Raw genomic sequence first — 115343 nt, forward strand, 5'->3', positions numbered from 1 at the left:
TTGGCACAGAGCACATCCAAGCCACCGAAGGCGCTCTGCACCTTTTCTACCGCGCTCTTCAGCGAGGCGCGATCGGTGACATCGGCACTGACCGCGATCGCTTCGCCGCCGTCTGCAACTATAGCGGCCACCGCCTCTTCGGCCGCCTCCGCATGGCGGGCGACCAGCGCCACTTTATAGCCCTGGGCGGCGAATACCCTGGCGATGCCCAGACCTATGCCCTTACTGGCACCGGTCACCATTGCGACGCGTTTGCTTGTCTCAGTCATGATGTAACTCCTCCAAGATCATTGATCAGCACCTGGCGGAGCTGCTCCAGCAGCAGGTGCCCATGTTCGGGTTTAAAACAGAGCGGCGGACGGATCTTCAGCACGTTGCCATAGAGACCGGCAGCACCGATCAGTACACCGCGATGGCGCAGGGCATTGATGATCCGGCTGCAGGTCAGCGGGTCCGGCTGGTTGTCCGCAGAAACGATATCCACACCGATAAACAGCCCTGCGCCCCGTACCCGCGCCAACTGCGGAAACTCATCGCAGAGCCCACGCAGGCCGGAGAGCAGTTCATTACCAGTGCTCAGTGCATTGGCCTGAAGCTCCTCTTCCACCAGCGTATCAAGCACCGCCTGGGCGGCTGCCACCGCCACCGAGGAGCCGCCGAAGGTGTTGAAATAGCCGGTCTGGGCAGAGAGTTCCGCCAGCAGCGCCTCCGGCGCAGCAAGTCCAGCCACCGGGTAACCGTTGCCCATCGGCTTGCCGAAGGTGACGATATCCGGCATCAGCCCATGGCGGGCGAAACCCCAGAACTCGCTGCCGGTGCGGCCAAAACCGGGTTGCACCTCATCGGCGATCAGCAAGCCGCCGGCGTGCTGAACCCTTCGCACCGCAGGCGCCAGGGCCCCGGCCGGATCCGCATAAACACCATCACTGGAGAAGATGGTATCGATCAGCAGCGCCGCGCAGCCAAAGCCGCGCTCATCAAGTAGTTCGATGGCGTTCGCGACCTGGGTATCCAGGTAAGCCGCTGCATCCAGGCTCTCATCGTTCAGCGGTTCCAGGTCGATACAGACCACAAAATCCGGCACCTGCCCCTGCTTCATCGACGAGGGCGACACCTCGGTTACCGCCGCCGTATTACCGTGATAAGCCGCGGCCGAAACGATCACGCCCTGTTTGCCGCTGTGCAGGCGCGCCAGCCGCAGTGCCAAATCATTGGCCTCGCTGCCGGTGCAGGTCATCACCAAGCGGCCGCTATCCAGCGGCAGCGTGCCGAGCAGCTGTTCGGCGTAGCGGTGCAGCGCCTCGTCCAGGTAACGGGTATGAACATTCAGGCGCACCATCTGCTGCGCCACCGCATCGATCACCCTGGGGTGGCAATGCCCCAGCACAGGTACGTTGTTATAGGCATCGAGATAGCGCTTTCCATCGCCATCGAACAGCCAGACGCCCTGCCCTTCGACCATTTCGATCGGCTGGTCGTAAAACAGCATGGAGGTGGGCCCTACCAGATCGCGGCGCTGGCGGATCAGTGAATCCAGGTGGTCGTCACCGCTGCTGCGCTCGAAGTTAAAGGCGTTCTGATCGAGGATTGAACGTGTATCGCGCTTCGTTTCCGCGCTCATCAGTGATCCCCCTCCAGATAGCGCTGGGCCAGGCTGGCCGTGCCCGCCGCATAGCCCTCGCCAAACTCTGCATAGGTGCCGCTTTCGCTGTGATTGGCCAACCAGGCGGTGAGCATAATGCGGCGGATCATGATAAAGCTGGCGAGCATCGCTTCATCCTCAGTGGTGCAATCACCTTTGGATCGGTAGCCCTTCACCCAGGCGGCCTGCAGTTCCGGGATCGACGGATCCAGCTCGTAGAAGCTGATGGCGGCGGCGAAATCGTAGGCAAACCAGCTGATGCCGCAGTCATCGAAATCGATCACCCAGAGCCGATCATCATCGACCAGCAGATTCGCCAGGCGCAGGTCGGCATGTACCAGGCCAAAGCGGTCGGGGCCGGCGCCATACTCTGCGACGCGCTGCTCTATTTTCGCGATAGCAGCCGCGATCAACGCCTCGCTCTGCGGATCCAGCCCCTCTGCATCTCGCCAGTCCCCCCAATGGCCATCGGCGGCAAGCATGGTGTCCAGGTTCCACTCCTTCCGCACAAAGCCTTCCGGCCTTGGCCACTGGCGGCTGTGTTGATGCAGGGTAGCCGTCACCGCGCCCAGCTGCTCAAACCAGCGTGGCAGATCCTCCCCCACGTTAGGTTCGTTGCCTGCGACGAACTCGAACGCCACCACCGCATAGGTCTCGCCATCCACCTCCACCGAGCAAACCCTGCCTGCTTCACCATCGATAATCGCCGGGGTATGCAGCGAGTTGGAGGCACGTAGATCCTCGATCCAGGCCAGTTCCGATTCGATCTCGCCGGGCTGGTGATAGTTGGGCCGGTGCAAACGCAGGATCAGCCGCTGGCTGTCGTCCGCCGAGCGGGCCAGATAGGTGATGTTTTCGGATACGGTCAGCAGCTCGACCCGAGAGTTTTGCGGCAGCCGCCAATTGGCCAGAGACTCCTCCAGCCGCAGCCGGATCGCTTCGATCAATGCGTCGGTATAGATCATGGGACTCCTGACTATTGATGGTTTGCAGGTCGGGAATGGATATTGCTTCCAATCAGCCTAGAGCAGGCAGATTCGCCTGGGTTATCGAAAACCGGCAAAGGAGCGGTAGCGCGAACATGACCAGGTTTACCAATATCGGACTGTCAGAGGGCAGCACTGGGCTAGCATCCGCCGCCTGCGCACCGCTGAGGTGCAGCGTCTTCTCCGATGACCTGAACGAGCAGGCCGGTGGTATCACCGACTGGCAGCAGGAGTATGACCAGATAAGCGCCGGCGCTTTTCATGGCTCCATCGAGGAGTGCCATATCGGCGCCCTGCAGGTATTCCGCGAACACACCAGCAAGACTCTGAGACAAACCTGCGAGGTCTGGCAGGACGCCATCTGGGTCGGTATTCCGGTGGTGCGTGAAGGCTTTCGCATCAATGGCGAGGCGCCGGAAAGCTGCGATCTGCTCTGGCGGCGCGGCCAGGACGCCTTCGAACTGATGACGCCGGACAACTCCAATATCCTCAGCATCGCGGTGCATGAGCAGTCACTGCTGCAACAGGCCGAAGCTCAGGGAATTGCGATCCAGCTGCCGCAGATCGGCGGTAATCCGAGGATCCAGGTGGACCCGCGCCAGATCGAAGAGATGGGTGTACTGATCAACCGGGTGATCTCGGCCAGCGCCGGCAGTATCGACCGCAGTATTCATGAAGACCTGGTGATGCAGACCCTGCTGAACGTGCTGCACGACGCGAAGATCAACGACCGGGTGACACCCAGCCATGCCCACCGCAAGGCGGTGGTGAAGCGGGTAAGAGAACATGTAGCCAAAACCGGCAGCCTGCCCGTGACCCTCACCGAACTGTGCGAGATCGCCTGCGTCAGCCGCCGCACGCTGCAGTATAGTTTCGAGAGCATTCTGGGGATTAATCCCAAGCTGTACCTGCGCACCAACCGGCTGAACCAGGTCAGGCGTCGCCTGAGCAGTAGTGAAACCGAATCGGTCTCCGATGCCGCGGCTCACTATGGGTTTTATCACTTGAGCCAGTTTGCCACCGACTATAAGCGCCTGTTCGGGGAGTTGCCTTCGCAGACACTGGCGCGGCGCGGTTGAACCGCGAAGTCTAGTAGAGATCTGGACACATCTTGACCAGGTAATGCAACTGCATTACTTTTCAGTACATTGATTTCATGTACCGAGGTCCACCATGGCCAAATCCCTGCTCACCGCAGAATCCACCCTGACCGACCGGTACCAGACCACCGTTCCTGATGCCGTGCGTAAAGCACTGAATCTGGGCAAACGGGAAAAGATTCGCTACACCATCCAGCCTGATGGCCAGGTTCTGCTGTCGCGCGCGGATCAGGATGAATCCGATCCTGCGCTGGGTAGCTTTTTGACGTTTCTGGCCAGGGATATTCAGTCCAATCCGCAACGGTTGCAGTCAGCCACTCCGGAACTGCTCTCGCGCATCCAGACCCTTGTCGGCGATATCGACGTCGATCTGGATGCACCGCTGGATGATGAGGACGAATAGCTTTGCCGGATCAATCCAGTCTCGTTATCAACGGATGGACGCTTTTTTGTCACCCGCTATTTCTGGATGAGGTTGATTCACTCCTCACTCAGGTCGAAGCACTCAAGGCCAAAGACCCTGAAAACTTTGTCCGTAAAAATGCTACCAAGCGCCTCGCGGCCATAGCCAAACTGGCATTTGAGGTCATACCCCAGAACCCGGCACTTCCAGAGTATCGCCAGGGAGAAACCCTGGGAAACGAGCATAAGCACTGGTTTCGTGCGAAATTTTTCCAGCAGTACCGGCTGTTTTTCCGCTTTGATTCAGCATCGAAAATTATTGTCTTTGCCTGGGTCAATGACGAAAAAAACAAACGCGCCTATGGCAGCAAGACGGATGCCTATCGCGTCTTTGAGAAGATGTTGGATACAGGGCATCCGCCAGACGACTGGGCGTCTTTGCTCGCAGAAGCCGAAGGTGCTCTGGACCGGCTGGACGAAGTGGCAAACAAGCTAAGCTCCCTGTAAGAGAGCCTTGTGGACCTACCAACGCACGTTAGCGCTATCCACACTCACGTCTTTTCCACGCCGGTTTCGCCTGCTGGCGAGCTAAGGGACTTGTGCGGACAAGTCCCTTAGCAATCCCAAACCGCCCCTGAGGCTGGGTCGGCTATGCCGACTTCCCTGCGCTTCTCGTCTGAAAGAGCGGGAAGGGAAACTCACCGCTGCGCGGCTCAAACAGCCCTTCCCTTATTTCTCTTTCAGCCTGCGATGCTCGGCTGCGCCAAAGGGGAAAGCTTGCTGCGCTAAGCAGATCCAGAAAAGATCGCGCTTTGTTATTGATAAGGCGCGAGAAACACCTAACGTCAACTGTACGATCACCACAAGAGATAGTTTTATAACGACAATCAGCCGCTTAACTACGCACCTTGATCCGCTCTGGATCGTGGAACGGCAGGCTGACCACTTCGCCGCCGAGACGCTTTTGATGGCCATCCAGCTGACCGACCTCCAGCTTGGTACCCGGCGTTGCAAAGTCCGGCTGCAGGCGTACCAGGGCGATGGTCTTGCCGATCAGCGGTGAACGGATCGCGCTGGTCACCACACCTACCGGGAAGCGGCCGTTGAAGATCTGATCGCCGTGGGCGATGGCGTCTTCGGTATCCAGCACCAGCCCCATCAGTTTCTCCCGGTTTGCCGCCGGTACCCGCTCCAGTGCGGCGCGACCGATGAAGTCCTCCTCCTTGGTTTTCAGCGGGACGGTAAAGCCGATGCCCGCCGCGTAGGGATCGGTCTCCGGGCAGAATTCGTAGCCGGCGAAGATCAGGCCCGCTTCGATGCGCAGCATATCCAGGGCATCGAAGCCCAGCGGCGCCAGCCCCAGCGGTTTGCCTTTCTCCCAGATCGCATCCCAGACAGTTTCGCCATCGCTTGGGTGACACCAGATTTCAAAACCCAGCTCGCCGGTATAGCCGGTGCGAGAGATCATCACAGGTGTGCCCTGGGGACCACCAATACGCCCCACGGTAAAGTGGAACCAGGCCAGCTCGCTGACCGGTGTACGGGTTTCCGGCGTCCATACCAGTTCACTGAGCAACTGGCGGCTGACCGGCCCCTGCAGCGCCAGGTTGTGCAGCTGATCGGTGGATTCCTGAATCCGCACGCGGAAGCCGTCCCGCTCGGCTAGCTCACGCAGCCAGGTGCCGGTGTACGGGTCGCCGCAGATCCAGCGGAACGCCTGATCGTCCATACGGAACAGGGTGCCGTCATCAATCATGCCGCCGGTTTCATGGCAGATCGCGGAATACACCACTGCACCCACCGCCAAACGACGCACGTTGCGGGTCAGCGCTTTCTGCAGCAGCGCTTCCGCATCGGGGCCAGTGACCTCGAACTTGCGCAGCGGCGACAGATCCATCACCGCCACCTTCTCACGGCAGGCCAGGTATTCGGCCCGGGCGCCCCAGCCATCGAACTCGGTGGGCATCCAGTAGCCGCGGTATTCACTGAAATGGCGTGTCAGCGCGGAGGTGCGGCTGTGGAAAGCGGTTTGCTGCGTCATGCGGGCAGGCTCCTCGGGTTGGTTGCGATAGGCGATGGCACGGGGAAACTCCTCATCGGCGGCATAGATCCGCACCTGGATATCGGTGGGGCACCAGCCGTTGGCCGGGTCGATATCGTCCGGGCAGGCGGACGATACGCAGAGCAGGTCGCGGCTCGCGCGCATCAGCACGTAATCGCCGGGACGGGACCAGGGCTCGTCCATGCCGATATGTCCACAGGGTTCAGCAGAGGTGTTGAAGAAGTAGTTGATCGCCGGCCAGCCGGAACGCGGCTTGATGCCGTAAGGTTTGAGCGCCATGTTGAAGTTGGCGGTACAGCTGATATGGCCGAAGTAACCGGCATCCTCGTAGTACTTGGGCGTGCAGGCGAGCAGAAAGCTGTCGTGACGACCCACGCTATCCTGCACCAGCTCCAGCATGGTCTGCATCTGCTGATCGGCAAAACGGGAATAGAGCCCCGGCTGCGGCAGCGAAACACCCGCCAGGGTGCGGGTGGCGGTGGAATCCAGAGTGATCTCCTCCCCCCGCTGCAGCGCTTCCAGATCAAAGGCGATAAAGTCGGAACACTGCTTGCCTGCCACATCGCTGACCTGAATCCACTCCCCCGCTTTCACCTCGTAGGCGCGGGCGCTGGAGTGCGGTACATGCACCTCACGCACCGGGGTCACTGTGCGACTGTCGCCGGTATAGGGCGTCGGCAGCAGATCCACCGAGGCGGTACGGTAATGGTGCAGAAGCTCCAGCTCGCCGGGTGCGACCTGTTCATCCACCGGCATATCCAGCCCTGGCGCCATCAGCACCAGCTCCAGAGGTTCACCCTCTTCCGCTGCCTTCAGTTCCAGCGGCATCTGCTCGGAGGCAACCGCCACACCCGGGTACGCCATCGGTTCGGGAATGCCAGCACTTTTTAACAAAGCGGTCAGGCGCGTGGCACTGGGACGTTCGGCCGCCAGCTGTTGCTGAAACAGCGAGGCAGGCGCGAGCGCCAGCCCCGTCAGATAATCCTGGCTATGCGCATCCAGCCCCACCAGCTCACAGCACTGCATGCCGTCCAGACTGTCTATCTGCAGCCGCTCTCCGGGGTTTAGCCGCAGGCGCAGGCCATCCTGAGGTTTGATCCTGAGCCTGCGCGACTGGCGCAAACTGCCCCAGCCGGAATCACGGGGCGGCTGTGTTTGCAAAACGGTCATGTCTGGGCCCTCCTTCAAAAATAAAGGGTTGTGCGTAACGGGTTTTAACTCAGTTCAGGAAGGCCTCATCCGGGTGCACTCCATTCTGTTCAGACTCAGAGTGGTGCACCCGGAGAAGGAGCCAAAACGCCCGAAACCGATCACTGATAGGAAAAAATCTTTACTTACAATAGCTAGAGCTTCAATGCATCTATGGGGATACTACTTAGTAGGTAAGTTGCCAAAGTTGGCATATTTGCTGCTCTTCCCAGTGTTAAACCTGATTCAATGACTCGGGATACCCAAGTGATGCAAAGAACAGGCAACCAGGCTTATCAACCATCGACGGGCTGGCTCCGGCGTCTGATCGACGCGCTGTTGAACCGCTCTGCCGTGCCACAGGAGCAGACCGGCAAGCCGTCGGATTCGGCACGTTTCTCGGCCCTCTCCCTGGAGATAGCCGGCTGTGACAAGCTGGAAAACGTCTTACCCAGGCTGATGGAGACGCCGCAGCGCTCCTTCAGGCAGTACAACGGGCTGGAATCAGCCCATCTGCTCATCGCTACACGCTGCCCAGGCGAAGAGCTCCAGCTGCATACTCCCGGGGCACATCCAGGCAGGACGGATGATCTGCCCCCCGGCGTGGCCGGATTCGTTCGCTATCAACTGAGCGGCACCCTGGGCAGCCTCGACGAGCTGCACTCACTGGCCATGCCGCTGCCCGCCTCCACCGAGGCGCTGCATGCGATCCGTTTGCAATCCACACCCGCCGAGGCCTGGCTGATGCTGTCAGGGCCCGTCAGCCTGCCCAAGGCCGCCACCGCCACTTTTGAATCCCTGTCCCGCTCGCTGGGTCAGGGGCTGGCAATCCATGCGGCTCACCGCCAGCGTCTGGATCAGGCGATCACCCACGAACGCCGCACCCACGCCGCCGAACTGCACGATTCCCTCGCCCAGGTGTTGGGATATCTGCGCCTGGGCACCTCGCGCCTGGATGCTCGCTGCGGCCGCTGCGATCAGCCCGAACTGCAGGCGATCGCCGCCGACCTGTCACAGCAAACCCGCCACGCCTACCGCATGCTGCGCGATCTGATCAGCAGCTCACGATTGACGCTGGAAGGCGGCTCGCTGCACTCGGCCCTGCCCGCCGTGGTGCGGGAGTTCGAGCAACGCTCGGCGCTGGTGTTTGAGCTGGATGATCGCTGCCCGCAGCAGGAGCCAGATGAGAACTGCGCGATACAGCTGTTGATGATCGTACGTGAAGCGCTGAGCAATGCTGTGCGTCACGCCCATGCCAGTCATCTGCGAATTCAGTTACTGCCGCTGGACAACGGCGGAATGCACCTGAGGGTTGAGGACAACGGCGAAGGTCTCGACATGGAGCGCCGCCGCGGCGACAGCTTTGGCCTGAGCATCATGCAGGAGCGGGCGACGCGGATCGGCGCCCGTTTCAGCATCGAAGAGCGCCCCGGCGGCGGTACACGAATCGACCTAATACTGGAGGACAACGATGCACGTTCCTGAGAGCCAGGCATGCGCCCGGGTCGTTCTGGTCGATGATCACCCGATCTTCCGTCGCGGTGTGGCGGAGCTGCTCAATGAAAGCGGCCGCTTTGAGGTAATCGCCGACTTCAGCTCCGCCCGCGCCCTGCTGGAGGTGATCGACGAGCTGCAACCGGACCTGGCGGTGATAGATCTGCAGATGCCCGGCGATGACGGACTGTCACTGCTGCAGCAGTTAAAGGCGCACTCGCCGGATCTGCGCATCGTTATGCTCACCGCCTCGGATGACAGCGAACATCTGCTGCAGGCGATCCAGTCAGGCGCCGATGGCTACCTGTTGAAAGAGACCGATGCCGAACTGATCCTGCAACGCCTCGAAGGTGTACTGGAAGGCAAGGTAGCGCTGGATGACGAAGCCCTGGTGATTCTGACCCAGCGACTGAGAAACACCGAAGCCCCGGTACAGTCCGACAACTCGCTGGGCGAGATAACCCTGCGTGAGCGTCAGACGCTTTCCCTGATCGCCGCCGGCATGAGCAATAAACTGATCGCTCGGGAGCTGGGCATCAGCGATGGTACCGTCAAGGTGTACGTCAAATCCCTGCTGCGCAAACTGGATCTGCACTCCCGCCTGGAGCTTGCCGCCTGGGTTCATGCCCACCCGGAGGTCGAGCTGGAGGGCGAAGTATGAGCCTGCTAAAACCCAGCTGGATGCAACGCCATAAAACGCTGATCTCCCCGCAGACACTGCTCGACAGCCTGGACGAGGCGGTCCTGGTGATCGATCAGCAGGAGATCATTCTCCAGGCGAACCGGCGCTGGCTTGAATTGAGCGACGGCGACAGTTCCATCGGCAAGCCGCTGCACCTGTATCTGCATCCCAGGGATCACGGTCTCTGGCGCGAACAGCTCGATCAGCTGAGAAAAGGCGAACGCCCGGTCCCGGTCTGGCTACGCCTGCTCAGCGACAGCGACCTGCACTGGTGCGAGCTGCGCACCCAACCCGTCAACCGGGATTTAACCTGGCCGGTGAGCCTGACTCTCTGCGATATCACGCCCCAGGTGCGCCGCGATCAGCAGCGCGACGCCGATCACCGCAGCCTGAGCCAGCTGATGGCCAACCTGCCGGTGATGCTCTACCGCGCCCGTAACAACCGCAACTGGAGCATGGAGTATGTCAGCGAGGGCTGTCTCGAAGTGACCGGTTACAGCGCCGATGCGCTGGTGAACCAGCCACGGCTCAGCTACGGCGCGCTGATCCACCCCGAGGATGCCGGCCCCGTCTGGGACCAGGTACAGGAGGCGCTTCACCGCCGCGAGAGCTTCGACCTGCACTACCGCATTCATCACGCTGACGGCAGCGAGCGTAATGTGACTGAAAAGGGCCAGGGCGTTTACGCCGAATCCGGCACCGTGCTGGGTGTCGAGGGCGTTATTTTCGCCGTCGACATTCCGGAGGCCCCATCAACCCAGGCTCCTTCCTGGGTCGAAGCCGACCTGCCAGCCAGACTACAAGACGAGGTAAAGGGCCAGGTCTAGCCAAAAGACTCCACGCCGTAGCGAGAATCCCTGCCCGCCGAGCCCTGAATGGTCGCGATGCGGTTACTGGCCGCCCCCAGTGGCAGATCGGTCAGCAGCTCACAGCCGTTTTCGGTCACCAGCAACTGACTCACCTCCCGATAACCCACACCGCCAAGACTGGTATCCGGCAGCAGCAGTTCGGTGGTCAGCGTTAGCACCATGCCCGCCTCCAGCGGCCGCTGCGCAAACTCGCTGCCAGACGCCAGCGCGCACTCCCCAAACAGCTGCAGGTAATCCCGCGTCCCCTGGTTGCTCAGATCAAAACGACGATAGAGCGTATCCAGCTCAGCACTCACATCGGCCGGCTTGATGCCCGGGGCGACCAGCTCCACAGCCCTGCGGTGGGCCGCACAGTTGATATCCCAGAGCCTAAGCTGCTCATCCTCGCAGTAGCCAAGAAAAAAGGTGCGGGCGCTATGTAAACGATACCCGGCCAGGGCCGGCAGACAGCAGAGGTTGAGAATATCGCCCGGCTGAATCCAGCGCGCTCCGGGTGGATTGAAGCGGCCATCGGTGTTGTTGCCGGACTGCACCAGCACCGAGATATCGCTGATCTCCAGGTGCGGGTAATAGATCGCCGCCTCATCCAGCATGGCGCCGCGGGTCACCTCGGCCAGGGTATATTCCGCCAGCCCATCCGACAGTGCCTGGGTAAAGGTGTCGTAGCCAAGCCGCCCCAAGGCCGCAACCCGGCGCAGCAACTGAACCTCCTCCACCGAGCGTCGGGTGCGCAGCGCCAGCAGCTGCTGCTCCAGCGGATGCAGATGTTTAAGCTGCGGCAGCACCTCCCTGAGCCCAGCCTCCAGCGCACTTGAGAAGTCCCAGGACTCGATCCCGATCTGGCGCACACTGGGGATCAGGCGACGCAAAGTGCCAAACAGATGCGCGGCGTCGCGGTACACCAGGCTATCGCCAAAGCTATAGCGGTAGGCATGCCCGCCCTCGCTGATGGGCGACAGGGTAACGGAGCGCTCCGGCGTCAGGATCAGTAGCGTGGGCTGCTGCACCGAGGTCGGCACCAGGTTGCTGTAATAGGCGATGCTCGGAGCCTGCGTCAGCAACAGTGCATCCAGCCCCTGCTCATTCATCAGCTCCCGCACAACGCTCAGACGACGGAACATCTCTTCCGCGGAGAAGGCCGCGCGGCTCTTAACACCCGCGCGTATTTCGGTCAGATCGGCAAACACACACCCTCCTTATCAGTAGGAGGATCATGCGCTCGCCTCAAAAGGGGTACAAACCGCGATTTCTTATTGAGGGATAACCTCTGCTAATGGATCGCCCCGAGCCGCTGCCGCAGCGTCGGGAAGCAGCCGCTCCACCGCGAACTCGCGCTGAAACTCGGCAGCCTGCTCCTGCAGCCAGGCAAAAAACGCCGCCACCTGCGGGCGATCCAGCAGCTTTTTCAGGCAGACCACATAAACGCCATCGTCACGTTCGCAGTCATCAAACAGGGGAATCAGGCGTCCGCGCTGAACCTCGTTGGCCACCAGTACGTGCCGGCCCAGCGCCACGCCGCGGCCGTCCCGGGCGGCGCGCACGATCAGGTCCGCCTGGTTGAAACGGTAGCCGCTGCTGCAGTCCACCTCACGAATACCGTGCTCCACCAACCAGCGCTGCCAGGATGTGGATAACTTCGCCTGGGGCAGAGAGTCGTGAATCAACGGCACATTCACCAGGTCTTTGGGCTTTTCTATCTGTTTGTTTTTTAACAGCTCAGGGCTGGCTACCGGGTAGATGTAATCCCAGAACAGCAGCTGCTGCTCCATGGCCGGCTGATCGCCAATACCGTGGCAGATGCCGATATCGACGATCTCATTATGGAAGTTCGGCTCAGCGAGCTCCGCCACCAGGTGAACGTCGATGTTGGGATGTTTGATATGAAAGTCGTGCAGCCGCGGCATCAGCCAACGGCTGGCAAAGGACGGCATGCAGTACACCGTCAGCTTGCTCATATGGTTCTCGGATTCGATATCGCTGAGCGCATCGCGGATGCCGATCAGCGAGGCATGCACCACCGGATACAACGTGGCACCCGCGTCGGTCAGCACCAGCTGCCGGGTGCGGCGCTCAAACAGCTTATAACCCAGCCGCCCCTCCAGCTGGATAACCTTCTGGCTGACGGCGCTCTGCGAAACGCAAAGTTCTTCGGCGGCAAGGGTGAAACTGAGGTGGCGAGCGGCTGCTTCAAAATAGCGCAGGGATTCGAGCGGGGGTAAACGTATGGACATCAATTCTTCCTGTAACGGGTACCGATAATGCGATACCAGACCAGGAAACAAGCAGGATTCGTACCACAGGCGTGATTCCTGCCGTATCAACGCCGCACCGAAAAAATACGCACCAATACGATGCATAACCTAAAGATAAGCGAACCAAAAAAATACATAAGAACCCCTTATCCGGGGCAATTAGGAAATACCGTTTGTCCGGTTTACGGCTTGTTTCGATCATAGCCCCATCGAATTCCGATCATCTCTTCTTTCCGTGAGGCTATGTGATGAACACGACCAACCGTTTTAAAAAGCTCCTCTGCGTTGCCGGACTCTCTCTCACCGCGATGGGCGCACAGGCCGATCTGCTGGACGATATCAAGGACCGCGGCGAGATCGTGATCGCCACTGAAGCGCGCTACGAGCCGTTTGAAATGCTGGAAGACGGCAAGATCGTCGGCTACGGCAAGGACATTCTCGACGAGATCCTGAAAGACCTGCCGGGCGTTGAACTCAAGCAGCTCGACCTGCCGTTCCAGGGCATCCTGGCGGGCCTGAACGCCAAGCGTTACGACTTTGTCGCCACCTCGCTGATGGTGACCCAGAAGCGTCTCGACGCTTACGCCTTCACCAACCCGATCGCCGACGCCTCCCTGGCGATGCTCAAGCGCAAGGGCGATGACAGCATCAACTCACCGGAAGATATGGCCGGCAAGGTCGCCGGTGTTCAGGCGGGTTCCGCACAGCTCACCGGTGTTCTCGATTACCAGAAAGCCGTACTCGAGCCCAAGGGTGAAAGCGTAAAAGATATCAAGGAGTTCACCGACTACAACGAAGCCTACGCTGCCCTGGCTTCCCGCCGTGTGGACTTCGTGCCCCAGGCGATCCCTAACCTGGCGCCCATCGTCAAAAAACGCCCGGACATGTTTGAACTGGTACAGCCGGCCTTCGGCCCGACCGCCTACTACGGCTGGGCTGGCCGCAAGGATGACGACTCCAAGCGCCTGGTCGAGTTCTTCAACCAGGGCCTGCTGAAACTGCAGCAGAACGGCAAGCTGGCGGAACTGCAGCAGAAATGGTTCGGCTTCACCATGGAGCTGCCGGAAGGCGAAATGCCCGCTCCTCAGCAGTAAGCCTAACAAGCCATTACCCATACTTATTCAACGTCCGCCCTCTTTAACACGGCGGACGTTCTGCCTTAGAAGTGAATCCCCTCATGAGCGATAACGCATACGAAACCGGCCGCCTGAACCTGCCGTTTGTTGGCCACACCACTTTTGCCAAGAGCCCGGTCGTTTCCAACTGGAACGAGATCGACGCCGACTTCGCCGTGCTCGGCGTGCCCTACGACATGGGCTGCCAGTACCGCTCAGGCGCCCGCTTCGGACCGCGCGGCATCCGTGCCTCCTCTACCCTGTTCAGCTTCGGCCACAGCGGTGCCTACGACTACGAAGGCGACACCCTCTACCTGCAGAAGGAGAAGGTACGTATCGTCGATCTCGGTGACGTGGACATGATCCACACCAACACCGAGAAGTGCCTGGAAAACACCGAAGCCGCCGTACGCGCCATTCTGAAAAGCGGCGCCACCCCGGTGATCCTCGGTGGCGACCACGCCATCACCGCAGCCAACGTAGCGGCTTACTCTGAAGAAGAGCCGATCCACGTGGTGCAGTTTGATGCTCACCTGGACTTCGTCGACGAGCGCCACGGCGTACGTTACGGCCACGGCAACTGCATGCGCCGTATCTCCGAGATGGAACACGTGTCCGGCATGACCCAGCTGGGTATCCGCAACGTTTCCTCCTCCAACCAGGCCGACCACCAGGCGGCGAAAGATGCGGGTTCTACCATCCTGTCCGTGCGCCAGGTACGCAAGCTGGGCCTGCAGGCGCTGCTGGAGAAGATCCCGGCGGGCAAACGCTACTACCTGACCATCGATATCGACGGTTTCGACCCGTCCATCGCACCGGGTACCGGCACCCCGAGCCACGGCGGCTTCGCTTACTACGAAGTTCTGGAAGTGATCGAACAGCTGGCCCAGCGCGGCGATATCGTCGGCGTGGACGTCTGCGAAGTAGCGCCGCCTTACGACCCGACTGAAGTCACCTCCATTCTTGCTGCCCAGCTGCTGATGAACACCATCGGTTACATCGCGCACCACCGTGAGCAGAAAGCACTCGGAGCCGAAGCATGAGCAAGGATCCCAAGGTTCAGCCGCGTTACACCGGCATCCCCACGTTTATGCGTACCCCCTACGCACCGACGCTGGAAGATATCGATATCGCCCTGATCGGCGTGCCCTTTGACGGCGGCGTGACCAACCGCGCCGGCGCCCGTCACGGGCCGCGCGAAATGCGTAACCAGTCCAGCCTGATGCGCACCATTAACCAGGCCACCGGCGTTGCGCCGTTCGACCTGGTGCGCGTTGGCGATGCCGGCGATGCGGTGCCGGACACCCCGTTCGAACTGCTGGCGGCGCACAAGTCGATCGAAGAGTTCTACGAGGGCATCAAGGCCGCAGGCGTCATGCCGATCTCCGCCGGTGGCGATCACTCCATCACCCTGCCGATCCTGCGGGCGCTGGCGAAGGATGGCCCGGTGGCGATGGTGCATTTCGATGCACACTGCGACACCGGCGATTTCTACCTGGGTTCCAAGTTCCACCACGGCTCACCGTTCAAGGTCGCCGCGGAGGAAGGGCTGATCGATCCGAAGAAGACAATCCAGATCGGTATCCGTGGCGGCGTCACCGACCGCGATATCTGGAAGTTCAGCTACGAAAGCGGCATGCGCGTTATCCATATCGAAGAGTTCTACGAGATGGGCCTTAACGCCGTGATCGACGAGATCAAAAAGGTCGTGGGCGACAGCCCGGTGTACGTCACCTTCGACGTGGATGGTCTGGACCCGGTCTACGCGCCCGGCACCGGCACCCCGGAGATCGGCGGTTTCACCACCTTCGAAGCGCAGCAGATGATCCGCTCCCTGGCGGATCTCAACATCATCGGTGGCGATGTGGTGGAAGTGGCTCCGCCGTTCGATCCCAGCGGCGTTACCGCCCTGACCGGCGCCACCATGATGTTTGAACTGCTCTGCGTCTCTGCCGTGTCGCTTAAGCGTCAGCGCGGCGATTCAATCAGTACCGAAAACGGAGGCTGAGGATGTTTGATCTCGGAGTAGTCTGGGAATACCGCGGCGCTCTGCTTAACGGGCTGTGGATGACCTTCTGGATTTCAGGTATCTCGATCTTTTTCGGCTTCATCATCGGCGCCCTGATCTGTCAGGCGCGCCGTGCCGAAAATCCGGTGATCAGAGGCCTGGCCACGGTCTATATCAGCGCCCTGCGCGGTACCCCGATACTGATCCAGCTGGCGATTATCTTCTTCTTTCTGCCACTGGCCGGGATCAACATCCCCTCGCTTCTCGCGGCGATCATCGCGCTGTCGCTTAACAGCAGCGCGTTTCAGGCCGAGATCCTGCGCGGTGGTTTCCAGATGCTGCCGAAAGGCCAGCTGGAAGCCGCCTGGGATTTCGGCTTCAGCCGCTGGCAGTCGCTGATCCATGTGGAGCTGCCCCAGGTGGCCCGCAACACCCTGCCGGCGCTGGTCAATGATGCCATCGACATCATCAAGAACTCGTCGCTGATCTCCACCATCGCCGTAACCGAGCTGATGCGGGTGGCACAGCAGTACTCGTCCACCACCTACCGTCCGATCGAGTTTTTCATCGCCGCCGGGCTGCTCTATCTGGTGCTGACCACCGCGGTGAGCCAGGCCGGCCAGTACCTCGAACGCCGACTCAGCTACCGCTAGGAGATAAGCATGGACCTGACACTCTTCGTTACCTACGGCCCACAGCTTCTCAAAGGGGTGATGTTCACCCTCTACGTCTGCGGCGGCGCCCTGGTGATCGGCCTGCTGCTGGGGATGCTGCTCTGCATTATCGGCCGCAGCGGCAACCGCGCGCTCTACGTGTTCTACCGTCTTTACATCACCCTGTTCCGCGGCACACCGCTGCTGGTGCAGATCTACCTGGTGTTTTACGGCGGCCCGTTCGTGGGCCTGGAATTCAGTGAGATCCAGGTGGGTATCGGCGGCCTTGGCCTCTATACCGCGGCCTACTTTGCCGAGATTTTCCGTAGCGGCTTTCAGAGCATTCCCAAGGGACAGATCGAAGCGGCCACCGATCTGGGATTCTCGCGCAGCCAGACCTTTTTCCACGTCAGCCTGCCGCAGATGTTTGCCGGCGTGCTGCCGACCCTGGTAAACCAAACCATCCTGCTGGTGAAGGAATCCGCGATTCTGTCGGTGATCACCGTGCCGGAGATGACAACCGCCGCCACGCGGATGTCCACAGAGACCTTCTCGGTGATCGAACCCTACCTGTTCCTTGGATTCACCTACTGGCTGATCACTTTCACGCTGTCACGGGCCGCCCGCCGCGTCGAAACCCGGCTGACCGCCTATATCGCCGCCAGATGAGCCGCCCTTTGCAGCCAGACTGAAAAGAGATTGAAGAGAGACTGCCCATGAGCAACGTGAAACAGAAGCCGGTCATCCGCATGATCGACGTGAAGAAAAGGTTCGGCGACAACGAGGTCCTTAAGGGGATCGATCTGGATGTTTACCAGAGCGAGGTGGTCTGCATCATCGGCGGCTCCGGCTCCGGCAAGAGCACCATGCTGCGCTGTATCGACTTTCTTGAGACCTATGAAGGTGGCGAGATCACCGTCGAAGGCAAGATGATCGGCTACGGCTCCGATAACGCCGGTAACCTCAAGCCCCTGCCCAAGCACCAGGTGCAGAAAGACCTGCGCAACGTGGGCATGGTGTTCCAGCAGTTCAACCTCTGGCCGCACAAGAGCGTGCTGGAAAACGTGATGGCGCCGCTGATGCTGGTGGCCGGCTTCTCCCGCGCCGAAGCCAAGGAAAAAGCCCTGGCCGCCCTGACCAAGGTGGATATGGCGCACAAAGCCGATGTATTCCCCGGTACTCTTTCCGGCGGTCAGCAACAGCGTGTCGCCATCGCCCGCGCCCTTGCCAAGGAACCGCGCATCCTGCTGTTCGATGAACCCACCTCAGCGCTGGACCCTGAGCTGGTCGGCGAGGTACTCAAGGTGATGCGACAGCTTGCCGAAGAAGGGATGACCATGGTGATCGTCACCCACGAAATGGGCTTCGCCGCCCAGGTATCAGACAAGGTGATCTTCTTGGCCGATGGCCGTATCGAAGAGCAGGGCCCACCGTCTGAGCTGTTCGCCAACCCCACATCACCGCGCCTGAAAGCCTTTCTGGCCACCTGGTCCGAGCGCAACGGCACCCTCTGATTTTCTTAGGTTTACCCAACCTGTTTTAGCGCGGCAGCTTCTGGCTCCGCGCTTTTTTATTGGGCTGCTTATCAGTCACGGATGAGGTCCGCGTTTACTCGGATTCCGGCCACTGAGAATCCAGGGCACTCGCCAGCTTTCCAAGTCTGCTCCTCCAAACTCCGACTAAGTGCTTACACAAGAACGCCCTTATCTAACTTGTGCCTTCCTCCCAACCGTAGCAAACTGACTCCAGCGTCAGACAGGCAGTAGACGCATAGACTCAACGGTAGGTAAGCCAAGGGACTGATGATGAATACCTGCAGTGCATTCTCAGTGTTAACGATAAATTGCTTATCTCTGCGTACGGACCCAACGTCTCCGACAGCTTCAGCAACAGTAGTTCGCTTTACCTCTTCAGTGTTGCTTCAAGCGATTCGACCACCGTTTAACCTGGCAGCGGCGAATGGCTTCATTTTTTCTCTTTTATTTTCAATATCTTATTTTATAAAAAGCAGAATATCGAAAATTAAAAGGTATACCCGCCAATAATTATTATGACGTCGTAGACCTCATAAGCAGACTGTTAGGCATCAGAAGGAGCGAGAATGAAGTTTGAATTTGGAGATCTATATAAATTTATAGTATCTCTGGGTGTGGTATTGATAACCCTATCTATTTTAGCTCCTTGGATGTTTCTTAGGGAGCCTTTCGATCTATTCCGACCTGAGTCAGAGATCAACGCACTATCAGATGTGGCTAAGGCGGTGGTAATTGAAAGGCAATATGCAGTTTCGTTTATCGTTAGCTTTATTCCATGGTTCTCCTCTACCGGTTCTACTGTAGGAATGATATTCATCTTCCTTGGCCTAAAAAACTGGAGGAAAAACCAGCTCCATCTTGACGAGCAAACAAGGCTCGATGTCGAAATAAAAAAGCAATCACTTCGCTATGCAACCAAAGATGAAATAGAAGAGAAAGAAATGTCAGAATACGAGAGTCTTCAGGTTGCAGAGTCAGGAAATTCTGATTTCTATGTTGTTAATTCGTTTAGATCGCAATACTCAAAAGTGGAAGAGCTTGTCTACGACAAGTTAACAAAGATGTATGGAAATAAGTTTGACGTTAGTCACAACAAAATGGTGGCGAACGTTGAATTGGATATATTGCTTCGTGCTAAGGCCATGTTAACCAAAGACTATATAGTTGAAGTTAAATATATAAGGAAAGGATTTAACTTCGGCTGGCTTCGCGAAGTATATTTGAAAAATATATATGCAAAGAGCGTATATTCTCAGGTGACAAACAGACTGCCGAATACACTTCTTCTCATTGTTATTGATTCAGAGGCTTACAATGAAGAAAAGTACAACCAGTTAATAAATCGGTTGGCTGGAGAGTCTGAAGGTCGAAAAGGAAAAGATCTAGTTTGCATTATTACGAAACAGGAGCTTATGAGTAGTGATGCTCAAGCTCTTCAAGAAAGGCTGTCAATCCATGCCTAACAAGCGCAAGCACGCGGAACAATTTTCCGCTGCGCTCCATATTGTCTGGTGTTGTGGGCGTTAGGCTCCTAGGAGGGTACAAATGAGTGAAACTGCGGGTACGATTATAAAGCTACTGGCAGCCCTTACTTCACCAAAGGCATGTGTTAAGTACATAACAGTTGCAGTGACTTTGTTGATCTCCTGGAAATACCTTGAGCCAGTTATCTCAGAGACTCAAATATCCAAAGAACAATTATCAATTGTCCTGCTCCTTCTTGGTGTAGGGTGTGGCTCACTTGTAGGACAAGCAATATCCTGGGCTGCTGAGCTCTTATGGAAACAGCATAAGTCAAAAAAAGAAGCGGCGCTTAAACAAGAGATGGAATTAGAAGAAGCCAAGCGTGAAGGAATTGAGAAAGAACAAAAGGAAAAGTTGCTATTAACAAAGATTCAAAGTTCGTTTGAGCATCTACATTTCGAACAGAAATCCACTTTAAGAAAATTAACCCTGAAAAATGAAACTCTAGATCTGTCTGAGTCAAATAACTCAGCGCTAGAGAAAAATGGATACATTCAAAGGCTAGTACATGTCAGGGTTACAGATTACTTGACCCAAATTAATCCCCTGATCAGTCATTTCATTAAAGAGCAATGGTCAGCCGAAAAAGAGTCAAAGGTAAAATCGTTCCTAGAATATAACTATCATGCAGAGAAATTACTTGAGTTGCTTGAGGAAGATAATCAGGACAAGGACTTTCCTGTTGATAAAGAAGTTCTGAAAAGCACTTCACGCTACTCAGAGGGTGTTCGGGGGCAAGATGACGATAGAGAAAATAGCACAGGCTATTGGCTGTGGTTCGAGGACTATCTTTTAGAGGAGTTCGAGAAAAAGACTGGGAAATCGTATGTTGATGAAGCTTTTATATCCTTGCAGAGAATTACTGGCGATGAAGTCACAGCCTAACAAGCGCATGTTGTCGGACTGTTTTTCCGCTCCGCTCCAAACCAGCCGCAAATGCGGGCGTAAGAAAGAGGGGGCCCGGAATGTCTATGAGCTATGAGGAAGCCGAGCAGGAAGCTGCATATGATGAATTTGTTGCTTCGTTAGCAGAAGAGCTTTACGACGAACATCGCGACCAAGCGATTGAAGAGTTCATAACTGAAAGACTTCAGTCATACTATGAACGTAACTCTTCCATCGCCGTCAGTGCATTGAAATTTCTTGAAACTTCAAAGAGCCTATTAGACAAAGACCCAACGGCCTCGCTCCTCTATTCGTCGATCGCCACGGAGGTGATTTTAAAGACCGTTATTCTTAAGCCCATTGTTTCCGGCTTGGTGCACAGTGAATCGATTTCGGAGCTTATCGCAACTGTTTTGACTAAGCAGACTGGAGTGGATCGTTTCAAGGATCTGATATTTAAAATATTGGAAGAGTATGTGGAGATCAATGAGGGCGCTGCAAAGTATAGTCGTCCCAAGTCATCGATGTCTCTGTGGAAGGAGAGGGAGTTAGTTCAAAAAGTGCGGAACGCTGTAGCTCATCGAGCAGAGTTTTGCAGCGTGGCCGATGCTCAACTTTCTATGGCCATAGCAAATGAATTTTATTTACTTACGGAGCGACTTATCGGTGCACTCGGTTTCCATTTCGATAGCTCTGGCAAAATCAGGTTTGGGGTTCCCGGGCAACAAACTATGTTCTAACAATCTGCTTCACAGCGACCGATTTCCCGCAGCTTCGCAGCTCTAAACCGGCGCGTAAGCAAGGCATTATTAGTTTAAAAAATCTGAGAACTAAATGAGACAAGTATCTGGAGCAGTATTAACGCAAGAGCTTGCGAAGCATACATCTATTAAAGATGTAGCTGCTGACAAAGGGTTTCCGGTGAAATCATACAGGGAGCTAGTTGAACAAGTTGCGAAACTTTCATATCTAAATAAAGACCACCTTCTATTTTTTAGAGGCCAAGGAAGCGATTACAAAAACAAGGCAGAAAAGTCGACTTTCTACCCCACAATATATAGAAGCGACTATTTAACGCAGCAAGAACTAGATTATAGATTTGATAAGTTATATAGCGCCAGCAAAATTCTTGTAGACCTATTCAAGAAGCATAAAGTAGAAGGTCAGTATGAACTCAGACGAAAGAAATATATTCAGTGGAGCATACTTCAACATTACGAAGTTACTGAGACACCTCTTATAGATATTACGCAGTCCATTAGAGTTGCCTGTTCGTTTGCGCAATTGAATAACGATCAGGATACAGCCTTTATTTACGTATTTGGCCTCCCATACTACACGAACAGAATATCAATAAATTCGGAACAAGATTTAATAAACATTAGACTGTTAAGCATTAGTCCCCCAAAAGCACTTCGTCCATACTTTCAAGAAGGTTTTTTAGTGGGGACAGATGACATCACCAATGAGTACGAAAGAAAAGAAGAGTTAGATTTAAACAATAGATTGATTGCAAAGTTCGAGATACCAAACTCTGATTCATTTTGGGGTAAGTCTTTCGACCGTATTCCTAAAAATGCTCTATATCCGCAAAACGACGAGATTGAGAGAATATGTCGAGATATTAGTAAAAATCTTGGTGCAGAGATTGCGCCTTCTAATATAGGTAAATTCCTTAAATTGTGGGCAGAAATTGAGCAAGATACTTTGAGGCGAGCCAGGAAGTATATTAGAGATATTCATAACATAAGGAATGCCATTACGGTTCTACTAAAATATGAGGAAAATACGTATGGATTGTATAAGGAACTAGACAATTTACGTATTTTTCGGAACAATGTTGTGCACAAGCCAGCATCCATTTCAAATGACGAATTAAATAGAAATATACAAACCCTCAGGATGCTTAGAGTAGAAATTGGCAAAAAAAACTCATAACAAGAAAAATATGCGCGCCTTCTTTGGGCGTTATTCATAGAAATCCAGGAGCTCAAACTAATGCAGTTTTTTGCTCTTATTGAATATCTAATATCTGGAATAGTTGCATCAGTCTGGGTAGTAGCTTTGGTGAACGAAGCTATAGATCTACCAGTAGAATTGATAAAAGACTACAAAGAAGTGTTCGTTGTAGTATATTTTCCCATAGCATACATATTGGGGATTTACGTTGATGTAGCCTCATCTTTTACAATCCGAAGAACCAAACAATGCATATTGGGAATGTGCAAATATTGCAAGTTTAGATTTTTTCTTCGAACCACAAAGAAGGCTTTTTATTTTTTAGCAGGAAGGCCTAAATCCGACTCCTACGAGCGAGGGGCTACCATTCTGGCTCAATCGCCAAGCGATATGGCGAAGACGATGGATTTATATGTGAGTAGAGACCGAATCGCCAGAGGAATGGCCTTAAACGCTTTTGTATCAGCATTTGTTTCGTTAGCCCTATTGCCAAGCATGATCAATATTAAGGCCTTTCTCATTTGTTTCCTTGTTTTCTTAATTTCTATATTCGTCTGGGCACGCCTACGAAGGCTTTCCTCTCGATTCAAGCGTGTTGCTATAAAAAAGCTGGAAAGTAATCCATAACAGGGCCGTCAACTTTAAGCCCAGCTACGCTGGGCTCGGAACTCTCCTGCTGCCTAGTTCCGTTCCGGTATCTTACAAGGAGCGGTACTGATCCACTTTCTAAGTCATTAACCCTATTGATTTCATACCCTATGACTCGACCACCGAAATATAGTTACCTATTCCTACCAGCCCTACTGGCCTGCACCTCCGGCCAAGCCACCGCTCAGGACATCTCGGTAAGCATGGCGGAGTGTGCGGCGATCTACGATGTACTGGCCGAGTCGGCAGAGTACCAGGGCAAACCCGAGGATCAGGTCCAACAGATGCAGGCGGTATCCACTGAATTTAAAGACCATGCGGTTCCCCGTGCCGAATCGGAAGGCAAGGCGGACCCGGAGCAGTTTATCGCACAGACCTATGCGGATAAGCGGTTGTACTGGGCTGAGCGCTGGTTTGATTCTTCCGATTTCAGTTTTCTGGCCAACTTCAGTGAGAACATCGAATGGACCAAGTACTGCGCCAGCATGGGTAAGCACTACGGTGTTTTGCCGCTCAAGTGAGCGGTTACTTTAGTAGCTAGTTGAACAACCAGGTGAACAAGTAGCTGCACAAACCTGCCCACGACGTAAAGCCAGCAACCTGACTTTCTAGCTCTTCCCTTCTCTCGATTTGCAGTCATAGCGCCTCAATCTGGAACTACTTGTCCCGGCTCACCTGTCCCTGCTCTTTTTTTCTACTGGTGATCTTGTACTGGCTCTCTAATCACGCTCCAGCTTCCAGTTATCCAGGATAGTCACCGCCCTCCCCAAGCCTCTCGGCCGATTGCTAGCCAAAGCGCACCGATACGAAGCAGAAAATCTGTATACAAGACAAATTTAGTGCACCAATTATGTTCAGATTTACCAATTTATAAGTAATCCCTTGTTTTTAAACGGTTTAAATAAGTGGCACTCATCTTGCTCTTGTATACAAGAAATAGCCTGACAACGTTTAATCCGCCGAGACAAGGAAAGAGATAGATGAATAAGCCGCTCAAAACCCTGATCAGCGCCATGACCCTGGCCATGTCCGCCACCGCCCTGCACGCCCAGGCCGCCAGCGTGATCAAACTGCATCACGATATGACCGAAGACAGCGCCCAGCACGAAGGCGCCGAACGCCTGAAGCAGCTGATCGAGGAGCGCTCCAACGGCGAATATGAGGTTAACATCTACCCGAACAACGCCCTCGGCGATGATGTTCAGGTGGCGCAGCAGATGCAGTTCGGCGCCGTCGAAGCCGCACCTATCCCCACCGCCAAGCTCAGCGGCTTTAACAAGAACCTGCAGCTGATCGATATGCCTTTCCTGTTCCCGTCCCGCGAAGCGGCCTATGAACTGCTGGACGGCCCGATCGGGGACGAGGTGCTCTCTGGCCTGCGCAAGGCGGGTTTTGAGCCGGCCATGTTCTGGGAAAGCGGCTTCAAGCAGCTGACCTGCAACCACGCGGTGACCTCCCCCGATGATCTGGATGGCCGCAAGGTGCGCGTGATGGAAAGCCCGCTGCTGATCTCCCAGTACAAGGCGCTGGGCTCCAACCCGGTACCGATCGCCTTCAGCGAAACCTACACCGCCCTGCAGCAGGGTGTGGTGGAGTGCCAGGAGAACCCACTGGTCTCTATCTCGCAGATGAAGTTCTACGAGGTGCAGGATGACCTGATGCTCTCCAACCACGGCTACCTGGCCACCGCCTTTATCTTCAGCAAAACCTGGTTCGATCAGCAGAGTCCGGAAAACCAGCAGATGCTGAAAGCCGCCGTGCGTGAAGCCGGTGAGTACCAGCGTGAGCGCTCCATCGCCCGCGAGCAGGCCTACCTGGATGGCATCGAAGCCGCCGGCGGTACCGAGATCGTCAGCCTGAGCCCGGAGCAGCTGCAGAAGTTCAGCCAGGCGATGACCCCAGTGTATGACGAGTTCGCCGGCAAGCTCGACGACAACCTGCTTGAGCGTACCCAGCAAGCCCTCGCCGCCCAGTAAGCCGATCAGAACGTCCCGGGGCTGCTGCTGTTCGCAGCCTCCCAGGCCCCGGGCTGGAGACTCTTTATGTGGAACAGTTTCAGTCGTCTACTGGCGTGGATCGAGAACGGCACCGTGGGTGTGCTGATCATCTTTGCCGCCTCCATGCTCTGTATTCAGATCGGCGCCCGCGCCCTGTTTAACTACTCGTTCAGCTGGGCCGAAGAGAGTGTGCGCTACTCGATTATCTGGATGGTGTTTATCGCCGGCAGCATCGCCTTCCGCCAGAACGCCCATATCCGTATCGATGTGCTCAAGCAGATCGCCCCCGAGAACATGCAGAAGCCGCTGCAGATTCTGATCACCCTGACCTGCATGGCGCTGTGCGCGATGCTGACCTGGCACGGTTATCACCTGACCCGCCAGATCATGATGTTCGGGCAGAGCTCACCGGCCATGGAAGCACCGATGTACCTGTTCTACATCTCTATTCCGCTCAGTTCGGCACTGATGCTGATCCGGCTGTCGGAAACCCTGGTGCGCCTGCTGCGCAACCAGTCCCTCGAATACAGCAATACCCCGGCAGGTGCTTAACATGGGTTCAGGATTTCTTTTTCTTACCTCCGGCCTGCTCGCCGCCGGACTACCGATTTTCGTCGCGCTGACGCTGGCCGTGTTTATCGGCCTCAGCGTGGCCGGCACCACACCGCCGATGCTGATCGTGCAGCGCATGTTCTCCGGCCTCGACAGCTTTCCGCTGATGGCGATCCCGCTGTTTATTCTGGCCGGTAACCTGATGAGCACCAGCGGCCTCTCCAACCGTATTCTCAAGGTAGCGCAGATGCTGGTGGGCCCGTTCCGCGGCGGCCTGGCGATGACCACCGTGACCGGCTCCATGTTCTTCGGCGCTATCTCCGGCTCCAGCCCCGCCACCGTGGTGTCGGTGGGCCGGCTGATTCTGCCGTCAATGCTGAAAGAGGGTTACGACCAGAAGTTCTCCGTGGGCCTGCTGATGGCCACCGGCGCCGTCGGAATCATTATTCCGCCAAGCATCTTTATGATCGTTTACGGCGCCATGGCCGGCGTATCGATCGGCGCGCTATTTATGGCGGGCATCGGCGCGGGCCTGGTCTATGGCCTGGTGTTCCTCGCTTACTGCTACTACCGCGCCTGCAAATCGGGCATGGAGTCACGGCCCTTCCCTTCCCGTCAGGAGCTGTTCACCGCTTTGCGCGAAGCATCCTGGGGGCTGGCGATTCCGGTGCTGATTCTGGGCGGTATCTACGGCGGTATTTTCACCCCCACCGAAGCGGCTGCTGTGGCAGTTGTCTACGCCACGGTGGTGGGCATGTTCATCTACCGCGAGCTCAGCATTGAGGATCTCTGGCGTGTCTGTGTCGACAGCGCCGTGGTGACCACCCAGGTGATGATCATCGTCGCTTCCGCCGCGGCCTTCTCCTGGTACCTGACCACCTCTGGCCTGACCCAGCAGCTGGCCACTGGCCTTCTCTCGCTGAGCGATAACCCGGTGGTACTGCTGCTTCTGATCAACGTGGTGGTGCTGATCGCCGGCATGTTCCTGGACCCCAACTCCATCGTCATCATCCTGGTGCCGCTGGTGATCAAGGTGGCGGAAATGGCCGGTGTGGATCTGGTGCACCTGGGCGTGATCCTCTGCGTCAACTGCGCCATCGGCATGTTCACCCCGCCCTTCGGTATGAACCTGTTCGTGGCCAGCAGCCTGGGTGGCGTTACCTACGGTCAGGCGGTGAAAGGCGCTCTGCCGCTGGTGTGGCTCGCACTGATCGTACTCTTCGTTATCAACGCCGTGCCGGAAATCAGCCTCTGGCTGCCACGCACCGTCATGTCCGGTATCTCCGGCTAACAGGATAGGGAAAGCCCCCATGCAACTGACCACAGGTTTTATCGAGAACGACCCGGTGGAGCGACTGCCCCAGGGCAGCGGCCTTCTGGATGGGCTGGTTTTCGCCAGCAAGGATATCTTCGAGCTCAAGGGACATGTCACAGGCCTTGGCCAGCCCCAGTGGCGTGCGACACACGCACCCGCCACTATGGATGCACCGGTATTCACCAAACTGCTGGATGCCGGTGCTCACCTGATCGGCAAGACCCATACCGACGAGCTCTGTTACAGCATCGCCGGGCAGAACGCCCATGACGGCACACCGCCCAACCCGGCGCTGCCGGGCGCGATTCCCGGCGGCTCATCCAGTGGTTCGGTATCGGTGACTGCTGCCGGGCTGGTGGATTTCGCCATCGGCAGCGACACCGGCGGTTCGGTGCGCATTCCCGCCAGCTACTGCGGCGTTTACGGCATCCGCCCCACCCATGCAGCGATCTCCAGCGAAGGCGCCGCGCCACTGGCGCCCAGCTTCGACACCCTGGGCTGGTTTGCCCGCGATATCGAAACCCTCAGCAAAGTCGGCAAGGTGCTGCTGCCCACGGATGCCGACAGCTTCGGATTTTCCCAGGTACGCGGCATTACCGATGTGTATTCCAATGTAGAACCGGTACTGCTCACCCAACTGCAGGAACGGCTCGACGCCAACAAGCTACTCACCCAGATCGACGCGCTCACCCTCGGTGAGCTGGACCGCTTCCCCTCTCTGTTCCGCGTGGTGCAGGGCTACCAGGCCTGGCAGGCCTATGGTGAGTGGATAGAGGCGACCCGCCCCAACTTTGGCCCCGGCATCCGCGAGCGTTTTGAGGCCGCCTCAAAGATCAGCCGCGACGAATACGCCACCGCGCTGGCCGCCGCCGATGCCCTGCGCAATGAAGTTCGCAGCCTGTTCGATAACAACACCGTCTGGTGTATGCCCACGGCACCCGGCCATGCGCCTGCCATCGATGCCTCCCCCGAAGAGGTGGATGCGACCCGCACCCGCACCATGCGGATGAACGCCATCGCCGGTATCGCAGGTCTCCCGCAGATCAGCCTGCCGCTGCTGCATGACGGCACCGGCCCCGTGGGGCTGTCACTGATCGGGCCCGCCGGCAGCGACCGAGCGCTGCTGAATCTGGCCGCCGAACTGGACGCCGGCTGGAATAACCCTAAATAAAAGGAGAGTATTAGTGATACTGGATGATGCAGCCGTGCTGGAAGAGGTAAAAGCCGCTTTCGCCGAGTACGAACAGGCCCTGATCAGCAACGATGTTGTGACCCTGGACAAGCTGTTCTGGAACGATCCGCGGGTGGTACGCTACGGCGCCACCGAGAACCTGTACGGCTATGACCAGATTGCCGAGTTTCGCAAACAGCGCCCGAGCAAGGGGCTCTATCGCGAGCTGCGTAACACGGTGATCACCGCCCACGGACCCGACCTGGCCACCGCCTGGACCGAATTTACCCGTCCCGGCTCGGAGCGGATCGGTCGCCAGAGCCAGGTTTGGGCACGGCGCCCGGAGGGTTGGCGTATCGTCGCCGCCCATGTGTCGTTGATGGACCCGGCGAGCTGAGTCGCGCCGGCCAACGAAAAAGAACAGGCTTGAAACCCTGAGTATTCAGGCAGCGCTAGCAGCAAGGCACCGTTATGACTGAGCAAACAACACAAGATCTGCCTCTGGCGGCACGCATCCGCAGCGCCCTGTCGGACGATATTCTTTCCGGGCGTATCGAAGCCGGCGCCCGTCTTGATGAGGTGGCCCTGGCTGATCAGTTCGAAGTATCCCGCACGCCGGTGCGCGAGGCGCTGAAGCAGCTGATCGCCACCGGCCTGGTGGAACACCGCCATCGCCGCGGGGTATTCGTCACCGAGATCACCTCGGACCGGCTGGCCGAGATGTTTGAGTATGCCGCCGAGATGGAAGCGCTCTGCGCCCGCATGGCGTCGATCAACATGAAGCAGGCGGAACGCGAGGCGCTGCTGGCGATCCATCTGGACAGCCACGCCCATGTGCTCAACGGCAATGTGGACGCCTACGAGGCTGCCAATATCAAGCTGCACGAGGCGCTGTTTGAAGGTGCCCACAACCACTTCCTGGCCGAAGCGGTGCTGCTGGCACGGGCCAAGGTGACGCCCTACCGCCGCGCCCAGTTCCGGGTAGAGGACCGGCTGCATACCTCGTTCAGCGAGCATGGCGAGATCGTCAAGGCGGTGCTCAAGGGGCAATCCGATCTGGCCGCGCAGCTGCTGCGTGAGCATGTGGGCCGCTCACACCGTACCTCTCTGCAATATATGGAGCGTGACTAGCCTTAGCGGCTCACGCTCTCTCTTCCGTTCCACTCGCGCTGCTTCCGGCTGCATCGCCAACTACACCTCTGACTATCCCCTTCGAGTCCCCCCCCCTCTAACTACCCCAGGGACTACCCCTTTTTACCTACCCCCACCGGGGAATTATCAGCGCGCCCTCCAGCGCTTAACTTGGATCTTACACACATTTTGCGCACGACTATTTCTAGAACCTGCAAGATAACTGGAGAGATCCATGAACAAACGAGTAGCCATTATCGGCGCCGGTCCCAGCGGCCTGGCGCAGCTTAGAGCCTTCCAGTCTGCCCAGGCCAAAGGTGCCGATATTCCGGAGCTGGTCTGTTTTGAAAAGCAGAGCGATTGGGGTGGTATGTGGAACTACACCTGGCGCACCGGACTGGATGAAAACGGCGAGCCGGTGCACGGCAGCATGTACCGCTACCTCTGGTCCAACGGACCGAAAGAGTGTCTGGAGTTCGCCGACTACACCTTCGAGGAACACTTCGGCAAGCAGATAGCCTCTTACCCTCCTCGCGAAGTGCTTTTCGATTACATCAAGGGCCGTGTGGAAAAGGCCGATGTACGCAAATACATCCGCTTCAACACCCCGGTGCGCCATATCACCTTCGACGCCGACACCAAGATGTTCACCGTCGAGGTTCAGGACCACAACACCGGCAACAGCTACAGCGAAGAGTTTGATTATGTAGTCTGCGCCAGCGGTCACTTCTCCACGCCGAAGGTGCCGGAATTCCCCGGCTTCGGAACCTTCGGCGGCCGTATCCTGCACGCCCATGACTTCCGCGACGCGCTGGAATTCAAGGACAAGGATATCCTCATCGTCGGCGCCAGCTACTCCGCCGAAGATATCGGCTCCCAGTGTTACAAATACGGCGCCCGCAGCATCACCAGCTGCTACCGCACCGCGCCGATGGGCTTCAAATGGCCCGAAAACTGGGAAGAGAAACCCAACCTGACCCACGTCGATGTAGAGAACGCCTACTTCGCCGATGGCACCAGCAAAAAGATCGACGCGATCATCCTCTGCACCGGTTACCTGCACCACTTCCCCTTCCTTGATGACGAACTTGCCCTGAAAACCGATAACCGCCTCTGGCCGTTGGATCTCTACAAGGGCGTGGTCTGGGAAGATAACCCGCAGTTCTTCTACGTCGGCATGCAGGACCAGTGGTACTCCTTCAACATGTTCGATGCCCAGGCCTGGTTTGTGCGCGACATCATCCTCGGCCGCATCCCGCTGCCTTCCAAGGAGGAGATGACCGCCGACAGCCTGAAGTGGCGCGAAGAGGAACTGGCATTGGAAACCGCCAAGGAGATGTACGAGTTCCAGGGCGCTTACATCCTGCACCTGATCGAGCAGACCGATTACCCCACCTTCGATATCGATGGCGTGAACCGTACCTTCCTCGAGTGGAAGAATCACAAGAAGGAAAACATCATGACCTTCCGTGATCACTCCTACGCCTCGCTGATGACCGGCACCATGGCACCGCCGCACCACACCCCCTGGCTGGATGCGCTGGACGACTCCATGGAAGCCTACCTGGGCGACGCAGAAACCGAGGCTAAAAAGGCCAGCTAAGCTGGCCCTTTAACAGGAGATTCACCATGAGCAGCATTACCAAACTGCCGGTACGCAGCGTTGAACCGATCACCGATGACCTGCCGGGCTGGGTGAAACAGGAAGGCTCGCCAAGCATGTCCACCTGGATCGAATACACCGCGCCGGACGAGTCAATGATCGCCGGCTGGTGGACCGCCACCCCGGGCACTTATCACGCCACCTACGCCAGCTGGGAGTTCATTCACCTGATCGAAGGCAAGGCGATCATCACCCCGGAAGGCGGTGAGTCGGTGGAAGTGGGACCAGGCGATGCGTTCGTGATTGAAGCGGACTTTGTCGGCACCTGGGAGATTATCGAGCCGATCCTGAAGCACTTCACCATTCGGATGAAGTGATCAAACGCGGGCGGCTGATCGCGGCGGGGCGCCGCTCCTACGAAATCCTCGCACGGATCCATTGTAGGAGGTGCGCCTCGCACCGATTGAGCCCCGCTTCGCAGCCATTTCAAACCACGGCGGAATGATCGCGGCGGGGCGCCGCTCCTACGAAAACCATGCACGAACCCATCGTAGGATGGCGCGCCTCGCGCCGATTGAGCTCCTACGAAAACCGCGCACGAACCCATCGTAGGAGGCGCGCCTCGCACCGATTGAGCCCCGCTTCGCAGCCATTTCAAACCACGGCGGAATGATCCCAGCGGGGGCTCCGTTCCTACGACAACCTCGCACGAACCCATCGTAGGAGGCGCGCCTCGCGCCGATTGAGCCCCGCTCCGCAGCCATTTCAAACCGCGGCGAGTGATCGCGGCGGGGGCGCCGCTCCTACGAAAACCGCGCACGGATCCATTGTAGGAGGCGCGCCTCGCGCCGATTGAACCCCGCACCGCAGCCATTTCAAACCACGGCGGAATGATCGCAGCGGGGGCGCCGTTCCTACTTGAAGCGGAACTGGCTATCCCAGTCGCGGTGGTTGAACACCTGGCCGTTGGCGCGCACCTGCGCCAGGGCTTCCAGGTCCAGCTCGGCAATGACCCAGCCGGCTTCGCCCTCTTCTCCCTGCGCCAGTACGCCATCATCGGGGTAGCCGTAATCCACCGGTGTATAGATCGCGGCGCGGCCGCTGTTGATATCCACCGCCTCAGACCAGGGCGCTTCACCGATGGTCGGTGACTGGGCGACGAAGCACTGGTTCTCCAGCGCCCGCGCCTGGCAACCGATTCGCACGCGGTTGTAGCCGGCCTGGGTATCGGTGCAGCTCGGCACCAGGATCAGATCCGCGCCCATCTCCACCTGTTTGCGGGCGATGGCCGGGAATTCGCTGTCGTAACAGACAGAGATACCGACCTTGCCGAAAACGGTGTCGATCACGCGGATCTCGCTGCCGGCACTGATCAGCCACTGCTCCGACTCAAACCGGGTCATCTGCAGTTTGTCCTGGTAGTCGCGGGTACCGCTGGGGCGGAACAGCCAGGCGCGGTTCACGTAACGGCCATTCTCCTGCAACAGCGGGAAAGTCCCCGCCTGGATATGCAGCTTGTGTTCCTGCGCCAGCTCGGTAAACAGATCCAGAAACGGCTGATGCAGACTCTGCATCGCTTCCAGCTGGCCCGACAGGGAGCGGTAGACGTTGGCCTCAAACAGCGAGGCCAGCTCCATGCTGAAGTATTCGGGAAACAGCAGGAAGTTGGCGCCCTGGCTGACGGCATCGTTCACCATGCCCTGGATTTTGGTGCGATAGTTTTCCCAGCTACCGACAAAGTTGATCGGGTACTGGGCAGCAGCGAGCGTCAGGGTATGGTTCATGGGAGTCTCTTGGGCGCGGAGCGTTAATTATTAGGGGCAGACCTGGCTAGGCGTTTAAACCAGCCGCTTCAGATAAAACTGCATCGGCTTGGCGGTCTCTTCCGCATCGCCCACATCCTTCCAGCTGAATTCGGTAAGCAGACCAGCTTCGGCATTGTAACCAAAGTGCTGCCAGATAGCGTCCAGCGGCTGGTAATCGGCGGGTTTTAACGGATGATTCTGGGGGCGCTGTACGGCGCAGAACACGCTGATCGACTTACCTAAAGCGTGCGCTTGGGCTTCACGTTCGCGGAAGAACCCCTTGTAGAAACCGGCGCCGCGGTGCTCCGGCAGCAGCACGGACTCGGCACAGTAGAAAATATCGTCCACGTTCCAGCCAGACTGCTCAAAGGGACGGCGAAACTCTTCGGTCTCATCGGCCAGCGCCAGTCCGGTGGAGGCGCCAACGACCTGATCGCCATTAAGCGCCAGCACACAGACGGCAGAGTCGGTTTCCACGTAGGTACGCAGGTACTTCGCCTCGTATTCGAGCGAGCCGTCGTAGAGATAGGGGAAGTCACGGAAAACCCGGATTCGCAGCGCCGCCACATGGTCGAGCCAGGGCTCGAGTTCGGCACCACGCAGGGTAAGAAGCTTGTAATCGTTCATGCGCGGGATAATACCGCCTTTTGAAAAAAAGGCGGTAACTCGGTGAGGCCGTTAAGTTAGATCGCGGCGGTCAGCTTAGCCAACGACCTGAGCGATCCAGTCTTCCAGGTTGTAGTAGTTGGTGACCCGGGCCACCTTGCCGCCACGCACTTCGAAAAACGCGCCGGCGGGCAGCTTGTAGGTCTGGCCCTTGGCTTCCGGCAGACCTTCATCGGTCACCAGGTATTCGCCGTTAACGACGAACTCGGCCGCTGCGCGGCTGCCGTCGGCACTGCTCATGATGGAGATACCGGTCAGCTCCTCGCGGTAGCAGCGGTTCATGTGATCCATGAATGCCGCGAACGCATCGCGTCCAACCTGGCGCTCACCCTGGTTGATATCGTGGACTACATCTTCGGTCAGAAGACCGAGGAAGCATTCCATATCGCCCTGGTTGAAGGCGCGGTAGTATTCGAAGATCAACGCTTCGGTTTCGGCTCTGCTCATGAGCTCTCTCCAGAACTGTGGATATGTTGCCTGAGACGATAGCCTTAGGTTCCGGCTCCGTCCTTCCCGACAGCGACATTTTTGTTCGCAGGTACGCTGCTATCTATAAAACATTCCATTGCGTTCCGTATGGCATCTGCAGCCCTCACTCAGGATAGCTGCAAATGCCGCTCAGGAATGTCGATTTACCCAACGGCCGGGAGATTCAGGCAGTGCTGCCTTCACCACCGACCAGCTTCAGCCCCACCACGCCGGCGATGATCATGCCGATACAGAAGATCCGCAGCGCGCCGCCGGGCTCCTGCATAAACAGGATGCCGACAATCGCCAGCGCCGAGGCGCCGATGCCGGACCAGACCGCGTAGGCGGTGCCCACCGGAATGGTGCGCATAGCGAACGACAGCAGCGCCAGGCTCACCACGATCAGCACCGCCGTGATCAGCGAGGGCCAAAGACGGGTAAAGCCATCGCTATATTTCAGGCCGATGGCCCAGAGACACTCCAGCACTCCGGCGATCAACAGGTATATCCAGCCCAAGAGTCTCTCCTTCTCTCAGCGTTTCAGAATAGTCAGTGGCTCAGTTCGCCGGGTCGTACTTGGCCAGCCAGTCCACCACCAGCGGATGGAAGCGGGTCAGACCTTTGTACTCGATCAGCTGCTCCGGCAGACCTTTCATTACGCGGTGCATCCGCTTGGCCCATTCCGGGTTGGTGACCAGATCTTCCAGGCTGATCAGGTAGGTACGGATGCTGAACATCAGCGCGTTGCTGCGCGACATGCGATCCAGCACCTGCAGCTCCACACGCAGATGCACCTTTTCACCGACGTTTTCCGGCGTAACACTCGCACGGTCAGAACCCCAGCTTGGGTAGGTTTCCGGTGAGGTGTCCATGCGTGCATTTACGGTCAGCGTCCAGTTCAGGCGGCGTACCGGACGTCCCAGCGGAATCGCGCAGAGGTATTTCAGGGCGCGGTCGAAGATACCCATCTCATGAGCCATGGGCACCGGGCCGTGCCACTCCTTGAAGCCCATGCCGGCATCGAACGCCAGCGACCAGTCCGCCGGGCAGGTGACGATACCGGCATCCATGAACAGATCACCGTCGCGCTGATCCAGCAGCGCAAAATCGCCCTGCACCTGGCGGCCGATATACTCCATCGGCGGCAGCGGCAGCGTGCTGCTGTCCCCAAAGGTGAAGCTGTCGTTGATGTTGAGCAGCTTGTTTTCCCAGGTCCACTGATCGCCGGCTTTGGTCAGCTTGAAGTGCTCCGGGTAATCTTCAGAGAAGCAGTGCATGACGCGGTCGATCATGTCCCAGCAGGCCAGATCCATATGCGGCATGGCCAGGCAGCGCTTGGGGTTCTCTTTCAGCACCAGGTCGCGCTCATGCATCTCAGAGAGATAGTGCTCATCGATATCGAGCAGGTGCTCGTAGACACTGCCCTCCGGCCCCGGCGTTACATGCGGCTCGATATTGACCGAGTACATGTACTCATCTTCCGGGAAGGGGAAGGGAAAACGGGCCACGGCGCCAGGGCTGTTGGAATAGGTGAAATCGTCGCGAAAACTCTGAATCGGTTTGGGTGCCATTCTCATGGGGATAACTCCTAAAGATCGATAACCAGGCGCTTGCCGGAAGCTCGGGATACGCAAGGCATGATGCAGTCACCCTGCTCGCGCTCGGCCGCTGATAGAAATTCGTCGCGATGTTCGATATCGCCGGACAGCACGCGGGTGACGCACTGGCCGCAGACACCGCCGCGACAGAGGTGCGGCACATCAACCTCGGCATCCTCCAGCGCTTCCAGCAGCGTGGTCTCGCCATCGACTTTCACGGTGCGACCGCTGCGCGACAGTTCAACCTCAAACGGTTTGCCCGGCTGGGGCGCGGCGAACGCTTCGAAATGTACATGGCTGGCGGGCCAGCCGAGTTCTTCGGTGACCTCGCGTACGCCGGCGATCAGCTCTTCCGGGCCGCAGATATAGACATGAGTGCCACGCGGCTGGTCTGCCAACAGCTCGCCCAGGGCACAGCGCTGGCCGGCTTCAGAGTCATAGAGGAAGCACTGCTCGCCGAGCTCTGCCTTGAGCTGTTCGCGGTAGGCGCCGGTGCTGGAGCCACGGTAGAGATAGTGCAGTTCGAAATCGGCACCGCGGCGCTTCAGCTCCGGCAGGTACGCCATAAACGGCGTAATACCCACGCCACCGGCCAGCAACAGGTGCTTGCCGGCGTTCCAGTTCGGCGCGAACAGGTTGGCCGGCGGTGTGATGCTCAGTTCATCACCCACCTTCACCGACTCATGCATATAGACCGAGCCACCGCGGGACTGCTCCTGCAGGCGCACGGCGATTCGGTAGCAGCCGCTGTCGCGCGGATCGCTCAGCAGTGAGTAGGCGTTGCGGTGCGGACGCGGTTCAGCGGGCATCTCAACCACCACATGGCTGCCGGGGGAGAATGCCAGGAACTCGCCATCGATCGCTTCCAGGGTAAATTCACGGATCAGCGGAGAGACCTGCTCGATGCCGCTGACACGCACACGAATGCTATCGGTACTCATCACACCAGCTCCTCTGTTTCCGGGATATCGGCCGGGTCTTCGGCATTGATCTGCACGCCCACGTAAGCGCCGTGCAGCTTGGAGTAGTGATCACGCACCAGCAGCAGGCGCCCGCAGGCGGAGCAGGCTTGCGGCGAGTGGGTTACGCCCTCAGTGATTTCGTAGCAGTGGGTACAGAAGAGACGGCGCTCTTTAGTAGTCGGCTCACACATCTGCACCTGTTCGTCGGCAAGGCCCGCCGCCAGCGACAGATTGCGGATATCCCACATAAAACCTTCGCTGCCGCAGACATAGACAGCGCTTGCCAACGGCAGTGTCTCAAACACCTTATCCAGCTCGGCGCGGAGCGCTTCGGTCAGGCCATCCGCCCCGCCAGCGACGCGGATGCACTGTTCCTGCGGCAGGCTGGCGTACAGAGCATCGAGCTCGGCACCTGCACCAATGAAGAGATGTTTTTTCGCCTTTGGCCGGATAACGACCGGGTCATAGAGCGGCCGGCTTTTGATACGCGGATCGATCTGCATTACCACTCGCCTCCTTCATAAGGTTGAGTCTTATCGCCAGTGGAAATAAGCGGGCGGCGATGTAAAAACCGCCCCGTTTTATTTCCCTTTGGGATAGTTTATTTCTCATGAAGAAAGGCAATTTACGCACCAGAATGCGTAACCAACTGATAAATAAGCAAGTTAGCTTCCAGGCAGGTTTTCCACTGCCATTAAGATGGAGAATAACTGCTCATTTTGGTGCAAAGCGCAGGGAGAACGGCTCGAATTGAGGCGCTGAATGTTCGCTGAGTAAGGGTATTCAGAGCTCCCAGGGCTCAGGAGAACTGATCTCGGAATCATCCTCCAGCGGAAATTCCTCGTGGAACAACTCATAGATCAGACTGCGCATCCAGCGGTTGGCCGGGTCCTTGTGGAAGCGACCGTGCCAGTGCTGCTTGAGCACAAACACCGGGTTTTCCAGCGGCGGCTCCAGCACCTTGATATTGGCTAGCTGCGCAAAGGAGGTCCCCACCGCCCGCGGTAAGGTCACGATCAGATCGGAAGTGCTGACGATAAACGGCACGCTCATAAAGTGCGGGATTGTCAGTACGATATTCCGTTTGATCCCCTGCTTCGCCAGCATCCGGTGGAAGATCTCCTGGCTGCGCGCCTGCGGCGTCACTATGGCGTGGGGCGCTTCAATAAACTGCTCAAGGCTGAGGCTGTCACCGATAACCGGGTGATCGGCACGGGCGATGGTGGCGAAGTTATGCCGGAACAGACGCTGTTGATAAAAGCCGTTTTTAACCAGGTCCGGGAAATAGCCGAGCGCCAGGTCTACCTCGCCCTCTTCCATTGCCCGCTCGAGCCGCGCGGGCGGCATTACCAGGGTTTTGATCGATACCCCTGGGGCAACCTGCAGCAGCCTTTTCAGAAGTTTCGGCAGAAATACCATCTCACCGATATCCGACATGCTGAAGGTGAAGGTGCGCTCAGCACGGGCCGGATCGAACTCGGCCTCCTGCAACAACTCCCGGTTAACCGTTTCCAGAATCCGGCTGACAGGGTCGGCCAACTCCATCGCCCGGGCCGTGGGGGTCATGCCTTTGGCAGTGCGCACAAACAGCTGATCGTTGAACTGCCGGCGCAGTTTTGACAGCGCAAAACTCATGGCAGGCTGGCTTAATCCGATCAGCGCCGCCCCCTCTGAGACACTTTTCGTCGTCTGGATGGCGTCGAAAACCTTCAATAAATTCAAATCGATATCTTTAATATTCATTATTTTTATATTCGAAATAAACAAACGATGATTTACAGATAGTAGTCCAGTTTCTAGTCTCGAACACAAGTTTGGGACAGGCCAGAGCAGCCGTCCCGACACAAGATAAAAATAATAAGCGAGGCTCAACAATGAATATGCATGCAGTCCAGCATGACGTACCGGTACTCGATGTAGACCCCTACAGCGACGAATTCCTGCTGAACCCCTACCCTTTCCACGAGCAACTGCGTGAAGCCGGCCCGCTGGTCTGGCTGCCGAAATACCAGGTCTGGGCCATGGCCCGTTTCGAACATGTGAAAGCGGCACTCGGCGACTGGGAAACCTTCTGTTCATCACGCGGCGTCGGCCTGACCGATTTCAAGAAAGAAAAACCCTGGCGTCCGCCGAGTTTGCTGCTTGAGGTTGATCCGCCCTTCCATGACCGTACCCGTGGCGTGATGTCCCGCATCCTGTCGCGCCCGGCGCTGGAAGCTCTGCGTGAACCTTTCGCCCGCAAAGCCGAAGAGCTGGTGAACCGCCTGGCCGACAGGGGTGAACTCGATGGCGTCGCAGAGATCGCCAAGGCCTATCCGCTGCGCGTATTTCCCGATTCGGTTGGCCTGGTTCCGGAAGGCCGCGAAAACCTGCTGCCTTACGGTGATATGGCCTTTAACGCTTTCGGCCCCCGTAATGAGCGGCTGGAAAAATCGATGGCCGATGCTCAGAAAGTGATCTCGTGGATTACCGATCAGTGCCGACGTGAGGCGCTGACGGACGACGGCTTCGGCGCGAAAATCTATGCAGAAGCGGATGCTGGCAATATCACCCACGAAGAGGCGGGGCTGCTGGTGCGCTCGCTGCTGACCGCCGGGCTGGACACCACCATCTTTGGTATCGGCAACGCGTTGCTCTGCTTCGCCCGCCATCCCGAGCAGTGGCTGATCCTGCGTGAGAATCCTTCCCTGGCACCCCAGGCGTTCGAGGAAGTGCTGAGGTATGCGTCTCCCGTACAGACCTTCCTGCGCACAACCACCCGTGACGTGGATATCGAGGGGCAGACCATCCCCGAAGGCTCCAAGGTGCTGCTATTCCTGGCGTCGGCCAACCGGGATCCACGCCAGTGGGAAAACCCCAACGACTTTGATATCCAGCGTAAAGCCGCAGGACACGTCGGCTTTGGCCACGGTATCCATGTCTGTGTCGGCCAGATGGTGGCCCGCCTGGAAACCGAGCTGCTCTTTACCGCGCTGGCGAAACGGATCGAAAGCATAGAGCTGTGCGGCGAACCCCAGTGGTGGCTGAACAACACCCTGCGCGGTCTGGCCGCACTGCCGCTGCGCCTGAAAGCCGCCAGCACAGAAACCACGACAGAGCCCGCCGCAGCAGAGACGACTTCTGCAGAACAGGCGCCGGCCCAATCTAAAGCTGATCCCAGCCTGCTCAGCGTCAGTATCCGCGGCAAGCGGCTGGAAACCGCTGATATCTGCAGTTTCGAACTGGTAAGTGCCGATGGTGCGCCGTTGCCTGTCGCCGACGCCGGCGCCCATATCGATGTGCATACCGGTAACGGCTTGATCCGCCAGTATTCGATCTGCAACCTGCCGGGAGAAAGCTCGGCCTATCGCATCGGCGTGCTTAAGGATGCCAAAAGCCGTGGTGGCTCCACCTGGATGCATGAGCAGCTGAACCCGGGGAGTGCCCTGCAGATCAGTGCCCCGCGCAATCTGTTTGCGCTGAGCGAGAACTCATCACCGAGCCTCCTGCTGGCCGGTGGCATCGGCATCACCCCGATCCTGGCCATGGCCTACGAACTGCAGAAGCGCCAGCAACCCTTCGGCTTGCACTACTGCACCCGCTCACGCGCACACACCGCCTTCCTCGATGAGATAGAAAGCTCGAGCTTCGCCGATCGGGTCAGCCTGCATCACGATGACGACGCGCGCCTGGATATCAAGGCGCTGCTTAGCCAGACAGAGCGGAATACGGAGATCTACGTCTGCGGCCCCGAGGGCTTTTTGCAGGCGGTGCTCGAAGGCGCCCGGGAGCTGGGTTGGCCGGAGGAGAAACTGCACTACGAGTACTTCGCTGCAACGCCCACCAGCAGTGACGATGACCAGGCAATCGAACTGCGTATCGCCAGCACCGGACAAACGCTGACCGTGCCGGCCAACGCCAGCGTACTGTCGACCCTGGAAGAAGCGGGCTTTGATATTCCCAAGTCCTGCGAGCAGGGTGTCTGCGGCAGCTGTCTGACCGGTGTTATCGATGGCGAACCGGACCACAGAGATCACTTCCTGACCCCTCAGGAGAGACAGGCAAACGACCAGTTCACGCCCTGCTGTTCAAGAGCCAAGGGAGGCACCCTGACCCTCGACCTGTAACGGGACCTGTAACTGAACCTGTAACTGAACTTGTAACTGAACTTGTAAAAAGTAACGCCTTCCGGCGAAGCCGTTCCCCCTTCCCGGAAGGCGCCACTTGGTCAATAAAAGGCCAAGTAACCGAAAACCCAACAACATCCGTTTAAAAATAAAGATAAAGGATACGCACCATGAAACTGACCTCTCTGATCAAGCCGCTTGCGGCCGGCGTGCTGCTGGGCCTCTCCGCTTCCGCCGCCCAGGCCGCTGACTCCTATACCCTGCGCCTGGCTCATTTCTGGCCGTCAGGCTCCAGCGTCGACAAGGTGGTTAACGCCTGGGCCGAGCGCCTCAACGAGCGCTCGGATGGCCGCCTCACTATCGATATCTACCCCTCTCAAACCCTGGCCAAGGCACCGGCCAGCTATGATGCGACCGTTAATGGCGTCGCCGATATCACCGTGACCGCCCAGGGCTATAGCGCCGGGCGCTTTCCGTTGACCCAGGTGATCGAGCTGCCCGGCATCGTCACCAGCGCGGAAAACGCCAGCTGCGTATTGCAGAATCTCTACGACGAGGAGCTGATCAGTAACGAGTACAAGGATACCCATCCGCTGTTCTTCTTCGCCCACGGCCCCGGCCACATCCATACCGGTGAGAAAATGGTGAAAACACCGGAAGATCTTGCCGGCCTGCGTATCCGTCGCGCCACCACAGTAGTCGGCGACCTGCTGGAAGGCCTGGGCGCCCAGCCGGTCGGTATGCCGGCACCGGAAACCTACACCGCCGTGCAGCGCGGTGTGATGAACGGTGTCGCCTTCCCCTGGCAGGCGATGAAAGATTTTCGCCTCAACGAACAGCTGACTCAGCACACCGAAATCGGTCTCTATACCCTGTCATTCATCACCACCATGAACAACGCCACTTACGCACGGCTGCCGGATGACCTGAAACAGGTGATCGATAGCAACAGCGGTATGGAGTGGGCTCGCACCATGGGCAAGGAGCTGGACGATCTGGACGCCAGAGGTCGTGAGGAAGCCCTGAAGGAAGGGCACAGTTTCTATACCGTAGAAGGCGGCACCGAGAACCCGGCCTGGAAAGAGACTCTGCAGGGCGTGATCGATCACAATATCGAGATGCTCACGGCAAAGTCATTGCCGGCTGATCAGGTCTACGACCGCGCCAAATCTCTGGTTCCTGTCTGCGCGAGTTAAGGTTATATCCCTGCCCCGCCAATTCTCTGATGGCGGGGCATTTTTCCCCCAGCCTCAAAGCCCGCCGATTTTCTGGAAAAAAACTTCGCTTTTCTCGCCAAGAATCAATAAAGTTTCTTAACAGGAATGTCACACTACGTCCTGGTAACACGAAAGAACAGGTTTGAGCGAAGAATTATGAGCGGAAAAAATACGGCTTCACGACACATCGATGCCCTGGAAAAAGGCGAGATCAGCCTGAGCCGGGAGAGCCAGAACCATGACCCTCGCCTGCGTCTGGAGCAGTACATCGCCATGCAGGTAAAGCGCAAGCGCACCGAGCAGGGTTTGAAGATCACCGATGTGGCGCGTATCGCCGGGCTCAGCCAGGGGATGGTGAGCAAGATCGAAAACGCTCAGGTCTCCACCAGCCTGGAAACGCTCAGTAAACTGTGTGACGCCATCGGCCTGCCGATCTCTCAACTGTTCAGCGATTATGATCGTCCCTCCGGCGGCGCCCAGCTGACCAAGGCGGGCCAAGGGATGGAGGTGGTGCGTCGTGGTACTGAGAAGGGCCACACCTACCAGCTGCTCAACTACCATCGCGGTAAGAAGAAAAGCTACGAGCCGTTCCTGATCACCATGGATGACGCCAGCGAGGTGTTCCCCACCTTCTCACACCCCGGCCAGGAGTTTATCTACATCCTTAAGGGCGAGATTCTATATCGTCACGGCAACCACCTTTACGAGATGGGCCCCGGCGATTCACTCTCCTTCGATGCCGAAGTGCCTCACGGTCCGGAAGAGCTAAAGAAAGTACCGCTGCAGCTGCTGTCGATTATCCATTACGACGACTGACGGATAGACTTCATTGCCGGGATTTACTCGCGGGAAAGAGTCGATTTTCGTACAGAGAATTCGTCATTAAGCAGGGCAACATACTGCGGTAGACGGCGCGCTCTCACGCCGATTGAACCTAGCACAGCGGTAATTCAAAACCATGGCGGGTTATCGCGACGGGGCGTCGCTGCTCCCTACCTTACCAGCGCCCAGAAAGCTCCAAGGTTACGGGCGCAGAGCTTCAGGTTGGTATCCGCCTGTTCCAGCGCCTGATCCAGATCCATAACGCCCGGCAGTATCGGGAATACCGCTTTCAGTCCCTGTTTTGACAGGGCCTCCAGCACCTCGACCTCATCAGGTACAGATCCACCCAGTGCGATACAGGGCACGCCGTGACGCTTGGCTCTTCGCGCTACGCCCACCGGGGTTTTGCCACGTTCGGTCTGGGAGTCGATACGGCCCTCGCCGGTAATCACCAGGTCCGCTCCTTCCAGATGGCTATCCATATCCACTGCATCGAGCATGATCTCAATGCCGGGTTTGAGACTGGCGTTGAAAAAGGCCAGGAAGGCCGCACCCAGTCCACCGGCCGCGCCGGCGCCGGCAATGGTGTCGACCTTTTCCCCTATGCATTCGGTAATCACCCGGGCGTAATTAGCGAGGCAGGCATCCATCCGCTTTACCAGCGCCTCATCGGCCCCTTTCTGCGGACCAAAGATGGCAGAGGCACCATTGGGGCCGGTAAGCGGGTTATCCACATCGCAGGCGACCTGAAAACGGGCGGTTTTCAGACGTTTATCCAACCCCGATAGATCGATGGCGGCCAGTTTCTCCAGGCCTTCGGCACCAAGGCCTATCTCAGCGCCGCTGTCATCAAGCAGGCGTGCACCCAGCGCCTGCATCATGCCGGCGCCACCATCATTGGTCGCGCTGCCGCCAAGGCCTATGATGATGTCGGTCATACCGACATCCAGCGCAGCACGAATCAGTTCGCCGGTGCCCCGGGTCGTTGCCCGCCAGGGATCGCGCTGATCCCGCGCCAGCAGGTCAAGTCCACCGGAAGCGGCGCACTCGATCACCGCCGTGTGTTCGCCGATACGCCCCCAGAAGGCGGTCATCGTTTCACCGAGAGGGCCAGTTACGTCGCAATGTTCCAGGCGCCCGCCACTGGCGGTGACCAGCGCCTGGGTGGTGCCTTCACCGCCATCGGCCATGGGCAGCTCGATGCACTCGGTTGCCGGCAGCGCCATGCGCCAGCCGGCAGCTATAGCTGCGGCGACCTCGGCAGCGCTAAGACTTTCCTTGAATGAATCCGGTGCGATCACGACTTTCATGGCGAGCCCTCGCAGGAGATGGGTAGGTTTTCCCTGATTGAGTTACCCTACCCCAAGCCCGACATCACCACCATACGTACTACCGCAGCAGATTCAGCACCAGGTTCAGCACTGCGGAGTCAGGCGCCTTTTTTACTGCGTCCGGCCCAGAACTGCTGCGCCAGCTCACCAAAGCCGGTGGCGATACCGAGCATGTGGTGGCTGGTCTGCGAGCTCTGCTCCACCGCCTCCAGGTTCATTCTCGACATATCGCGGATGCTGAATACGCTGCGGTTGATGGTCTCTGCCACCCGGCTCTGCTGATCCACCGCATCGGCGATTTCCAGGCTCATGGCGGAGATCTCCTCGATCGACTCCAGCAAACGATCCAGGGAATCAGCGGTCAGTTCACTCTGCTCCACGCAAAGATCCGCCTGCGCCTGACCTGCGTTCATCGCCTCGACCGCCCTGCGCGCGCCCTGTTGCAGACGCTCGATCATGTCACGGATCTCGTCGGTGGAACTCTGGGTCCGGGTGGCCAGTGAACGTACTTCGTCGGCCACTACGGCAAAGCCGCGGCCCGACTCGCCGGCGCGGGCTGCTTCGATAGCGGCATTAAGCGCCAGCAGGTTGGTCTGCTCGGACACGGTCACGATCACATCGAGAATGCCGGAGATATTGCGGCTGCTGAGCTCCACCTCCCGGATCACCTCAGCGGCACGGCCAATTTCGGTTTTCATCTGGCGGATTGCCGAGGCACAGGCGTCCACTTCGGCCTTGCCTTCGCCCACCTCTTCGAGTCCCCGGGCAGCGGCCTCGGATGTACCCTGGGCACTACGCGCCACGCTCTGGATACTTTCGGTCATCTCGTTGACGGCAGAAGAGACCTGATCTGTTTCCGAGAACTGGCGCCGTACCCCGGCCTGGGACTGCTTAACCGCCGCACTCAAGCCTGACACTCCCGCGGTGAGCGCCCCGGAAGTATCGGAAATCCGTCCGATCAGCCCCGCCGTTTCCGACTCGAGCATTTTCATCGCCAGTTGCAGCTGACCAACCTCATCCATGCGCCCGGTGTAGATGCACTGGGCCACCGGATCACTCACCAGGTTTTTCGCCCTCTCGGTCAATGCCGCCAATGGCCTGAACGCGAAAAGCAGCGAGATCACCGCCGCAACCCCTGCGCCGCCGAGCAGCATAAATGCATCATCAGATACGCCGAGAAATCCACCGATCAGCGCCGCCAATAGCAGCGGCAGCACCACGCAAAGCTGCAAACGCATCCTGTAGGAGAGTCCACGCCCTTTCAGACAACTAGGCACCTTGCCTGCACTCAGCTTGGCGTAGAGCGCTTCGGCACGGTCGACCGCCTGCTGATCCGGCTTACGCCTGACCGACTGATACTCGGCGATTTCGCCATTACGCTCGATCGGCGTGACATAGGCATCCACCCAGTAGTGGTTACCGTTGCTACAGCGGTTTTTCACCACCCCCATCCAGGAGCGGCCGCTTTTCACCCGGCTCCAAAGATCGCCGAAAGCAGCTGGCGGCATATCGGGATGGCGTACCATGTTGTGGCTGCTGCCGATCAGTTCCTCTCTGGAGAACCCACTAATGCTTACAAAGTCATCATTGACGTAGGTGATCTGTCCCCTGAGATCCGTGGTGGACAGTATGTTTGAAGAAGCGGGAAAGGCTTCCTCGACCTGAGTCACCGGCAAGTTTTGCTTCACGATGGCTACCCCTGCAGCAATAGAGCTTAAGAATGTAGTAAAGCCGACAAGATACCTCTGGCTTTATGTATCTTTATTGCAACAAAGAAGCCATGCCGTAGATCAATACCTAATTTAGCTGTCTCTTTTTGCCAGATACTCGAGAATGGCGCGCCAGCGCTCACGCTTAAGATCAAAACTCATCGCCGCATAGGCAGGGCTGGTGGAAGGTAACTGCAGCACAGCGGGTCCATCCGGGCGCTCAGCGCCCACTAAAGAACCAAAATGACGAGTAAATAACCGGTAGGCCGTGCCGCCATTGCAGGCAATCAGACGCAGCTCTGGCAGTTGCGAGACCAGTCCTGGCAGGTCGTTAGGCTGCACCGACTCCGCCGCGATACGGCTATCAAGACTCCCCGGCCTGTGGCAACTCCCGATCACATCCCAAAGCGCTACACCTGATTCATTGAGCGCCAGCAAGCGCTCGGCATAGGTAAGCTCCGGTGAGAAGCCGCATAGCTCCGCCAGGATCGGCCAGAACGCATTGCGTGAGTGCGCGTAGTAGCGCTGCTCCTGCAGCGATACCTGCCCCGGCATTGAGCCGAGAATTAACACGCGCGCATCGGCGCGCCAGCTCGGCGGAAAAGAAACGGCGTTTTCCAAAGATACCTCGACTTGCGATCAAACCAGTGTTTAACGGGCGGATGTGGCCCGGGGGCCTGATCCGGTATGATATCGGATTCGTTTTACCGGAACAGACGGCAGGAGTGCATGGCTACATACGCGATCGGCGATATTCAGGGCTGCTACGACGAATTGATGGCACTGTTAGACAGGATCGGTTTCAGCGACCAGGACCAGCTCTGGTTTGCCGGCGATCTCGTTAACCGCGGCCCCAAGTCGCTGGAGGTTCTGCGTTTCGTCAAATCGTTGGGGCTACGCGCCCGCACGGTGCTCGGCAATCATGACCTGCACCTGCTCGCCGTGCATTACGGCATGGCCAGCGGCAAACGCAAAGACACCCTGGTGCCTGTTCTGGAAGCACCTGATCGCGAAGAGCTTATGCACTGGCTGCGGCATCAGCCGCTGCTGATCGATGACAAGGCCCTCGGTTACGTGATCACCCATGCCGGCATCCCGCCCATCTGGACACTGAAGCAGGCGCGAGAATTTGCCGGCGAGGTGGAGCAGGTTCTGCAAGGCACGCTCGCCGAAGAGTATTTTCGCCATATGTACGGCAACCAGCCGGATCATTGGCGGGACTCGGTAAAGGGCTGGGACCGGCTGCGCCTGATTACCAACTACCTGACACGGATGCGCTTTGTCAGCCCCAAGGGAAAACTGGATTTCAGCGCCAATGGTGGCCTTGAAACCCAGCCGGAGGGCTACCATCCATGGTATGAAGTGGAACGCAGCAAGCCGATCAAGCGCACCCAACTGTTCGGGCACTGGGCCGCCCTGGGGGAAACCGGCAGGCGCGATACCATCGCGCTGGATACCGGCTGTGTCTGGGGCGGAGCGCTGACCGCCCTGCGGCTGGAAGATGGCGAGCTGTTTTCCTGCGGCTGTGCCGGGCATCTCGACTTTGCTAGTTAATCAATACGCACCGACAGTTAACGCACGCTAATAATTAATGCTCACTAGCTATTAATGCTCACTGAAGTACTGGAGACCCAACCATGGACCAATACCGCTGCATCTCAACCCAACAGGCGGCCGAGCTGATCGACCAGGGCGCGTCCGTGGTCGATATCCGCGATGGACAGAGCTACGCCGCGCGCCATATCAACGGCTCTTTCAACCTGAGCAATGACAACCTGCAGGACTTTATGGCCAGCGCCGATATGGAAAAGCCACTGATCGTCTGCTGCTACCACGGTATCAGCAGCCAGTCCGCCGCCGGCTTCCTGGTTCACCAGGGCTTTGATGAGGTTTACAGCCTCGACGGCGGCTTTGAAGCCTGGCAGCAGAGTTTCCCCGACCGCTGCGAGAACTGATCATGCAGATTTACCTGGTGGGCGGCGCCGTGCGCGACCGCCTGCTCGGCCTTAAGGTCAAGGACCACGACTGGGTTGTGGTCGGCGCCACCCCTGAAGAGATGATCAAGGCCGGCTACAAGCCGGTGGGCAAGGACTTCCCGGTATTTCTGCATCCGAAAACCGCCGAGGAGTACGCCCTGGCGCGCACCGAGCGTAAGTCCGGCAAGGGTTATACCGGCTTCGAATTTTTCGCCAGCCCGGACGTAAGCCTGGAAGAAGATCTGCGCCGCCGAGACCTGACCATCAACGCCATCGCCCAGGACAGTGACGGCCAGCTGATCGATCCCTACGGTGGACAGCAGGATTTAGAAGCCCGCGTGCTGCGCCACGTCTCCCCCGCCTTTCGTGAAGACCCACTGCGTGTATTGCGCGTGGCGCGCTTCGCCGCCCGTTTCGCTGATCTCAATTTCCGTATCGCCGATGAAACCCTGGCGCTGATGCGCGAGATCAGTGCTAGCGACGAGCTCGACTATCTTACGCCCGAGCGTGTGTGGCAGGAGTTCGAGCGCGCCCTGGGCACCCGGTCACCGCTGGTGTTTATCCACAGCCTGAACGTAGTGAGCGCCTGTGAACGCCTGCTGCCGGAGTTCTGCCAGCTGGATAACGAAGCCGCGGAAAAGGCCTGCGGTCAATTGGCCAAAAACGGTGGCAATGCGGAGCAGCAGTTTGCCTTGCTGACCAACCTGGCCACTGCTTCATTGGATAACGCCGCCGCCCTGGAACAGATCCGGGAGCTCTGCGTCAGAGTCAGATCCCCTAACCGATTCCGCGACCTGGCACTGCAGCTGCGACAGTTTCATCAGGACCTAGCCACCTTCTCCGAGCTGGCCGCCGAGCGGAAACTGAAACTGGTAAAACAGCTGGACCTGCTACGCCGGCCGGAACGCCTCGAGCTGATGCGCCCCTGCGTGGCTGCATTGGTTCAGACAGAGACTGGCGGCATAGCCGAGGGGATAGAAACGCTGCTGGAAAGAATGAGTGCAGTAGAACCGCGCCAGCTGATGGCCGAAGGCTTTTCGGGTAAGGCGCTGGGCGAGGAGATTGAAAAACGTCAGTTGGCGATCTGCGCTGAAGGCAGATCGGCAGGGTCAGGCAGGGCTGATTAAGATATCAGCCCGCTACGGCTCCGCGGCTGGCGTTATCGGGCGAGGAGATTGTCCGGCCCTGCCACTCAAAGTGAATAGGCCAGAGCTTCTGCGCACTGTCATAGGAGTGCCAGAGTTCAGCGAAGGTCTGCTTTTCTACCGGGTGTGCAACTTCGGGCACCAGCTCAGCCAGTGGCCAAAGCACAAAGGCGTTACGCAGGATCTCTGCGCGCGGCAGTTGAACCTTATCGAAGTGCCCCACCTGTTCGCCATAGGTAAGAATATCGATATCCAGCGGCTGCTCCACCGGCTTGCCACGACGGATACGACCAAAACTGTCTTCCAGACATTTAAGCCAGGTGGATAACTCAGCCAGCGGCCAGTCGGTGTCGATAGCCACCGCGAGATTGAAATAGTTGTCGCCGGTGCAGCCCACCGCTTCACTCTCAAACACGCGGGATACACGGATAGAACCAAAGGCCTCGACCAGGGCATCCAGGGCATCGGACAGGTTGGCGTGGCGGTTCTGGTTACTGCCAAGCCCGAGCAGCACACTGGTCATCAGACAGCTTCGCCCCGCTCGATTTTAACGCCTACACTCTGGGCTTCGCCCACCGCTCCGGGCTTGCTCAGCTCCAGCCGCAACCAGGGCACGGAGAACTCGCTGCGGATCAGTGTTGCGATCTGCTCTGCCAGCGTCTCGATCAGTAAACAGCGGCTCGCCTCGACATGGGCGATGATCCGCTGAGAGACGCTCTTGTAGTTCAGTGCGGCCTCTATATTGTCACTGGCCGCCGCTTCCGCGATACTCCAAGCCATCTCTAGATCGATCACCAGCTTCTGAGGCGCCCTGCGTTCCCAGTCATAGATACCGATGACCGTTTGCACCTCTAAGCCACGAATGTAAACTTTGTCCATCTTTTAACCTGGAGAATTCTGTGGGATGCCAGAACCCCTGACATCGACAGCTACACTGCTCGTCGGGCTGGGTTACCTCTTAGGTTCCATCCCCACGGCCGTGTTGGTGTGCAACTCTATGGGCATCGCCGACCCCCGTCAACAAGGCTCGCGCAACCCCGGCGCCACCAATGTTCTGCGTATCGGCAGCCCGTTTGCCGCCGTACTGACGCTACTTGGTGATATCGGCAAAGGCGCTGCCGCCGTGGGCGCAGGCATCCTCGCCGAACTCGAGGCGACTCATCTTGCGCTGTGTGCGCTAGCCGCCGTCGTGGGCCACCTCTACCCGGTTTTCGCGATCCGTGAAGGCGGCAAGGGTGTGGCCACAACGCTCGGGGGCTGCCTGGTACTCAGCCCAGCCCTGGCGCTGGGCCAGGTGACCAGCTGGCTGCTGATCTTCCTGACCACCCGCATCTCTTCACTGGCCTCGGTCATGACGGCGATACTGACACCGCTTTATGCCTGGTTCCTGCGGCCCGAGATGCTCGGCACTCTGACGCTGATTTCACTGTTACTGATCGGCCGTCATGCCCGCAATATCCGCAACCTGATCAGTCACCACGAACCCAAGCTTTAACATCGCTATCAGCGCAGGGGTCATGGTAGGAGCGGCGACCCCGTCGCGATTAACCGCCGCTATGTCTAGTGACTCTTATATTAGTCAACGCTGCGGTAACACACCCGGGCACCCGCGACACCTTTAACGGCTAATGCGACCCTGGCGATCAGATCGCCGGCAGGGTATCCATCGGCCAGCGTGGGCGGGCAAGAATGGTCAGATCGCTCTCCTGACCCGCCAGCAGACGCTGGCAACCGGCGTAGGCGATCATCGCACCGTTATCGGTACAGAATTTCGGCCGGGCATAAAACAGCTGGGCGCGCTCTTTTTTCATCACCGCCTCGAGCTTTTCACGCAGGCGGGCGTTGGCGCTGACACCACCGGCGATCACCAGCTGACGGTAACCGGTTTGCTGAATGGCGCGGCGACACTTGATCGCCAGGGTATCCACCACCGCTTCTTCAAACGCGGCTGCGATATCGGCGCGGGTCTGGTCGTCGATGTTTCCAGCTCCATCCCGGTTCGCGTTGGTAGTATTGAGGGTAAAGGTCTTCAAACCAGAAAAGCTGAAATCCAGACCCGGACGGTCTGTCATAGGACGCGGGAAGGTAAAGCGGCTGCGGTCGCCCTGCTGAGCCAGCTTGGCAACCAGCGGGCCACCGGGATAATCCAGGCCCAGCATTTTCGCAGCCTTATCGAACGCTTCGCCAGCGGCATCATCCAGGGACTCCCCCAGAAGAGTGTAGCGGCCGATCCCTTCGACCTGCACCAGCTGGGTATGACCACCGGAAACCAGCAACGCCACGAAGGGAAACTCCGGTGGTGTTTCTTCCAGCATCGGTGCCAGCAGATGGCCTTCCATATGATGAACAGATACGGCTGGAACGCCGAGGGACAGTGCCAGCGCGCGGCCAGTGGATGCACCCACCATCAGTGCGCCGATCAGACCCGGGCCCGCTGTGTAAGCGATGGCATCTATATCGGTAAGGCCCAGTCCAGCTTCGGTCATCACCTCGCGAATCAGCGGGATCAGCTTGCGGACGTGATCGCGGGATGCCAGTTCAGGCACCACGCCACCGTATTCAGCATGCATCGCCACCTGTGAATAAAGCGCATCGCCCAGTAGACCTTTTTCACTGTCATACAGCGCAACACCGGTTTCATCACAGGAGGTTTCTATCCCCAGTACTCGCATTCTCTCGCCTTTCCAATAACTGTTTTCAGTCGATTTTCGATCAACGTCGCGACCTGAAGTCATCAGGCGCTATAACCAATCGGCGCGAAGGCGCGCCACCTGCAACGATAAGCATTGGGGCCGTTTCCCTGGTAGGAGCGACGCCCCCGTCGCGATCACCCGCAGAGACTTCAATATCCGCCGTGCCAAACCCAATCGGCGCGAGGGCGCGCCTCCTACCAAGGACGGCAGCGCCGTTGGGAAATTCATTGGCGAGGAATTATCCCATCTCTTTACAGGGACAGCCAGCCTGACTACAATTTGCGGCCTTATTCTCTACGCGCAGCCTTTGGGCCTTGCGATGAGGGTAAGCCAAACCCAAAACCCATAGCTTAAAGGTGATTAATCATGCCTAGCGTTAAAGTTAAAGATAACGAGCCGTTTGACGTAGCTCTGCGTCGTTTCAAGCGTTCTTGCGAAAAAGCCGGCATCCTGGCTGAAGTCCGTCGTCGTGAAGCTTACGAAAAGCCCACCACTCAGCGTAAGCGTGCTGCAGCTGCTGCTGTTAAGCGTCACGCCAAGAAAGTATCTCGCGAAAACGCTCGTCGCGTTCGCCTGTACTGATCGATCTGCTGAAATAGCAAACTACTTGTAATCGATACCCGACCTTCGAACACAGGAAACCGCAATGTCTGATCTCAAAGCGCAAATTACCGCAGCGATGAAAGACGCCATGCGTGCCAAAGACAAGGCCCGCCTCGGCACGGTTCGCCTGATTCTGTCCGATATCAAACGCATCGAGGTTGATGAACGCATCGAACTCGACGACGAACGGGTACTGCAGGTGCTGGACAAAATGGTCAAGCAGCGCCGCGATTCGATTGCCCAGTACCTGGCGGCTGAGCGCCCGGAACTGGCGGACAAGGAGCAGCAGGAGTTGGAGGTGATTAAAACTTTCCTGCCGCAGCCTCTCAGTGATAGTGAAATTAACGAGATCCTGGATCAGGCGATTGCCGAAACCGGCGCCGCCTCAATGGCCGACATGGGTAAAGTGATGGGCGTTATCAAGCCCAAACTCCAGGGCCGTGCCGATATGGGCCAGGTATCCAAACTGGTAAAAGCGAAGCTCTGACGCTAAGCTCTCGCTGCCAGAAGACAGCGAGGTTTTATGGCCGGGCGAATCCCCCAATATTTCATTGATGACCTGCTTGCGCGCGTTAACATCGTTGACGTAGTCGACAGCCGCATCAAGCTCAAACGCGCCGGCAAAAACTACTCCGCGCTCTGCCCCTTCCACAAGGAAAAATCCCCGTCATTTTCCGTAAGCCCCGATAAGCAGTTCTATTACTGTTTTGGCTGTGGCGCCGGCGGTAACGCCCTCGGCTTTGTCATGGAACATGACCGACTCAGCTTTCCCGAAGCGGTGGAAGAACTCGCACGCCTGGCCGGTATGGAAGTGCCGCGGGAAAATGACCGCCCCGCCGATATCGCCCGCGAGAAACAGATCAAGAGCCAGTTTTCGGTACTGGAACAGGCCAACAGCTTCTACCAGCAGCAACTGCGCACCAGCGAACTGCGCGAGAAAGCGGTCAGCTATCTCAAAAACCGTGGCCTCACCGGACAGATCGCCGCCCGTTTCCAGATCGGTTACGCACCGCCCGGATGGGATAACCTGTTCAGCCATCTGTCATCTTTGGAAAATGCGCAAAGCCAGCTCGAACGTGCCGGCCTGCTGATCCACAACGAAGAACGCGGACGCTATTACGACCGCTTCCGCGACCGCATCATGTTTCCAATCCGCGATGCGCGTGGCCGTACCATCGGTTTTGGCGGCCGAGTGCTGGGCGATGACAAACCCAAGTATCTGAACTCCCCGGAAACCGACACCTTCCATAAGGGCCGCGAGCTTTACGGCCTGTACGAAGCGCGCCAGATGACGCGGGACCTGAACCAACTGCTGATCGTCGAAGGCTATATGGACGTGGTCAGCCTAAGCCAGCACGGCATCACCTGGTCTGTGGCTACCCTTGGCACCGCGACGACGGAACATCACCTGGAGCGACTGTTCAAGATCGTACCTGAGGTGATCTTCTGCTTTGACGGCGATAACGCCGGACGCAAGGCAGCCAAGCGTGCTCTCGATACCACCCTGCCCGTCATCAAAGATGGCCAGCAGGCTCGTTTTCTGTTCCTGCCTGACGGCGAAGACCCGGATACGCTGGTGCGCCAGGAAGGCGAAGCCGCCTTCACCCAGCGCGTCAGCGAAGCACTGCCACTGAGCGAATTTTTCTTCAAGGCACTGGCGGAAGACGCAGACCTGTCCAGCATGGACGGCCGCGCCCGCTTCAGTAACCAGGCATTGCCGCTGATTCAGTCGATGCAGCCAAGCCTGCTGCAGCAGATGATGATGGACCGAATCTGCGAGATCACCGGCCTGTCGCTGGAACAGCTTAATAGCGTCATCGACCTGCACCGGGCCACCGAGCCGGCAACGCGCAGCGAGCCGAAACCACGCCCAGCCCCGCGCGAGATCCAGGGCTATGATGATATGCCGCCGATGGCGGACGAGCAGGACTATATTCCCACAGATTACCCGGATTACCACGACGAAGCACCCGGCTATCAAGAGAGCGCCCCTGCCGCACCGACACAGCGAAGCCGCCCTCGCACCGGCGGCTCTGACCGTTCGGTGAAGATCAACCTGGTCAGCAGCGCCATCTCGATTCTGTTGCACCACCCAGAGCTTGCTCCCGGCCAGTCAGAGGCCGCTGTTCTTAAGGGGCTGCAGGAACCAAACGTTGAGCTGCTGATCGAGCTGCTGGAATATCTGCAACAGACGCCGGGCGCGTCACTTGGCACCCTGGTGGTGGACTGGCAGGAAAACCCTCAGCGCCAGGCCTACCTGATGCTGCTGAACGAGATTGCTCATATGGAGCCGGTGCTGGGCAACATCGACCCCAGCCAGTTGCTGAGTGAAACCATGCAGCGCCTGCTGGGACGCCACAGCGAAGCACGTATCGACGAGCTAATGAAAAAACAGCGTCAGGCGCCGCTGACCACAGAAGAGAAACAACAACTGCAATCGCTACTGCTCAGCCGCACCCGGCCAGCCTGAGGGTTCAGAAAACAAGGCAGGCGAAACGCGGCACAACGCGAACCTCAAGCAGTCACGTAAAAACCTGACCGCCAACGGCATCCTCTGCCGCTCTTGATTTCGCCGGCCCAGGCCCCACATAAAGATTAGGCCGGGGACCTGCCCTGAGGCACAGACCCGGTGGATCAAAGCAGTACAAATCTGCGTTTCCGTAATGCGCCAGCAAAGCAGAAATTTTGTTCTATTCTTTAACTGTTCGTTAGCCAATACCTGACGGCAGCCGCAAACTCTTCTTGCATACAAACTGGCCACAGAGGCGCAAAAACGCTATAATGTCGCGCTTGATTCCACACTGCCATCAGTCACACCTTCAGCATTTACTCTTCAGACAGGGGTTCTATGTCGGATAACTCCCAACAGCAGCAGTCACGTTTAAAAGAGCTGATCGCTCGCGGTAAAGAACAGGGTTACCTCACCTATGCTGAGGTGAACGACCATCTGCCGCAGGATATCGCAGATCCGGATCAGGTCGAAGACATTATCCGCATGATCAATGACATGGGCATCTCCGTGTCTGAAGAAGCGCCGGATGCGGAAGACCTGCTGCTCACCGGTGGCGATTCCGGAGACGATGCGGATGACGAAGCTGTCGCCGCACTTGCCGCCGTCGAATCAGACGCTGGCCGCACCACCGATCCTGTCCGTATGTACATGCGCGAAATGGGTACCGTCGAACTGCTGACCCGTGAAGGCGAGATCGATATCGCCAAGCGGATCGAAGAAGGTATCCGCGAAGTGATGATGGCACTGGCGCAGTTCCCTGGCAGCGTCGACACTATTCTTGAAGCCTACAACACTGTGTTGCAGGAAGAAGGCCGCCTGAGCGATATCTTCAGCGGTTACATCGACCCGGATTCTGACGCACCAGCAGAAGAGACCGACGCCCCCATCGATGACATGGACGATGATGAGTCCGATGACAGCGATGATGACGACGATGAAGATGAAGACGGCGATTCCAAGAAGGAAGACGATAGCGACGAAAAAGAGCGCGGTCCGGATCCTGAGGAAGCTCGTCTGCGTTTCGGTGCCATTCAGGAAGCCGTTGAGCGTTTCCACGCCGCCCGCCTGGGTGACGATGTAAAAGAACTCAGCGAGGCACAGGAAGCACTGGGCACAGTATTCGCGCCGATCAAGCTTTCCCCGCGCTTCTACGATGCACTGGTAACCCGTGTACGCGATTACATCGACCGTATCCGTGCCCAGGAACGCTCCATCATGCGTATCTGCACCCAGCGTGCACGTATGCCGCGCCGTGAATTCATTCAGAAGTTCCCGGGCAACGAAACCAACCCGACCTGGGCTGACGATCTGATCGCCTCTGGCGCTGGTTACGCACCGTACATCGAAGATCACGTCAACGATCTCAAGCGCGCCCAGCGTCGCCTGATCCAGATCGAAGAGGAAGTGGGTATCTCCCTGGCGGAGATCAAAGAGGTCAACCGTCGCATGTCGATCGGTGAAGCCCGTGCCCGCCGCGCCAAGAAAGAGATGGTCGAGGCCAACCTGCGCCTGGTTATCTCTATCGCCAAGAAGTACACCAACCGCGGTCTGCAGTTCCTGGACCTGATCCAGGAAGGCAACATCGGTCTGATGAAGGCGGTGGATAAGTTCGAATACCGTCGTGGTTACAAGTTCTCAACTTACGCCACCTGGTGGATTCGTCAGGCGATCACCCGCTCTATCGCTGACCAGGCGCGCACCATCCGTATTCCGGTACACATGATCGAAACGATCAACAAGCTCAACCGTATCTCCCGTCAGATGCTGCAGGAGATGGGTCGCGAGCCGCTGCCGGAAGAACTGGCTGAGCGCATGGAAATGCCGGAAGACAAGATCCGCAAGGTCCTGAAGATCGCCAAAGAGCCGATCTCCATGGAAACGCCGATCGGTGACGACGAAGACTCGAGCCTGGGTGATTTTATCGAAGACACCACGCTGCACTCCCCGGTGGATACCGCTACCGGCGAAGGCCTGCGTGAAGCCACCAAGGACGTTCTCTCCGGCCTTACTGCCCGAGAAGCGAAAGTCCTGCGTATGCGCTTCGGTATCGACATGAACACCGACCACACTCTTGAAGAGGTGGGTAAACAGTTCGACGTTACCCGTGAGCGTATCCGTCAGATCGAAGCCAAGGCCCTGCGCAAACTGCGCCACCCGAGCCGCTCCGATCACCTACGCAGCTTCCTCGACGAGTAAAATAAAAGGGGCATCACTTCTTCAATTTGAAGCGATGCCCCTTATCTTTTGCAGGCTGCTGACTACCCGCCTTTCCTTTTAATTCAACATATTGCGCCCTACTCACCTCACCGGTATCATTGGCGCTCTCGTTTCGGGCCTATAGCTCAGTTGGTCAGAGCAGTGGACTCATAATCCATTGGTCGCAGGTTCAAGTCCTGCTGGGCCCACCACCTCCCCTTAGCCTCAAATACCCGCATAAAACGACTGTTTTTTCCTCTTATCCCTTGTCCAAATCCGGTGTAATCTGTATTCCAGAATGCCAGACGATCATAAGGGAATATCGATGCAGTCACCCGCCGACAGACACCCCGTAAGTCCCGCTAATTGCGACGATGAAATTGATCTGTTAGATCTGATCGAAGGTCTCTGGAAACAAAAGCTGCTAATCATGCTGGTGACGCTGCTATTCACAGTGGTCGGCGGCTGTTACGCGTTTTTTACCACACCGACTTACCTTGCAACCTCTCAGCTTATTCCACCTTCCACTAAAGACATTGATGAGCTGGAAAAGCTAAAGAACATCGATAGCTCCGGATCCAATTACACTACCGAAACGGTGTTCAGTTCTTTCCTTCTGACACTGCAGTCTAACGACGCTCGGAAAGCATTCTTTGAACAACCGGAGGTTAAGCAATACTTCCTTACAAAGGCCGGCAAAGACAGCATCCTGGCCTGGCATCTTTTCAACGAAGCGATCAGCATCAACACCGGTAAAGACAACAAAACTGCCAGCGTAAGCTTAGCGACAGACTCGCCCCAAAAGGCTGCAGAATGGACAAACGAATTCGTCAGCCTGGCCGCCGAACTGTCTAGCAACAAACTCGCAGCAGATCTGAAGGAAGAGATACAAACCCACATCGATAACCTGAAGCAGGAAATAAAGAACAGCAGGGTGAGCTACCAGTCTCAGATCGATACCGAGCTGAGTAAACTCAACGAGGCTCTCGGTATAGCACGGGCGCTCAATCTAACTGAACCGCTACGTACCGATTCTGTAATAGAGGGCCGCAGCGACATGATGGTCGATGAGATCCGCAGACTTTATCGACTCGGCTCCAAAGCACTGGAGGCCGAGATCGCCGCGATCGGTGAACGCCGTAAAAACGAAGTGTTTATTCCAGAGCTGAGTCGCCTTGAGCGAAACCTGAACCTGCTTGAGAAGCTCGCTGTGGATGGTCAAAATATTAAACCCGCCATCGTTGATCTGCAGGCACAGCCAAACGACAAACCGATCAAGCCCAAGAAGCTATTTATCCTGGCTCTCTCGGTTGTTCTGGGTGGAATGGCCGGTATCGTCACCGCGCTGCTGCGCATGGCAATTATTAACCGTAGAGAGAAGAGCGCTGACTGAGGAATCTCTTCAGCGGATAGCGTGACCTCGGTGAGTTACTTTCACTGTCGCTGAGCTATTAAATCAGAGCCTGGCAGACCCGAGACTCAATGTCTCAACTCACTGACTGACCGCTCGGTATACAGCCAGTCCACCATCGGGGATGAGGGTTTAAATCCGCTCACCCCCTGCTGCAATAACGCTCGAGCATCCTCACTGCTACCCTCAGCCAGCGCCTGTTCCATCGACTGCACTAAATCCGCCAACTTATCAGAGGTAAGCCTTTCCTCCTGTGCACGCATGATCTTGGGATGCTCAGTACCTACTACATCCTCACCTATCAGGAGCTCTTCGTAGAGCTTTTCTCCTGGTCTCAATCCAGAGAAGACAATTTCGATATCACCGCCCGGAGTGTCGGCGTTGCGAATCTCATGCCCCATCAGCTTAATCATACGACGCGCGAGATCCACTATGCGTACCGATTTCCCCATATCGAGGACGAAGATTTCGCCGCCCTGAGCGAGAGTTCCCGCCTGAATGACCAGCGATGCGGCCTCAGGGATTGTCATGAAAAAGCGCGTGATCTCTGGATGCGTAACAGTAACTGGCCCACCTGTTTCAATCTGGCGCCTGAAAAGCGGGACTACTGAGCCAGAAGACCCCAAGACGTTTCCGAAGCGCACCATAGAAAAGGTCGTTTTTGGGTTAGACGCTGCCATATCCTGCAACACCAGCTCCGCCATCCGCTTGGTGGCACCCATGACATTGGTAGGACGAACCGCCTTGTCGGTGGAAACCAACACAAACCGCTCAACCCCTGCTCCCAGCGCCTTCTGGGCCAGCACCCGAGTGCCTAGAACATTGTTGCGCAAACCTTCCAGCACGTTATGCTCGACCAGCGGCACGTGCTTATAGGCTGCCGCGTGGTATATCGTATTAACGCCGAAATGACTCAAGGTGTTGGCAACACGAGCGCCATCGACAACTGAACCCAATACCGGGTACAGCGGTATCTTCAGCCCCTGATCGGTGAGGAAAGAGCTCAACTCCTGTTCAATCGTGTAAAGTGCATACTCACTGACCTCGTAAAGCACCAACGCCTTGGGCTGATTCGCCAAAACCTGACGGCAAATTTCCGAACCTATGGAACCACCCGCACCGCTCACCAATACCGACTTTCCGCGGATACTGCCCGCGATCAGCCCTGGCATGGGCGGTACCGCATCACGACCAAGAAGATCTTCCGGATCCACATCGCGCAGTGCGTCCATCGACGTACCGGCGATAATCTCCATCATCGACGGTACCGTCTTAACCCGGATCGGATACTCGGCCAGTTTTTCAAGTATCCGGCGCCGCTGTTTAATACTGACCGATGGCAGTGCCAACAACACATGGGAGACCTTCAGCTCTTCAATCAGCTTGCCCAATACCGCAGGCGAATAAACCGGCATCCCTGCCACGTTGCCCTTCGACAGTGACTTATCGTCATCAAGAAAGCCTACTGCTTCAAACTCTGCCCCAGAGCTCAGCGAGCCAGCCAATTGCACACCTGAATGGCCCGCTCCGTAAATCAGTACCGGTGATTTATTCACATAGCGGGAGCGCAACGCATGGTAGTAATTCCTCACCAACAAACGGCTACCGCCAACGTAAACCAACGCCACCAAGGCGAAAATAACAGGAACGGATCGAGGAAACTGAGCAATATGCGACAGATAAGCCGCCGCCCACATCCCGACGGCCAGCAGAACAACCCCCTTGGCCACGGCACTTATAGCCTGGGCACCCATGAAGTGAACCACGGCACGATACAGCCCAAGGCGTATAAAAATGATAACTCCCAACACCGGAGTAAAAAGAAACAGCCACCAGCCCGGAGCCAGGAACTCCACCGGCCACCAATCCGCAAGACGCAGTGCATAGGCAGACCATAATGCCAACGGCAGCGCTACCAGATCCGCCAGCAGCATAATCAGCTTTTTAGCGCCCCGGTTAAGTGTCATGACCCGGTGATGAAGGGAGCGCGTCGGCAGGTTGAATTGATCCATGGGGGCTCTCCGAATTGCAGTCAGCTCTTAACCCGGTCACCACTCCCCTTGCCTTGAAGGGTCAAGAGAATATAGCGAAAGTAATTTTTCAGGCTCATTGAATCGATCATCCGTCGATCAACCTCTGCAAGCAGCTCGGGGGTCGACATATCAATCTCGTTCACCTGGGCCAACCCGGTAATACCGGGGCGCACTCTAAATACCCCTTGCTTTTCCCGCGCATCGGTAAGCTCCGTCTGGTTAAACAACCCTGGACGAGGCCCTACCAGACTCATTTCACCTCTAAGTACATTCCACAGCTGAGGTAGCTCATCAAGTTTTGTTTTACGCAGGAAGCGCCCAAACGACGTAATTGATGAACCGTCCGCGAGATGAGTTGCAACCGATGCCGTACCCTTTTTCATGGTGCGAAACTTCACCAGGGTGAACGGCTTTTGATGGCGCCCTACACGTACCTGGCGGAATAACGGCGCGCCGGTATCGAACAGCCCAATCAACCCTATCAATACCAATACCGGGAAACCAACGATCAATCCCAATAGCGCAAAGACAACATCAAAAGCACGTATCACTCAGGTCTCCCCGTAGGAGCGGCGCCGTCGCCGCGAACAATGTCATTTACCTGTTCATCAAAACACCGACGCAGTCCTTCCTCCACAGTGATCGGTGGCTCCCACCCTAGAAGTTCTCGAGCTTTTGAAATATCCACCCGCAGAGAGCCCAGTAACCGATCCGCCATCGCCTGCTTGCCCAACAAGGCCGCACCGAGGCGAAGCAGGAATGCTGGAACCGGAAGAATCCACAGCTGCCGGCTCATCGCGCGGGAGAGCCTCCGAAGCAGATCGGTTGTGGAGAGATCCTCACCATCGCCGGCAAGAAATATCTGGTTCGCAGCAGCGGGATGATCAATACAGGTGATGATCAGATCCACCAGATTATCCAACGCCACCAGAGAGCGCTGGTTATGAATAGCTCCTAGAGGCAAAGGCCTCCCCTTGCGCACCAACCGGATCAGACTGGCGAAATTACCTTTGACTCCGGGCCCATACACGAGAGGTGGCCGGATAATCACCAGCTCCATTCCTGTTTCGGCGGCTAACTGCTGAAGCCCCTGCTCGGCCTCCAGTTTCGATTGTCCATAAGGGTCTTGTGGGGAAGGAAGATCCTCAGCGGTGAACGGCTTGACTTGAGAAGTTTGCTCACCGTTCACCTTGATCGAACTGATAAAGATAAAGCGCTTTACCCCCGCCCAGGCCGCCTGCCGGGCAAGATTAAGCGTGCCATCCACATTAACGCGCCGATACTCCGCCAGCGGGTCGGCCAGTTGATCGTTCATGATTTGGGCGCGGGCGGCGGTGTGGATAACCACCTGCTGGCCACAGAGTGTGCCAGAAAAATCGGGGGCAGCGCCAAAATCACCAACGATATGCACCGGTACAATATGCAAAGGGACAGCGTCGTTACGCTGGGCCGAGCGCTGAACGGCCTGAACCTGAAACTCACTATGGCCAACCAACTGTTGTAGCAACGCCTGGCCCAGGAATCCACTCGCACCCGTTACCAGAACGTGAAGGCGTTCCTTCATCGATCGAGCAGCTCCCGATAGATATTCATGTGCTGCGCAACGATCATCTCAATCGCATAAGCCCGTTCCGCCAGAGCCCTGCCAGCCAGGCCCATTTGCCGGCGCCGCTCTGGCTGTTCAATCAGTGATTGAATCGTATCGGCCAGCGCCACGGCATCCTTTACCGGCACCAGAAGCCCCGTTTCAGCAGGGGTAATCGCATCCCTGCAACCGGGTACGTCGGTAGTGACCACAGCACGACCGCAGGCTGCAGCTTCAACCAGGCTCTTAGGTAGCCCCTCTCGATAAGATGGCAAGCAGACAATATTGGCAGCTGCATACTGTTCCGCAATATCATCACGATAACCCGACAACCTAACCAACTTTGCTGCAGCCCACCGATCCAGTTCCTGCCGGCTCACCGTTGTAGGATTACCCGGATCAGGCGAGCCGATTAAACGCATATCCACCGGCAAACCCCGCTGCTGCAACAACCGGGCGGCCTCTACAAATTCCACTACGCCCTTATCCCTGAGCAAACGTGCTGCCATCACTACTACTGGCTTTCCGTCCGGTTCCGGCAGGAAGGGATAATCTAGCAGCGCAACACCTGAGCCACGGATCATTCGCGCCTGATGTGGCCGTAACGCATTCAGGGATAAGAGTGCATCCCGATCATCCGGGTTCTGAAAAATAACCGCCAACCGCTTCTGCTTTAACGCAGCGCGATACAAACGAATGACCAACCAACGTCGCAGCCGGGCTGGAATAGAAGATGCGATAAATACCGTCCCAAGCCCCGAAATAGCCGCCACGACCGACTGGATACCCGTTATCCGTGCGGCTATACCACCGTAGAGTACGGGCTTAATTGTAATCAGATGCACCAGATCCGGCTTAATCCGGTGGAACAGGCGGATCAGTTGCACCAGCGTATTAAATTCGTTGAATGGATTTTGCCCGCTTCTGGCGAAGGGCAGCACATGGTGCACAAAACCCTGAACCAGAATGCCCTCAACACCGAGGCCCTCGGCCGTGGCCACATGCACCTCGAATCCCTGCTCCCGAGCAGCGATAGCCAACGGCAGGCGGTGGGATAAAAAGAACTCCGGTGCGTTGACGACAAAAAGGACAACTTTTGATCCTGAGCTCAAACCGCCCTATCCCACATGCTCTATATACCAGGGCATCGCTTTACTGATCCCATCCAAAATCCGGTACTCGGGCGCATAGCCCAGCTTCTCAGACGCCTTACCGATATCTGCCAGTGAGTGGCGAACATCACCGGCGCGGAACTCTCTATAAACCGGGTTCAATTCATAGCCTCTGCCGTTCTCAGCCAGGGCGGATCGTAGCGCCTGATAAAGATCATTCAGCGTAGTTCTGTCACCGACCGCTACGTTGTAGACCTCGTTTTTAGCGCTATCGGGAGCCGTTGCCGCCAACAGGTTCGCCTGCACCGCGTTTTCGATAAAACAGAAATCGCGGCTGGTTTCGCCATCGCCGTTTATATACACCTCACCGCCATGAATCATGGATGAGGTCCATTTAGGTATAACCGCGGCATAGGCCCCATTCGGGTTCTGGCGCTTACCAAACACATTGAAATAACGCAGGCCGATGGTGTTAAAGCCATAGGTTTTGGCAAACACATCCGCGTACAGCTCATTGACATACTTGGTCACCGCATAGGGTGAAAGCGGCTTGCCGATATTCTCTTCCACCTTGGGCAGTGCCGGGTGATCACCATAGGTAGAGCTGCTGGCGGCATAGGTGAAGCTCTTCACACCCGCCTCTTTCGCTGCGACCAACATGTTCAGAAAGCCGCTGATATTGGTGGCATTGGTGGCGATAGGGTCATTGATTGAGCGCGGCACAGAGCCGAGCGCCGCCTGCTGCAACACATAATCGACCCCGGCGCAGGCCTGCTGGCAATCCTCCAGAAGACGGATATCGCCCTCGATAAAAGTGAACCTGGCCCACTGTTCATCAGTAACCAGCTTCTGGACTTCTACCAGATTGTGGCGGAAACCGGTGGCAAAGTTATCAAGCCCCACCACCCGCTGATCCAGCTTCAACAGATGTTCCAGCAGATTAGAGCCGATAAACCCGGCAACTCCGGTTACCAGCCAGGTTTTTGGCGCTTCAGGCAAGGCCTGCAACAGTTTCTGATAGGCCGTCATTACTGTCTCCGCCCGTATGCCAATACTGGGCACATTGAATTACAGGCGAAGATCACAGGCTTCAGCCGGCTGGATATATTTAAGATCGTACACAACATGCTTCGGCTTACCCAGCGCATGCAACGCTTCGGCGCTCATCTCAACAAACTGTTTGTGGGCAACGGCCAGGATAATCGCATCGTAGGTACCGTCGACGAGAGACTCCACCGGCTTGATGCCATATTCGCCCTTGGCTTCGGCAGCCTTAACCCAGGGGTCATAGCAATCAACCTCTACGCCGTAATCCTCAAGTTCATGGATAATATCCACCACCCGGGTATTACGCAGATCCGGGCAGTTCTCCTTGAAGGCAAGTCCCATCACCAGCACCCGCGCCCCGGTAACATGGATCCGCTTTTTAAGCATTGTTTTAACCAGCTGACTGGCCACATAGGCGCCCATACCGTCATTCAAACGACGCCCGGCAAGAATAATCTCCGGGTGATAGCCAACGGACTGCGCCTTATAGGTCAGGTAGTAGGGATCAACGCCTATGCAGTGCCCGCCCACCAGTCCGGGCCGAAACGGCAGGAAGTTCCACTTGGTGCCCGCGGCTTTCAACACCTCTTCGGTATCGATCCCGAGCTTATTGAAAATCAGTGCCAACTCATTGATAAGGCCAATATTCACGTCACGCTGGGTGTTCTCGATCACCTTGGCGGCCTCGGCCACCCGTATAGAGCTGGCCTTATGGGTACCCGCCGTAATAATCGAACGATAAAGCCGATCCACTGTTTCAGCCACCTCCGGCGTGGAGCCCGAGGTCACTTTCAGGATAGAAGTGACACGGTGATCCTTGTCACCGGGATTGATCCGTTCGGGGCTGTAACCGCAGAAGAAGTCTTGATTAAAACGCAGACCGGATTCCCGCTCCAGCACCGGCACGCAATCCTCCTCGGTCGCACCGGGGTAGACGGTGGATTCGTAAATAACGACATCCCCCTTCTTCAGCACCTTGCCGATGGTCTCGCTAGCCCGGAGAAGAGGCCCCAGATCCGGCTGTTTGTTCTCGTTAATCGGCGTGGGAACAGTCACAATAAAAACGGTACAAGCACGCAGGTCTTCAATCTGGCTGCTGAACGACAGCTGAGTAGCAGCGGCCAGTTCATCGTTTTCTACTTCGAGAGTGCTGTCATAGCCCTCTCTAAGTTCGGCCAGACGGGAAGGACTGATATCGAAACCGAGCGTAGGGTATTTCTTGCCGAACTCGACAGCGAGGGGAAGGCCCACGTAGCCGAGACCAACTACCGCGATACTTTTATCTAGCATAAAAACGAGTTATCCGTATGCGCTGCAAATATGACTAATGAATAGCCTCGGAAATGATAGCAGTCAGTCTCGGCGCCTGAGCCTTCATAGAGTACCACTCTACTACCTTTTTTCTTCCTTCCACTCCCATTTGCTGCCTCCTTTCATAGCCGCTTTGAAGCATTTCAAACAACGTTCTTTTCCAATCCTCTAAAGAGTCAGCTAGTTGACCATTTCGCCCGCGTTCAACAATCTCGCTATTAACACCTACCGGCGACGCAACGACGGGGATACCGCATGCCATGTACTGAATCAATTTATATCCGCACTTGCCTCTCTCCCAAGGTGAGTCGACTAATGGCATGATGCCTATATCAAATTGCTGTATAGACGCCACTTCCGTGCTTTCTGACCAGGGCCAGACTTCTACAGGAGTACCTTCGAATTCTTCTGGGTTAGCCCCAATAGCCACGAAACGGACGGGCAGCTGTTTATTTATCATTTCAAATACCGGCACCAACTGCATCAGATAACGACTGGTCTGTGGCGTTCCAATCCAACCGACAATCGGCACTTCAATCTCTGACTTCTGCTGCTGCCGTTGATACCTGTTAGTGTCTATCACCGTAGGAATCAATTCGATTCTCTTTGCACCCGCTCGTTGAGCCCGCGCGGCGAGGTACTTGTTCCCAACAATCACAACTCTGGCGTTACGCATTACCGAGTCAATTTTTTTACCTAACAACCGCCTGACCAACAGGTTCGAGTGACAGTCATACCGATGGAACAGAGCGTCATCATAATCGACAACATAGGAAACGCCGGCGAGCCGCAATAAAGATTCGAAAAGAGCGGGCATGAAGGGAAAAAGTTCTTTTTCAATGACAACGACGTCGAAGCGTTTGGCGCTAAACAATATGATTAATCGTGCTGCATAGCCTTTGAGTACCTCCTGCCACCTGGAGCCACCGCTGTACAGTGCATTTAGATAACTATCAGACAATAACGGTTTAACCGTTACCTGAATACCCTGAGCCTGAAAGCACGGAAGATACTGCAAAAAGCGCACACGAGAGCTTGCGCCAAGGGCACCATAACGGGCGAGAAGAAGCACTTTCACGGGTTATAGCGCCCATCACCACGAAGAATATGCCCCATAGAGCGCCAGAGCATACGATAAGCCGCCCAGGTGTATTTCACTCCTGCAAAGTCGCGCCGTAACAAACACCAGATAGTCCGCGTTAAAGGCTCCAAAAGATTGGTTACAGCCAATAGGCACCAGGCCTTCCATTGTGGGAAATGTTTAAACGCGTAAAGCAATCGACTACGAAGCGAGTAGAAAAGACGATGTGCTTTTACCTGACGTGAAGCCCCGCCTCCGGCATGAAAGGCATTAGCCTCCGTTAAATACCAGATAGAAAACCCTGCATCCTTAACTACTTTTGAAAGATCAACATCCTCCAGGTACACGAAAAAACGCTCGTCAAATCCGCCTACCTGTTCAAACAACTCACGGCGCACCAAATAGAACGCGCCCATAACATGATCAACTTCACGCGAGGTGTCGTGATCCCAATCACTCATGTGGATACCTGAACCCGACAAACCCGGTAACTTGTTCACCCCCAAGGCCGACGATACGAAGCGCCCTAAAGTTGGGAGCCGGGCACAGGTACGGCTTACTTTAGATTGTTCATCGACCAGTTGAATACCGCAGACTCCGACTGTGGAGTTTTCTGGTTGCTCCATAAATTTAAGAGGTACGGATAAAGAGTTGCGTTCCAAGCGTGTATCTGGGTTAAGAAACAGTATATATGGTGAATTTCCTGACTTTGCGCCTAGGTTGCAAGCAGCCCCAAAGCCAAGGTTTGTAGCAGAATACCTAACCTTGACATTCGTCAGACTTTCAAGTGCCGTAGTAGAACCATCAGTAGAGGCATTATCTAAAACGACAATATGTGCTAAGTCTTCCTGTTCATGGATTATTAATGAATGGATGCACCGTTTTATTTGTAAGCCTGAATTCCAATTTACAATAACTATATCAATCATTCTCTAACCGCTGTTTTTATATTGTAAAGCAGGCTATCAATAAATTTGTCTTTTTGACAAAGCCCATTAATAATTATTCACAAGATATATTTTTTTAAAGTCCGAATAGTACGAGGATACTTAGCAGATAAATAGACATTAAGCGGCCGAATGCTGCATGACTTAAAACTTAACAACAAAACCACACCCAAGCTAAGGCGACCGCTTAAAAGTAGACCCTTAGCATTCATTGTACAAATCCATTTTTTACCGAACTGGCTCCCATATTTTTTAGCAATATCAAAGTATCCTTTATGTTCTCGCGCAGATACTCGATAATCACTGTCTGTTTTACTAGCCACATAATCGAACCGTTTTATCTTGTACGCATCTTTTATCTTTAGCGCTCTAATAAAAAGATCCCAATCCTCAAGAGAATTTAGATTTTCATCGAACCCTTTAAGTTCAACAAAAAAATCTCTTTTTATTAACACTCCAATATCAATGTTATTACTAAAAATAACATCATTCATTGATATGCGGCCAAACTTTTGATCACAAACCAATTCAATTCCAGAAAAATCACCAGTTTCCGTAAATCGACCAGAGGAAATAAACGAGTAATCATTACCCACTGTATTAAAAACTTCCACCATGGATTTTAACCGCCCGGGCATAAAACAATCATCATCGTCTAAGAAGGTTATTAACTCTCCACTAGCTACATTTACTCCAAAATTTCTAGCTTGCGATGCACCATGTTTTTTTGAGTTCCTAACGATTTTTATACGGCGATCATTACCCAACAACTGACGCAGATTATTTCTACAGTCGGTGTTGTTATCATCGACGACTATCACCTCTAGATTAGGATAGTTTTGATTCAATACAGATGCCACGGAATTTTGAACGCTATTTCTAGAATAGCATGTCGGAATAATAATACTTACGGTGATTTTAAAATTCTCCATATTATATTATTTTCTTAAAGCGATAAAAAAATTATTTAAAAACTTAACCCTAGAAAAATAAACCCTAATCTCATAAACCTTCACTAGAAAATCAGCCATAATAGCTGGAACATTCTTGCGGCTGACCATTTGAAATTTCCAATATTCCATATGGCTTTTAATCTTTTTTCTACGCGTATCCTCACTTTCTATAGATTCCTCTGATATATCATGAAAAAACACCGAATCTAACAAAAAGAAATTTTCTTTAATTCCTCTATAGTCCAAGCAGTATTCAGTATCAACCCCATAAAAAACAAGATTCTCGTTAAAACGAACACCTAGATTCCAAACGGGTTCTGTTATGACCATACCACTACCAACAGCGAAAAGATTATCTGCTTTTTTTAGACCTAGGTCAGAGTTACAATATGAGTAAATAGTTACTCGATTCATAAAACCTATAAGACTTTGTCTTCTAGGTGATATAAATGTCTCTAACTTCAGAGTCTTTACCTTTGGAACGGCCAACACATCACGCCCTAGCACCAAATCTAACTCTACAACAAAGAAATTAGACACCACTGTATCTTGGTCTAAAATAACCAAGATATCTTTCTGATCTTTAAGTAAAAAATCCCCAAAAAAATTATAAATTTTAGATAGAGATGTATTTTCACCATCACGGTAAAATTTCACATCAGAAGAGAATGGCATACAGGAACGTACCTGATAAAGGCTATCCTGCTCAAAATCTTTCGGGCTGTTATCTTTAATTATTAAGCAACAGTTCTTATCTAATTGAGCGACTAAACTTTTAAACGTCTTTGACTCAGTAACCTTTTCCTTGTATATAACAATTAAAAAATTCTTCAAAATCCCACCAAGTCTCGGCACTTAAGAGATTTAATATTAAAATACACACTTATAGGATAATTGATATTAAACATATTATTAATTAGTGGAAACCGCAACGATTATTTTACAGCTACGACAGTCAAAAACTCTTCACAGTTTTTTTTCCTAGGCCAGTGAAAAAAAAGTATAAACCTTAAGAAAATCTTATTAGAAATACTATCGTATTCACATTTTTCTATTCTAGAACTTTGTAGAGCCATCCCTTTTCTCACATCAACTCTCGACCTAAAAATAGCCTTTTTAAAACAAGAGTTAATAATAACATTTTCAATTCCTTTTTTACTAAAAAGGACTAGATGCCTCGGTGCTTCTATACCTCTCCAGCTCTTACCAAAAAACTGCATCCCCTTACTTTCAATATTAGGGGTTTCAATGTATAAATAGCCTCCAGGTTTCAGACAGCTATATGCGAGATGCACAAAGTCCGAAGGATTATGCACATGCTCTATTACATGATTAATGGTTATAACATCGAATATCTCTCCAGAATAAGCTATTTCTTCAAGACCTCCTTGAACTACATAAAAACCTCGTTCTTTGGCAACGGCAAGGGCTTTAGGATCTGGCTCAACCCCCTTAACAATCCAACCCGCTTCGGACGCAATAGCAAGAAAATCTCCATTCCCACATCCGACGTCCAATAGCCTTTGCCCGGTTTTTGGCTTTTTAAGATAACGATAGCGAGCATTTGCCGATCTTCGAAATTTTGGATAACAGAGAAGTAACCATGCTCCAAGGCGAATAGAGGGCTTACGCGCAGTTCCGTGATGATAGTTATAATATCCGTTTGCAAGCATACGAAGTATTTTCCGTCCAAAGCTCAACTTATCAAAGTGCGTCTGCTGCTCAGATAGAATTTCATGCGTGTAATATTCACCATAAGCCTTATGAATACTGGCTTTGTCTGGGCGCGGGTTTAGGTAACCACTTTTACAGCTATTGCATTGATATAATTTCCACGATCCAGGCGCGACAAAAAAAGTATTATCTACAAGATCATTGAATAACAATGTACTTTTTTTATTTCCACAGACAGGGCAACATTTAACATATTCCAAATTTTCTTCTGGCCAGGATTTAATAGACACGTCAGCTTTATTCATAAGATTATTTTATATAAGAAATTCAGAAAAACCATTTTCTTTTAAAAACTTGTTCTAAGAACCTCAACAACTCTTCTGGAATATTCTTAGATACCCAATATATATAAACAAAAAACAAAGCAGACACCACACCTACCACAAGCCAAAATGTGTAGTTTAAAATCACCAAACACATAGAAAAAAACATTAGCATTACAGGTAGAGCCAAGACCTTAACTGATGATTTTAACATGTTTGCATTAAACAAGAGAATTATAGTATCTGCAAATGCCCTCGTAGAAAATGCTATAGCCGCGCCAAGTATCCCAATATATTCCAACCCAAAATATAATAGCAGGAAATAAGGAACCACTTCTGCCAAATGACATTTAGCGACTATATCCGGTTTACCAGAAGCCTGAAGTAAAGCATGAGGTACCATCGCGATTGCATTAGTCCAAAACCCCAGTAAAAGTATTTGTCCAATAAAAGTAGATTTGCTGGCAAAGTTTTCTCCAACCCAAAGCTCAAAAAACCATTCCAGAGACAATATACCTAACAAAAATAAAGGAGTAATAATAATAGCCAACGATCGTAGTGCTTTATCTGTCAGAAGTCTGCCGTGTTCGCCACTCCCGCTACTAGCAAGACGTGGGAACATAGCTGAAGAAAGAGCAACCGGAATAACAGTTGTCCTTTCCGCCAATTGGAAAGGGACTGTGTAATAAGTTACATACTTTGCACCTAGCAGTGCACCAATTACGAACCTGTCAAGAATAACCATCATAGGTCCGATTACAGACGATACTGTTACCCACCCTCCGAACTGAAAGAGCTTCCCTGATAGCTCTTTTGATACTTTAACACCTTGTCGTTTTAGTAAGTGTGAGTAACAACGCTGAAAAAGCATTGCAGCAACGAAAACACGTGTAATAATCGTTACAGGGAGCAACCATTTAAGGTCAGGGCCATGGAGCACTGCTACAGCGAGAGGAATAATCTGAAGAAGGGCTGTCCCGCATACAGAGATTACATTCAATTCCAGAAACTTAGATAGTCCTTGTAATGTACCAGAAAATACCCCCGACATCGTTGCAATTGGCACCGCGAGAGCAAGCCAATACACAGAATTTACAATCTCAGGTTTAAGTACATCATCTACTGATAATTGCCTGCCAAAGAAAAACAATGCAACTGGCCACATAATAGCGGCACCTAAGACTCCAAAAATGCTATTTATTGTCAGGGCGGTCCAAAACGTTTCGGATCGTTCACCTCTTTTATTGCTCGATAACATCGCAATCCGCTGAGCCGTAGCGCGCCCTAAACCCAAATCGAAAAGGCCAAAGTAACCCAGTAACAACCATGCAATTGCCAAAATACCATAGCGAGATTCACCAATAACACTGATATATATTGGTATCGTAATTAGAGATACTGCTATTGGAATTATTGAGCCAACCAGGTTATATAAAGTATTTTTACGGATACTCATATTATTCAGTTAAAATTAGTAAATATTACTTACCGAGCATCGAGTGGCTGGTTAGCTATAATTGAATAGAAAAATTTTTCAGTTATTCGATACAACCCAATTCACAGATAAGGCAGATTAGATTCTGATTTTAATGCGGTCGTTCACTCGTCCTAATATTTCTTTAAGCGCCAACCTTGGTTCTTTATCCCCATGCACCAGCCGCACCTCCTTCGACCCATGTTTGATTCCCTTCACAAAATTAACCAGCCCCCGCTGATCGGCATGTGCAGAATAACCACCGATGGTTTCGACCCTCGCACGGATGGTATAGCGCTCACCATCGAGTTCAACGTAGCCGTTCTTTGGTCCATAGCTTTGAATATCCCGTCCGGGCGTACCCTCAGCCTGATAACCCACAAACAGCACATCATGGCGCTCATCGCTCAGCATCGCTTTCAGGTAGTTGATGATCCGGCCCGCATTGCACATACCGCTGCCGGCGATAACGATGCCCGGGCGGCCCGAGTTCGCCAGGTGATGCACCATTTTCAGGTGTTCATCGTGGCTATCGACGGTCAGCAGAGTATCAAATGCCAATGGCTTGCGGCCCTGTTTCAACCGGGCGTGGGCCTCTTCATCCCAGAACGGCTGTAACTCCCGATAGGCATCGGTGAACTTTGATGCCAAGGGCGAGTCCAGTATCACGGGTAGATCGCCGTCGAGTATATCTTCCATCTCATAGAGCAGCTCCTGGGTACGGCCTATGCTGAAGGCTGGGATCAAGACCGTACCGCCATTTTCCAGTCCGCGGTCAATAGCCGCCTTGAGGCGGTATTTACGAGTTGCCCGGCTTTCGTGATTACGATCACCGTAGGTGCTTTCCAGCACCAGAACATCAGCTCGATAAGGCGGTTTGGGCGCCGGGAGCAGCGGTGTATGGCTAGCGCCGAGGTCGCCGGAGAAAACGATTCTGGTGGAGGCTTGGTTAATCGCGGCGGGGGCGCCGGTCTTACGGCTCGGAGATCGCCGCTGGCAGTCTACTTCGACATAGGCGGAACCGAGTATATGTCCCGCGCGCTGTAGCCTGATTTGTACCTTTCGCTCATTAGAATCAAGCAGCGTAAACCACTCTTTGTATGGCAACGCTACGATGCGCGACTCGACCTCGCCCAGGTAACGCTCAACCTGGGTGCTATCGCGACTTATCCCCAGCCTGAAGGCATCTTCCAGTACCAGAGGCAGCAGCTTGGCCGAGGGTTGGGAGCAGATGATCGGCCCCTTGAAGCCCGCGGCCAGCAACCAGGGGATGCGCCCTACATGATCAATATGAACGTGGGTGACGATCAGCGCCATCACACTGCTTATATCAAAGTCGATCGCCTGACGGTTGGCGCTGTTGCCGTTACCTGTTTCCGCCCCCTGGAACAGCCCGCAGTCGATCAACAGGCTGTGGTTATCATCGATGTGCAGTTGATGACAGGAACCGGTCACACCATCCCGGGCGCCGTAATGCTGAATCTCTTTATATGGCATATCCCTTTGCCCCTTGCCGCTCCTTTAGATCACTCTAACGGAGTGAGCGGCACGCTACCGCCCGAAGGTTGCCGGGTACACCTCAAACCCAGTGGCGCTTGTCATGATTGGTCGTTCAAACAACTGTTAGATGGTAAAGGAGTTTTAAGCAGGTAGCACCCGCCCTATCCGCTTTGTAGCGGAAAACAGGGGGCTGGATCAATGGCAGGGTTATATTGGCGGGGATTATTGACGATGGATCGGCTAACGGCTCCCAGATCCTGTTGATCTGAGAGCCTGAACGTTCAAACGTCAGTAGGCGTTTCTGTTGATAAACCCCTTAAACAGGGTCGCCAGGATGATCTTCAGATCCAGCCAGAGTGACCAGTTGTCGATATACCAAAGATCGTACTGGACACGCTTTTCCATCTTTTCCAGGGTATCGGTTTCACCACGGTACCCATTCACCTGGGCCCAGCCGGTGATCCCTGGCTTAACCTTATGACGGCGCATATAGGATTCGACGATATCCTTGTAGTACTCGTTATGCGCCAGGGCATGGGGGCGCGGCCCCACGATGGACATGCGCCCCTGGAGCACGTTGTAAAACTGCGGCAGTTCATCCAATGAAGTACGGCGCAGGAAAGCTCCAATGGGCGTTATACGACAGTCGCCCTTGGTCGCCTGGGTGACCTGGCCATCGCATTCCTGATGCACTTTCATCGAGCGGAATTTGTATACCTTGAAGCGGCACCCGTTAATACCGGTGCGATACTGTTTGAACAGCACCGGTCCCGGTGATGTCAGTTTGATCGCCAAAGCTATCGCCAGACAAAGCGGCGAAATGAGCAACATGATCAGCCCTCCGATGAGCAGGTCCTCGCCCCGTTTGAAAACCCGGGCCGGACCACTCATCGGAGTAACACTTAAATCGATGGAGTACATCCCCGCAACCGAGCTGACGCGATGATTCAGCAAGGGGATATCCCTCAGCTCTGGCATATAGCGGATCTCGATGGTTTCGTTACGCAGCGCATACATCAGCGCCTTGACCAGCGAGCCCATATCCAGAGGCACACTGATCCAGACTTCATCGCACCCTGACTGGCGTATTTTCTCGACTGTTTTCTGTAAAAACGAATCGGTACACGCCTCACTGAGGCGGGTCACCCCTCCGATGGAAAAGCCTTCATTACTGTTCTTGCGCATTTTTCGCGCCACCTTCAGCAAGGTCGCCGGGGGGCCCAGCAGATAGACCTGGCGGCGATTTCGGCCGCTGGTACGAAGGTGGCTTAACAGCAGGTGGGCAGATACACGTGCGGACCCTGCAAGCAGAAACGAGATGAGCAGGGAGAAACCAAGCCAGAGCCTGGAGTACTTTTGCGAGGTATCGGTAAAGTAGATCAGGGTGGCGATGATCAGCGAGACCAGTGCCCAGTTCTGTAGCAGGTTAACTAATAGACGCAGAAGGCTGGTGGTACGCCACTGACTGTATGACTCAGTCGTGTAGTTGACGAGGATGATACATAGCATCATGACGACCGTTGCCAACACGAAATGGTCGGTAACCGGCATCGTACCGAAACGCAGCAGATAGGCAGCGCTGCTGCCCAGTAACACCGCGAAACAGTCAGACAGCATCGCCAGTCGATGCATGGGGTACGCACGCACCTCTAACGCCGGAGCTTCAGACATTTATCAACGGCTCCCATAAGACGGCAACGCCTGAAATATATGAAGTCGGAGGACTAACAACTGCAGCCGACCTGTTTTTTCTATTTATGAAAGCTGAATAGGGCACTTTAGATTAGAGCCTCTGGATTTAGGACGACCGGGCCTGATGACTCTTCCACCGGGCTCGACTCAGCTATTAGTGCCGGTAAACCTCATTCAGGTTCCACATTGCCCTGTTTTAGTTCAGCCAACATTTTTTTCAAGTCATCCTTCCATTGAGGTATTTCCATCCCCAGAAGCGATGACAGTTTTGAACTGTCCAGAACCGACCAGGCGGGACGCTTTGCCGGGGTGGGATATTGCTCCGTCTTGATCGCCAGAACCTGCGGCTGACGCGTCAACAGGCCAAATGCTTCCGCCTGCGCGAAGATCTCTTGAGCAAACTCGAACCAACTGCAGTCCGGCGCTCCGCTGAGGTGATATACGCCCCAGGGGAGTGGCTGATGCTCAAGGTGACGCTGAGCCAACAACCAAAGCACTTTTGCGATAGCGGCAGCCGAGGTCGGCCCACCCTGCTGATCCGCGACCACAGAGAGCGTGTCTCGCTCCTTTCCGACCCGGAGCATGGTTTTAACAAAGTTATTGCCCAGAGCCCCAAAAACCCAACTGGTTCGCAACACGATATAGCGGCTGCAACCTTCAGCCAGGGCCTGCTCCCCCGCCAGTTTACTGGCACCGTACACCCCGGTCGGGCCGGTTGTATCCGTTTCGCGGTATGGGCTGTCTGCATCACCGGCGAAGACATAGTCGGTGGATATATGTAAGACAGGGATACCCAGCTTTTCGGCTGCACAGGCCAGGTTTGCGACGCCATCCCGGTTCACTGCCCACGCCCGCTCAGCATCGGATTCGGCCTTATCCACCGCGGTATAGGCCGCGGCATTAATAATCAAGCCCGGCTGGAGCTCTGCAACCTTTGCCTCCACAGCCTTCGCGTGGGTAATATCCAGACTCGCCGAATCCAACCCAATCACCTCGAACGCGTCTGGCGCAAGGCGCAATAGTTCTCGGCCTACCTGACCTCTGGCACCGGTAATCAAAACACGCATGGGGGCCATCCTTCAGTAAAGCTCTTTCAAGCCGGGATAGTGGCTATCCTTCTCCGACAGCTGAACGTCCGACAGCGGCCAGGCAATGTTCAACAGCGGGCAGTTCCAGGCGACTCCCCCTTCGTCACTGGGGTCGTAGTAGTCGGTACATTTGTAGACAAAATCCACCGTCTCGCTGAGAACGACGAAGCCATGGGCGTAACCTGGCGGCACCCAAAGCTGGCGGTGGTTGTCTTCACTCAGCTCAACACCCACATACTGCCCAAAGGTAGGCGAGTCTGGATTAATGTCTGCGGCCACATCATAGACCGCACCCCGGGTGACACTGACCAATTTCCCCTGAGGCTTGGTTTTCTGAAAATGCAGCCCACGCAATACCCCTTTACGGGAGCGGGAGTGGTTATCCTGCACAAAAGCCAGATCGATACCTGCTTCCTCTTTATAGCGCCGGGCACTGAAGGTCTCTTTGAAAAATCCCCGATGGTCACCAAAAACCTGGGGCTCTATGATTTTCACCCCGGCCAATGCGGTGTCTATCACTTTCATAGCGCTTTTTCCTCCTGCGCCAGCTTGAGCAGATACTGTCCGTATCCCGTTTTTGCGAGCTGCTGGCCCTGAGCCTGCATCCGTTCACGTGAGAGCCAGCCATTGCGGTAGGCGATCTCTTCAAGACAGGCAATCTTGAGGCCCTGGCGGTGCTCCACGGTCTGCACGAACATCGCTGCCTCAAGAAGGCTTTGGTGGGTTCCGGTATCCAGCCAGGCAAAGCCTCGGCCAAGCAGCTCCACGTTCAGCTCGCCTCGATCCAGATAAGCCTGGTTGATGCTGGTGATTTCCAGCTCTCCCCGGTGCGAGGGTTTCACCTGCTTGGCGATTTCAACCACCGCATTGTCATAGAAATAAAGGCCTGTCACCGCGTAGTTGGACTTCGGCTTGGCTGGTTTCTCCTCGATGGAGATCGCCTTGCCGTTGGCATCAAAGTCGACCACACCGAAACGCTCGGGATCATTGACGAGGTAGCCAAATACAGTCGCCCCCGATGGACGGCTCGCAGCTGCCTGCAACTGGCGGCTAAAACTCTGCCCATAGAAGATATTGTCGCCGAGCACCAGGCAAACGCTGTCATCACCAATAAACTCTTCGCCGATGATAAACGCCTGCGCAAGCCCATCAGGCGAGGGCTGTTCGGCATAACTCAGCTCTACACCGTAATCGGAACCATCGCCAAGAAGCTTCTGAAAGTTAGGTAAATCTTCCGGGGTAGAGATCACCAGAATTTCACGAATGCCCGCCAACATTAAAACCGACAGCGGATAATAGATCATCGGCTTGTCATAGATCGGAAGCAGCTGTTTGGATACGCCCTTGGTAATTGGATACAAACGCGTGCCGGAGCCTCCGGCCAGAATAATACCCTTCATCCCTTTTCCCCCAGTCGACCTAGCTGATATTCACCACTGAGCACCCGCTGCCACCATTCCGGATTATCCAGGTACCACTCCACGGTTTTGCGGATACCGCTCTCGAACGACTCCTGCGGTACCCAGCCCAACTCTCGCTGTATCTTGCCGGCATCGATTGCGTAACGTACATCATGCCCCGGACGGTCTTTTACAAAGGTAATGAGATCACGGTAGTGCGCTATCGGCTCATCTGAAGACCAGTCAGTAGATGCAAAAGTCCCCGGCGCGACCATTTCCTGCAGCAAATCGCAGATGGTTTCTACAACCTCAAGGTTACGTTTCTCGTTGTGGCCACCAATATTGTAGGTCTCACCAACCGCACCTTCTGTGGCTACCTTCACCAGAGCACGAGCGTGGTCCTCCACATAGAGCCAGTCGCGAATCTGATTGCCATCACCATACACCGGCAACGGCTTACCGGAGAGCGCATTGAGTATCATGTGAGGTATCAGCTTCTCCGGGAAATGATAAGGCCCGTAGTTGTTGGAGCAGTTGGTTACCAGCGTGGGCAGGCCATAAGTACGTTGCCAAGCGCGCACCAGGTGATCAGAACTTGCCTTGGAAGCAGAATATGGCGAACTCGGCTCGTAAGAGGTCGTCTCGGTGAACAGATCATCTGTACCTTCCAGATCACCGTAAACTTCATCGGTGGAAATGTGGTGGAAACGAAACCCTGCCTTTTCATCATTGCCCAGCCCGGACCAAAACCGCCGTGTTGCCTCCAGCAGTGTATAGGTACCGACCACATTGGTCTCGATAAACGCTGCCGGACCGTCAATGGAACGATCCACATGGCTTTCAGCGGCCAGGTGCATCACATGGGTCGGTTTGAACTCGGCAAAAACACGATCCAGCCCTGCAGCATCGCAGATATCAACTTGATCGAACCGGTACCTGGAGGAATCGGTCACTCCGCTAAGAGACTCAAGGTTGCCTGCGTAGGTAAGTTTATCCAGGCAAGCTACCTGGCTGTCGGTATTTTCAATCAAGTGCCGCACAACGGCCGAGCCGATAAAACCTGCACCACCGGTTACTAAAATTCTCATAATGCCTAAACTGCCCTCAGTTTTCCGGATGCCAGGAAACCAGCAACTCTTCATACTCTGTAAGGATCTGTTGCCAAGTAAACCGCTCGACAAAGCGTTTGCGACTGGCACTCTTCATCAGATTTTTCGTCTCGGTATCTGGCAACAGGCGCTCAAATAGCACGGCACACTCATCCTCATCTTTGAAATAGGCGGCGCCCTCTCCTGCAACCCAGCGATTGAAATGATTGTCCTGCGCAATGACCGCAGAGCCGGCACCCAGTGCCTCAACCAGCGATGGGTTTGTCCCCCCTACACGATGACCATGCAGATAGAACGCGGAATAAAACCGTAAAGCTCGAACCACTGCCGGTTCATAAATTGCCCCGGGGAAAATAACTTCGTCACTGGCCGCCGCCATGACGTCCCGATGATACGAGTTACCCTCTGGCCGAAAGTTACCAAGCACAACCAGTTTGTGCGCACGCGGCTTTCGGCTGAAAGCGCGTACCATTTCCAGAAACGAGTTTTCCGGCTCCGGACGCGCAATGATCACAGAGAAACATTCCGGCTCGATCCCGAAGGTTTTTAACTGCTCGGAATCCCCTTCTACGACCTCATCACCGCCGTAAGGAATCATAGTAATTTTGCGACCGCTCACTCGCGTTTCAAGATGCGCCTTGATTTTTGGATGGTCGGCGACCAAGTGATTGCCGATCCAGCACCCCGCACGCTCGTTTAGCCAGAACCAGGTTTTCGCGACCCAGCCCCACTTGTCCCGTTTCCATTCAATGCCATCCATATTGATGACATTCACCTGCCCCTTTACCCGTTGCAAAAGGTTGAAAATGGCTGTGTTATAGCCCAGCGTAAGAAACAGGCCATCTCTTGAAAGCGCATGTCTGGTTGCTTTCCAATCAAAAATAATGGTGCCTGCTGCTCCGGAACGACTTACCGGAATATGGATACGGCGCACACCCTGCCAATAACTCTCAGACAGATTACCGTCACCTTCTTCCTGACAGTAAACCGTCACATCCCACCCCTTTTCGACTAGAAAAAGTGAGAGTTTTTCAGCAAATGACTCGAAGCCTCCATGCTGCGCAGGTACTCCACGAATACCTAGAATATTAAGCTTTAAATCCATCAATCTATTTTTCTCTTAAATAGAGTCGTAAAAAACCCAAACACGAAGAAAACTAAAATTGATGGTAATACGAGACAGAAACCCAGTATTCCAAACAATCTGCGGGCAAATGACATTGGCGACTCGTCCACATAGCCAATTAATTTACTGGCAAAACGAGCCCAGTAAAAATCCGGGGCCAATTCAGACATACAACGGCGCATATTTGCAACCTGCTCTGGAGACTGACTCAACCTCAGAAGCGTTGCAGACAATTCCGACTGGAGAGCAACAACCCCTGCTTTCGACTGATCTAGCCGGCGTCCCCACTCATCGTCCCTGTTTTGGACAATAGGCAGCCCCAGGGTAAGACAGTCAAAATTTCGAGTCCTGGAAGCGTAGTCGTTTTCATACCCCTCCCCTCCCCAGACAAGGGAGATATCGAAGCCACTCCAAAATTCGAAGCGCTGGGAAAAATCCACCCAAGGTAGAAAAAGAATATTTTCTCTATATTCAGGGTCGACGAAGGCGAGCAACTCCTGCCGTCGCTTTTCATCGACACCAAAGAACACAATTTTAAGTCGCTTATTTCTGCCAATCGCCTTTGATACTTCAGCGAGCACCGCGCCCAGATCGAACCAGCCATAGGTACCCCCTAACCAGCCGATCAAAAAATCGTCATCGGTGATCAGGGTGCCTCCCAGTTCCGCCAATCGCTTCCGGCCACTCTCTTTTGACCAACCCAGATGTTCGCTACACCCAAAAGGAATCACCTTTATGCGGGAAAACTCATGGGTCAGGAAAAACGGGGCGGCTATCCCCCGGAACAGGTCCAGCTGGCGTTTGTTGGCGACGATAACAAGGTTGAATACTGATGCACCCAACAGGCTACGAGCCACGTTAAAGTATGCTTTGATCAACAGTTTGAGCGATAAAGGGCCGCCAGTATTCCGAATCACTTCATCGAGTTCTATCCAGTGAGGTACGTAACCATCAAGAACGACACGCTTGCCCAGAAGCCCCGACAGCATAGCCAGCAATAGCACTATTGGCCCGCCACCGTGAAGGACAATAACATCGGCTTTCAGAAGGCTTTTAATCAGTAGCCAAAGGTTCGCAACCGGTACAAAACCCACGTTCTCCGGGACTCCCAGGCTATCTCCTGAGCGACCGCACAACGAAACGTCATGGTTCAATTTCACCAATTCACGCGCAAGGGCGGCATAACGCATCTCGGGCCCCCTCAGGGCGGCACCATAGTCACCTTTGTATAACAGCAAAAACCTCATACAGCCCTCTTAGTCCAAAAACCCGGTACTACACGAACCACTCCCAGCTTTGACTGAGCCATTAAATATCAGTTCTCGGCATACGAGGCTTCATCGGGGACGCTACGCCTAAGGAAAAACACGCAATAAAAAGCAAAGGCTCCGATCGCAACAAACGATATAAAATAAACATATATATAAACATAGAAAAATATTAGAGTATATAAATATAAAATTGAGTATAGAAGTGTAAATCGGCGATCCATTTTTGCCTTCCGGTACACGGCCCCAAGCAGTACCGCCAAAGAAAAGCTACCCAAGAAAACGCCAAAAGCGCCAAAATCAACATAGAAATTAGACACAAATGTAGACGTCAGCTCCGCATAAAAATCAATACCCAACATTTGATTTTTATAAGTACCGAAATCCATTTGATGCCCAGGCAATAGGGAGTAAAAGGCATAAAACGTATACCGCCCCCCTTCGAGCCCATCCAGACCCGCCTCCACCAACCAATCAAAAACCATAAACCCATAGGTCAAGGTTAGATAGAGAGGATAAACAGCATATTTTATCGCAGAAGGCTCTCCGATAAGCTGCTCATCGATCATCCCCATATAATCGACACCAAAAGCGATCTCTCTATAAAATTTCATCAGTACAAATGCAGATATAAAAACACACCCAGCAATTGTCCATTTAAGGCTTATCATTCGATCACGATTAAGCACAAAAAATATGCACAGTATCGCAAGCATCAACATAAAATCAGATCGATTTCCGGTGAGCGATAGTAAAAAGAAACCAAACAAACCGACCAGAAAGACTTGAATTCTGACAAGACCTTGATCAAACGATGCAGTCACAATGAGCAGGCTAGAAACTATGCCAAGAGAAATCGCCAACAGATGCACATAGCCATTAACTTGCATGCTAAATCTTAATGACTCAACATCTTTCGACAGAATCGGAATACCACCAAGCAGATAAAATTCATAGAACAAGCAAGCACAGGCTAGAAAAAACCATGAAAAAAGCCCCCACAATAGTATAGGCCTATGTACCAATCTTACCTGACTCACCGGAACCGATTTGGTCCGAAAAAAACAGTTTTTCAGCAACCAAAGAAGATAGCAGCTTACTAAACCCACAAAAAAAGCCAGTACAGCAATCAAAATCAAGCTTTCAGTTTTCTCAGAAATATTACCAACAGTGTAAACAAACTCTATTTTTGTAAGCAGATATGGAAATACAAACCCCATAAAGAAGGCAAATCCTGGCCTTGAATAAAAATAATTCATTTCCAGAACTCCAGGCGTGAATATTTAAGAAACTCCAACAACAACCAATCTATCAAGCATCTCAGGGCCCAAACGACAGCCACCCCTTCTAATCCGAAACCTTTTTCAATCACAATAAATATGGCGACCAGATAGAATGGCACTTCCGCAAGATGAAGCAACGCTGTCACCTTAGATTTCCCCGCCGCCTGCAGGATATTATAGGGGACACTTCCCATGGAGTTCACTAGAACGCCACAAAGAATAATCAGGAATATAACATAGCTTTTTTCCTGATATTCCTGTCCCACCCAAAGATTCAAAAAATACTCACCAAAAAAATAAACACCAACAATTACTGGAAGAACAAGAAGAAAATTAGCGATATACGAGTATTTCTGCAGCCTTATAATTTCATTTTTATTTTTATCATGAATCAGCGCACTGATTCTTGGAAACATAACCGCGCCAATGGAAGCAGGTACGAGAAGTAATTTTGTCGCCATTTCATAGGGTACGGTATAAAACGAAACAACCGCCATGGATATCATCGAACCGATGATAAAACGATCGAAATACACCATCACCGGACTGATAGTGTTGGATAGCGTCATCCACCCGCCAAAACCTAGCAAGCGATAAATATTCTGTTTGGATACCGAAAGATAGGAAAAAGAGACGAGCTTTCTTACGCCTGACCAGTAGTACAAACAAAGCAATACCCTGGCGAATACCAACGAGACAACGGCATAGAAAAAATTGCCGAAGAGATGAAAAAACAATAGAGGCCCCAGAAACATCCATATACCCAGAGGGATCCTCCCAATTGAAACCAGCTTGAACTTCTCAAACCCTTCAAGCACGCCACGTAATCCCGTTGCCCAGACGGTAAAAGCGACTGCCAGCCCGGTCACTTGCAGCGCAGCCTGAGCAGTATCGACCAGATCCGCGGCTATGTTAAATACGTTGCGGCTCAGATAACTCGCGCTGAGCAGAACCAGACAGCCAGCGACAAAGCCGGCCACTAGCACAACAGCCATACCCGTTGAGTACAGCTGGTCGACCTCATTTTCATCGCCAGCAGCCCGTGCCCGGGCGATGCTTTGGGTCAGCGCACGTCCAATACCAAGATCGAACAGGGTGAAATACCCAATAAACATCCAGAGGATAGTGAGAAAACCAAAAAGTTCGTTGCCAAACTGGGTCACCATTAAGGGAATAGCATAGAGACCCGCCAACAATGGCAGAAAGTTTCCGGCAAAAACCCAGGCTAACTTACTCTTCACCCAACGCCCTTAGTGGAATACTGGTTCAAACTGGACAAGAAAACTCATTCAAAGTGGCAGAAACTCAGGAGTATCAAGGTTTTAGCGCTGGGTCACCAAGGTTTCTCCCGCAATAAAAACGCTACCAGTGCCGTAATGAGCTTCTTCTGTTCATATACAGAAAGGCTGGAGCAGTTAATTCCCATTAAGCTCCTACCCTTCTGAAATAAACCTTATTGATTAAATACTTAATCGTTACCAAAAAGATCTCGCGTATAGACCTTATCGATCACATCACTAAGATCATCGGCACGCCGGTTCGCGATAATCACGTCACTCACCTGCTTGAACTCTTCCAGGTTATCGATCACGCGGGAATGAAAGAACTCCGCCTGTTCAAGAACAGGCTCGTACACCACCACCTCAATCCCTTTTGCCTTGATACGCTTCATCACGCCCTGAATAGCAGATGCACGGAAGTTATCGGAGCCGGACTTCATCACCAGGCGATAAATGCCAACGACCTTTGGCCCCTTGGCAAGAACGCTATTTGCAATAAAGTCTTTGCGGGTGGAGTTCGCATCGACGACAGCGCGGATCATGTTGCTGGGTACATCCGCGTAGTTTGCCAACAGCTGCTTGGTATCCTTCGGCAGGCAATAGCCGCCGTAACCAAAACTCGGGTTGTTGTAGTGGCTACCGATACGCGGATCAAGGGAAACACCATCGATGATCTGACGGGTATCCAGACCGTGAGTGGCTGCGTAGGAATCCAGCTCATTGAAGTAGGCGACACGCATCGCCAGGTAGGTGTTCGCAAAGAGCTTGATCGCTTCCGCTTCCGTGCTCTCGGTGAAAAGCACAGGAATATTTTCCTTGATAGCGCCCTGCTTGAGCAGCTCTGCGAATTTTTCCGCTCGGGCGCTCCGCTCACCTACGACAATGCGTGACGGGTGCAGATTGTCATACAGTGCCTTGCCTTCCCGCAGAAACTCCGGCGAGAAAATCAAGTTGCTCGCACCGAACCGCTCGCAGGCTTCTTTGGTGTAACCGACCGGCACTGTAGATTTAATAACCATTACCGCTTCAGGGTTGATTGCCATCACATCCCGTATCACAGACTCTACACTGCCGGTGTTGAAATAATTCGTTTCGGGGTCGTAATCGGTTGGCGTTGCGATAACCACATAATCAGCTCCACTGAAAGCGGCAGCTTTATCCGTAGTCGCCAGCAAATCCAGTTCGCGCTCAGCCAGGAAGGTTTCGATCTCCCTGTCCTCAATCGGTGATTTGCGCGCATTGATCAGGTCAACCTTCTCCTGCACGATATCCAGAGCTACGACCTCGTTGTGCTGTGCCAACAACACCGCATTTGAAAGCCCGACGTAGCCAGTTCCCGCTACTGCAATTTTCACTGAGACGCGCTCCTGTACTCTTTGTACCAGTTTACAAATTGATTCATGCCGTCCTCGATGTTCATCGACGGCTTATAGCCCACCGCCTCTTCAAGACGCCTGGTATCGGCAAAAGTTCTTGGGACATCGCCCGGTTGCATCGGCAGGTATATTTTCTCGGCCTCAATACCGCAAGCCGACTCAACGGCCCTTATAAACCTCGCAAGCTCTATGGGCTGGTTGTTACCGATATTAAACAGTGCGTAGGGGGTTATTCCTTGAGGCCGGACATCCTGAATACGTATTACGCCCTCTACAATGTCATCAATGAAGGTAAAGTCCCTCAGCATGCGGCCTTCGTTAAATACATTGATGGGCTCCCCCCTCATGATCGCTTCGGCAAAGAGCCAGGGCGCCATATCGGGCCTTCCTGCGGGACCGTATACGGTAAAGAAACGCAGCCCCGTGGTCGGGATGCCATAAAGTGACGAGTAGGAGTGAGCCATTAACTCGTTCGCCTTCTTCGTCGCGGCATAGAGTGACACCGGGTTATCAACCCAATCGTCCTCGCTGAAAGGGACCTTCTCATTGGCGCCGTATACCGAGCTCGAGGAGGCATAGACCAGGTGATCAACCGGATGATGACGACAGCCTTCCAGGATGGTCATCATTCCGACCAGGTTACTGTCTACATAGTCAAAGGGAGCTTTCAACGAGTGCCGGACGCCAGCCTGGGCGGCCAGATGTATGACACGATCAAATTTTTCGGCAGCAAATAGACCGGCTATACCGGCACGGTCCGCCAGATCCATCTTCACGAATCGGAACTGATCGTATGGCTTCAGCCAACTCAAACGGTAAGCTTTCAATCCAGGATCGTAATAGCTGTTCAGGCTGTCCAGCCCAACAACCTCATGTCCCGCCTCAAGCAGGCGTTTAGCCGTATAACTGCCAATAAACCCGGCAGCCCCCGTGACAAGATACTTCAACCTGATCAACCCTTACCTTGTAAACGCCACAGCGCGGCGTTTACTTAAACAACCCGGCCTTTTCAGCCAGAAATCAAAACGCTGTAGTCTAAACCTCATTGATACCGAGATTTGCCACGCTACCGCCCAAAGGTTGAAAAATCGGGCGTTCCTCAAACCCTAAAACTCAGCTTTGCATCCGCCCCCGGAAACCACACGGGACCTTCAAACAAATGAGTATCATTTTCATATCAACAACTTGGCTATGCATTCCATGCATTCAACCTGGTTACCGGGATTCTACAGAACTTTAGCCATGCTCCCCAGCACCTTATAATAGACTTTTATGCATTAGAGATTGGATAGTTGATGTCGGGCTATAACTGGTATGTCGTGCAGGCCAAGCCGGGCCAGACGGCTCGCGCTCAGCAAGAACTGGAAAATCAGGGTTTTGATCTGTTCGTGCCCTGGATCAGCATCGAAAAGATCAAGCGTGGTAAGCGGGTCACCGAAGAGGAGCCCCTCTTCCCCGGATATCTTTTTATCTGGCTCTCGGAAATGGACAGCAACTGGCGCCCGATCCGTTCCACACGTGGAGTAGCCCGCGTGATCACCTTCGGAAACAAGCCCGCAGTTGTTCCGGGGGCTGTGATCGAGGCGCTGCGTAGTAAGCTGCGCTCTGACAAGGAGCCGGAGCAGGTTCTGAAATCTCAACAGAAGATCGAAATCGCCGAAGGTCCGTTCAAGGGGCTGAATGCCGTCTTTGTACAATACGATGGTGAACAAAGGGCGTTTGTTTTGCTTGAGCTACTTGGCAAGTGGCAGCGACTGTCGATGGATCTGGGATCGATTCGGGGATAATAAGGCGTGGCGGCAGGAGGCGCGACCTCGCGCCGGTTGGGCCGGCACGGCGATGATCCTTAACCAGGATGGGCTATCGCGACGGGGCGTCAATGCCACCGGAAATCGACCGGATCAATTCCGGTTTCATTAGACTATATCGTCCTAAGTCGTTATAAATACGCGTTGCGTTCATGGAACGGAGATTTCCCGAACGCTCAGTAATGCTTTGCCATGATGGCGAGATTCATTGGCTCAACTGACAGGAGTTATCCCCTGCCATGAACCTGATCTGGGTACCACTGCTGCCCTTACTAGGCACCCTGGTGCCGCTGTTTTCCGAGCGTTTTGGCCGGACAGCCTGCGCCTGGATGACAGCCATCCTTCCCGCTGCTGCGCTGTTAATCGTTCTGAATCACGCGCCTGATATCCTCTCCGGGCAAACTCACTTCTCTTCCCTGCCCTGGATTCCCGCGCTGGGCCTGGAGCTATCGTTCCGACTGGACGGGCTCGCTCTGCTGTTTGCGCTGCTGATCCTCGGCATTGGTCTGCTGATCATCCTGTATGCTCGCTATTACCTGTCCTCCAAGGATTCCATGGGGCGCTTTTACAGCTACCTGATCCTGTTTATGACTGCGATGGTCGGCATCGTTCTATCGAACAATATTCTGCAGTTGTGGGTTTTCTGGGAGCTGACAAGCATCAGCTCCTTCCTACTGATCAGTTTCTGGTCCAACAAGCAGGAAGCCCGTCGTGGCGCACGCATGGCACTTACGGTCACCGGTGCCGGCGGACTCTGCCTGCTGGCCGGCGTATTGCTGATCGGCAACCTGGTCGGCAGCTTCGATCTTTCAGTGGTACTCGACCACGCCTGGAAGATCCGCAGTTCCGAGCTTTACCCTGTTATTCTGGTGCTGGTGCTGCTGGGTGCGTTCACCAAATCGGCCCAGTTCCCGTTCCATTTCTGGCTACCCCACGCCATGGCTGCGCCGACGCCGGTCAGTGCTTACCTGCACTCTGCGACCATGGTTAAAGCCGGCATCTTCCTGATGGCGCGTTTTTACCCGGTGCTATCCGGCACCGATATGTGGTTCCTCATCGTCAGCCTGACCGGTCTTGCAACCCTGCTGCTGGGCGCCTATTTCGCCCTGTTCAAACACGATCTCAAGGGACTGCTGGCTTACTCGACCATCAGCCATCTGGGGTTAATCACCCTGCTGCTCGGCATGGATACCAAGCTGGCGGCCGTGGCGGCGATTTTCCATATCATCAACCACGCCACCTTCAAGGCATCGCTGTTTATGGCGGCGGGGATTATCGACCACGAGTCCGGCTCCCGCGATATGCGCAAGCTCAACGGGCTGTGGAAGTACATGCCCTATACCGCCACGCTGGCGATGGTTGCCGCCTCTGCCATGGCAGGTGTTCCGCTGTTGAACGGATTCCTGTCCAAGGAGATGTTCTTCTCCGAAACGCTGCATCAGAGCTCACTGGGCTCCCTGTCGTGGATTATTCCGGTATTGGCGACCTGCGGCGGCGTGTTCTCCGTGGCCTATTCACTGCGCTTTATCCATGACGTCTTCTTCAACGGCGAGCCGATCGATCTGCCACGCACTCCCCATGAGCCACCGCGCTATATGAAGCTGCCTGTCGAGATACTGGTAGCACTCTGCCTGCTGGTGGGTGTGATTCCCGGCTATGTAATCGGTGGCCTGCTGCACAGCGCCTCCGCAGCGGTTCTGCAGGGCATAGTGCCGGACTACAGCCTGGCGATCTGGCACGGCTTCAACCTGCCGCTGACCATGAGTATCGTGGCATTTGTTGGCGGGTTGATTATCTACTCCAACCGCAAGGTACTGTTCCAGTTCCACGCCCAGTTCCCGGAATCGGACGCCAAAGAGGTGTTCGAGCATGCGATGAAGCGGCTCATGGCAGTCTGTCAGCGCATTTATGGCTGGCTGGAGAACGGTTCGCTACAGCGTTACCTGCTGTTGATGTTCAGTTTCACCATTATGCTGCTTGCCCGGCCGATGATGCAGTTGAGCGATACCGCGGGGTTCCGCCAGACGATCCCGGCTGATGGCGTGGTGATCACCGGTGCCGTCCTGCTGATCCTTGGTGCATTTGCCACGGTGATCTGGCATCGCAAGCGTATGATCGCACTGCTCACGCTGTCGATTGTCGGCTTGATCGTATCCATAGCGTTTGCACGCTTCTCTGCTCCAGACCTGGCCTTGACGCAGCTCTCGGTAGAGGTCGTGACCATCATCCTGCTGATGCTGGCTCTCTTCTTCCTGCCACAGAAAACGCCGAAGGAATCGAGCCCGCACCGGGTAATGCGTGACCTGGGCGTTTCCGCCATGATCGGCGGCGTGGTTGGTACGCTCTGCTACGCCCTGATGACGCGGCCTCATTCGACAATATCGGACTTCTTTGTCGCCAACAGCAAAACCGGCGGCGGCGGCACTAACGTGGTCAACGTCATCCTGGTGGACTTCCGAGGCTTCGATACGCTGGGCGAGATCACCGTGCTCGGTATCGCCGCACTAGGTATTTTCAAACTAATCAACCGTATGCGTCTGTTTATGCCCTCGGGTGACGAACGCGGCCGCCCCTGGTCATCTGATCGCTACCCGATGATCCTCGCCGTGGTATCCCAGCTGCTGCTGCCGCTGGCTCTGCTGGTGTCGGTGTACATCTTCCTGCGGGGCCACAACATGCCGGGCGGTGGCTTTATCGCCGGCCTGATCACCTCCGTGGCGATCATCCAGCAATACGTGGCTAATGGCGTTGAGTTCATCAAGAACCGCCTGAAACTGAATTACCAATGGCTGATTGGGTCCGGCCTGTTGATCGCTACTCTCACAGGCATGGGTAGCTGGCTTGCCGGCCAACCGTTCCTGACCTCCTGGTTCGATCACTTCCACCTGCCGGTGATCGGTGAATTCGAACTGGCCAGCGCCATGCTGTTCGACCTGGGTGTCTATCTGACGGTTATCGGCGCCACCCTGCTGATCCTGGCGAACCTCGGTAAGCTGACCACCACCGAGCGCCCCATGCATAAAGAGGAGGAATCCTGATATGGAGATGGTTTACGCACTCTGCGTCGGTATTCTGACCACCTGCGGGATCTTTCTGACACTGCGCGGACGCACCTTTCCGGTGGTTATCGGGCTGACACTGCTCTCCTATGCAGTGAACCTGTTCCTGTTTGCCAGCGGCCGCCTCAGTACCGAGGATGCAGCGGTTCTTCAGGACAGCGCCACCCAGTACGCCGACCCCCTGCCCCAGGCACTGGTGCTGACCGCCATCGTTATCGGCTTCGCCATGACCGCATTCACGGTCATCCTGGCCATGCGCGCCCGCGCCGATATGGGCAACGACCATGTGGATGGCCGCCTGCCGGTCAGCAACGAAGAATCGCCGCAGAAGGAGAAAAACTGAATGGAGCACCTGGCGATCCTTCCCATCATCATCCCGCTGCTCAGCGGGATACTGATGCTGCTGCCACCGGTCTGTCGCGATAACTGGCGCCAGCGGATTCTGTCGCTGGCTGCGCTCGGCGCAGTGCTGCTGGTTTCGATACGTTTGCTTGCGCTGTCCGCCAGCGGCGAGATCCAGCTGTATGTGCTGGGCGACTGGCAGCCACCGTTCGGTATCGTTCTGGTCGCTGACAGGCTGTCCACGCTGATGCTGCTGCTTACCGCGGTGCTTGGTTTTGGCGCCATGCTTTACGCCTGCGGCGGTGATGACAAGCGCGGCATGTACTTCCACCCGCTGTTCATGTTCCAGATGATGGGCATCAACGGCGCTTTCCTGACCGGCGATATTTTCAACCTGTTCGTCTTCTTCGAGGTGCTGCTGATCTCCTCCTACGCCCTGCTGATTCATGCTGGCGGCAAGCAGAAGACCCGCGCCAGCGTGCATTACGTCATATTGAACCTGGCGGGATCGTCGATATTCCTGTTTGCGCTGGGGATTCTGTACGGCACCCTCGGTACCCTGAATATCGCCGATATGGCGCAGAAAGTTCCTCATCTGGAACCCTCCGAGCAGCTGATCGCCAAGACTGGCGCACTGATGCTGCTGGTGGTGTTTGGCCTCAAATCGGCCATGCTGCCACTGCAGTTCTGGCTACCGCGCACCTATGCCAGCGCCAGCGCTCCGGTGGCCGCCCTGTTCGCAATACTGACCAAGGTGGGCATCTACAGCATTCTGCGTGTGTTCACCGTAGTCTTCGGCGAGGATGCAGGCGGCCTGGCCCAGATTGCGCAACCCTGGCTCTGGCCCCTGTCGATTCTGACGCTGATTATCGGTAGCCTGGGTATCCTCGCCGCGACCAGCCTGCGCCAGTTGATCGCCCAGTTGGTTATCCTCTCCATCGGCACCCTTCTCGCGGCTGTAGCCATGTCTCGCGTTGAAGCCACAGGCGCACTGCTGTACTACCTGATTCACTCGACACTGGTCTGCGGCGCGCTGTTCCTGATTGCGGATCTGATCTTCCATCAACGCGGCAAGGCGGAAGATCGATTCGTCACGGCCCGTCAGATGTGTCAACCCGTGCCTCTGGGTATCGCCTTTTTCATCGGCGCCTTGGCAATTGCCGGCCTGCCACCATTCTCGGGCTTCGTCGGTAAGGCACTGATTCTGAAGGCTGCCGATATGAATGCCGAAGCCGTCTGGATCTACCCGGCCGTGCTGATCGGCGGGCTGGCTGCACTGATTGCCCTCTCAAGAGCAGGCACATCACTGTTCTGGAATATCAGCCGTGAGCCAGATGCCTGCGAACGCACCCCGAAAATCAAACTGGTAGCGGTCTACCTGTTGCTGGCCACCTCACCACTGCTGGTAATCTTCGGCGGCCCGGTAAGCGATTTCACCGAACAGGCGGCGATCCAGCTTCACGGCATGAGCTCCGATCTCGAACCTCTGCTGCGCCCGGGAGGTAAATCATGAAGCTGCAAAAACGCAACCGCTGGATACCTATGCCAGCGCAGAGCTTTATCCTGTTTATCGTCTGGCTGCTGCTGAACAATTCAGTTGCCCCTGGCCAGATTCTGCTGGGCGCCTTCCTCGCCTGGGTAATTCCGCTTCTGGTTGCTCCAATGCAGGCGTCGCAACCCAGGGTTCTGCGTCACGGTCTGGCGGTGCGTTACACCTTGATGGTGATGTATGACATCCTCGTCGCTAACTTCGAGGTCGCGATGCGGGTTCTCGGGCCGAATCGCCGCTTGAACCCGGCTTTCGTGGCGGTGCCTCTGGATCTTGAAGGTTCACTGCCGATCACCCTGCTGGCCAGCACCATCTCGCTGACCCCCGGTACAGTCAGTGCGGAGGTCAGCGAAAACCAGCGCTGGCTCTATGTTCATGCACTCCACCTTGAGGACGAAACCGCGCTGATCGAACAGATCAAGTCCCGTTACGAAGCGCCGTTAAAGGAGATTTTCGGATGCTGAGCATGACCATCACCATCGTCAGCGTGATGATCTGCATCGCCCTGGTGATGAACCTGGTCCGGCTGCTGACCGGGCCGGATCTTTCCGACCGTATTCTTGCGCTCGACACCCTGTATATCAACAGCATCGGTCTGATCCTGCTATTCGGCCTGTACAAGGGGTCTGCACTCTATTTCGAAGGTGCACTGCTGATCGCCATGCTGGGCTTCGTCAGCACCGCTGCACTGTGCAAATACCTGCTGCGCGGCGACATCATCGAGTAAAGGAGACCTGCCATGAGCACAACTGTTGAACTGATCGTCTCCGCCTTCCTGCTGATGGGGGGAAGCTTTGTACTGCTCGGCTCCTTCGGCCTGCTGAAGCTACCCGATTTTTTCACCCGCCTGCATGCCCCCACCAAAGCCACCACTCTCGGAATGGCGGGGCTGTTAATCGGCTCGATGATCTACTTCTTCGCCGCTGAGCAACGCCTGATGGTACATGAACTGCTAATCACGCTATTTCTGCTGATCACCGCGCCAGTAAGCGCTCATATGCTGGCGAAGACCGCGCTGCATCATCGGGTCAAATCCATTAAACGTACCCATGGCAGAGGCCTGACCGAAGCCGCCCGCGAGCGCCAGGTGCCCTCTTTCAGCGAAGACCGCAGCCAATGAGCTTCGGGCTACCCGAAGTAGCCCGAAGCTCAGCTCTGCCAAAAATCACCCTGTAATCCTCATATTCTGTCCCCTGCACCTGACACTGAAGCCCGCCTCCCACGGGCTTGTGCGGGCTGTCATCGCTTTGTGTTATGGTTAGATCGAAATGAGCTATGAAAGGACTGCCGCACCATGCTGAAGAAAGTCGTTATCCCCGTTGCCGGACTAGGAACCCGCGTTCTGCCCGCCAGTAAAGCCATTCCGAAAGAGATGCTGACCGTTGTCGACAAGCCGGTTATCCAGCACGTGGTTGAAGAGGCCATCGCCGCAGGCTTTCGCGAGATCATTCTGGTAACCCGAAGCGGCAAACAGGCGATCGAGGACCATTTCGACCACCACTACGAACTTGAGCATGAGCTGGCCCGCAAGGGCAAACACGAGCTGCGCGCAGCCGTCAACGATACGATTCCCGATGATGTAGAGATCGTCTCCGTACGGCAGCCCCAAGCCCTCGGCCTGGGTCACGCGGTACTCTGCGCCTCCCATGTGGTCGGTGACGACGATTTCGCTGTAATCCTGCCGGACATGGTGATCGATAATCCTGACGGGAACCGCGACCTTACCGCCATGGCCAAGCGTTACGCTGAGACAGGCAAGGGTCAGATCATGGTGGAATCGGTCCCTGAGGACCAGGTGCAGCGCTATGGTATCGTCGATTGCGGCGGTGCCAACGTCGAGGCAGGTACCTCCGCAGAGATCAAAGGAATGGTGGAAAAGCCGGATGTAGCCGATGCGCCTTCGAACCTGGCGATCGTCGGCCGCTACATTCTTCCCGCCCGCGTGATGGAGCTGCTCAAGACCACCAAGCCCGGTGCCGGAGGTGAGATTCAGCTCACCGATGCCCTGTTGGAATTGACCGAAGAATCACCGCTGGAAGCCTACAACATGCGCGGCAAAATCTATGACTGCGGCAATAAGGCAGGCCTGCTCCAGGCTAACGTTGCCCTGGGTCTGCGCCACCCGGAAACCGCCGAGGCACTTAAAGCCTTTATTCAGGGACTGGATGTCTAACTGAGCAGGTCACCGGCTGATAGAGTTAAAAGTGGGGCATAAGGAGATACTGTGAACCCTGAAACTTGTTGGAGCCACCTGCGCGAATCCGCGCAGGTGTTGAAGAAGCAACACCTGAGCGAACTGCTAAGCGATTCTGAACGTTTCGAATCCTTATCATTCGGCCACGATGGGATATTGCTGGATCTTAGCCGTCACCGCTTGCTACCGGAAACGCTTGATCAACTCGTCGCGCTGGCTGATGCCTGCGGCCTTAAAGAGAAAATCGACGCCCTGATTGGTGGCGCCCATGTCAACCCAACCGAGGACCGGGCCGCGCTGCATACCGCACTGCGTACCCCCGCAGGCAAAACGCTTGAGGTCGACGGTACCGATGTGGTTGCCGGAGTACAGAAAACCCTGGAAAAAATGGATCAGCTGGTCGGCATCCTGCATTCGGGTCAGTGGCGCGGTTACAGCGGCGAAGCGATCGACACAGTAGTCAATATCGGCGTTGGCGGCTCCGATCTGGGCCCTTTGATGACCTGCCACGCACTGGAAGAGTTCAAGCCCGATGCCTCAAAAGGAATCGATCTACACTTTGTCTCCTCCATGGACGGCAGTCAGCTCTCAGGCCTGCTGAGCAGACTAAATCCGGCCACGACACTTTTCGTACTTTCGTCAAAGTCGTTCACCACCATCGATACGCTGGCTAACGCGGCGACGGCGCGTCAGTGGCTTATTGACGCCAGTGGCCTGGCGGTGGAAACCATATTGAGGCACCACTTTATCGGCATTACCGCCAAACCGGAAAAAGCCTGCGAGTGGGGCATCCCCGAGCAAAACCAACTGCTGTTCTGGGACTGGACCGGCGGGCGCTACTCCATGTGGTCAGCAATCGGCCTGCCGATCGCCATCGCCACAGGTATGGACGGCTTCCGCCAACTGCTGGCAGGAGCCCACAGCATCGATACCCATTACCAGGAGGCTCCGTTCGAGCAGAACCTTCCGGTACTGCTGGCTCTGGCGGGCATCTGGAATATCAATCTACTGGATATCCACGCCCATGCAATCCTGCCTTATGATGGACGCCTGGCGCACCTGCCCTCCTATCTGGAACAGCTGGAGATGGAGAGTAACGGTAAAAGCGTCACTCTTGACGGGGCAGACGCCGAACACAGAACCTGTCCTGTTCTCTGGGGCGAGATAGGCCCCAACGCCCAGCACGCGTTCTACCAGCTGCTGCACCAGGGCACCGAAGCGGTGATGTGCGATTTCATCGTACCGGCCAAGCGCTATACCGAGCAGAGCCAAACACTGCAGGAACAGCACCGTCTGGCGCTGGCCAACTGCCTGGCGCAGGCACGGGTACTGGCTCTGGGTGATAAGGCACTGGATGAGGAAACCGCAGCTGCCGCTCCAGCCTGGAAACGCTATCGCGGCAACCAGCCCAGCACGGTAATCCTGATCGATGAGCTTACTCCCTATTCACTGGGACAGCTCATTGCCATCTATGAACACAAGGTCTACACCCAGGCGGTCATCTGGCAGATCAACCCGTTCGATCAGTGGGGCGTCGAACTCGGCAAGAAGATGGCGACAGCGATGCTCAATGAGCTTGATGAGCCGAATCCATCTGCCGCGCTTGATAGCGCCACCCGTGGTCTGCTGGGGCGCATAACTGCGCTGCGCCAAACACCCTGAATCAGCCTGCGGACCGCACTGTAAGGACTTACCCTAAGGAATAGCTATGAAGATCTGTGTATGGGGAGAGGAGCTGGCCGGATGGATCGCGGCCGCTCAGTTCGCCGGTTTCGGTAACGATGTGATCAAGGCTGGCTCAGATATGACGCCGGCGGAAAGTGGTAACCGCACAGAGCCAGGCCTGATGGAGCAGCTGCAACAGGCTATTGAAGCTGGCAGACTGGTTTCCGGTGAACAGGTGGACCCCTTCTCCGCCGATATTCACTGGCTGGCCATCGGCCCCGGCGAGCTCGAAGCCGCTAGCGAAATTGTCGCGCGTATCGCGGCGGTACATAGCGGCCAGGTTCTGGTGATCAACCAGAGTAACCTCGGCAGTGGCGCCAGCGATCAACTACAGACAGCACTGGATGCCGAAAAGGATCAGCACGTCATCTACCTGCCAGATATGCTGCAGGCAGGCCAGGCGATGCGTCAGTTCGCTCACCCTGGCGTGCTGCTGGTTGGCTGCGAACACGAGGCGGCCCGGGTCATGTTTGCGGCGCTGATGCGTCCGTTCACCCGTGAAGGCACCGAACTGAGGATGATGAGCCGGCGCGAGGCCGAGTTCACCAAGTTCGCGATCACCGGCATGCTGGCTCTGCGTCTTGGCTATATCAACGAGCTTGCAACACTGGCAGACCATGTCGGTGTGGATATCGAGACCGTGCGTGACGGTATGAGCACTGACCCGCGAGTGGGTCCTCACTATCTTGCGCCGGGTTGCGGCTTCGGCGGGCAGCATTTCACCCAGTATATCGAGGGTCTGGCAGGCCTGCTCAGCAAGACCCGGGGGTCGACACTGCTGGAAACCGTACTCAACCAGAACGAACAGCATAAAGAGCTGCCGTTCCGCAAACTCTGGCAGCATTTCCAGTGCGACTTGAAGGGTCGACGCATCGCTATCTGGGGCCTGGCCTTCAAGCCCGGCGTTACCAATATCGACGGTGCCCCCAGCCTTAAGACCGTAGATGCCCTGCTCGCCCAGGGAGCGATTATCCAGCTGCACGATCCCGAGGCGCTGGAGGAGTTTCGTTTCCACTACGGCGAAAGTGATCAACTGGTATACTGCGCCGAGCCCTACGACGCAGTCAGCGAGGCGGATGCCCTGCTCCTGCTGACCGCCTGGCCCGAGTACTGGTCGCCGAACTACACCGAGCTGCATCGCCTGATGAAAGACCCGGTGATCATCGATGGCCGTAACGTTTACGACCCGCAGTTGCTGCACGACCTGGGATTCACCTATTACGGCGTGGGGCGCTAGCGCCAGCAAGCCGCGTATATCCGCATCAGGAAACGCGGCTTCTTCAACACCGGAACAGCCCCTTGAGTGACAAGCAGACAGCCATAGACGGCACCAAACTCACCCCAGCCCAGGTTGAGTGGCAGAATGACACTCCCGTATCGGTCCAGTTTGACGATATTTACTTCAACAAGGATGGCGGCCAGGCGGAAACCGAACATGTTTTCCTCGCAGCCAACCAGCTTCAGTCCCGCTGGCAACAGTTAACACCGGGGGGACACTTCTGCATCGCCGAAACGGGCTTCGGTACCGGGCTTAACTTTCTCTGCGCCCGCAAGCTCTGGTTGCAAACAGCGCCTGAAAGTGCCCGCCTGCATTTTTTCTCCTGCGAAAAGTATCCTCTCTCCCGCGCGGACCTGAGCATAGCACTGGAACACTGGCCGCAATTCAGCGCGGCCAACACACAGCTTGTATCCGCCTGGCCACCCGCCGCCGAGGGCTTTTATACGCTGGAGTTCGACGATGGGCGTATCAGCCTGACCCTTGCGTTTGGTGATGCCGCAAAGATGCTGGCTGCGTTCGACGGCCAGGTCGATGCATGGTTCCTCGATGGCTTTGCCCCTTCGCGCAACCCCGATATGTGGAGTGACGGGCTGTTTACCGAGATCGCCCGCCATTCCGCTGCCGGTACAACCTTCGGAACCTTCACCGCCGCCGGCATTGTTCGCCGCGGCCTCGCTAGCAGCGGCTTCCACGTGGAGAAACGACCAGGTTTTGGCCACAAGCGAGATATGCTGGTGGGCAGATTTGAGCCCCATGAAACCCAACAGGCATCCCATTCGCCCTGGCTGGCAAGGCCGACACCTCATCAGGGAGAGAAACACGCCATCATTATCGGCGCAGGTATCGCAGGCGCATGCACCGCCGCAGTGCTGGCTAACAGGGGCTGGCAGGTCGATGTTCTTGAACGTAACCCGGAAGCTGCACTCGAAGGCTCGGGCAACCCCCAGGGCGCTCTCTATCTGAAGCTACCGAAAGATCCGACCCGTCAGGGAGAGCTGCACCAGCAGGGGCTTTACTACAGCGCCGCCCTGGTGCGCCGCCTGGCCCAAGCAGACCCAGACACGGGAGACATCTGTGGTCTTTTGAGCCTGGCACTAACGCCCCAGGAGCTTAAACGTCAGCAGCAACTACTCGAAGCTGATCGCTATCCTGACGAACTGGTACATCCAGTCGATGCCGAACAGGCTGCTAAACTTGCCGGCGTGCCACTGGGTGCAGGCGGCCTCTACTTCCCAGAGGGGGGATGGGCGTCTCCACGCCATCTCTGTCAGCAGTTACTGCAGCATCCGGCGATCAACTGCCACTTCGAAACCAAGGTGGAATCGCTGGTCTATGACGCCATGCAGTCACGCTGGCAGATTAACGACGGTGAGTACACTGCTCCCGTGGTAGTGGTATGCAGCGCGTCCGACTCCGCTCAGCTGGAACCCCTATCCTTCCTGCCGATCAAGCCAATTCGCGGTCAAACCACTCAGTCTCCCAAGCCAGAGAACATGAACGACCTGCGCACGGTCGTCTGCGGCGAGGGTTATATCTCTCCGCCGCTGAATGGCCAGTACTGCTATGGCGCCAGCTTCAAGGTCAACGATCCTGCAAGGGAGGTCCGACAGGAGGAACAGCAGCATAACCATGAGCTACTGGCCCGCGCCATACCGCCCCTGGCAGAAAACATTGATCTCGGCGCCGCTACTGGCCGCGTTGCTTTCCGCGCAACCACGCCGGATTACATGCCTATCGTTGGTGCCGTGCCCGACCTTGAATGGACCCTGCAACGCTTCGAGCGCCTGCGACATGATGCGCGCTGGACTTTCGAACCGGGTATGCAGCACCAGCCTGGCCTGTTTGTTAACGCAGGTCATGGATCTAAAGGGCTGCTTAGCTGTCCAATTAGTGCACAGGTTATTGCCGCCCTTATCGAAGGAAGCCCCCTGCCGGTAACCCAGGCAGTAGGTGCTGCACTAAACCCGGTGCGCTTTACTATCAAGAAATTAGTGAAGGGGACGATATAAAGGAATATAGATTCAGCGCCCCATAGGCGGGAGAGTAAAACATGGCACTGGTAGTTTATGATCAGGGGTACCGTATACAGACCCCTGTAGCTTCCCAGTTCAAACCCAAAGGGGTCGATACCCTGACGGAGCCCAAGGAGTCGGGCAGCCTTCCCTCGAGCGACGACATCGCCCATGACGAGGCGCGGGAACTAGAACAATCCTTTCTTCTGGGCCGGCAATCCGGCAAACAAACGCCACCACGCCAAGCATCGGCTGATAACAGCGCCGGCGGAAGCCCGACCCTTTATAGCAGAAGCTCCCTGGTTGGCCCCGAACGCCGAAAAAGCGGCCTCAGCGCCAAACAGCTGCTGACTGCGCCGGTCTACACAACCCGGCTGCAGGATACACTTTACAGCGCCAACCAGAAGATGCAGGAACGCGGTATTCATCACCTGGTCGTTATCGACAGCGATTCACGCCCGTTGGGGCTGATTTCAAATACAGATCTTGAACGAGTGGGCAAGGACTCGGTTCAGCCTGTGTCCACGGCTTACCAGAGTCAGATGATCGTCGCATCCATGGATACCGAGTTGTCCGTACTGGCGAACACCTTCGTCAACTACTCGGTGCGTGCCCTTCCTGTTATCGATGAGCAGGAAAAAGTGGTCGGCATTATCACGCGCTCTGACCTGCTGCGGCTGCTGATCAATAATGGCCGGGTAGACAGCAAAGTCTGAACTATAGGCACTTAAGACAAGCAGATACTTAAGACGAGCCGCTTCAGCCAGGAGCGGCCTCCCCGCCGCGATTCCTTAAGGTGGCGCGCCCACCTTAGCTGCACAGACGATAGGCGCGATGCGCGACTGCTGTAGGCGACTGTTCAGAAGAGAGCGTCAATCTCGACAGAGTTACCTGCTTCTGGAAGCATCACCAGTCCCCGCCTTAACGCCTGCTATCAGAAGAGGGAAGCCCCTGAGGTTTAGCGGGCTGCGCGCCGGGACGGAAATCCGGTATGTCAGGCTCAGGCTCTTTAGCGCCAAATAACCGCGCAAGAAAGCCGAATACCCGTTTGATACCGCGCCAGAGCTTGGGCAGAACCCAGATAAGAAAGAGAATAAACAGGACAAAAGCGGCCAGGAACCACCAGGGATGATTCAGGGCTGTCCATAGCCCCCCCAGTACGATCAGGTCCTCACTGAAGGAGGCGGTCCAGTTGGTCACCGGCTCCGGCGAGGTATTGATCATCACCCGCGTTCCGGCCTTAAGGCTATGAGTGCCCGCCGCCACCGAGCCTCCGACGATAGCCGCCGCCAATCCGACCACAGGGGAGATATCACCGACAGCGCCAGCCGCCAAGGCCGCGCCGGCGGGAATGCGGATAAACGTATGCAGCGTATCCCAACCGGTATCCACGCCGGGCACCTTGTCAGCAAAGAACTCGACACAGTACATCAGGCCCGCCGCCATGATCACCAGCGGATCACCGACTATTTCCAACCCCGGAGGCAGATCGATATGGCCCATATTGTTGAGCACACCCAACATCAGCAGGGTCGCATACAGGTTAATACCACTGGCCCAGGCCACTCCCATGGAGAGTGCTATCAGGCTGGTAATCTGGTCAAGTTGATCCATTCAGTCGTACCTCAGGCTAAACAGAAGGCGGCTCTACTTAAAGCCGCTCTTTTGCCACTATAGAACATTCACCTGTACTTTCACTGAACAGCAACACCACCTCGCCTGAGCGCAGCTTTGCCTTCACCTGCTCCACCTTTCGCGCAAGCGGAGTCTCCTGCTCACCGTAATCGGTACCGTCGCGGGTGACAAACTCTTCGATCAGCCCGTTAAGGGCATCCTCTGAAAGTTCTTTCCAGGGCAGGATCATAGGCCCTGCCCCTCGGCTTCCAGCAACTCAATCAACTGCGCTTCGTTAAGGATACGGATCCCCAGCTGCTCCGCTTTCGCCAGCTTCGAGCCCGCTTTCTCACCGGCGACCAGCGCCGAGGTCTTCGCCGAGACACTACCCGCTACCTTGGCCCCCAGCGCCTGCAAGCGTAGCTTGGCTTCATCGCGGGTCAGCCGCTCCATGGCGCCGGTCAGCACCCAGGTTTCACCCTCCAGTGGCAGGGCTTCAGCAGACGCCTCCGGCTCACACTCCCAATGCATACCGAAATCACGCAGCTGCTGCTCCGTATCGACCAGCTTGCGACGGTTTTCCTCAACTTGCAGGTACTCAAACACATTCTGCCGGGCCTGAGTGGAAAGCCCCGTTACTGCTGCAAGCGTCTCTTCACTGGCCTCCAGCAACGCCTGCAGGCTGCCAAAGTGATCAGCCAGATTATCCGCCCCCTTTCGGCCTACCCGGAAAATACCCAGGCTATCGATCAAGGCACCAAAGGCCACGCTGCCCACCAGCGCAGAACTGACCTGGCCAGACTCTTTCGGCGTAACGCCCAGACTCAGCAGATCATCGATCACCTGCTGGTTATGTCCATCCTGCATGAAGTTGTGGATCTCATGGGCCACGGTGAGGCCGATATCCTTCAACGTTGCCAGCACCTGCGGCAACGCCTTGCGGATATTGCTCAGGCTGCCGAGGCTGTTCGCCAGTGTTCGAGCTGTTTCCTCGCCGACCTCAGGAATACCCAGAGCATAAATAAAGCGTTCAAGACTGATCTGGCGGCGCTGATCGATGGCAGCAATCAGGTTCTCGCTGGAAAGCTGGGCAAAACCCTCAAGCCGCAGCAGGTCGCGGGCGGTCAGTCTGAACAGATCAGCTGGAGAGCGCACCAGTTCCTGATCCACCAGTTGTTCGATATTCTTCTCACCCAGGCCATCGATATCCATCGCCTTGCGCGAGCCAAAGTGAAACAGCGCCTGCTTCAGCTGCGCTTCGCAGGAAAGGCGACCAACACAACGATAGATCGCGCCCTCGCTGACCTGAGCACCGCTCTTGCCATGCTTGATCAACTGGGTGCGTTCAATATCGGAACCACATACCGGACAGTGCTCGGGCACATGCACGGGCTTTTCGCCGCGCGGCTTGTCGGTGACTACCTTGACGATCTGCGGAATCACATCACCGGCGCGGCGCACCATGACATAATCGCCGATCTTTACATCCAGACGAGCGATCTCATCCATGTTATGCAGTGTGGCATTACTCACCGTAACACCGCCCACGAATACAGGCTCAAGACGCGCCACCGGCGTTACCGCCCCGGTACGACCCACCTGAAACTCGACATCGTTGAGGCGGGTAATCTCTTCCTGAGCCGGAAATTTATGCGCAATCGCCCAACGCGGCGCACGCGCCACAAAACCCAACTGCTGCTGGATCTCTCGGCTGTCCACCTTGAACACCAGACCGTCGATATCGTAAGCCAGGCCTGCACGCTTCTGCTCCATATCCCGGTAGTAATCGAGACAACCATCCGCACCGGTCACCAGCCGCATCTCCGGGTTGATTTTCAGACCCCATTCGCGCAGCTGGTGCAGAGTTTCGCTATGACTATCGGGCAGTTCCCCGCCCTCGACAATGCCGGTACTGTAGCTACAGAACTCCAGCGGGCGCTGGGCGGTGATCTTGGGATCTAGCTGACGCAGACTTCCCGCTGCCGCGTTACGCGGGTTAACGAACGTTTTCTCATCACGCGCCCGGGCACGCTCATTAAGCTCTTCAAACCCTGCCTTGGGCATGTAGACCTCACCACGAACCTCAAGCCGCTGCGGCCAGCCGCTGCCGCGAAGCTTCAGCGGGATATTGGCGATAGTGCGCACATTCAGGGTGATATCTTCGCCGGTGTAGCCATCGCCGCGGGTGGCGCCGCGCACCAGGAGACCGTTTTCATAAAGCAGGCTGATCGCCAGACCATCCAGCTTCGGCTCACAGGCGAACTTGAGCATCGAGCCATCGACCCCGTCGAGCCGGTCAGCGATACGTTTAACGAACGCCCTCAACTCCTCTTCACTGAAGGCGTTGTCCAGCGACAGCATCGGCAGCTCATGGGTGACTTCAGCAAAACCGCCCTTGGGTTTGGCACCAACGCGCTGGGTCGGCGAATCCGGCGTCACCAGCTCGGGATGCTCCTCCTCCAGCGCCTTGAGCTCACGGAACAGGCGATCATACTCGGCATCGGGGATGCTGGGCTCGTCGAGAACGTAGTAACGGTGATTATGGGTATCGATCTGTTCACGCAGCGCCTGAATGCGCTCCGGGGCTGAGGTACTCATCGGTTCGGGATATCTCTGGAAAGGAGCCAGACACTCGCTGTCTGGCTGGGTGCTGCTAAGTCGGGCGCGCTATTTATACCGATATGCGATATCAGTGTGCGCGCCGAACCCGTTTATGAATTTCAAAATCGCGAATCCGCTCGCGGTAATGCTCCTTGGTCTGCGGGCGCATGACCGAGCGATCACCATCGAGCATCTCCGCTTCAAGATGACGAGCCAGGGTTTCGGCCGTTGCCAGCATACACTCATAGGCGTACATCGGGTCGGCTGGATCCCGCATCGACATAAAGAAGGTCACCGCGGGTGTCTCCAGTTCATCAATGCTGTCCAGGTCGAAGGTCCCCGGCTGAATCGCGTTGGCCATGCTGAACTGCAGTGAGCCCTGAGCGTTGGGGTTCTCATGACGATGATAGATCTCCATCGCCCCGATCTCCATACCGCAGGCCTCAGCGATGCGATGAATCGCCTTGCCGGGCAGCGTTTCGCCCTGGCGGGCAACGACAAAGATCACCAGCATCTCTTCAGGATCGGCTGTAATCTCTGGAGCGGGCCGCTTTTTATCACTATCGGCAGCCCTGGCCTTAGGCTCTTTTTCATCCGCTGCAGGCTCAACCCGGGCTTGCTCCGGTTCCACGGAATCACTCAGATCCGAGACCGACTCTGCTGCCCGGTGAGCTGCCATTTCATGCTCGTCAACGCTCTCGTAGGCGTCCTCATCAAGCGCCGAACCCAGGCGGCTGGAATCTTCCACCTTCTGAACAACCGGTTGCTCTGATCTTTGAGCTACAGGCTCTTGCGCTGTCTTACGCTGACTGGCCGCCGCTGACTCAGAATCATGTCGCGGACGCACTCTGTCCATTAACACGGGGATCGGCTGCTCGGGGTCGAAATCCAGACTTAACGGCTCAGGTTCGGAATAACTGTCCTCATCCCGCTTGGCGGTCAAGGGTGTATCCGCTTGGCTGCTGTCAGGCTCCGGCGTGGAATCCGCTTCCTGGCCATCGATTTCATCCCACTGATCCTGCTCATCCCACTTTCCGACTGTATCGACACGAGTCTCCGCCTCGGAATAGGCACGGCGCGGCGCCCGATCGCGATCCACGGGAACATCATCGAACAGTGGGTCGAGCTCAGGCTCGTTCTCTGCTAACAGGTCTTGCTGCTGAGCGGACTGGCTGCGACTAGAGGGCTTGGGCTCCGCCCAGGATTTAGCCCTGGGCTCAGGCATCGGCTCAGGTTCGATCTCGGGCTCTGGCCAATCAGGAATACGGTCTGACTCCGCGCTTACCGGCTCAGAACGCGCACCTGTATCAAGATCAGTATCAAACCCAGCGCCAAAACTAGGCTCACGGCGTTCCTTGGGTTCGGCTTTACGCTGACTGGCTGCCTCGGCAGCGATTTTACGCGCGCCACCATTAGGCAACTCAGGGTTGGACTGGGGCGATTCTTCACCCTCGTCTTCATGCTGCATCGACCGATCGATGTTCATACGAATGCGGCTACGATTGCCGCGAATCCGGCGCCAACCATCAAAAAGGATCAGCGCTATTACCAGGATCCCACCAATGATAAGCCATTCGCGCAGACTGATTTCCATGGTTAGGCTCTTTTACCGTCCGGTCTATAATTCAACTTATTCTCCCGGGTAACAGACTACTCTACTACCTGATCGATCACCAGCGTGACACGCTCGCTGTCGCCCCCGGTTGCCACCGGTGACTGGCTTCCGACCAGATCGCCCGGCTGGGCAATGGCCTGACCCGAAGCACTGATCCGTGCGCCCACTTCGACTGCATCAACACTGGATAGTTCGGCACCCGGCATCATCGCCATGCTGTCATCAAGCACGACATCCAGCGGCAGATCGGAAACCTGTATGCGCACCGCCGCCAGCGGCATACGACCACCCACCGGGCGGGCATAGATAAATACCGCCTGATCAGGTGAGACCTGTGCCTTCAGCTCATCGGAAAGAGTGACGCTGACACTGATCGATGTTTTAGCCGGGGCCTTAAGTTCAGGCACCTCTTCTCCCGCTGCAGCCAGTTGTTGCTGCGCCTGTTCGATCCCGGCCCTGAGCGACTGTACTGCCTCACCATGAGCGCTTTCCATGGCATGGCTCCAGTACTCAATCGCAGCGCGGTAATCCCCGGTTTCATAAGCGTTGATGCCCAGCAGGCCCAGCGCGGCCATATCATCAGGATCAAGCTCAAGGGTACGGTCGATCTGAGCCTGCACCTCAGGCGTCATGCTGCCGCCGGCCTGAAAATAGAGCGCCTGGGCGATCTGGCCCTGAACTCCGGCGAACTGTGGTGCATCTTCCGGCAGAATCTCGGCCACGCGGCGAAACGCCTCAACCCCTTCGTCGAAGCGGCCCTGGTTCACATAGGTGGTGGCCAGCAGGTACCAGCCCTCCGCATTATCCGGGTTGGCCTGCAGCTCTTTCTCGAGTTCGGTAACAGCCTCTTCCAGCGTCGGCATCTGCGGAGGATTCAGCGCCAGCGCCAGATCTCCCGAGCGTCCCAGCGTGTTATAGAGCCCAAACGCGATCACCGGTATCAATAGCGCCAGCAACACCACGGTGGTGAACTGGGCAGCGCCCGGCCGCGGGTGCTTGAGCTCCGGCGCCTGCTCTTCTGCATCGATCAGCAGATTACGCTCCAGCTCCAGCTTGAGTACTTCGAAGTTTTCAGCGTCCAGGGTGCCCGAGTCACGCTCGTTTTCCAGCTCGGCCAGGCGCTCACGGTATATTTCGATATTAAGATGCTGTCTATCAACAGAGGTGTCGTCGGCCTGTTCGGCAAGGCGATCCGCTTCGCGACGGGCCCTTAGCAGCGGCCAGAACACGAAAGCCACAGCGACAAGGGTCAGCAGCGCAATGCCGCTCCAGAGTGCGATCATTGTTTCTTATCCTGTTCCAGCAGTTGCTCCAGCCGCGCCCGCTCCTCGGGAGCCAGATTATTCCCCTCGCCACCTGCCGCGTTGCCGCGACGCCGGCTACGGGCGATGAAAAACACCACCAGCAAGCCGATACCGAGCAGAACAAAGGGGCCGTACCAGAGCAGCCAGGTCATCTCGTTCACCCGCGGCTTGTAGAGTACAAACTCGCCATAACGGGTAACCATGAAGTCCACGACTTCATCATCGCCAGCGCCTTCATTGAGCATGCGGTAGACCTCACCGCGCAGGTCGGACGCAATCGGCGAATTGGAGTCAGCGATATTGTTGTTCTGGCACTTGGGGCAGCGCAGTTCAGCGGTCAGCTGTTGAAAACGCTCCTCGGTGGCCTTGTCGTTAAATTCATAGGCTTCGATGGTGGCATGGGCGGCACCGGCCCACATCAGGCACAGGAACAGGAGCCGCTGCATAACTCGAGTCATGCGCCCGCTCCGCTGGAGACCTGCTCCATCACCGCTTCAAGATCTTTCCAGACCCGCGCATCAACCGCGCCCACGTGGCGGTAGCGGATCACGCCTTCAGCATCGATCACGTAGGTTTCCGGCGCTCCGTAGACACCCAGATCCAGCCCCAGCTTACCGTCTTCGTCCAGAACCACCTTGTCATAGGGGTCGAGATAGCGCTTCAGCCACTCGCGCGCCTTGACCGGCTCATCCTTGTAGTTGATGCCGTAGATGGTGACGCCCTGCTTTGCCAACTGGTTAAGGAAAGCGTGTTCTTCCTTGCAGGTCGGACACCAGGTCGCCCAGATATTGACCAGCGCCACCTTGCCCTTGAAATCATCCGGCGTCAGCGTCTGTTCCGGCGCCGTCAGAGAGGCTTTCTCAAACGCGGGGAACGGCTGATTCAGCCGCGCAGAGGGCAGCTCCGTCGGATCGATGGAGAGACCTCGCCAAAGGAAAAAGCCGATGCCCAGAAAGATGGCCAGCGGTAGAAAAAGTACATAACGACGCATAGCAATCTTCCTCTTTAAGCGCTCTGTGCCGCCATATCGCGGCGGGCCTGTTTACGGTAACGAGGATCAGTGGCCGCGAGTATGCCACCCAGGGTCATCAGCAATCCGCCCAGCCAGATCCAGCGCACGAACGGCTTATACTGCACCCGGATTGCCCAGGCATCACCATCCAGAGACTCACCCAGCGCCACGTAGAGATCACGGAACAGACCGGGATCGATCGCCGCTTCGGTCATCACGTTGTTACGTGCGGTGTAGAGGCGTTTTTCCGGGTACATGGTGGTATAGGGTTTGCCCTTGTAGAGCACCTGGATCACACCGGTATCGGAGTGGAAGTTAGGTCCATCCACCTTATCCATGCGCTCAAACACAAACTCGTAATCATTGAAGGCTTTACGATCACCCGGCTCCATGCGCAGATCGCTGTGCTCACTGAAAGTGGACACCAGCGCCACACCGACCACCAGTACCGCAACGCCCGCATGCGCGAACATCATGCCGTAGTAGGCGCGGGACTGCTTGAATACCGCCCCAAACGGGCTGCTCTTGGCGCGAACACGGTTAAACAGGTCACGCAGTCCGGTGAATACAATCCACCAGGCCAGAACCAGACCCACCGACACCCAGACTCCGGGGAACTCCGGCAGCGATACCACTGACAGGGCGCCCGCCACCAAGGCCAGCACACCCGGCAGCCAGAGCTGCTGCAGCATCAGTGCACCTGAGGTCTGCTTCCAGCGCACCAGGGTGCCGACACCGAGGCTGATCATCAGCAGCAAGCCCAGCGGTACGAACAGCGCATTGAAGTACGGCGGCCCCACCGACAGCTTGCCCAGCCCCAGCGCATCGATAAGCAGTGGGTAAAGCGTGCCCAGCAGCACCGTAGCGCAGGAAACGGTGAGCAGCACGTTGTTAACCAGCAGCAGCGTCTCGCGCGAAACAAAACCGAAGCTGGACTCGCTTTTCACATGTGACGCCTTAAAGGCGTACAGCAGCAGCGAGCCGCCAATGGCGATAGCCAACAGCGCCAGGATAAAGAAACCGCGGTCCGGGTCGGAGGCGAAAGCGTGCACCGAGGTCAGAACGCCGGAGCGCACGAGGAAAGTCCCCAGCAGACTCAGCGAGAAGGCAAAGATCGCCAGCAGCACCGTCCAGCTCTTGAACACGCCGCGCTTTTCGGTAACCGCAAGGCTATGTACCAGTGCGGTACCCACCAGCCAGGGCATCAGGGAAGCATTTTCCACCGGATCCCAGAACCACCATCCGCCCCAGCCGAGCTCGTAATAAGCCCACCAGCTACCCAGGGCGATACCCAGGGTCAGAAAAGCCCAGGCGATATTGGTCCAGGGACGCGACCAGCGTGCCCAGGCCGCATCCAGGCGTCCGCTGAGCAGCGCCGCGATAGCAAAGGCGAAAGCAACAGAGAAGCCCACATAGCCCATGTACAGCATCGGCGGATGCACAATCAGGCCGAAATCCTGCAGCAGGGGGTTAAGATCAGCGCCTTCCTGCGGCATCTGCGGCAGGTAACGCTCGAACGGACTGGAGGTAAACAGCACAAACAGTATAAAACCGGTGGCGATCAGCCCCATCACGGCAAGTACGCGAGCGCGCATGTCATCCGGCAGGTTATCGCTCTTGATCGCAACAGCCACGGTCCAGCCAGCGAGGATCAGCAGCCAGAGCAGCAGCGAGCCTTCATGACCGCCCCAGACAGCGCTCAGACGGAAATACCAGGGCAAGGCGCTGTTGGAGTTGCTGGCCACATAGGCTACGGAGAAGTCGTTGCTGTAGAACGCCCATGCTAGGCACAGGAAGCTGAACAGCACAAAACCGAACAGAGCCACCGCGAGCGGTCGTGCAAAACCGCACCAGAGGGCGTTGTTCCGTGCAGCACCGATCAGCGGCACAAAGCCGAGCAACACCGACATACACAGTGAAAGAATGAGCGCATATTGACCGAGTTCAGGAATCATTTATTAAACTCCTGACCACTGGGCATCGGCATCTTGCCGGCTTTTTCCAACGCTTCGGCGACTTCTGCCGGCATATAGTTCTCATCATGCTTGGCGAGCACCTCGACCGCCTGGAACACGCCCTGGCTATCGAGCTCACCCTGGGCAACGATGCCCTGTCCCTCGCGGAACAGATCCGGCAGTATGCCGCTGTAGTGAACAGACACAGTTTTCTCGTAATCGGTAATTTCGAACATCACATCAAGGCTGTCTGCGGCACGTTTGACACTGCCGTCGACGACCATGCCACCGGCGCGGATACGGGTATCGGTAGGCGCTTCGCCCGTGGCGATCTGCGTGGGCGAGTAGAACAGGTTGATGTTCTGATTCAGGGCGAAAAGAGTCAGACCAACGGCGACGGCAACGCCGAAGACGATGAACAGCACGATGTAGAGCCGCTTCTTGCGCTTCGGGTTCATGGACTTTGGTTCTCCCTCTGTAAACGGCGTTTAAGCTGAGCGATCAACCGACTGCGCTCCATCAGGGGCGCTGCCAGGTTAAGCAGAATGACGGATAGACCCAAGGCGTAGCTGAGCCAGACGTACAGCCCATGCCCGCCCATCGACAGGAATTCGGAAAAAGAGTTAAAGCTCACATCAACCTCATTTCGACAGCAGCAGATCCCTGACCCAGCCGGAGCGGCGTTCACGTCTAAGAATCTCGTTGCGCAGACGCAGCATCAGCGTCACCGCGAAGAAGCAGTAAAAGCCAACCACCATCACCAGCAGCGGCACCCACATGTCAGCCGGCATCGCCGGTCTCTCGGTCAGCTTGAAGGTGGCGGGCTGATGCAGCGTGTTCCACCACTCCACCGAATACTTGATGATCGGGATATTAACGAGCCCAACGAGAGACAGAACCGCGCTTGCCTGTGCAGCAGTTGACTCGCTCTCGATGGCAGAGTTCAGTGCCATCACCCCGAGATAGAGGAAAAGCAGGATCAGCATAGAGGTCAGACGGGCATCCCAAACCCACCAGGAGCCCCAGGTCGGTTTGCCCCAGATCGCGCCGGTAAGCAGCGCCAGCACCGCCATGGTGGCGCCGATAGGCGCACAGGATTTGGCCACCATATCGGCGACTTTCATCTTCCAGATAAGACCGATGGCGCCAGCGACGGCCATCAGCATGTAGCAGGACTGAGCCAGAATCGCCGAGGGCACATGCAGGTAGATAATGCGGAAGCTATTGCCCTGCTGGTAATCCGCCGGCGCAAACAGCAGCGCCCAGACCATACCGCCAAGCAGCAGTACCAGCGCTGCCACCGAGAACCCGGGCAACAGTTTGCCGCAGATCTGGAAGCACCAGCGAGGAGAAGCCAGCTGGTAGAACCAGCGCGGTAACCATTTCTTCTTCTCTACCATTGTTTTCACTCTACCCACTCACCGAAATTCGTAATGCGGCGCCAATCGCCAGCGGCGCCAGCACGATACCCAGTGCCAGTAACGCGCCCAGCAGCGCCAGATAACCGCCCAGCGGCAAACCGGTTACCGCAGCCTGTACCGCGCCGGTGCCGAAAATCAGCACCGGAATATACAGCGGCAGCACCAGCAGGGAAATCAGCACCCCGCCCCGTTTCAGCCCTACCGTCAGCGCCGCGCCGATGGCTCCCACCAGGCTCAGCGTCGGCGTACCCAGCAGCAGGCTCAGCATCAACCCGGGAACGCCCTCGGCCGGCAGGAACAACATCACCGAGATCAGCGGCGCCACCAGCGTCAGTGCGAGCCCCGTCAGCATCCAGTGCGCCAGGACTTTGGCAACCACTACCAGCATCAGCGGTTGAGGACTCAGCAACAGCTGCTCCAGCGAACCGTCATCAAAATCGGTACGAAACAGGCTATCCATGGACAGCAGGGTCGCCAGCAGAGCCGCCACCCAGATCACACCTGGCGCCAGTTCCGCCAGGAAGCCTGGCTCCGGACTCACGCCAAGCGGGAACAGGGTAATCACCATCAGGAAGAAGATCAGCGGGTTGACCAGTTCGCTCTTGCGCCGCAGCGAGAGCTTCAGGTCACGTTTCAGGGTTGCAGCAAACAGCGCCCCCATTCCGATATCGGGCCGACGCGAAGCCCCCAACTGTTGGTTCATCCGCGCTCTCCCTGCCGGTCAAGATTGATACTGCGCACGGCGCCACTACCCTGCAGGTCCTGGTGAGTGGTGAGGATGACACTGCCGCCCCGGGCTACATGCCGCCCGATCAGCGCCTCTTTTGCCGCCACGCCACGCTTGTCGATCGCCGTAAACGGTTCATCGAGAATCCACAGTCGCGCATCGCTGAGGTAAAGACGAGCCAGGGACACGCGACGATGCTGACCAGCGGACAGCGTGTGGCAGGGAACATCTTCAAAACCGCGCAGACCCACTTGTTCCAGCGCCTCCTGCACTCTCGCCGGATCGAGGGACGCGTGCAGCGCGCAGTACCAGTGCAGGTTTTCTTCCGGTGTCAGCAGCGCTTTAACGCCCGGCTGATGGCCGAAGTACAGAAGCTCACTGCGAAACTCATCGCGCACCCGGTCCACAGGTTCGCCCTGCCAGTAGATATCGCCTTCGTAGTTGCGCGACAAGCCACTGAGTATGCGCAGTAAAGTGGTTTTGCCGCTGCCGTTGGCGCCCTCGATCTGCACGATCTCGCCGCTATCGACATCGAAGCTGAGTTGGTCGAACAGCACCCTGTCATCCCGTTCACAGAACAGGTTCTCAACTTTCAGCATCGCCTGGGACAAACAGCTTCTCCGTCAAGGTGTCACAACAGCCACAGCGCTACAGTTTCGCCCACACTGGCCGACTGATTTCAAACGCGCCATTATAAACAGATTGGCAGCAAAGCGTCAGGCAAGCACAGAGCCGACAGTACCGAATCATGCCAAGGTCTGAAGCTTCTGCTACCTAGGTCCAACACGGACCCAACGTCAGTTCAATGCACATCCAACGCGGTCATCTACCGGCGTCAGGGAGCTACAACAGTGCCGATCAATCTACCCGTACAATCACTACAGCAGTTGCCGTCGAACAATGCCCCGCAGGGCGACGTTCGCGCCGAACTCGCTGCCGGCCGCACGCTGGAGGCAAGTGTACGGGAAGTCACTCCCGACCCACAGCGCCCCAACCTGTTCCGGATCAAGGTCGAGGTGCAAAGACAGCTGATGGAGCTGATAACCTCCCAGCCACTAAACACCGGCGCCCGTATCAACCTGAGCCAGGATGCCGCGGGTAAGCTTCAACTGGCACTGCTCAACGCCCAAAGCCAATCGCCACAGAACGCAGCAGCTCAGGCAAAAATCGCCAGCCAGCCTCCCCTGCTGCAACTGCGCATACCCAGCCAGGATCAAGGCAACACCAGCCTGTCCAGACTGCTTCCGATGGGCGAGGCGCAGATTGCGCGGGTCATCACTAACACTCCGGCGCCCCAGCCTTCCCAGGCAGGCACACAACCACAGGCGCCACAACAGACATCCCAACCGGCACCTCAACCCGCAGCGCTCCCCTCATACCAAACAACGACGGGAAGCGGAGCCAGCTCTGCGCCCGCGGCTAGCGTGGCCAATCAAAACCAGGCGGGCGGTCCACAGGCATCCCAGCCACAGGCTGAAATCCCAGCAGCACAGGGCACGACATCTCGAGCACCCCAGCCTGGCAATGCGCCATCCAGCGGACAGGCTCAAACCAATACCAGCACGCCTGCTGCTGTTGCCGACGAGCCGGCTAACCGACCCACTCAATCGCTACCTTCGCAGCCCGCGCCTTCAAAAGCCGCTCCTTCAAACCCAACGCCTTCCAATCCAGCACTATCAGGCAGCGATACCGGCAGACCTCAGCCCTCTCATGGAGAGCAGACTGCAACGCGGCAACCGACACCGCCGCCAGCGCCTGCAACAACAGCAACGACAGCAACGACAGCCAGGGAACAAACATCGCTTCCCCGCGGTACTGCTACGCCGCCCAGCTCTGCGACAGCCGCCGGGGAGCGCACAAATTCAGCACAGCAGCCTGCAACAGCTGCACGAGCCTCGCTGAATACCTCCAGCCCGGCGCCTCAGCCCGCCAAAGATGGTGCGGCACCACAACCGGCAACTCCGAATAACACAGCGGCGATACGCGCAAGCGCAGCACAGGGTTCGCCTGCACAGCCACTCCCTCAGCCCAGCTTTCAACCTCACACAGGCGGCATCACTCAGGTGACGCTTGCGGTCAATGGCCAACAGATCGAGCTGCTCAGCCCGAGACCACTACAGCCTGGACTCGAGGTGCAACTGACACGCACTGCGAATAACCAGGTACAGCTTCAAATTGCACCGCCCCGCAATGATAACGGTGCACAACTCAAATTACAGGAAGGGCTACAGCAAATATTGCGCGACAATTTGCCGCAGCAGCTACCTGCGGGCGATGCATTGAATCAAATGCGCCAGTTATCTGCGACAAGCCGGGGCGGCAACGATGCGGTGGCACAGGTGGTGAAATCATTACTCAGCCTGTTCAGCGTTGCGCCGAAAAGCGATGCGAAAACCACCCAGCAGGTGGTGCAGAACCACCTCCAGTCCAGCGGTTTGATCGGCCTGACAAAAACGAATACCTCTGGCGGCAAACCTGAGCTACCGCCACTGCAGCAGCAGCTGGGAAAACTGAATCAGCTGGCAGAGCAATTGCCGCCCCAGGCACGGGAGCAGATGCTGACGCTGGTTAAAGGACTTCAGGCCCGTAGTGCCAGCCACCAGGCAACCAGCCTGCAAAACTGGCAGGAACTGCCGGACGGCTCCCTCGAGAGGCAGTACCGGCTCGACCTTCCGATACGCCTGGATCGTGACCGTCTGGAAGACAGTGAGATCCGCATCCAGCAGCAGAAAAGACCCGATGAACAGGGGCGCTTCGTCTCCCAATGGTCGATTCAGCTGCATTTCGATCGCGAAGAACTCGGCAGCGTGGATGCCCATGTCAGCCTGCAGCAGGAGTGGCAGCTGAGTGCCCGATTCTGGGCCGAGCGGGATGACACTGCACACCTGATCCGCGAACAGCTGGACAGCTTTCAACAGCAACTGGGCGCCAGCGGCTTCCAGGTCGAAGCGCTGCAGGTGCAACGCGGCCGGCCGCCGAGGGATACGCGCTCTCCCATCAATCACAGGCTGGTTGATCTGCACACATGAATGACAATAACGACTTCGATAAAGACGATGGTCTCAGCGGTGACTACAGCTCACTGAATCGCCAGGCGGTAGCGCTGAAATATGACCAGGACGCGGGCACTGCACCGAAGATAACCGCCAAGGGTCAGGGGATAATTGCGGAGCAGATCATCCGCCTGGCGAAAGAGCACGATGTCCATATTTACGAAAGCCCGGAGCTGTTGGAAGTACTGATCCGGCTGGAGCTGGGGGACGAAATCCCTGAATCTCTCTATCGTGCCATCGCGGAGATTATCGCCTTTACCTACGGCCTTAAGAGAGAAGCAGACGCGAAGGAAGAAAGCTGAAGGAGGAGGCTAGCTGAAGGGGCACTTCGCCGGTCTGAAGGGTTAACTCAACCAGGGCTCAATGACGCTGCTGTGGCAGGGCCTCGCCGGTATGCAGTTCACGATGCAGCAGCGCCATCAACTCAGCTTCTGGTCTACCGATACCGCAGCTGCGCACCAGATCATCCACATCCGCGCCCATTTCCATCAGTTTCGCTGCCTGGTTATAAGCGAGGACGCCCGGATCACGGTTTTCCAGCTCCTGCTGTTTTTCTACCGTAATATTGAGCAGGTGCTCAATCGCCAGCAATCGTTTACCCATACCGATAGAGCCATTGGTCATGGCGCGAATCTCGTTACGCAGCACATTGATCAATGCCTGCTGGCGTCGTTCCTGACGTCGCAGGCGCAGCATCAGCACGACGCAAAGCGCCAACGTCGCAAGGCTGACGAGGGAAAATAGCAAAACGATCAGATTATTGGCACTCAGATCCATCACAGGCCTGTCTCAGAAAGAACCTGCGCCCATCGACAAGACGGACGCAACGTCAATCACCCGATTGTAACCCAAGCGGCGGGTAGCGACGAATGGATAAATCTCAGGCGATAGTCGCCTCAAACTCTTCAACCAATTGATCCACATCGACAATGGCGCAACGCTCATCCATATAGGTGCCATACAGCCAGGAGCGATGCTCCTTGTCGGTGTTGAGGTTGACCCTGTCCATAGGAATCTGGATCGATTTCACCAGACCGTCACAGGCCAGCGCCCATTTACGCCCCTGAAGAATAAGCACCTCTGAGTACTGCGAGTGCTCGGGTTTGTAGCGATCCGGAATCAACCAGAGTGCGGTATCAACCACATGGGTACTGGAGTAGGTCTCGCCGAAAGAGCCGAGGATCCAGTCAGGCATGCCTCCGATGGCCAACGACAGATCGACCATATTCAGCGCGCCCTCGATACGCTCAAACTCAACGGCAAGCTTGAGACCGTGCATATCCAGCAGCACACAGTTTAGGACCTTGACCGGGGCCTGGGACACGGGGCTTGCCTCTATCGCTGACCGAGGCGCGGGGGTGACCGGCGCTGGTTCTGGTTCTGGTTCTGGTTCTGGTTCTGGTTCTGGTTCTGGTTCT

Annotated in this window: 112 protein-coding genes and 1 tRNA gene (2 of these 113 only partly in view); 53 read left to right on the plus strand and 60 right to left on the minus strand. The window is 55.9% G+C overall.

The window, feature by feature from the left end:
• The 3 genes in view from fabG to C4S72_RS12785 are tightly spaced (each overlapping or abutting the next) and all read right to left on the minus strand, a layout consistent with a single transcriptional unit that may run on beyond the window.
• A protein-coding gene (gene fabG / locus C4S72_RS12775) for a 3-oxoacyl-ACP reductase FabG (protein WP_104003503.1) crosses the window boundary here: on the minus strand, positions 1 to 269 show its 5' portion. The gene continues 502 nt to the left of window position 1, outside the view; 269 of the gene's 771 nt are visible here — the first part of the coding sequence; its start codon is at positions 267 to 269; the stop codon falls past the left edge of the window.
• The gene (locus C4S72_RS12780) at positions 266 to 1621 is read right to left on the minus strand and encodes an aspartate aminotransferase family protein (protein WP_104003504.1); all 1356 of its coding nucleotides are present in this window, start codon (positions 1619 to 1621) and stop codon (positions 266 to 268) included. Before C4S72_RS12780 ends, fabG begins: the two co-directional genes overlap by 4 nt.
• On the minus strand, positions 1621 to 2607 hold the full coding sequence (locus C4S72_RS12785) for a phosphotransferase enzyme family protein (protein ID WP_235009140.1): 987 nt from the start codon (positions 2605 to 2607) through the stop codon (positions 1621 to 1623). Before C4S72_RS12785 ends, C4S72_RS12780 begins: the two co-directional genes overlap by 1 nt.
• Before the next feature lie 116 nt (positions 2608 to 2723).
• Here C4S72_RS12785 and C4S72_RS12790 point away from each other — a divergent pair, with 116 nt between their 5' ends.
• The 3 genes from C4S72_RS12790 (at position 2724) to C4S72_RS12800 (ending at position 4637) form a co-directional block, all read left to right on the plus strand.
• Positions 2724 to 3707, plus strand: coding sequence for a helix-turn-helix domain-containing protein (locus C4S72_RS12790; protein ID WP_160115514.1), 984 nt, complete (start codon positions 2724 to 2726; stop codon positions 3705 to 3707).
• A gap of 94 nt (positions 3708 to 3801) precedes the next feature.
• Positions 3802 to 4131 (plus strand): type II toxin-antitoxin system PrlF family antitoxin, encoded by a 330-nt coding sequence (locus C4S72_RS12795; protein ID WP_104003506.1) that lies wholly within the window; start codon positions 3802 to 3804, stop codon positions 4129 to 4131.
• Positions 4132 to 4133: 2 nt separating this feature from the next.
• Positions 4134 to 4637, plus strand: a complete 504-nt coding sequence (locus tag C4S72_RS12800) for a type II toxin-antitoxin system YhaV family toxin (RefSeq protein ID WP_104003507.1) — start codon at positions 4134 to 4136, stop codon at positions 4635 to 4637.
• A gap of 388 nt (positions 4638 to 5025) precedes the next feature.
• Here the strand turns inward: C4S72_RS12800 and C4S72_RS12805 are convergent, their stop codons facing one another.
• Positions 5026 to 7362 (minus strand): DUF1989 domain-containing protein, encoded by a 2337-nt coding sequence (locus C4S72_RS12805; RefSeq protein WP_104003508.1) that lies wholly within the window; start codon positions 7360 to 7362, stop codon positions 5026 to 5028.
• A 288-nt stretch (positions 7363 to 7650) separates the two neighbouring features.
• Between C4S72_RS12805 and C4S72_RS12815 the strand changes: the two genes are divergently transcribed.
• The 3 genes from C4S72_RS12815 to C4S72_RS12825 are packed head-to-tail and all read left to right on the plus strand — an operon-like array spanning position 7651 to position 10383.
• Positions 7651 to 8865, plus strand: coding sequence for an ATP-binding protein (locus C4S72_RS12815; protein ID WP_235009153.1), 1215 nt, complete (start codon positions 7651 to 7653; stop codon positions 8863 to 8865).
• Complete coding sequence (locus C4S72_RS12820; protein ID WP_104003511.1) at positions 8852 to 9535, plus strand: response regulator; 684 nt, start codon at positions 8852 to 8854, stop codon at positions 9533 to 9535. The genes C4S72_RS12815 and C4S72_RS12820 overlap by 14 nt, the downstream gene beginning before the upstream one ends.
• A complete protein-coding gene (locus C4S72_RS12825) occupies positions 9532 to 10383 on the plus strand; it encodes a PAS domain-containing protein (RefSeq protein WP_104003512.1) in 852 nt (283 codons plus the stop codon). Before C4S72_RS12820 ends, C4S72_RS12825 begins: the two co-directional genes overlap by 4 nt.
• Here C4S72_RS12825 and C4S72_RS12830 read toward each other — a convergent pair.
• Both C4S72_RS12830 and gcvA read right to left on the minus strand, forming a co-directional pair.
• A complete protein-coding gene (locus tag C4S72_RS12830) occupies positions 10380 to 11612 on the minus strand; it encodes an aminopeptidase P family protein (RefSeq protein WP_104003513.1) in 1233 nt (410 codons plus the stop codon). The two genes, C4S72_RS12825 and C4S72_RS12830, sit on opposite strands and share 4 nt — an antisense overlap.
• Before the next feature lie 63 nt (positions 11613 to 11675).
• Positions 11676 to 12656, minus strand: a complete 981-nt coding sequence (gene gcvA, locus C4S72_RS12835; RefSeq protein ID WP_160115516.1) for a transcriptional regulator GcvA — start codon at positions 12654 to 12656, stop codon at positions 11676 to 11678.
• A 269-nt stretch (positions 12657 to 12925) separates the two neighbouring features.
• On the opposite strand from gcvA, the gene C4S72_RS12840 reads away from it, so the two are divergent.
• From C4S72_RS12840 to C4S72_RS12935, 20 genes are all read left to right on the plus strand, one after another.
• Positions 12926 to 13771, plus strand: a complete 846-nt coding sequence (locus C4S72_RS12840; protein WP_104003515.1) for a transporter substrate-binding domain-containing protein — start codon at positions 12926 to 12928, stop codon at positions 13769 to 13771.
• Between the two features lie 83 nt (positions 13772 to 13854).
• On the plus strand, positions 13855 to 14835 hold the full coding sequence (gene speB, locus C4S72_RS12845; protein ID WP_104003516.1) for an agmatinase: 981 nt from the start codon (positions 13855 to 13857) through the stop codon (positions 14833 to 14835).
• The gene (speB, locus tag C4S72_RS12850) at positions 14832 to 15800 is read left to right on the plus strand and encodes an agmatinase (RefSeq protein WP_104003517.1); all 969 of its coding nucleotides are present in this window, start codon (positions 14832 to 14834) and stop codon (positions 15798 to 15800) included. The genes speB (C4S72_RS12845) and speB (C4S72_RS12850) overlap by 4 nt, the downstream gene beginning before the upstream one ends.
• A 2-nt stretch (positions 15801 to 15802) precedes the next feature.
• Positions 15803 to 16453 carry an amino acid ABC transporter permease gene (locus tag C4S72_RS12855; protein WP_104003518.1) on the plus strand — a complete coding sequence of 217 codons (651 nt, stop codon included), beginning with the start codon at positions 15803 to 15805 and terminating at the stop codon, positions 16451 to 16453.
• Positions 16454 to 16462: 9 nt separating this feature from the next.
• The gene (locus C4S72_RS12860; RefSeq protein WP_104003519.1) at positions 16463 to 17122 is read left to right on the plus strand and encodes an amino acid ABC transporter permease; all 660 of its coding nucleotides are present in this window, start codon (positions 16463 to 16465) and stop codon (positions 17120 to 17122) included.
• 47 nt (positions 17123 to 17169) lie between these two features.
• Positions 17170 to 17967, plus strand: coding sequence for an amino acid ABC transporter ATP-binding protein (locus C4S72_RS12865; protein ID WP_104003520.1), 798 nt, complete (start codon positions 17170 to 17172; stop codon positions 17965 to 17967).
• 587 nt (positions 17968 to 18554) lie between these two features.
• Positions 18555 to 19451 carry a hypothetical protein gene (locus C4S72_RS12870; RefSeq protein WP_104003521.1) on the plus strand — a complete coding sequence of 299 codons (897 nt, stop codon included), beginning with the start codon at positions 18555 to 18557 and terminating at the stop codon, positions 19449 to 19451.
• A gap of 82 nt (positions 19452 to 19533) precedes the next feature.
• Complete coding sequence (locus C4S72_RS12875; RefSeq protein ID WP_104003522.1) at positions 19534 to 20397, plus strand: hypothetical protein; 864 nt, start codon at positions 19534 to 19536, stop codon at positions 20395 to 20397.
• An 86-nt stretch (positions 20398 to 20483) separates the two neighbouring features.
• Positions 20484 to 21137: a hypothetical protein gene (locus C4S72_RS12880; RefSeq protein ID WP_146071908.1), complete on the plus strand. Its 654-nt coding sequence runs from the start codon at positions 20484 to 20486 to the stop codon at positions 21135 to 21137.
• A gap of 94 nt (positions 21138 to 21231) precedes the next feature.
• Positions 21232 to 22335 carry an FRG domain-containing protein gene (locus tag C4S72_RS12885; protein WP_104003525.1) on the plus strand — a complete coding sequence of 368 codons (1104 nt, stop codon included), beginning with the start codon at positions 21232 to 21234 and terminating at the stop codon, positions 22333 to 22335.
• 60 nt (positions 22336 to 22395) lie between these two features.
• The gene (locus C4S72_RS12890) at positions 22396 to 22983 is read left to right on the plus strand and encodes a hypothetical protein (RefSeq protein ID WP_104003527.1); all 588 of its coding nucleotides are present in this window, start codon (positions 22396 to 22398) and stop codon (positions 22981 to 22983) included.
• A 224-nt stretch (positions 22984 to 23207) separates the two neighbouring features.
• Entirely contained in the window at positions 23208 to 23525 is a 318-nt protein-coding gene (locus tag C4S72_RS12895) for a hypothetical protein (protein WP_104003528.1), read from the plus strand.
• A 459-nt stretch (positions 23526 to 23984) separates the two neighbouring features.
• The gene (locus C4S72_RS12900; RefSeq protein ID WP_104003530.1) at positions 23985 to 24980 is read left to right on the plus strand and encodes a TRAP transporter substrate-binding protein; all 996 of its coding nucleotides are present in this window, start codon (positions 23985 to 23987) and stop codon (positions 24978 to 24980) included.
• A 66-nt stretch (positions 24981 to 25046) separates the two neighbouring features.
• Entirely contained in the window at positions 25047 to 25553 is a 507-nt protein-coding gene (locus C4S72_RS12905; protein WP_104003532.1) for a TRAP transporter small permease, read from the plus strand.
• A 1-nt stretch (position 25554) separates the two neighbouring features.
• Positions 25555 to 26844 (plus strand): TRAP transporter large permease, encoded by a 1290-nt coding sequence (locus C4S72_RS12910; protein WP_104003534.1) that lies wholly within the window; start codon positions 25555 to 25557, stop codon positions 26842 to 26844.
• A gap of 19 nt (positions 26845 to 26863) precedes the next feature.
• Positions 26864 to 28039: an amidase gene (locus C4S72_RS12915; protein ID WP_104003536.1), complete on the plus strand. Its 1176-nt coding sequence runs from the start codon at positions 26864 to 26866 to the stop codon at positions 28037 to 28039.
• Between the two features lie 13 nt (positions 28040 to 28052).
• On the plus strand, positions 28053 to 28436 hold the full coding sequence (hpxZ, locus tag C4S72_RS12920; RefSeq protein ID WP_104003537.1) for an oxalurate catabolism protein HpxZ: 384 nt from the start codon (positions 28053 to 28055) through the stop codon (positions 28434 to 28436).
• Between the two features lie 74 nt (positions 28437 to 28510).
• Positions 28511 to 29170, plus strand: a complete 660-nt coding sequence (locus tag C4S72_RS12925) for a GntR family transcriptional regulator (RefSeq protein WP_104003538.1) — start codon at positions 28511 to 28513, stop codon at positions 29168 to 29170.
• Between the two features lie 235 nt (positions 29171 to 29405).
• Positions 29406 to 30773 (plus strand): flavin-containing monooxygenase, encoded by a 1368-nt coding sequence (locus C4S72_RS12930; RefSeq protein ID WP_104003540.1) that lies wholly within the window; start codon positions 29406 to 29408, stop codon positions 30771 to 30773.
• A 26-nt stretch (positions 30774 to 30799) separates the two neighbouring features.
• Positions 30800 to 31150 (plus strand): cupin domain-containing protein, encoded by a 351-nt coding sequence (locus C4S72_RS12935; protein ID WP_104003542.1) that lies wholly within the window; start codon positions 30800 to 30802, stop codon positions 31148 to 31150.
• Positions 31151 to 31687: 537 nt separating this feature from the next.
• Here C4S72_RS12935 and C4S72_RS12940 read toward each other — a convergent pair.
• The 8 genes from C4S72_RS12940 to C4S72_RS12975 form a co-directional block, all read right to left on the minus strand.
• Positions 31688 to 32557 (minus strand): carbon-nitrogen hydrolase family protein, encoded by an 870-nt coding sequence (locus tag C4S72_RS12940; protein ID WP_104003544.1) that lies wholly within the window; start codon positions 32555 to 32557, stop codon positions 31688 to 31690.
• 54 nt (positions 32558 to 32611) lie between these two features.
• Positions 32612 to 33205: a GNAT family N-acetyltransferase gene (locus C4S72_RS12945; RefSeq protein ID WP_104003545.1), complete on the minus strand. Its 594-nt coding sequence runs from the start codon at positions 33203 to 33205 to the stop codon at positions 32612 to 32614.
• A gap of 75 nt (positions 33206 to 33280) precedes the next feature.
• Positions 33281 to 33691: a ketosteroid isomerase-related protein gene (locus C4S72_RS12950; RefSeq protein WP_104003546.1), complete on the minus strand. Its 411-nt coding sequence runs from the start codon at positions 33689 to 33691 to the stop codon at positions 33281 to 33283.
• A gap of 205 nt (positions 33692 to 33896) precedes the next feature.
• Positions 33897 to 34229 (minus strand): DMT family transporter, encoded by a 333-nt coding sequence (locus C4S72_RS12955; protein WP_104003548.1) that lies wholly within the window; start codon positions 34227 to 34229, stop codon positions 33897 to 33899.
• Between the two features lie 40 nt (positions 34230 to 34269).
• Positions 34270 to 35289, minus strand: coding sequence for a heme-dependent oxidative N-demethylase family protein (locus tag C4S72_RS12960; protein ID WP_104003550.1), 1020 nt, complete (start codon positions 35287 to 35289; stop codon positions 34270 to 34272).
• Positions 35290 to 35300: 11 nt separating this feature from the next.
• Positions 35301 to 36251 carry a PDR/VanB family oxidoreductase gene (locus C4S72_RS12965; protein ID WP_104003552.1) on the minus strand — a complete coding sequence of 317 codons (951 nt, stop codon included), beginning with the start codon at positions 36249 to 36251 and terminating at the stop codon, positions 35301 to 35303.
• On the minus strand, positions 36251 to 36775 hold the full coding sequence (locus C4S72_RS12970; RefSeq protein ID WP_104003554.1) for a dimethylamine monooxygenase subunit DmmA family protein: 525 nt from the start codon (positions 36773 to 36775) through the stop codon (positions 36251 to 36253). The genes C4S72_RS12965 and C4S72_RS12970 overlap by 1 nt, the downstream gene beginning before the upstream one ends.
• 280 nt (positions 36776 to 37055) lie before the next feature.
• Positions 37056 to 37994 (minus strand): LysR family transcriptional regulator, encoded by a 939-nt coding sequence (locus C4S72_RS12975; RefSeq protein WP_200826762.1) that lies wholly within the window; start codon positions 37992 to 37994, stop codon positions 37056 to 37058.
• 152 nt (positions 37995 to 38146) lie between these two features.
• Between C4S72_RS12975 and C4S72_RS26045 the strand changes: the two genes are divergently transcribed.
• From C4S72_RS26045 to C4S72_RS12990, 3 genes are all read left to right on the plus strand, one after another.
• Positions 38147 to 40378, plus strand: coding sequence for a cytochrome P450/oxidoreductase (locus C4S72_RS26045; protein ID WP_104003556.1), 2232 nt, complete (start codon positions 38147 to 38149; stop codon positions 40376 to 40378).
• Between the two features lie 170 nt (positions 40379 to 40548).
• Positions 40549 to 41574 (plus strand): TRAP transporter substrate-binding protein, encoded by a 1026-nt coding sequence (locus tag C4S72_RS12985; protein WP_104003557.1) that lies wholly within the window; start codon positions 40549 to 40551, stop codon positions 41572 to 41574.
• A gap of 177 nt (positions 41575 to 41751) precedes the next feature.
• Positions 41752 to 42411, plus strand: coding sequence for a helix-turn-helix domain-containing protein (locus tag C4S72_RS12990; RefSeq protein ID WP_104003558.1), 660 nt, complete (start codon positions 41752 to 41754; stop codon positions 42409 to 42411).
• A gap of 176 nt (positions 42412 to 42587) precedes the next feature.
• Here C4S72_RS12990 and C4S72_RS12995 read toward each other — a convergent pair whose 3' ends face one another.
• From C4S72_RS12995 to C4S72_RS13005, 3 genes are all read right to left on the minus strand, one after another.
• Positions 42588 to 43727 (minus strand): glycerate kinase family protein, encoded by a 1140-nt coding sequence (locus C4S72_RS12995; protein ID WP_104003560.1) that lies wholly within the window; start codon positions 43725 to 43727, stop codon positions 42588 to 42590.
• 119 nt (positions 43728 to 43846) lie between these two features.
• Positions 43847 to 45436 carry a methyl-accepting chemotaxis protein gene (locus C4S72_RS13000; protein ID WP_104003562.1) on the minus strand — a complete coding sequence of 530 codons (1590 nt, stop codon included), beginning with the start codon at positions 45434 to 45436 and terminating at the stop codon, positions 43847 to 43849.
• A gap of 114 nt (positions 45437 to 45550) precedes the next feature.
• Complete coding sequence (locus C4S72_RS13005) at positions 45551 to 46078, minus strand: DNA-deoxyinosine glycosylase (protein ID WP_104003564.1); 528 nt, start codon at positions 46076 to 46078, stop codon at positions 45551 to 45553.
• Positions 46079 to 46186: 108 nt separating this feature from the next.
• On the opposite strand from C4S72_RS13005, the gene C4S72_RS13010 reads away from it, so the two are divergent.
• The 3 genes from C4S72_RS13010 (at position 46187) to C4S72_RS13020 (ending at position 48560) form a co-directional block, all read left to right on the plus strand.
• The gene (locus tag C4S72_RS13010; protein WP_104003565.1) at positions 46187 to 47011 is read left to right on the plus strand and encodes a symmetrical bis(5'-nucleosyl)-tetraphosphatase; all 825 of its coding nucleotides are present in this window, start codon (positions 46187 to 46189) and stop codon (positions 47009 to 47011) included.
• An 83-nt stretch (positions 47012 to 47094) separates the two neighbouring features.
• Positions 47095 to 47412 (plus strand): thiosulfate sulfurtransferase GlpE, encoded by a 318-nt coding sequence (glpE, locus tag C4S72_RS13015; RefSeq protein WP_104003566.1) that lies wholly within the window; start codon positions 47095 to 47097, stop codon positions 47410 to 47412.
• Positions 47413 to 47414: 2 nt separating this feature from the next.
• The gene (locus tag C4S72_RS13020) at positions 47415 to 48560 is read left to right on the plus strand and encodes a hypothetical protein (RefSeq protein ID WP_104003568.1); all 1146 of its coding nucleotides are present in this window, start codon (positions 47415 to 47417) and stop codon (positions 48558 to 48560) included.
• A gap of 4 nt (positions 48561 to 48564) precedes the next feature.
• Here C4S72_RS13020 and folK read toward each other — a convergent pair whose 3' ends face one another.
• Together folK and folB are read right to left on the minus strand one after the other, a co-directional pair.
• The gene (gene folK, locus C4S72_RS13025; protein WP_104003569.1) at positions 48565 to 49101 is read right to left on the minus strand and encodes a 2-amino-4-hydroxy-6-hydroxymethyldihydropteridine diphosphokinase; all 537 of its coding nucleotides are present in this window, start codon (positions 49099 to 49101) and stop codon (positions 48565 to 48567) included.
• Complete coding sequence (folB, locus tag C4S72_RS13030; RefSeq protein ID WP_104003570.1) at positions 49101 to 49457, minus strand: dihydroneopterin aldolase; 357 nt, start codon at positions 49455 to 49457, stop codon at positions 49101 to 49103. Before folB ends, folK begins: the two co-directional genes overlap by 1 nt.
• A gap of 25 nt (positions 49458 to 49482) precedes the next feature.
• Between folB and plsY the strand changes: the two genes are divergently transcribed.
• Positions 49483 to 50073 (plus strand): glycerol-3-phosphate 1-O-acyltransferase PlsY, encoded by a 591-nt coding sequence (gene plsY, locus C4S72_RS13035; RefSeq protein ID WP_104003572.1) that lies wholly within the window; start codon positions 49483 to 49485, stop codon positions 50071 to 50073.
• Between the two features lie 148 nt (positions 50074 to 50221).
• Here plsY and tsaD read toward each other — a convergent pair whose 3' ends face one another.
• The gene (gene tsaD, locus C4S72_RS13040) at positions 50222 to 51250 is read right to left on the minus strand and encodes a tRNA (adenosine(37)-N6)-threonylcarbamoyltransferase complex transferase subunit TsaD (RefSeq protein WP_104003573.1); all 1029 of its coding nucleotides are present in this window, start codon (positions 51248 to 51250) and stop codon (positions 50222 to 50224) included.
• Positions 51251 to 51637: 387 nt separating this feature from the next.
• On the opposite strand from tsaD, the gene rpsU reads away from it, so the two are divergent.
• The 6 genes from rpsU (at position 51638) to C4S72_RS13070 (ending at position 57975) form a co-directional block, all read left to right on the plus strand.
• Entirely contained in the window at positions 51638 to 51853 is a 216-nt protein-coding gene (rpsU, locus tag C4S72_RS13045; protein ID WP_104003575.1) for a 30S ribosomal protein S21, read from the plus strand.
• A gap of 64 nt (positions 51854 to 51917) precedes the next feature.
• Positions 51918 to 52361 (plus strand): GatB/YqeY domain-containing protein, encoded by a 444-nt coding sequence (locus C4S72_RS13050; protein ID WP_104003577.1) that lies wholly within the window; start codon positions 51918 to 51920, stop codon positions 52359 to 52361.
• Between the two features lie 36 nt (positions 52362 to 52397).
• A complete protein-coding gene (dnaG, locus tag C4S72_RS13055; protein ID WP_104003580.1) occupies positions 52398 to 54344 on the plus strand; it encodes a DNA primase in 1947 nt (648 codons plus the stop codon).
• Positions 54345 to 54722: 378 nt separating this feature from the next.
• A complete protein-coding gene (rpoD, locus tag C4S72_RS13060) occupies positions 54723 to 56582 on the plus strand; it encodes an RNA polymerase sigma factor RpoD (protein ID WP_104003581.1) in 1860 nt (619 codons plus the stop codon).
• 135 nt (positions 56583 to 56717) lie between these two features.
• Positions 56718 to 56794 (plus strand) — tRNA-Ile (locus C4S72_RS13065).
• A gap of 113 nt (positions 56795 to 56907) precedes the next feature.
• Positions 56908 to 57975, plus strand: coding sequence for an LPS O-antigen chain length determinant protein WzzB (locus C4S72_RS13070; RefSeq protein WP_160115517.1), 1068 nt, complete (start codon positions 56908 to 56910; stop codon positions 57973 to 57975).
• 86 nt (positions 57976 to 58061) lie between these two features.
• Here the strand turns inward: C4S72_RS13070 and C4S72_RS13075 are convergent, their stop codons facing one another.
• The 24 genes from C4S72_RS13075 to C4S72_RS13190 form a co-directional block, all read right to left on the minus strand.
• A complete protein-coding gene (locus tag C4S72_RS13075) occupies positions 58062 to 60005 on the minus strand; it encodes a polysaccharide biosynthesis protein (RefSeq protein WP_235009141.1) in 1944 nt (647 codons plus the stop codon).
• 20 nt (positions 60006 to 60025) lie between these two features.
• Positions 60026 to 60577, minus strand: coding sequence for a sugar transferase (locus C4S72_RS13080; RefSeq protein WP_104003586.1), 552 nt, complete (start codon positions 60575 to 60577; stop codon positions 60026 to 60028).
• Entirely contained in the window at positions 60574 to 61590 is a 1017-nt protein-coding gene (locus C4S72_RS13085; RefSeq protein WP_104003588.1) for a UDP-glucose 4-epimerase family protein, read from the minus strand. The genes C4S72_RS13080 and C4S72_RS13085 overlap by 4 nt, the downstream gene beginning before the upstream one ends.
• Entirely contained in the window at positions 61587 to 62723 is a 1137-nt protein-coding gene (locus tag C4S72_RS13090; protein ID WP_104003590.1) for a glycosyltransferase family 4 protein, read from the minus strand. The genes C4S72_RS13085 and C4S72_RS13090 overlap by 4 nt, the downstream gene beginning before the upstream one ends.
• A gap of 6 nt (positions 62724 to 62729) precedes the next feature.
• On the minus strand, positions 62730 to 63752 hold the full coding sequence (locus C4S72_RS13095; RefSeq protein ID WP_104003592.1) for an NAD-dependent epimerase/dehydratase family protein: 1023 nt from the start codon (positions 63750 to 63752) through the stop codon (positions 62730 to 62732).
• 39 nt (positions 63753 to 63791) lie between these two features.
• A complete protein-coding gene (gene tviB / locus C4S72_RS13100) occupies positions 63792 to 65060 on the minus strand; it encodes a Vi polysaccharide biosynthesis UDP-N-acetylglucosamine C-6 dehydrogenase TviB (protein ID WP_104003593.1) in 1269 nt (422 codons plus the stop codon).
• A gap of 34 nt (positions 65061 to 65094) precedes the next feature.
• Complete coding sequence (locus C4S72_RS13105; protein ID WP_104003595.1) at positions 65095 to 66159, minus strand: glycosyltransferase family 4 protein; 1065 nt, start codon at positions 66157 to 66159, stop codon at positions 65095 to 65097.
• The gene (locus C4S72_RS13110) at positions 66156 to 67091 is read right to left on the minus strand and encodes a glycosyltransferase family 2 protein (RefSeq protein WP_104003596.1); all 936 of its coding nucleotides are present in this window, start codon (positions 67089 to 67091) and stop codon (positions 66156 to 66158) included. The genes C4S72_RS13105 and C4S72_RS13110 overlap by 4 nt, the downstream gene beginning before the upstream one ends.
• A gap of 77 nt (positions 67092 to 67168) precedes the next feature.
• The gene (locus C4S72_RS13115; RefSeq protein WP_104003597.1) at positions 67169 to 68041 is read right to left on the minus strand and encodes a glycosyltransferase family 2 protein; all 873 of its coding nucleotides are present in this window, start codon (positions 68039 to 68041) and stop codon (positions 67169 to 67171) included.
• A gap of 6 nt (positions 68042 to 68047) precedes the next feature.
• Positions 68048 to 68896, minus strand: coding sequence for a glycosyltransferase family protein (locus C4S72_RS13120; protein WP_104003598.1), 849 nt, complete (start codon positions 68894 to 68896; stop codon positions 68048 to 68050).
• Positions 68897 to 68997: 101 nt separating this feature from the next.
• Positions 68998 to 70041, minus strand: coding sequence for a class I SAM-dependent methyltransferase (locus tag C4S72_RS13125; RefSeq protein ID WP_104003599.1), 1044 nt, complete (start codon positions 70039 to 70041; stop codon positions 68998 to 69000).
• 22 nt (positions 70042 to 70063) lie between these two features.
• A complete protein-coding gene (locus C4S72_RS13130) occupies positions 70064 to 71515 on the minus strand; it encodes a flippase (RefSeq protein WP_104003600.1) in 1452 nt (483 codons plus the stop codon).
• Between the two features lie 117 nt (positions 71516 to 71632).
• Positions 71633 to 73030 (minus strand): MBL fold metallo-hydrolase RNA specificity domain-containing protein, encoded by a 1398-nt coding sequence (locus tag C4S72_RS13135; protein WP_104003601.1) that lies wholly within the window; start codon positions 73028 to 73030, stop codon positions 71633 to 71635.
• A 291-nt stretch (positions 73031 to 73321) separates the two neighbouring features.
• The gene (locus C4S72_RS13140) at positions 73322 to 74704 is read right to left on the minus strand and encodes an undecaprenyl-phosphate glucose phosphotransferase (protein WP_104003602.1); all 1383 of its coding nucleotides are present in this window, start codon (positions 74702 to 74704) and stop codon (positions 73322 to 73324) included.
• 191 nt (positions 74705 to 74895) lie between these two features.
• Positions 74896 to 75792: a dTDP-4-dehydrorhamnose reductase gene (gene rfbD, locus C4S72_RS13145; RefSeq protein ID WP_104003603.1), complete on the minus strand. Its 897-nt coding sequence runs from the start codon at positions 75790 to 75792 to the stop codon at positions 74896 to 74898.
• 12 nt (positions 75793 to 75804) lie between these two features.
• The gene (gene rfbC / locus C4S72_RS13150; protein WP_104003604.1) at positions 75805 to 76338 is read right to left on the minus strand and encodes a dTDP-4-dehydrorhamnose 3,5-epimerase; all 534 of its coding nucleotides are present in this window, start codon (positions 76336 to 76338) and stop codon (positions 75805 to 75807) included.
• The gene (gene rfbA, locus C4S72_RS13155; protein WP_104003605.1) at positions 76335 to 77213 is read right to left on the minus strand and encodes a glucose-1-phosphate thymidylyltransferase RfbA; all 879 of its coding nucleotides are present in this window, start codon (positions 77211 to 77213) and stop codon (positions 76335 to 76337) included. The genes rfbC and rfbA overlap by 4 nt, the downstream gene beginning before the upstream one ends.
• Positions 77210 to 78301: a dTDP-glucose 4,6-dehydratase gene (gene rfbB / locus C4S72_RS13160; RefSeq protein WP_104003606.1), complete on the minus strand. Its 1092-nt coding sequence runs from the start codon at positions 78299 to 78301 to the stop codon at positions 77210 to 77212. The genes rfbA and rfbB overlap by 4 nt, the downstream gene beginning before the upstream one ends.
• Positions 78302 to 78317: 16 nt before the next feature.
• Positions 78318 to 79427 (minus strand): DUF1972 domain-containing protein, encoded by a 1110-nt coding sequence (locus C4S72_RS13165; RefSeq protein WP_104003607.1) that lies wholly within the window; start codon positions 79425 to 79427, stop codon positions 78318 to 78320.
• The gene (locus C4S72_RS13170) at positions 79427 to 80638 is read right to left on the minus strand and encodes a glycosyltransferase family protein (protein ID WP_200826763.1); all 1212 of its coding nucleotides are present in this window, start codon (positions 80636 to 80638) and stop codon (positions 79427 to 79429) included. The genes C4S72_RS13165 and C4S72_RS13170 overlap by 1 nt, the downstream gene beginning before the upstream one ends.
• 125 nt (positions 80639 to 80763) lie before the next feature.
• Positions 80764 to 81975: an O-antigen polymerase gene (locus tag C4S72_RS13175; RefSeq protein WP_104003608.1), complete on the minus strand. Its 1212-nt coding sequence runs from the start codon at positions 81973 to 81975 to the stop codon at positions 80764 to 80766.
• Positions 81972 to 83240: a flippase gene (locus C4S72_RS13180; protein ID WP_104003609.1), complete on the minus strand. Its 1269-nt coding sequence runs from the start codon at positions 83238 to 83240 to the stop codon at positions 81972 to 81974. The genes C4S72_RS13175 and C4S72_RS13180 overlap by 4 nt, the downstream gene beginning before the upstream one ends.
• 227 nt (positions 83241 to 83467) lie before the next feature.
• Positions 83468 to 84634, minus strand: coding sequence for a nucleotide sugar dehydrogenase (locus tag C4S72_RS13185; protein ID WP_104003610.1), 1167 nt, complete (start codon positions 84632 to 84634; stop codon positions 83468 to 83470).
• Positions 84631 to 85602, minus strand: a complete 972-nt coding sequence (locus tag C4S72_RS13190; RefSeq protein WP_104003865.1) for an NAD-dependent epimerase — start codon at positions 85600 to 85602, stop codon at positions 84631 to 84633. Before C4S72_RS13190 ends, C4S72_RS13185 begins: the two co-directional genes overlap by 4 nt.
• Positions 85603 to 85950: 348 nt before the next feature.
• On the opposite strand from C4S72_RS13190, the gene rfaH reads away from it, so the two are divergent.
• The 12 genes from rfaH to C4S72_RS13250 all read left to right on the plus strand — a co-directional run bounded on the left by rfaH (position 85951) and on the right by C4S72_RS13250 (position 99339).
• The gene (gene rfaH / locus C4S72_RS13195) at positions 85951 to 86442 is read left to right on the plus strand and encodes a transcription/translation regulatory transformer protein RfaH (RefSeq protein WP_104003611.1); all 492 of its coding nucleotides are present in this window, start codon (positions 85951 to 85953) and stop codon (positions 86440 to 86442) included.
• A 260-nt stretch (positions 86443 to 86702) separates the two neighbouring features.
• A complete protein-coding gene (locus C4S72_RS13200; RefSeq protein ID WP_104003612.1) occupies positions 86703 to 89501 on the plus strand; it encodes a monovalent cation/H+ antiporter subunit A in 2799 nt (932 codons plus the stop codon).
• Position 89502: 1 nt separating this feature from the next.
• On the plus strand, positions 89503 to 89865 hold the full coding sequence (locus C4S72_RS13205; protein ID WP_104003613.1) for a Na+/H+ antiporter subunit C: 363 nt from the start codon (positions 89503 to 89505) through the stop codon (positions 89863 to 89865).
• Complete coding sequence (locus C4S72_RS13210) at positions 89866 to 91377, plus strand: monovalent cation/H+ antiporter subunit D (RefSeq protein ID WP_104003614.1); 1512 nt, start codon at positions 89866 to 89868, stop codon at positions 91375 to 91377.
• The gene (locus tag C4S72_RS13215) at positions 91374 to 91877 is read left to right on the plus strand and encodes a Na+/H+ antiporter subunit E (protein ID WP_104003615.1); all 504 of its coding nucleotides are present in this window, start codon (positions 91374 to 91376) and stop codon (positions 91875 to 91877) included. Before C4S72_RS13210 ends, C4S72_RS13215 begins: the two co-directional genes overlap by 4 nt.
• Entirely contained in the window at positions 91871 to 92140 is a 270-nt protein-coding gene (locus C4S72_RS13220; RefSeq protein WP_104003616.1) for a K+/H+ antiporter subunit F, read from the plus strand. The genes C4S72_RS13215 and C4S72_RS13220 overlap by 7 nt, the downstream gene beginning before the upstream one ends.
• Before the next feature lie 12 nt (positions 92141 to 92152).
• Positions 92153 to 92533, plus strand: coding sequence for a Na+/H+ antiporter subunit G (locus C4S72_RS13225; RefSeq protein ID WP_104003617.1), 381 nt, complete (start codon positions 92153 to 92155; stop codon positions 92531 to 92533).
• A 174-nt stretch (positions 92534 to 92707) separates the two neighbouring features.
• On the plus strand, positions 92708 to 93586 hold the full coding sequence (galU, locus tag C4S72_RS13230; RefSeq protein WP_104003618.1) for a UTP--glucose-1-phosphate uridylyltransferase GalU: 879 nt from the start codon (positions 92708 to 92710) through the stop codon (positions 93584 to 93586).
• A gap of 51 nt (positions 93587 to 93637) precedes the next feature.
• The gene (pgi, locus tag C4S72_RS13235) at positions 93638 to 95269 is read left to right on the plus strand and encodes a glucose-6-phosphate isomerase (RefSeq protein ID WP_104003619.1); all 1632 of its coding nucleotides are present in this window, start codon (positions 93638 to 93640) and stop codon (positions 95267 to 95269) included.
• 46 nt (positions 95270 to 95315) lie between these two features.
• The gene (locus C4S72_RS13240; protein ID WP_104003620.1) at positions 95316 to 96569 is read left to right on the plus strand and encodes a nucleotide sugar dehydrogenase; all 1254 of its coding nucleotides are present in this window, start codon (positions 95316 to 95318) and stop codon (positions 96567 to 96569) included.
• A 62-nt stretch (positions 96570 to 96631) separates the two neighbouring features.
• Positions 96632 to 98620, plus strand: a complete 1989-nt coding sequence (gene mnmC, locus C4S72_RS13245) for a bifunctional tRNA (5-methylaminomethyl-2-thiouridine)(34)-methyltransferase MnmD/FAD-dependent 5-carboxymethylaminomethyl-2-thiouridine(34) oxidoreductase MnmC (RefSeq protein ID WP_160115518.1) — start codon at positions 96632 to 96634, stop codon at positions 98618 to 98620.
• Between the two features lie 41 nt (positions 98621 to 98661).
• Positions 98662 to 99339 (plus strand): CBS domain-containing protein, encoded by a 678-nt coding sequence (locus C4S72_RS13250; RefSeq protein WP_104003622.1) that lies wholly within the window; start codon positions 98662 to 98664, stop codon positions 99337 to 99339.
• Positions 99340 to 99544: 205 nt separating this feature from the next.
• Here C4S72_RS13250 and C4S72_RS13255 read toward each other — a convergent pair whose 3' ends face one another.
• The 14 genes from C4S72_RS13255 to C4S72_RS25770 all read right to left on the minus strand — a co-directional run bounded on the left by C4S72_RS13255 (position 99545) and on the right by C4S72_RS25770 (position 112672).
• Positions 99545 to 100237, minus strand: coding sequence for a DUF4126 domain-containing protein (locus C4S72_RS13255; protein WP_104003623.1), 693 nt, complete (start codon positions 100235 to 100237; stop codon positions 99545 to 99547).
• Between the two features lie 37 nt (positions 100238 to 100274).
• Positions 100275 to 100487 carry a YheU family protein gene (locus C4S72_RS13260; protein WP_104003624.1) on the minus strand — a complete coding sequence of 71 codons (213 nt, stop codon included), beginning with the start codon at positions 100485 to 100487 and terminating at the stop codon, positions 100275 to 100277.
• Entirely contained in the window at positions 100484 to 102835 is a 2352-nt protein-coding gene (gene ligA, locus C4S72_RS13265) for an NAD-dependent DNA ligase LigA (RefSeq protein ID WP_104003625.1), read from the minus strand. Before ligA ends, C4S72_RS13260 begins: the two co-directional genes overlap by 4 nt.
• 91 nt (positions 102836 to 102926) lie before the next feature.
• On the minus strand, positions 102927 to 104432 hold the full coding sequence (zipA, locus tag C4S72_RS13270) for a cell division protein ZipA (RefSeq protein ID WP_104003626.1): 1506 nt from the start codon (positions 104430 to 104432) through the stop codon (positions 102927 to 102929).
• Positions 104433 to 104488: 56 nt separating this feature from the next.
• Positions 104489 to 105736 (minus strand): c-type cytochrome biogenesis protein CcmI, encoded by a 1248-nt coding sequence (gene ccmI / locus C4S72_RS13275; RefSeq protein WP_104003627.1) that lies wholly within the window; start codon positions 105734 to 105736, stop codon positions 104489 to 104491.
• Positions 105733 to 106215, minus strand: a complete 483-nt coding sequence (locus C4S72_RS13280; RefSeq protein ID WP_456085545.1) for a cytochrome c-type biogenesis protein — start codon at positions 106213 to 106215, stop codon at positions 105733 to 105735. Before C4S72_RS13280 ends, ccmI begins: the two co-directional genes overlap by 4 nt.
• Entirely contained in the window at positions 106212 to 106748 is a 537-nt protein-coding gene (locus C4S72_RS13285; protein WP_104003628.1) for a DsbE family thiol:disulfide interchange protein, read from the minus strand. The genes C4S72_RS13280 and C4S72_RS13285 overlap by 4 nt, the downstream gene beginning before the upstream one ends.
• A 14-nt stretch (positions 106749 to 106762) precedes the next feature.
• Positions 106763 to 108724 carry a heme lyase CcmF/NrfE family subunit gene (locus tag C4S72_RS13290; protein WP_104003629.1) on the minus strand — a complete coding sequence of 654 codons (1962 nt, stop codon included), beginning with the start codon at positions 108722 to 108724 and terminating at the stop codon, positions 106763 to 106765.
• Positions 108721 to 109182 (minus strand): cytochrome c maturation protein CcmE, encoded by a 462-nt coding sequence (ccmE, locus tag C4S72_RS13295; protein WP_104003630.1) that lies wholly within the window; start codon positions 109180 to 109182, stop codon positions 108721 to 108723. The genes C4S72_RS13290 and ccmE overlap by 4 nt, the downstream gene beginning before the upstream one ends.
• The gene (gene ccmD, locus C4S72_RS13300) at positions 109179 to 109358 is read right to left on the minus strand and encodes a heme exporter protein CcmD (RefSeq protein WP_104003631.1); all 180 of its coding nucleotides are present in this window, start codon (positions 109356 to 109358) and stop codon (positions 109179 to 109181) included. Before ccmD ends, ccmE begins: the two co-directional genes overlap by 4 nt.
• Before the next feature lie 7 nt (positions 109359 to 109365).
• The gene (locus tag C4S72_RS13305) at positions 109366 to 110124 is read right to left on the minus strand and encodes a heme ABC transporter permease (protein ID WP_104003632.1); all 759 of its coding nucleotides are present in this window, start codon (positions 110122 to 110124) and stop codon (positions 109366 to 109368) included.
• Positions 110125 to 110134: 10 nt separating this feature from the next.
• On the minus strand, positions 110135 to 110848 hold the full coding sequence (gene ccmB, locus C4S72_RS13310; protein WP_104003633.1) for a heme exporter protein CcmB: 714 nt from the start codon (positions 110846 to 110848) through the stop codon (positions 110135 to 110137).
• The gene (gene ccmA / locus C4S72_RS13315; protein ID WP_104003867.1) at positions 110845 to 111471 is read right to left on the minus strand and encodes a cytochrome c biogenesis heme-transporting ATPase CcmA; all 627 of its coding nucleotides are present in this window, start codon (positions 111469 to 111471) and stop codon (positions 110845 to 110847) included. The genes ccmB and ccmA overlap by 4 nt, the downstream gene beginning before the upstream one ends.
• Positions 111472 to 112462: 991 nt before the next feature.
• Positions 112463 to 112672: a hypothetical protein gene (locus C4S72_RS25770; protein WP_160115519.1), complete on the minus strand. Its 210-nt coding sequence runs from the start codon at positions 112670 to 112672 to the stop codon at positions 112463 to 112465.
• 488 nt (positions 112673 to 113160) lie between these two features.
• Between C4S72_RS25770 and fliK the strand changes: the two genes are divergently transcribed.
• Positions 113161 to 113901 carry a flagellar hook-length control protein FliK gene (gene fliK, locus C4S72_RS25775; protein ID WP_160115520.1) on the plus strand — a complete coding sequence of 247 codons (741 nt, stop codon included), beginning with the start codon at positions 113161 to 113163 and terminating at the stop codon, positions 113899 to 113901.
• On the plus strand, positions 113898 to 114227 hold the full coding sequence (locus C4S72_RS13325) for an EscU/YscU/HrcU family type III secretion system export apparatus switch protein (protein WP_104003635.1): 330 nt from the start codon (positions 113898 to 113900) through the stop codon (positions 114225 to 114227). Before fliK ends, C4S72_RS13325 begins: the two co-directional genes overlap by 4 nt.
• Positions 114228 to 114285: 58 nt before the next feature.
• Here C4S72_RS13325 and C4S72_RS13330 read toward each other — a convergent pair whose 3' ends face one another.
• Together C4S72_RS13330 and C4S72_RS25925 are read right to left on the minus strand one after the other, a co-directional pair.
• Positions 114286 to 114702 (minus strand): DUF2802 domain-containing protein, encoded by a 417-nt coding sequence (locus C4S72_RS13330; RefSeq protein WP_104003636.1) that lies wholly within the window; start codon positions 114700 to 114702, stop codon positions 114286 to 114288.
• A 103-nt stretch (positions 114703 to 114805) separates the two neighbouring features.
• Positions 114806 to 115343: the 3' portion of a hypothetical protein gene (locus C4S72_RS25925; RefSeq protein ID WP_104003637.1), read on the minus strand. 344 nt of this gene lie beyond the right edge of the window; 538 of the gene's 882 nt are visible here — the last part of the coding sequence; its start codon lies off the right edge, out of view; it ends in the stop codon at positions 114806 to 114808.

This window comes from Marinobacterium lutimaris, assembly GCF_900108065.1.
Taxonomy (GTDB): Bacteria; Pseudomonadota; Gammaproteobacteria; order Pseudomonadales; family Balneatricaceae; genus Marinobacterium_D; species Marinobacterium_D lutimaris.

What these genes read in the sequence shown, in the direction of transcription:
- C4S72_RS12875 (WP_104003522.1), top strand. Translation starts at nt 19,534, where the DNA reads ATGAGTGAAACTGCGGGTACGATTATAAAGCTACTGGCAGCCCTTACT.
- C4S72_RS12785 (WP_235009140.1), bottom strand. Translation starts at nt 2,607, where the DNA reads ATGATCTATACCGACGCATTGATCGAAGCGATCCGGCTGCGGCTGGAG.
- C4S72_RS13165 (WP_104003607.1), bottom strand. Translation starts at nt 79,427, where the DNA reads ATGGATTTAAAGCTTAATATTCTAGGTATTCGTGGAGTACCTGCGCAG.
- C4S72_RS12890 (WP_104003527.1), top strand. Translation starts at nt 22,396, where the DNA reads ATGCAGTTTTTTGCTCTTATTGAATATCTAATATCTGGAATAGTTGCA.
- C4S72_RS13250 (WP_104003622.1), top strand. Translation starts at nt 98,662, where the DNA reads ATGGCACTGGTAGTTTATGATCAGGGGTACCGTATACAGACCCCTGTA.
- C4S72_RS13110 (WP_104003596.1), bottom strand. Translation starts at nt 67,091, where the DNA reads ATGATTGATATAGTTATTGTAAATTGGAATTCAGGCTTACAAATAAAA.
- fliK (WP_160115520.1), top strand. Translation starts at nt 113,161, where the DNA reads ATGCGCCAGTTATCTGCGACAAGCCGGGGCGGCAACGATGCGGTGGCA.
- ligA (WP_104003625.1), bottom strand. Translation starts at nt 102,835, where the DNA reads ATGAGTACCTCAGCCCCGGAGCGCATTCAGGCGCTGCGTGAACAGATC.
- C4S72_RS13125 (WP_104003599.1), bottom strand. Translation starts at nt 70,041, where the DNA reads ATGAATAAAGCTGACGTGTCTATTAAATCCTGGCCAGAAGAAAATTTG.
- C4S72_RS13330 (WP_104003636.1), bottom strand. Translation starts at nt 114,702, where the DNA reads ATGGATCTGAGTGCCAATAATCTGATCGTTTTGCTATTTTCCCTCGTC.
- folB (WP_104003570.1), bottom strand. Translation starts at nt 49,457, where the DNA reads ATGGACAAAGTTTACATTCGTGGCTTAGAGGTGCAAACGGTCATCGGT.
- galU (WP_104003618.1), top strand. Translation starts at nt 92,708, where the DNA reads ATGCTGAAGAAAGTCGTTATCCCCGTTGCCGGACTAGGAACCCGCGTT.
- tsaD (WP_104003573.1), bottom strand. Translation starts at nt 51,250, where the DNA reads ATGCGAGTACTGGGGATAGAAACCTCCTGTGATGAAACCGGTGTTGCG.
- C4S72_RS12935 (WP_104003542.1), top strand. Translation starts at nt 30,800, where the DNA reads ATGAGCAGCATTACCAAACTGCCGGTACGCAGCGTTGAACCGATCACC.
- ccmB (WP_104003633.1), bottom strand. Translation starts at nt 110,848, where the DNA reads ATGAACCAACAGTTGGGGGCTTCGCGTCGGCCCGATATCGGAATGGGG.
- plsY (WP_104003572.1), top strand. Translation starts at nt 49,483, where the DNA reads ATGCCAGAACCCCTGACATCGACAGCTACACTGCTCGTCGGGCTGGGT.
- rfbA (WP_104003605.1), bottom strand. Translation starts at nt 77,213, where the DNA reads ATGAAGGGTATTATTCTGGCCGGAGGCTCCGGCACGCGTTTGTATCCA.
- C4S72_RS13280 (WP_456085545.1), bottom strand. Translation starts at nt 106,215, where the DNA reads ATGACTCGAGTTATGCAGCGGCTCCTGTTCCTGTGCCTGATGTGGGCC.
- C4S72_RS13225 (WP_104003617.1), top strand. Translation starts at nt 92,153, where the DNA reads ATGAGCACAACTGTTGAACTGATCGTCTCCGCCTTCCTGCTGATGGGG.
- C4S72_RS12960 (WP_104003550.1), bottom strand. Translation starts at nt 35,289, where the DNA reads ATGAGAATGGCACCCAAACCGATTCAGAGTTTTCGCGACGATTTCACC.
- rfaH (WP_104003611.1), top strand. Translation starts at nt 85,951, where the DNA reads ATGTCGGGCTATAACTGGTATGTCGTGCAGGCCAAGCCGGGCCAGACG.
- C4S72_RS13175 (WP_104003608.1), bottom strand. Translation starts at nt 81,975, where the DNA reads ATGAATTATTTTTATTCAAGGCCAGGATTTGCCTTCTTTATGGGGTTT.
- C4S72_RS13140 (WP_104003602.1), bottom strand. Translation starts at nt 74,704, where the DNA reads ATGTCTGAAGCTCCGGCGTTAGAGGTGCGTGCGTACCCCATGCATCGA.
- C4S72_RS13050 (WP_104003577.1), top strand. Translation starts at nt 51,918, where the DNA reads ATGTCTGATCTCAAAGCGCAAATTACCGCAGCGATGAAAGACGCCATG.
- C4S72_RS12965 (WP_104003552.1), bottom strand. Translation starts at nt 36,251, where the DNA reads ATGAGTACCGATAGCATTCGTGTGCGTGTCAGCGGCATCGAGCAGGTC.
- C4S72_RS12940 (WP_104003544.1), bottom strand. Translation starts at nt 32,557, where the DNA reads ATGAACCATACCCTGACGCTCGCTGCTGCCCAGTACCCGATCAACTTT.
- C4S72_RS12995 (WP_104003560.1), bottom strand. Translation starts at nt 43,727, where the DNA reads ATGAAAGTCGTGATCGCACCGGATTCATTCAAGGAAAGTCTTAGCGCT.
- C4S72_RS13075 (WP_235009141.1), bottom strand. Translation starts at nt 60,005, where the DNA reads ATGGATCAATTCAACCTGCCGACGCGCTCCCTTCATCACCGGGTCATG.
- C4S72_RS13210 (WP_104003614.1), top strand. Translation starts at nt 89,866, where the DNA reads ATGGAGCACCTGGCGATCCTTCCCATCATCATCCCGCTGCTCAGCGGG.
- C4S72_RS13205 (WP_104003613.1), top strand. Translation starts at nt 89,503, where the DNA reads ATGGAGATGGTTTACGCACTCTGCGTCGGTATTCTGACCACCTGCGGG.
- C4S72_RS12895 (WP_104003528.1), top strand. Translation starts at nt 23,208, where the DNA reads ATGGCGGAGTGTGCGGCGATCTACGATGTACTGGCCGAGTCGGCAGAG.
- C4S72_RS13220 (WP_104003616.1), top strand. Translation starts at nt 91,871, where the DNA reads ATGCTGAGCATGACCATCACCATCGTCAGCGTGATGATCTGCATCGCC.
- C4S72_RS12985 (WP_104003557.1), top strand. Translation starts at nt 40,549, where the DNA reads ATGAAACTGACCTCTCTGATCAAGCCGCTTGCGGCCGGCGTGCTGCTG.
- C4S72_RS13285 (WP_104003628.1), bottom strand. Translation starts at nt 106,748, where the DNA reads ATGCGTCGTTATGTACTTTTTCTACCGCTGGCCATCTTTCTGGGCATC.
- C4S72_RS13130 (WP_104003600.1), bottom strand. Translation starts at nt 71,515, where the DNA reads ATGAGTATCCGTAAAAATACTTTATATAACCTGGTTGGCTCAATAATT.
- dnaG (WP_104003580.1), top strand. Translation starts at nt 52,398, where the DNA reads ATGGCCGGGCGAATCCCCCAATATTTCATTGATGACCTGCTTGCGCGC.
- C4S72_RS13170 (WP_200826763.1), bottom strand. Translation starts at nt 80,638, where the DNA reads ATGCGTTATGCCGCCCTTGCGCGTGAATTGGTGAAATTGAACCATGAC.
- C4S72_RS12825 (WP_104003512.1), top strand. Translation starts at nt 9,532, where the DNA reads ATGAGCCTGCTAAAACCCAGCTGGATGCAACGCCATAAAACGCTGATC.
- C4S72_RS12910 (WP_104003534.1), top strand. Translation starts at nt 25,555, where the DNA reads ATGGGTTCAGGATTTCTTTTTCTTACCTCCGGCCTGCTCGCCGCCGGA.
- C4S72_RS12815 (WP_235009153.1), top strand. Translation starts at nt 7,651, where the DNA reads ATGCAAAGAACAGGCAACCAGGCTTATCAACCATCGACGGGCTGGCTC.
- C4S72_RS12795 (WP_104003506.1), top strand. Translation starts at nt 3,802, where the DNA reads ATGGCCAAATCCCTGCTCACCGCAGAATCCACCCTGACCGACCGGTAC.
- C4S72_RS12780 (WP_104003504.1), bottom strand. Translation starts at nt 1,621, where the DNA reads ATGAGCGCGGAAACGAAGCGCGATACACGTTCAATCCTCGATCAGAAC.
- C4S72_RS13240 (WP_104003620.1), top strand. Translation starts at nt 95,316, where the DNA reads ATGAAGATCTGTGTATGGGGAGAGGAGCTGGCCGGATGGATCGCGGCC.
- C4S72_RS12805 (WP_104003508.1), bottom strand. Translation starts at nt 7,362, where the DNA reads ATGACCGTTTTGCAAACACAGCCGCCCCGTGATTCCGGCTGGGGCAGT.
- tviB (WP_104003593.1), bottom strand. Translation starts at nt 65,060, where the DNA reads ATGCTAGATAAAAGTATCGCGGTAGTTGGTCTCGGCTACGTGGGCCTT.
- folK (WP_104003569.1), bottom strand. Translation starts at nt 49,101, where the DNA reads ATGACCAGTGTGCTGCTCGGGCTTGGCAGTAACCAGAACCGCCACGCC.
- C4S72_RS12885 (WP_104003525.1), top strand. Translation starts at nt 21,232, where the DNA reads ATGAGACAAGTATCTGGAGCAGTATTAACGCAAGAGCTTGCGAAGCAT.
- C4S72_RS13115 (WP_104003597.1), bottom strand. Translation starts at nt 68,041, where the DNA reads ATGGAGAATTTTAAAATCACCGTAAGTATTATTATTCCGACATGCTAT.
- rfbB (WP_104003606.1), bottom strand. Translation starts at nt 78,301, where the DNA reads ATGAGAATTTTAGTAACCGGTGGTGCAGGTTTTATCGGCTCGGCCGTT.
- C4S72_RS13020 (WP_104003568.1), top strand. Translation starts at nt 47,415, where the DNA reads ATGCAGATTTACCTGGTGGGCGGCGCCGTGCGCGACCGCCTGCTCGGC.
- ccmE (WP_104003630.1), bottom strand. Translation starts at nt 109,182, where the DNA reads ATGAACCCGAAGCGCAAGAAGCGGCTCTACATCGTGCTGTTCATCGTC.
- C4S72_RS13070 (WP_160115517.1), top strand. Translation starts at nt 56,908, where the DNA reads ATGCAGTCACCCGCCGACAGACACCCCGTAAGTCCCGCTAATTGCGAC.
- C4S72_RS12840 (WP_104003515.1), top strand. Translation starts at nt 12,926, where the DNA reads ATGAACACGACCAACCGTTTTAAAAAGCTCCTCTGCGTTGCCGGACTC.
- rpsU (WP_104003575.1), top strand. Translation starts at nt 51,638, where the DNA reads ATGCCTAGCGTTAAAGTTAAAGATAACGAGCCGTTTGACGTAGCTCTG.
- C4S72_RS12880 (WP_146071908.1), top strand. Translation starts at nt 20,484, where the DNA reads ATGAGCTATGAGGAAGCCGAGCAGGAAGCTGCATATGATGAATTTGTT.
- C4S72_RS13215 (WP_104003615.1), top strand. Translation starts at nt 91,374, where the DNA reads ATGAAGCTGCAAAAACGCAACCGCTGGATACCTATGCCAGCGCAGAGC.
- C4S72_RS13085 (WP_104003588.1), bottom strand. Translation starts at nt 61,590, where the DNA reads ATGAAGGAACGCCTTCACGTTCTGGTAACGGGTGCGAGTGGATTCCTG.
- C4S72_RS12990 (WP_104003558.1), top strand. Translation starts at nt 41,752, where the DNA reads ATGAGCGGAAAAAATACGGCTTCACGACACATCGATGCCCTGGAAAAA.
- C4S72_RS12900 (WP_104003530.1), top strand. Translation starts at nt 23,985, where the DNA reads ATGAATAAGCCGCTCAAAACCCTGATCAGCGCCATGACCCTGGCCATG.
- C4S72_RS26045 (WP_104003556.1), top strand. Translation starts at nt 38,147, where the DNA reads ATGAATATGCATGCAGTCCAGCATGACGTACCGGTACTCGATGTAGAC.
- C4S72_RS12905 (WP_104003532.1), top strand. Translation starts at nt 25,047, where the DNA reads ATGTGGAACAGTTTCAGTCGTCTACTGGCGTGGATCGAGAACGGCACC.
- C4S72_RS13200 (WP_104003612.1), top strand. Translation starts at nt 86,703, where the DNA reads ATGAACCTGATCTGGGTACCACTGCTGCCCTTACTAGGCACCCTGGTG.
- C4S72_RS12855 (WP_104003518.1), top strand. Translation starts at nt 15,803, where the DNA reads ATGTTTGATCTCGGAGTAGTCTGGGAATACCGCGGCGCTCTGCTTAAC.
- C4S72_RS12865 (WP_104003520.1), top strand. Translation starts at nt 17,170, where the DNA reads ATGAGCAACGTGAAACAGAAGCCGGTCATCCGCATGATCGACGTGAAG.
- C4S72_RS13325 (WP_104003635.1), top strand. Translation starts at nt 113,898, where the DNA reads ATGAATGACAATAACGACTTCGATAAAGACGATGGTCTCAGCGGTGAC.
- C4S72_RS12950 (WP_104003546.1), bottom strand. Translation starts at nt 33,691, where the DNA reads ATGAGCAGAGCCGAAACCGAAGCGTTGATCTTCGAATACTACCGCGCC.
- rfbD (WP_104003603.1), bottom strand. Translation starts at nt 75,792, where the DNA reads ATGCGTGTTTTGATTACCGGTGCCAGAGGTCAGGTAGGCCGAGAACTA.
- C4S72_RS12915 (WP_104003536.1), top strand. Translation starts at nt 26,864, where the DNA reads ATGCAACTGACCACAGGTTTTATCGAGAACGACCCGGTGGAGCGACTG.
- ccmI (WP_104003627.1), bottom strand. Translation starts at nt 105,736, where the DNA reads ATGATCGCACTCTGGAGCGGCATTGCGCTGCTGACCCTTGTCGCTGTG.
- C4S72_RS13095 (WP_104003592.1), bottom strand. Translation starts at nt 63,752, where the DNA reads ATGACGGCCTATCAGAAACTGTTGCAGGCCTTGCCTGAAGCGCCAAAA.
- rfbC (WP_104003604.1), bottom strand. Translation starts at nt 76,338, where the DNA reads ATGAAAGTGATAGACACCGCATTGGCCGGGGTGAAAATCATAGAGCCC.
- C4S72_RS13135 (WP_104003601.1), bottom strand. Translation starts at nt 73,030, where the DNA reads ATGCCATATAAAGAGATTCAGCATTACGGCGCCCGGGATGGTGTGACC.
- C4S72_RS12790 (WP_160115514.1), top strand. Translation starts at nt 2,724, where the DNA reads ATGACCAGGTTTACCAATATCGGACTGTCAGAGGGCAGCACTGGGCTA.
- rpoD (WP_104003581.1), top strand. Translation starts at nt 54,723, where the DNA reads ATGTCGGATAACTCCCAACAGCAGCAGTCACGTTTAAAAGAGCTGATC.
- C4S72_RS12860 (WP_104003519.1), top strand. Translation starts at nt 16,463, where the DNA reads ATGGACCTGACACTCTTCGTTACCTACGGCCCACAGCTTCTCAAAGGG.
- C4S72_RS12945 (WP_104003545.1), bottom strand. Translation starts at nt 33,205, where the DNA reads ATGAACGATTACAAGCTTCTTACCCTGCGTGGTGCCGAACTCGAGCCC.
- C4S72_RS13010 (WP_104003565.1), top strand. Translation starts at nt 46,187, where the DNA reads ATGGCTACATACGCGATCGGCGATATTCAGGGCTGCTACGACGAATTG.
- C4S72_RS13305 (WP_104003632.1), bottom strand. Translation starts at nt 110,124, where the DNA reads ATGGTAGAGAAGAAGAAATGGTTACCGCGCTGGTTCTACCAGCTGGCT.
- C4S72_RS13290 (WP_104003629.1), bottom strand. Translation starts at nt 108,724, where the DNA reads ATGATTCCTGAACTCGGTCAATATGCGCTCATTCTTTCACTGTGTATG.
- zipA (WP_104003626.1), bottom strand. Translation starts at nt 104,432, where the DNA reads ATGGAAATCAGTCTGCGCGAATGGCTTATCATTGGTGGGATCCTGGTA.
- C4S72_RS12930 (WP_104003540.1), top strand. Translation starts at nt 29,406, where the DNA reads ATGAACAAACGAGTAGCCATTATCGGCGCCGGTCCCAGCGGCCTGGCG.
- C4S72_RS12925 (WP_104003538.1), top strand. Translation starts at nt 28,511, where the DNA reads ATGACTGAGCAAACAACACAAGATCTGCCTCTGGCGGCACGCATCCGC.
- C4S72_RS12970 (WP_104003554.1), bottom strand. Translation starts at nt 36,775, where the DNA reads ATGCAGATCGATCCGCGTATCAAAAGCCGGCCGCTCTATGACCCGGTC.
- speB (WP_104003516.1), top strand. Translation starts at nt 13,855, where the DNA reads ATGAGCGATAACGCATACGAAACCGGCCGCCTGAACCTGCCGTTTGTT.
- speB (WP_104003517.1), top strand. Translation starts at nt 14,832, where the DNA reads ATGAGCAAGGATCCCAAGGTTCAGCCGCGTTACACCGGCATCCCCACG.
- C4S72_RS25770 (WP_160115519.1), bottom strand. Translation starts at nt 112,672, where the DNA reads ATGTTTGTTCCCTGGCTGTCGTTGCTGTCGTTGCTGTTGTTGCAGGCG.
- C4S72_RS13260 (WP_104003624.1), bottom strand. Translation starts at nt 100,487, where the DNA reads ATGATCCTGCCCTGGAAAGAACTTTCAGAGGATGCCCTTAACGGGCTG.
- ccmA (WP_104003867.1), bottom strand. Translation starts at nt 111,471, where the DNA reads ATGCTGAAAGTTGAGAACCTGTTCTGTGAACGGGATGACAGGGTGCTG.
- C4S72_RS12870 (WP_104003521.1), top strand. Translation starts at nt 18,555, where the DNA reads ATGAAGTTTGAATTTGGAGATCTATATAAATTTATAGTATCTCTGGGT.
- glpE (WP_104003566.1), top strand. Translation starts at nt 47,095, where the DNA reads ATGGACCAATACCGCTGCATCTCAACCCAACAGGCGGCCGAGCTGATC.
- C4S72_RS13255 (WP_104003623.1), bottom strand. Translation starts at nt 100,237, where the DNA reads ATGGATCAACTTGACCAGATTACCAGCCTGATAGCACTCTCCATGGGA.
- C4S72_RS12820 (WP_104003511.1), top strand. Translation starts at nt 8,852, where the DNA reads ATGCACGTTCCTGAGAGCCAGGCATGCGCCCGGGTCGTTCTGGTCGAT.
- gcvA (WP_160115516.1), bottom strand. Translation starts at nt 12,656, where the DNA reads ATGTCCATACGTTTACCCCCGCTCGAATCCCTGCGCTATTTTGAAGCA.